The sequence below is a fragment of the Bifidobacterium sp. LH_426 genome (assembly GCF_056356875.1).
In genome coordinates this window covers 344,943-457,283 of sequence record NZ_JBKEVB010000001.1, presented here as the reverse complement: position 1 = coordinate 457,283, position 112,341 = coordinate 344,943, and the positions used below count along the sequence as shown (strand labels likewise).

Sequence of the window (112,341 nt, the reverse complement as noted above, 5' to 3'; positions counted from 1 at the left end):
CGATTCGTTGTTGTCATCGGATTCCTCCTTGGTTGGTTGGTCAAGCTTGTCTGATCGTACGGTGCGCGGTGCGCGCCGCACGGCGGTGGCGCGTTCGAACGTGTCCGAACGCACGGCACGTTCGGAACGGACGGAACGGGGTTTCACGCTTCCGCGTTCATGCTCCTTCGTGGCGTCGTCCACGTCGGCGGGATTCCCGGCGTCCGTGGTGTCGGCGGAATCCTCGCCGTTGTCCGCGGACGCCGGGACATGGTCCGCCGGTTCGGCCGCGACGGCCGCGGCATTCGCGATCCGTGCCGCATGGCGTTCGACAATCCAGTGTATCCCGTAGATGGCGGACAACACCACCGCCACGGCAAGCCACGCCGCTGCGAATCCGAATGTGATCGAACGCGCGACGAGCAGGGTGGACGGCAGGATGTCGACGCCCACGTGGGACAGCCGATGCGCGCCGAGCGCGCCGTCGGACAAGGCGAAGCAGGCGCACCATGCGCCGACCGTCACGGCTCCCGCAACAATCAGGACGGCCAGATGGCCGGCCATGGTGACGACGATCCGCTTCATGGCATCGGAGCCGTCGGCGGGTTTCACCGGACGGACCCGCATCGGCCCCGGCACGAGCATGGCGAGGAGCGCGCTGACGCCTGCGGACGCCGGAATCAGGCATTGCAGGGCAATGCGGATGCGGTCGTCCGCAATCGGCTCGGGCATGAGACCGAACACCGGCAGCGGCGGCAGACCCGCCGACTGGCCCACCCACATGGTGAACGATCCGAGTTCGCCGATATGGAACCCGGCCCCGGCGAACCAGGACAACGCCCACACGACGAGATTGGGCAGCCATGCGAGGGATGCGATGGTGGTGAGGACGCGCGAGCCGTTCTCCATGCCGTCGTATTCGAACAGGGCGGTCATGGCGCTCCACCCGTGCACGATCCATACGACCGTGACGATGAAGGCGGCCACGAGCAGCACGACGGCCAGCATGCCGGTGACGACCCGGCCGAGCGCCGCCATACGGCGCACCTGCGGCGAAAGCCGTTCGTTCAGTCGTCTCCGGACGGTCGATGCGGCGGACGAGACGGGAACGGTGGCGAACGCGTAGCCGATCGTCCACACGCAGGCCGTCTTCATGGCTATCACCGCGGGCGCGTCATGCAGCTCCATGTTCGTGCCACCGGAGAACACCAGGTTGAGCGCGATCCATACGGCCAGACCGCCCAACCATCCCAGCGCCCCCGCGTCGGCCCGTGACGCGCACTGCGCGATCAGCGCGATGAGCATCACGGTGAGCAGCAGGGGCATGACCCCCACGACGATGGGGCCGGACGTGAAGCCGGTTCCCTGGCTGAGCAGCACTATGGTCTCGGTCAGGGGCAATGCCGAGGAGGGCAGGCTCTCGCCGCCCTCCTCCATGGATATGACCAGCAGCATCAGCGCGATGAAGCAGCCGAGCGATATGGCGTACAGGGCCATCGCGCCCAGCGCGGCGAGAACGCCCTTGAGCAGCGCGGAGATGCGGGCCGATGTTACGGGATTGTTCACCGCTCGAGACCCGCAAGCACCTCACGCATGATGTCGGCGGCCTGGCCGGGCGTGCGCCCGACGCGGATGCCGACCGCCTCCAGTGCTTCCTTCTTGTCCTTCGCGGTGCCCTTGCCTCCGGAGACGATGGCGCCGGCGTGGCCCATCTGCTTGCCCTCGGGGGCGGTGAAGCCGGCGATGTAGGCGACGACCGGCTTGGTCATGTGCTCGGAGGCCCACTGGGCGGCGTCCTGTTCGGCGCTGCCGCCGATCTCGCCGATCATCATCACGGCTTTCGTGTTCGGATCCGCTTCGAACGCCTGCAGCGCCTCGAGCAGCGTGGTGCCGACGATCGGGTCGCCACCGGCGCCGAGGCACGCGGTGAAGCCGATGTCGCTCAGCTCGCCCATCAGCTGGTAGGTGAGCGTGCCGGACTTGGAGACGAGACCCAGCGGGCCGCGTCCGACGATGCCGTCGGGGATGATGCCGAGGTTCACGCCGTGCGTCTCCTCGGAGGAGGCGAGCGTCATGAGGCCCGGGCAGTTCGGGCCGACGATGCGCACGCCGTGGCGCAGCGCGAGTTCGACGAAGTAGGCGGAATCCGCGACGGGGATGCCTTCGGTGATCACGACGATGAGCTTGATGCCCGCCTCAATCGCCTCGACGACTGCGGCCTTGGCGAAGCGCGGCGGGACGAACACGACCGACGCCTTGGCACCGGTGGCCTCACACGCCTCGGCGCAGGAGCCGTAGACGTGGATGGTGGCGTCCTCGCCGTCGCGCGCGGCCGGGAAGGTGACGTCGAGACCGGCCTTGCGGGCGTTGACGCCGCCGACGATGTTGGTGCCGGCCTTGAGCATGCGCGCGGTGTGCGTCATGCCCTGGTGGCCGGTCATGCCCTGCACGATGACGGGGGCGTCGTCTTCGATGAAGAGCGTCATATCAGTTGGCCTCCTTGGCTGCGATGGCGTCGGCCGCGATGCGGGCGGCCTGATGCGCCGCCTCCTCCATCGTCTCGGCGACGTGCACGTTCGGGTTGTTGGATTCGGCGAGGATGGCAAGGCCCTCGGCCGCCGCGTTGCCGTCGAAGCGGACGACGATCGGCTTGGTGCCGCCGAGCGTGTCGATCGCCTCGAGGATGCCCTTGGCGACCTGCTCGCAGGAGGTGATGCCGCCGTAGACGTTGATGAACACGGATTCGACCTGCGGGTCGGAGACGACGATCTCGAGGCTGGCGGCCATGACCTCGGCCGAGGCGCCGCCGCCGATGTCGAGGAAGTTGGCGGGCTTGATGCCGGTGCCCTGCTCCTCGCCGGCGCCGGAGACGGCGTCGAGGGAGCTCATGACGAGGCCCGCGCCGTTGCCAATCACACCGACCTGGCCGTTGAGATGCACGTAGTGCAGGCCATGGTCCTTGGCGCGACGCTCGAACTCGTCGTTGGCGAGCGGGTCGGCGAAACGCTTCCAGCCGTCGTGGCGGAAGGCGGCGTTGTCGTCGAGGGAGATCTTCGCGTCGAGCGCGCACAGGCTCTTCGAGGATTCGTCGTCCGGATCGCCGATCTTGGCGAGCGGGTTGATCTCGACGAGCGTCGCGTCGTTCTCCTTGAAGCACTTCCACATCTTGAGCAGGATCTGCGCGGCCTGGTCGACGTCCGCATGGTAGAAGCCGATGCTTTCGGCCATCTTCGTGGCCGCCTCGAGATCGAAGTCGTCGAGGGCCTCGATGTGCAGGCGCTTCACCGCCTCCGGATGCTCCTTGGCGATCTCCTCGACCTCGGTGCCGCCGTTGGCGGTGGCGAGCACGTCGTAGTCGCGGGAGGTGCGGTCCACGGAGATGGACACGTAGTACTCGTGGAGGATGTTCTTGCCCTCGGCCACGAGCACGCCGTTCACCTTGTGCTTGTGGATGGTCATCGGCAGGATGTCCTCGGCGTCGAGAATCGCCTCGTCGCGGGTCTTGGCGAGCTTGACGCCGCCGGCCTGGCCACGATGGCCGATCTTGACCTGCGCCTTGACGACGCAGGGGTAGCCGAGCTGTTCGGCGGCTTCGGCTACTTCATGGGAGTTCTGCGCGTAGATGGCCTTCGGGGTGGGGATGCCCTGCTCCTCGAGCAGCTGTCGCGCCTGGTATTCGTAAAGATCCATGGCTCTTCCGTGTGCTTGTGACTGTTGACTATTGACATGGCCGCCACCATGCCCATGATGGGCTGGTGACGGCCGAAAACCGTTGCGCCGGAATCAGGCCGGCATGGAGATGAGCGTCGACGTGGGGACGTCGCCGAGCTTGTCGAGCCCGTCAAGGCCTTCGAGGCCCATGACGAAGCCGAATCCGGCGATTGTGCCGCCCGCCTTCTCGATGAGGTCGGCGCCGGCCTTCGCCGTGCCGCCGGTCGCGATCAGGTCGTCGACGATGAGCACGCGCTCCCCCGGCTTGACGGCGGTCGTCTCGATCTCGACGCTGGCCGTGCCGTATTCGAGGTCATAGGATTCGCCGATGGTCTCCGGCGGGAGCTTGCCCGCCTTGCGGATGGCGATGAAGCCCTTGCCGAGATGATGGGCGAGAGAGGGACCGAACAGGAATCCGCGGGATTCGAGACCGGCGATCGCATCGAACGAATCGGCCGGGACCGGCAGCGCGGCTTCGAGCGCGCGCAGCAGGATGTCGAGGCCGCGCGGGTCGGCGAGCACCGGCATGAAGTCGCGGAAGATGATGCCTTCCTTCGGGAACCCGGGGACGGAACGAATCAGGGACACGAGGTATGCGGCGTCCTCGGCTCCCACCTTCTCCAGATCGCGAATCGTGATGTCGCTACCGGTCATGGTCACTCGGCCTTCTTCGCGTCGGCGTTGTTCTGCTCGACGGACGTGTCGACGTCCACCTGGGCCTCGCCGTCGGCGGCGTCCTCGTCCTTGGGGAGCGGGTTGCCGTTCTCATCCACCTCGTCGTCGGAGATGAAGGCGGGGCGCTCGTACTCCTTGGCGATGCCGCTGTAGGAGAAGCGCAGCAGAGAGCCCTCGGAGTCGATGACGATCTCCTCGTACTGCTCGTCCACGGAGACGACCTTGCCGATGATCTGGCCGATGGTGATGACCTCGGTGCCGGGCTTGAGGTTGGCGCGGAAGTCCTTGACCTGCTGCTGGCGTTCCTTGTTCTTCTTGGACTGGAACCACATCATGCCGCCCATGACCACGACGAGCACGACGATGAAAAGCATATTGGGATCCATTGAGGGGAATTCCTTCCGATTGGAAACGACTAGTCCAACTTCTGAAGTTTAGAAAAGCTTGTTGACAACGTCCTCTTTCGGCCGTATGCCGAGATGGTCCCACGCCTTGAGCGTGGCTACACGGCCCTTCGGCGTACGCACCAGGAACCCCTCGCGCACGAGATACGGCTCGCATACGGTCTCCACGGTCTCCGACTCCTCGCCCACCATGGCGGCCAGGGTATTGAGTCCCACCGGCCCGCCGTTGAAGTTGCGCACGATGGCGTTGAGCACGGCGATGTCGAGACGGTCCAACCCCTCGGCGTCGATCTGGTAGAGGGCCAACGCCTCCTTGACGTCGTCCGGCCCCGCCGACGGCAGGTCGTGGACGATCACCCAGTCGCGCACGCGGCGCAGCAGACGGTTCGCGATACGCGGCGTGCCGCGGGAACGCAGGGCGAGCTGATGGGCCGCCCCCTCCTCCAACGCGAGACCGAGCACCGACGCCGAGCGTTCGACGAGCTTCTCCAGCTCATCGACGGGATAGAAGTCGAGATGCGCGGTGAAGCCGAAACGCGCGCGCAGCGGCGAGGGCAGCATGCCCTCGCGCGTGGTCGCGCCGATCATCGTGAAGCGGGGCAGGGTAAGCGGAATGGAGGATGCACCGGGACCCTTGCCGACCATCACGTCGACGCGGAAATCCTCCATCGCGATGTACAGCAGTTCCTCGGCGGCGCGTGGCAGACGATGCACCTCGTCGACGAACAGCACCTCCCCCGCGTCGAGGGAGCTCAGGATGGAGGCGAGATCGCCGGCATGCTGGATGGCGGGACCCGACGTGATGCGGATCGGCACGCCGAGCTCGTTGGCGACGATCATCGCCAGAGTGGTCTTGCCGAGGCCTGGAGGGCCGGCGAGCAGGATATGGTCCGGCGGCACCTCGCGCTTGCGCGCGGCGTCGAGAAACAGCTGGAGCTGCGCCTTGAGCCGCGGCTGGCCGATGAAACCGTCGAGGACGTGCGGTCGCAGCTCCTCGTCGCTGACCGGCTCATTGCCGACCGGCTGGGAGGAGACCATGCGCAGCGACTCCTCGTTCGCCCCGATGTTCTCGTTGCCTTCGGCCACCGAGCCGCTGATGTAGGGTTCGTTCATCCGTTCACCTCCGGTCCTTCGTCAGGCGTCTTCATGTCAGATGCCGCGGTCCAGGGAGTTCAGCGCGAGCTTGAGCACGCGCGGCACGTCCTCGACGGCGAGAGGCGTGGCGATGCCGTTGGCCTCGCACGCCTCCCGCACGGCGTGTTCGGCGTCCTGCTGGCGCCATCCGAGCGAGATGAGTCCCTCGACGACCTGCAGCGCGCCCTTGTCCTCGGGCCTGGCAGTGGTGACGGCCACCCCGGATTCGATGTCTTCGAGATTGATCGACCCCTTGAGTTCGAGGATGATCTTCTGCGCGCCCTTCTTGCCGAGCCCCGGAGCCTTGGCGAGGGCGGCGGCGTCGTTGTCGGCCACGGCCTTGGCGAGCTGGCTCGGATTCAACGTGGAGAGCAGCGACAGGGCGACCTTCGGGCCGATGCCGGAGACCTTGAGCAGCTGCAGGAACGTGCGTTTCGCCGCGGGGTCGAGGAACCCGTACAGGGTGATGGCGTCCTGCGAGACGTTGAGATACGTGTAGACGCGCGTCTCCGTGCCGCCATGGACACGCGACAGGTCGGCGGCGGGCATGCGCACCTCGTAGCCGACTCCCCCGACCTCGATGAGCGCGGACGAGGCATCGACCGTCTCCACCACACCTTTCAGCGAACCGATCACGGCGACTCCTTTCGAACAGCTGTTCGACAGTGTACACCATCATGCGTCGTTTCGTGAAGCCGCATGACGGCGTGGTCGCGTCACATGCCGCGGTCGGCGTTGAACCGGCGTTTCGTCGCCTTCTTGGAGGCCTCCGCCCATTGGCGTTGCGCCGGGGTGAGATGCTCCTCGCGTTCGCCGCCCTGCAGCGCGCCGGCCGGGCGCAGGGCGTGGCAGATCGCCAGCGCCAGCGCGTCGGCGGCGTCGGCCGGCGTCGGCATCGTGTTGAGGTTGAGGATGCGCGTCACCATGCGCTCGATCTGAATCTTCTGCGCGTGGCCGTTGCCGGTGATGGCGAGCTTCGCCTCGGTCGGCGTATGCAGGGCCACGGGGATGTTGCGCTGGGCGGCGGCGAGCATGGCGAGCCCCGCCGCCTGTGCGGTGCCGAGCACCGTGTTGCGGTTCGACTGGGCGAACACGCGCTCGATGGACACGGTGTCGGGCGCGTACGTCTCGATCTTCTCGACCAGGCCGTTGTAGATGGCGAGCAGGCGCAGGTCCTGCGACACGTCCGGCGAGGAGCGCACGACGTCCACGTGGATAAACGAAAGCCGGCGGTGGGCGCCGGCTTCGATCACGCCGACCCCGCAGCGCGTGAGCCCGGGGTCGACGCCAAGGATGATCACGTGCGGACTACTCCTCGTCGAGCTGGGCCATGACCTCGTCAGAGGCGGTCCAGTTGGAGTAGATGTTCTGCACGTCGTCGAGGTCATCGAGCTTGTCGATGAGGTTGGAGACCTTGCGGGCGTCCTCGAGGGAGAGCTCGACCTCGTTCTTCGGGGCCATGACCAAGTCGGCGGAATCGTACTCGAAACCAGCATCGACCAGGGCCTGGCGCACGGTGTGCACGTCGGACGGGTCGGTAATGACGGTGAAGACCTCGCCGTCGTCCTGGACGTCCTCGGCACCGGCCTCGGCGGCGGCCTCGAACAGCTTGTCGAAGTCCACACCCTCGGACGGGACCACAATCTGGCCCTTGCGCTCGAAGTTGAAGGACACGGAGCCGGAGGTGGCCAGGGAGCCGTTGCCCTTGGTCAGGGTGGAACGGACCTCGGCGGCCGCGCGGTTGCGGTTGTCGGTCAGGCACTCGATGATGAGGCCAACGCCGGCGGGGGCGTAGCCCTCGTAGACGATGTCCTCGTAGTTGGCGCCGCCGGCCTCTTCACCGGAGCCGCGCTTGACGGCGCGCTTGATGTTGTCGGCGGGCATGGAGGCCTTCTTGGCCTTGTAAATGGCGTCGTACAGGGACGGGTTGCCATCCGGGTCGCCGCCGCCCATGCGGGCCGCGATCTCGATGTTCTTGATGAGCTTGGCGAAGAGCTTGCCGCGCTTGGCGTCGATGGCGGCCTTCTTGTGCTTGGTGGTCGCCCACTTGGAATGACCTGACATAATGCTCCTAGCAGGTTATGAGACGGATATCTGACAAACGAAACGATTGTATGGCGTTAAGCCGACAACATGGGCCGGCCGGGACGTGGCGTCCGCATCCCGGCCGGCCCGCTGAGGATCAGCGGCGGATCACTCGGCGTCGACGGGCTCGCCGGCCACGGCGGCCTTGAAGTCGTCGACGGAGTTGACCTGGACGCGCTTGGCGATCACCTTGAGGATCTGGGCGCGCGCCTCGTCGACCGGGACGCCGTTGAGCTGGCTGCCGTCGCGGAAGCGGAAGCTCACCGCGTTGTTGTTCATGTCCTCCTCGCCGACGATGAGGATGAACGGCACCTTGGACTTGGAGGCGTTGCGGATCTTCTTGCCGAAACGATCGTCGGAGTAGTCGATCTCGCAGCGGACCATCTCGTCCTCGAGGCTCTTGACGAAGCCGGCGAGATGCGGGGCGAACTCGTCGGCGACGGGCACGCCGAGCACCTGCACCGGGGCGAGCCACGCCGGGAACGCGCCCGCGTAGTGCTCGAGCAGCACGGCGAAGAAGCGCTCGATGGAGCCGAACAGCGCGCGGTGGATCATCACCGGACGCTGGTGCGTGCCGTCCTTCGCGATGTACTCGAGCTTGAAGCGCTCGGGCAGGTTGAAGTCGAGCTGGATGGTCGACACCTGCCAGGTGCGGCCGATTGCGTCACGCGCCTGCACGGAAATCTTCGGGCCGTAGAACGCGGCGCCGCCCGGATCGGCCACGAGGTTGAGGTGGGACGCCTCGGCGACTTCGCGCAGCGTGTTGGTCGCCTCCTCCCAGATCTCGTCGGAGCCGACGTACTTGTCCGGATCCTTGGTGGACAGCTCCAGGTAGAAGTCGGACAGGCCGAAGTCCTTGAGCAGGTTGAGCACGAAGGTGAGCAGGCTGGTCAGCTCGTCCTTCATCTGCTCGCGGGTGCAGTAGATGTGGGAGTCGTCCTGGGTGAGGCCGCGCACACGGGTCAGGCCGTGGACCTCGCCGGACTTCTCGTAGCGGTACACGGTGCCGAACTCGAAGAGGCGCAGCGGAAGCTCGCGGTAGGAGCGCTGGCGCGACTTGAAGATCAGGTTGTGCATCGGGCAGTTCATCGGCTTGAGGTAGTAGTCGGCGCCCGGCTTGGTGATGTTGCCGTCCGCGTCGCGCTCCTCGTCGAGGTGCATCGGCGGGTACATGCCGTCCTTGTACCAGTGCAGGTGGCCGGAGGTCTCGTACAGGCCGCCCTTGGTGATGTGCGGGGTCTGCACGAAGCTGTAGTGGTGCTTGCGGTGCATCTCGCGGGAGTAGTCCTCCATCGCGTTGATGACGGCGGCGCCCTTCGGGTGGAACACGGCGAGGCCCGGTCCGATCTCCTCCGGGAAGGAGAACAGGTCCATTTCGGCGCCGAGCTTGCGGTGGTCGCGCTTGGCGGCCTCCTCGAGACGCGTCTGGTAGGCCTTGAGGTCCTCCTTGGTGGCCCACGCGGTACCGTAGATGCGCTGCATGGTCGGGTTCTTCTCGCTGCCGCGCCAGTAGGCGGCGGCGGAACGCTCGATCTTGAACGCCTTGATGAAGCGGGTGTTCGGCAGGTGCGGTCCGCGGCACAGGTCCTTCCACACGACGTTGCCGTCACGGTCGACGTTGTCGTAGAAGCTGAGCTCCTTGCCGGAGATCTCGGTGGCGGTGGACGGGTCGAGGTGCGCTTCCTTGTCCTGGATCAGCTCGATCTTGAACGGCTGGTCGGCCTCCTCGGCGAGGGCCTCCTCCTCGCTCACGACGCGGCGGCGGAAGGACTGGGACGACTTGATGATGCGCTGCATGTGCTTTTCGATCTGCTTGAGATCGTCCGGCGTGAACGGCTGGTCGACCTGGAAGTCGTAGTAGAAGCCGTCCTTGATGATCGGGCCGACGCCGAGCTTGGCGTTCGGGAACAGTTCCTGCACCGCCTGCGCCATGACGTGCGTGGCGGAGTGACGCATGATGCCGAGGCCGTCCTCGGAGTCGAGCGCGACGGACTCGACGGCGTCGCCGTCATTGAGCGGCGTGTACAGGTCGCGCAGTTCGCCGTTGAGACGCACGGCGATGATGTTCTTGTCGTCCGCGAAGAGTTCGACGCCGGTGGTGGTTGCTTCCACCTCCTTCGCTTCGCCGTTGACTGTGATGGAGATGGAGCTTTGCGCCATGATGGTGTCCTTTGCTATCTGGGTCCGCGTTACCAATGTGCAGGCCTGGACGTGTAATCAACAGTTGCACACTGTAGGGCGGTGAGGCGACATGCGCAAGCCGCGTTCACCAAGCGAACGCATAGGTGAACCGAAGCCGTATGGAAGGTGTATGCAGGCCGACGCCGTCAGGCGCGTTGCACGAGCCATTGGGCCGCGGTTTTCTTCGAGGGGAACACGCCTTGGGCGCCGTTGGCACCGTCCGCCAGCCACATGCGTTTCAGGCCGACGGTCTGCTTGCGCACGGTTCCGGCTCCGCTTCCGTTGTGGAGCACGGCGAATACACCCCGTTCGATTCTCAGTATCCTCACATCCATGATGACGGCCTCCTCGCCGTGATCGTTCCCGTTCGTCTTCGATGGTACCGTCATCCCGGCCGCCGCCGTGGCTGACGCGCCGAATCCGTTGCGCCAAGGTCGCGGCTACGTTGTCACCCCGGTTTCGACATGCAGAAAGCCTCAGGCATGAACCTGAGGCTTTCCGTCAAAGCTCCTGCGACTGGGCTTGAACCAGTGACCGTCCGATTAACAGTCGGATGCTCTGCCAACTGAGCTACGCAGGAATATTCAATTATCACGTCCCTTCCAAGCCGAGGCCCTTCCGGGGTGAAGCTCCTGCGGCTGGGCTTGAACCAGCGACCGTCCGATTAACAGTCGGATGCTCTGCCAACTGAGCTACGCAGGAATATTCAATTATCACGTCCCTTCCAAGCCGAGGCCCTTACGGGGTGAAGCTCCTGCGGCTGGGCTTGAACCAGCGACCGTCCGATTAACAGTCGGATGCTCTGCCAACTGAGCTACGCAGGAATATTTATTTATCAATCGCTCCCAGCCGCAACCGGGCGCGTTCGCAACGAGTGATGAATATACGCGCCGGTCTCCGATAACGCAACTCGGCGTGTCGCACTACGCGGCATCGAAGACCGGCGCATCACGATTCCCTACATCACCACCTTGGTCAGCGGCATGGCCGAGTCGATGGCGAAATCGGGCGCGCTGGGCGCGACCCCGGCCTCGACGAGGTTCACGCCCAGCATCGCGACCATCGCGCCGTTGTCGGTGCACAGCTTCAGTTCCGGGATACGCACTTCGACGCCGTTGGAGCGCCCGTATTCGAGCAGTTTCGCCCTGAGCTGCGAGTTGGCGGAGAATCCGCCGCCCACAATCAGCGTGTCGGAATCGTACTGGCGGCAGCCGCGCATCGCTTTCTTCGCGAGCACGGTGGCCACCGAGTCGGCGAGCGAGGCGCACACGTCGTCGACGGGGATTTCGCGCCCGGCGGCCTGCTCCCCCTCCACCCAGCGGGCGACGGCGGTCTTCACGCCGGAGAAGCTGAAGTCGTACGGGTGCTTCGCGCCGGCTTTGCCCTGCGTGAGCCCCTGCGGCACGCGGATCGCATGCGGGTCGCCGTGTTGCGCGTGCCGGTCGATGTGCGGGCCTCCCGGGTAAGGGAAGCCGAGCAGGCGCGCCACCTTGTCGAAGCATTCCCCCGCCGCGTCGTCCAACGTGGTGCCGACCACGTCGATGTGCCGTGCCACGTCCTCGACGTGCAGCAGCGACGTGTGTCCGCCGGAGACGATGAGCGCGAGCGTGTCCTTGGGGAACGGTCCGAACTGGAGCTGGGTGACGGCGATGTGTCCGATCACGTGGTTGATACCATACAACGGCTTGCCGCTCGCCCATGCGAGTGCCTTCGCGCCGGAGACGCCGACGGCGAGGCATCCGGCGAGTCCGGGGCCCGCGGACACGGCGATTGCGTCCACATCGGCGAGTTCGAGGCCGGCATCGGCCAGCGCCTTGGACACGCACGGCACGAACGCTTCGGCGTGCGCGCGCGAGGCGATCTCGGGGATGACGCCGCCGTAGCGCGCGTGCTCCTCCATCGAGGAGGCGACCACGTTGGAGCGCAGCGTGCGCCCCTGGACGATGGCGGCCGCCGTCTCGTCGCAAGTGGATTCGATGCCCAGTACGATCGGTTCGCTCATCGCGTCTTCTCCGTTTCTCCGTTCATGTCCGTTCCGCCCGCCGCCGTATTCGTCGCGTCCGCCCCGCTCACCTCGCGGCTCCTCGCTCCCGCGAACCCGACGACGCGCGGGCTCAGTTCCAGCGCCATCACGTACGCGTCGATGCCTTCCGGCTGGTAGTAGCGTCTGCGCAGTCCGATGCGTTCGAATCCGAACCGCCGGTACAGCGCGATGGCGGGCTCGTTGTTCACGGCGACTTCGAGCAGCATGCGTCGCGCGCCCTGTTCGCGCGCGTGGCCGATCAGCCAGGTGAGCATGCGCGCGGCGAGTCCGCGGCGCTGGTAGCGTCGGCCGACGCCGATGTCCATGATCTCCGCGTCCTCGCCGTCGTACCAGTATCCGGCGAATCCGCGCACGATGCCCGGCACGCAGCCGTCGGGGCCCGGCACATGGCCTTCCCCCCTGTCTTCGCATTCGCCGTCGCCCTGTTCGCGTTCGCAGTCGAACACGTAGACGCGTGCGGGGGCGTCGAGCTCCTGCCGTACCGCGTTCTCGCTCCACGCGTGGTTGCCGAACAGCTCGACCTCCAGCGCGCGTACGGCGGCGACGGCGGTCTCGCGGTCGAGGTCGTCCAGTGCGACGAGCATCAGTCCTTCCTCCCCGCTCCCTCATGGCCGAGCACGTGCTTGAGCGGCGCCGGCACCTCGGCGTCCGGCCGGCGCAGATACAGCGGTTCGACGGGTGCCTGCGGGTCGCGCGCATGCGCGAGCGTCGCGTCGGTCGCGAAGATCTCGACGCCCTGCCGTCCCTGGTCGAACACGGATTCGTCGGTCACGTCGCCGAGACGGTCGATGCCGCGCAGCGCGTCGGCGTATTTCGCCGCGCCATGGCCGACGACGTCGACGACGATCTCGCCGTCCGTCGTCGCCGCGACCTCGCGTACGGCGGCGTTTACGCGGTCGGCGATCGATGCCGGATAGTCGATGTCCATGGCGATGAGCACGCGGACCGCGGTTCCGGTGTTCCCGTTGTCACCGGTCTCGCCGGTTCCATCGCCGTCGAGCTGGCTCGCATACAACGCGAAGTAGAGTTGCTTGCGGCGCGCGTCGTTCACGGCGAGCGTGAGCACGTGGCGCGTCTGCGGATCGCCGAGCGTGCCGGCCTTGCCGCGCCGGATGAGGTTCCACTGCGCCTGCGGTGCGAGTACATCATGGCCGATGAGTTCCGCGCCGGTGGCGAACGCCAGCGCCTTGGCAGCGACGATGCCGGCGCGCAGTCCGGTGAACGGCGCGGGACCGGTGCCGACGATCACCGTCTCGATGTCGCGCGGCGCGTATCCGGCTTCGCCGACCGCGCGCGCGATGTTCACCTGCAGTCGTTCGACGTGGGTGCGCGAGTCGGTCTCGACGATTGGTTCATGCCCTGTGACGCCTACGGTGGAACCGTATGACGTGTCGATCACCAATGTGCAGCCCATGCATCCTCCCGACGTGTGCTCGTGATTCCTCCGACATGATTCTTCGGACCTGTAGTCAGACCTGTAGAGAGTGTACACCGCCGCGTGCGGGCCGCCCGCTCAGAGCGTGAACCCGCTCCAGCGCGCGCCGACCGGCACCAGCGTGACGGTGCGCGTGCCGTCGCTGGTGAGTTCGCCGTCGGCGTCCACGGCACCGGACGCGACGCCGGGACCGGTCTGCGACAGCGGGCGCGCGATGTGGATTTCAAGCCGTTCCGGCGCGAGCGCGGCGGCCATCTGCTCGCCCCACTCCATGAGCACGACCGTATCGTCGCTGGTGTCTTCGAGCTCCTCGTCGAGTCCCAGCGATTCGAGTTCGTCGAGCAGACGGTTCACGGCCGCCTGTCCGGGCGCGTAGTCGGCGCCGCCGAGACGGTACGCATCCACGTGCACGAGATGCGCGGGACTCCCGTCGGCGAACCGTCCGTCGAGTTCACGGGCGATGGTGAACGTCGGCGAGACGATCGGCTCACCGATGCCGAGCCCTTCGCCGAATCCCTGCGCGAGCGTCGTCTTGCCGGCGCCAAGCGGACCGGACAGGAGCAGCACGTCGCCGCCACGTACGCGCGCCGCGATACGGCGTCCCAATGCACGCATGTCGTCGCCCGTAGGTGCCTCGATGACGATCGTCCCGTCGCCCCGCATCCCGTTTCGCTCCCCGCTCATGCCCGTCCTTTCGTCGCGATCGTCTCGATGCTGCGCTCCAGCGCATACATGGGGTCTCCCCCGTTGGTCTTGCACTCCTCGTCGGCCCAGGCGAGCGTGCGGATGCACGCGGCCATGCCGGCGGACGTCCAGCCGCCGAGTTTCACGTATTTGCGTGCCCACGGGGACATGCCGAGTTCGGCGGCGCTGATCCTGCCCGTGTTGAACGCGGACACCTTCGCCACGGCCCTGAGCTTCGACGCCAACGCGCCGATGAGCGCGACCGGTTCGACGCCCTGTTCCACGGCGGAGCGCATCTTGACGATCGCGTCGGCCGTGTTGCCCGCCATGGCGGTGTCGGCCACGTTGAATCCGGTGACCTGCGCGTTGGCGGTCAGATACTGGTTGACCCGGTCCAGTCCGATCGGATCGTCGTCGAAATCGAAGCACAGTTGCCCGCACATGGCGGTGAGTTCGCCGATGCTGCCGCCGAGCACGTCGACGAGCTGCTGGGCGGCGATCGGCTCGACTCGTCTGCCCTGTTTCTCGAAGCATTGCAGCACGTAGTTGAGTTTCGCGTCCGGCTTCTTCAGGTCGGGTACCTCGACCTTGCGCGCGCCGGCGCGGACGAGCCGATCGAGCAGACGCTTGCCCTTGTTGCCGCCCTCGTGCCGGCAGATGACGATGCTGGAGCTGTCCGGGTCGGCGGCCGCCTGCTTGCAGTAGTCGACGATGCTGTCGCCGAGTTTCTCGTCCGCGGATTGCAGGTCGTCGACGCGCACGACGGCCACGTCGGCGAGCAGGGAGGGGCTGACGGCCTCGTCGAAGGCGTAGCGGTCCGCCGTGGCCGCGTCGAGTTCGACGAGTTCCGCGTCCGGTCGGCGTTTCAGCGCCGCGTCGCATTGTTCGCGCACGGTTTCGCCGTTGAGATACGGGTCTCCCCCGTACACCACGATGACCGGTGCCTTGCCTGCCTGTCTTGCCATGCTCCCCATCACCCCACATCCGCTGGACAACTGGCATAATGGAACGGACCCACCCATCATCTGTGGTTTGGAGGAAACATGGGTTCTGCATCGTTCACGATCCGCGATCTCGTCAACGCCGACGGTTCCGCTTCGATCAGCGATTACGGCGCGCACGTGCTGCGTTGGGCGCCTCAAGGACAGTCGGACGTGGTCTGGCGTCCGCGTGCGATCCATCTGCATGAGGGGAAGGCGATCCGCGGCGGCGTGCCGGTCATCTTCCCATGGTTCAATTCCGGATTCGATCCGGCCAACGATGCCGCGAAGACGCCCAAGCACGGGTTCGCGCGGTCGAGCTTCTGGCATCCGGTGGACGGTTCGATCACTGATCGTCACGCCGAGTATGCGCTCGACTCCGACGAAATCGACGACGCGACGCTCGCGCAGTTCGTCGGCAACGACGCCCCATGCTTCCACGCGTCCTACACGGTGGACGCCGGCGAGTCGATCACGATGGCGCTGACGGTGACGAACGACGGCGACGCCGCGTTCTCCTACGAGGCGGCGCTGCACACGTATCTGGCGGTGGACGACGTGACGCGCGCCCGCGTCGTCGGCCTGGACGGCGCGGACTATCTGGACACGACGCTGCCCGGCTTCCCGGTGCGCACGCAGTCGGGCGACGTGGCGTTCGACGGCACGATGGTCGACCGCATCTATCTGACGGATGCGCCGCTCGAACTGCACGACGACGCGGCCGGCCGCACGATCCTGATCTCCTCGCGAGGAGCGACGGCGACGGTCGTGTGGAATCCGGGCGAGGAGGCCGGCAACGCGATCGGCGACCTGGAGGCCGGCGAATGGCGCGGATTCGCCTGCGTGGAGGCCGCCGCGAACCGCGACCGCATGATCACGCTCCACCCCGGCGAATCCCACACCCTCTCCCAGACCCTCGCCGTAAAGTAGCTCCGCCCTCGGCTCCCCTTGCTAGGGGAGCTGTCGGCAATGCCGACTGAGGGGTAGTCCCGCTGAAACACGACAATTCACACAACGAAGGGGAAAGACAATATGCCAACCGAAACCGAACCGTTGCCATCCCGTCTCGAGACCGGTCAACCGGCTCCGGACTTCACACTTCCCGCGGTGAATCCGGACGGCGACGAGACCACCGTCACCCTGTCCGGACTCACCTCACAAGGGGACAAGGTGCTGCTCTACTTCTATCCGGCGGCGATGACGCCCGGATGCACCACCGAGGCCTGCGACTTCCGCGACAACATGGCGCGACTCGGTTCGCTCGGCTACACGGTACTCGGCGTCTCGAAGGATCCGCTCGCCAAACTGCAGCGGTTCCGCGAACGCGATCACCTGTCGTTCCCGCTGCTGAGCGACCCGGACCTGACGGTGCACAAACTGTACGCCGCCTACGGGGAGAAGAAGCTGTACGGCAAGACGCACGTGGGTGTGATCCGCTCCACGTTCGCCATCGACGCGGACGGCACGATCACGCTCGCCCGCTACAACGTGCGTGCCAAAGGCCACGTGGACTCGCTGCTGAAGCGGCTCGGCTGATTCCTGGGGCCGTGGAACCGACTCCGCGTCCGACCTGCTATCGACGCGGCGCGTCCTGCGCGCGCATCATTCTAATCGTGAGAAAATAGACACGGTGTCAACGCGGATGGGTGGTGCCGTCCGCATCGGACAGGAGGTGCCTGATGGTTGCGAACAAGGCGAACGAACTGCCGGACTGGGTACGTTACGGAGTGTTCTGGCAGGTGTATCCGCTTGGATTCTGCGGCGCGGACATCCGCCCGCAGGGTCCGCGCGAATTCCACGGCCGGGGGCTCGACGCGCTGATTCCCTGGCTGCCGTACATGCGCGACCTGGGCGCGTCAGGTCTGCTGCTCGGCCCCATCTTCGAATCCGCCACGCACGGCTACGACACGCTCGACCACATGCACGTCGACGTGCGGCTCGGCGGCGACGCGGCGTTCGACCGGCTCGCCGAAGCCTGCCACGGCATGGGCATGTCCATCATTCTCGACGGCGTCTTCAACCACGTGTCGCGCCGCCACCCGGCCGTCCAGGCAGCGCTCGACGAGGCCTCCGGCACGCTCTCCCCCGCCGGGAACCCCTGGCATGGACTCGTCAAGACCGCGACCGGCGCAAACGGGGAGCCGGTGCTCGACGTGTTCGAAGGCCACGGCGACCTCGTCGACCTCGACCACGGCAGCGACGAGACGGTCACCTACGTGACGCGTGTGATGAACCATTGGCTCGACCGCGGCGCATCCGGCTGGCGGCTCGACGCCGCCTACGCGGTGCCGAGCGGATTCTGGGCGAAGGTGCTGCCGCAGATGAAGGCCGCGCACCCGTATACGTGGATCTTCGGCGAGGTGATCCACGGCGACTACCCGCGCATCGCGGTGGAATCCACGATGGATTCGATCACGCAGTACGAGCTGTGGAAGTCGATCCGTCACGCGCTCGAAACCGACAACTTCTTCGAACTCGACTGGAACCTCACCCGGCACAACGCGTTCCTGGACACGTTCATTCCACAGACGTTCATCGGCAACCACGACGTGACCCGCATCGCCTCCGAGATCGGGCCGAAGAAGGCCGCGCTCGCATTGGCGGTGCTGATGACGGTCGGAGGCGTGCCCAGCATCTACTACGGTGACGAGCAAGGCTACGTGGGCGTCAAGGAGCAGCGGTTCGGCGGCGACGACGACGTGCGGCCCAAATTCCCGGACTCGCCGGAGCAGCTGTCGAAGCTCGGCGAGCCCGTGTACCGCCTGCACCAGGCGCTGATCGCGCTGCGCCGCCGCAACCCGTGGCTGCAGGACGCGCGCGTCGAGAAGGACGTGCTCGAGAACAAGCGCTACGTGTACCGGGCGGTCGCCGCAGACGGGCACACGCACATCCGCGTGGAGTTGAGCGTCGAGGACGAGCCGACGTTCACGATTTCCGATGCGGATGGGCGTGTGGCGTACCGGTATTAGCGCCGGGTGCACCCCCTCAGACGGCTTCGCCGCCAGCTCCCCCTTCAGGGGGAGCAAGAGAAAAAGCCAATGCCTCTGGAAGGAACCAGAGGAGCATAAGGAGGGGATCAGCGGGTGCGGAAGGGGATGGTCTTGCGCTTGGAGTGGCGGCGGCGCGGGCCGTCCGTGGAACCGTATTTGGCGATCATGCGGCGGTCGTGGCGCTTCGCGGCCTCACCGCGCTCGTCCTGCACGACGCGGTTCTCGTCCCTGCGGTGGATGCGCTTGCCTCCGTTGCCGCCCTTCGAGCTGCGGTCCGAACGTGTGTCGTCGCGGTAGCCGCCCCGCTTGGAGCGATGCGAATCTCCGGTCTCGAAACGGCGGTCGCGGCGTTCCGCCTCGGCGTCGCGCATACCGGCGCGGCGCTCGGCACGGTTCTTCCGCCCGGCCGGCTGCTCGCGTCGGTCGCGGCCGCGCTCGTCACGGGAGGAACGTCGCGTCGAACGGTCCGCGCGGCGGTCGTCGCGACCACCATGGCCGCCACGACGGTTCCGGCGCGAATCGTCGCCGTCGTCCGCGAACGGATCGTCGAATCCGGTCTCGTCGACCGCATCGAAGTCGTCGACGAACGTGATGTTCGCGGGCGTGCGCGACCTGCCGGCTCCGCCGTCGCCTCGCCTGCCGTTCCCGCGCTTGCCTCCCTGGGCGTTGTCGTCCTTGCGCGCCTTGCGGTCCTTGCGCTTGCGCGGATTGCCGGCGGGCTGCGTGTCGTCGAGGTTCCAATCCTTGACGATCGGGGCGCGCTCCCCCACGAGCTCCTGCACTTCCGGCGAATCATGGCGCACGGCGATCGGCTTCACGTCGATGCCGGCGGCCTTGAGCATGCGCTTCGCCTCGCGGCGCTGGAACGGGAGCACGAGCGTCACCACGTCGCCCGTATGGCCGGCGCGCGCGGTGCGGCCAGAACGGTGCACGAACGATTTCGGATCGTCCGGCGGGTCGATCTGCACGACGAGCTCCACGTCGCTCACGTCGATGCCGCGGGCCGCCACGTCGGTGGCGACCAGCACGTTCACGTCGCCGTCCTCGAACGCGGCGAGGTTGCGGTCGCGCTGGTTCTGGTTGAGGTTGCCGTGCAGCTGCGCGGCGGGCACGCCGCTGTTCGTCAGGCTCTTCGCGAGCTTCTTCGCCTGGAACTTGGTGCGCGTGAACAGGATGCGCTTGCCGGTTCCGGCGGCTAGCTGACGCACCACCTCGAACTTGTCGTCCTTCGCCACCTCGAACACATGCTGGGTCATCGTATCGACCACGGCGGCCGGCTCGTCCACGCTGTGCGTCTTCGGCTCACGCAGGAACTCGCGCACCAGACCGTCGACGCCGTGGTCGAGCGTCGCGGAGAACAGCATGTGCTGCGCGTCGGGACGAATCTGGCCGAGGATGCGGCGCACCGGCGGCAGGAAGCCCATGTCCGCCATCTCGTCCGCCTCGTCCATGACGATGACGCGCACGTCGGACAGGGTGAGCAGCTTCTGGCGCAGCAGGTCCTCGAGACGACCCGGGCAAGCGACGACGATGTCCGCGCCGGACTTGAGGTCGCGCACCTGACGGTTCTGTTTGACGCCGCCGTACACGGTGGTCGTGGTCATGCCCATCATGCGGGCGAGCGGTTCGAGCACGTCGTTGATCTGGTTGGCGAGCTCGCGCGTCGGCGCGAGCACGAGCCCGTGCGGATGTGGCAGGAAGCCGCGCTCCTCGCGTTCGGCGAGATGCTCGCGGCGGATGAACTTGACGTTGCGGCGGAATTCGGACATCGCCATGCCCGGCTCCCACGCGGCCTCGCACAGGCGCGCGGCGAGCGGGATGCAGAAGGCGAGCGTCTTGCCCGAGCCGGTGCGGCCACGGCCGAGGATGTCGCGTCCGGCGAGGGAATCGGGAAGGGTGTCCTCCTGGATGGGGAACGCCTCGGTCTTGCCGTCCGCGTCGAGCACGCGGCACAACGGCTCGGGGACGCCGAGTTCGAAGAAGGTCTTGGCGCGCGTCTCGACGACGGGCGTAGGGAAGGTTGTATCTGGCACAACGGCCTTTCATGTCATATGGGATCATGCGCGGTTTGCGCAAACCATACGACAGTAGCGTAAGGCCGATACTTTGCGTGCGGCGTCGCACGCAAGGCATCGGCCTTACGGTCCGATCAATCACTCCATGTGGGTCACACGTAGTTGCGTTCGATGAGGATGTCGGAGACGGTGAGGTTCGCGTCGTTGACGAGGTTGAACAGGATCACGCCGGCGAGCTGGGCCGGGTCCATGAACGTGTGCTGCTTCTCCTCGGACACGTAGTCGTGGCTGTCGCGGTAGAACGCGGTGTCGATGCCGCCCGGGTAGACGCCCACGATCTTCACGCTCGTGCCCTTGTAGGCGGCCTTGAGGCTCTGCGTGTAGCCCTTCTCGCCCCACTTGGTCGCGCAGTAGACGGATTCGTTGGCGTTGCCGCGCGTGGCGGCGGTGCTCATCACGTTCGCGATCTTGAGATCGGCCTCGCCGTCCGCCTTGAGCGTGGCGACCGACCACAGGATCATGCCTTTGAGACCCTTGAGGCACTTGTCCACGTCGGCGGCCTCGTAGGCGGTGGGCGTCTTGAACGAGGGCTGCCCGGCGTTGTTGATGAGCAGGTCGACGTGGCCGAGTTCGGCGATCTCGGCGATGGAGGCGTTCACGAACGCCTCGTCGGACACGTCGCCGACGAACGCCTTGTAGGATTCGGCGCCGAACTCCCCTTCGAGTTCGGCCTGGCGCTCGGCGTTGAAGTCGACGCCCGCCACGAACCAGCCTTCGGCGATGAGCTGCCTGGCCAGCTCGTAGCCGAGACCGAGCGCGCTGCCGGTGACGATCGCGATGTTCTTCCCGTTCGATTGCATTGCCATATCCGGTTCTCCCTCACGAGGATGGGTTCTTGGGTCATGGTTCAGGCTATCGAACCGTTCCGACGCGGTTTCGCGTTTCGCCCGGCGGCGCGCCCTCTCGGTCGCGTTCCGGCGTGCCATAGGTGGCCCTGGGACCGATGAATCATGCCATCTGCGCGACGTTCTTCGGGTACCAGATGGCCAGCCAGTCGTCCTCGTACGGGACGGCGAGGCGTTCCGCCATCCATTCGCGGCAGGCGGCGAAGAAGCGCGTGAGCATGGAGACGGCCTTGACGTTCATTTCGGTGTCGATGATGGTACGCATGGGAATCACTCCTTTGGTTCCGACAGGCCGGGATATGGCGTAATCGTCCATATCCCGGCGAGTCGCATTCCTTTTTCCGTTCTTCCACTGCAGTGCGAAGATGCCTCAATCATACGGCTCAGGAACGCTTCGCCACGGGACCATCATCGCGTCAACGGCGATGATAATATCAAAATCGTATACGCAGTGAAATCGACAACGGTGGAGCCGGGAAACGGGGCAGAGCATGGCGACGGTGACGAGACGGATCAAGGTGTTCTCCGACATGTCGGAACGCATCGACTACAACATCCCGGAGCTGCCGATCTACGCGCATTGCGACCCGATTTCCGCGTTCGCCGACCACCGCTGCCCCTGTCACTGGCATCGGGACCTCGAATTCGTCCGCGTGGTCAGCGGTACGCTCCACTATTTCGTCAACGGGCGCACGGTGATCATGCGCCCCGGTGACGGATTGGTGGTCAATTCCAGCCGGCTCCACTACTCCTTCTCCCCCGAACGCAAGGAGGCGTGGTTCTCATGCGCGGTCATCGGCACGGAACTATTCGAGAACCTGACCACGGCGACGCGAGAACGCTGCGAGCGGGCGTTCGCCCAGCGCATGGACGATTGCCTCGCATTGTCTCCCGACGTGCCATGGCAACGCGACGTGCTGATGGGCATCGAGGAGGTCGTACGCCTCACGCCGGGCGGCGGCATGCGTGGCGCCGCCGGCACCGACGCGACGGCGGCGACGGCCACGGCCGGATCGTCGGGAATATCGGGGATGCCGGCGGTGCCGGGAGTATCCGGATTGACGGGCGCATCGACTCCATCGGATTCACCGTTCTCGCCGGTCTCGTCGGCACGAGGCGACCGCCATGCCGGCGACGACCCGCTGCCCGCCGTCGCGGCCGCGATACGCCTGTGCGACGCCGTGATCGACCGTTTCTCCCCCGCGGGGGATTCCGACGGCAGGACGGCCGACGACGTGGCCGACCAACGCGACCGCATGTCGGTGCTCAACATGATCGGCCTCATCCAACGACGGTTCGACGAGCCGCTGAACCTCAACGACATCGCCGCGGCGGGCGGGGTGAGCCGTAGCCAGTGCTGCATCCTGTTCCGCAGGCATGTCGGCCGTACGCCGGGAGAATGTCTCACCGACCGCCGTCTGGAGGCGGCGAAACGCATGCTGACCGGCACGGACGCCTCGGTGGCAGAGACGGCGCGTGCCTGCGGGTTCTCCTCGTCGAGTTATTTCATCAGCGTCTTCCGCAGAAGCTTCGGCATGACCCCCAACGCCTATCGCAACGCCCGCGCCTAGGACGACGAATCCCCATGGTGCGGTAAGGGGGATTCCATGTTTCGGCGGAATTCCGCCGAAACGCCCTACCGCACCATGGGGATTTCACCGCACCATGGGAGATGATGGAGGAGATGCCGGGATTACAGGATGTCGGGGTCGTCCTTCTCGATGGTGCCAGTCATCTTGCCGACGGCCTTGAGCCCGTGGTAGGCGACGAGGATCACGATCGTGCCGATCGCGATGCCGTTGAACGAGATGCCGTTCACGGTGAACGCGAACTGGCCGATCGCGATGATCATCGTGATGGCGGCGACCATGATGTTGAGCGGCTTGTCGAAGTTGACCTTGTTCTCCACCCAGATGCGGATGCCGATCATGCCGATCATGCCGTAGAGCAGCGTGGTGACGCCGCCGAGCACGCCGGCGGGAATAGTGTTGATGACGGCGCCGAACTTCGGGCACAGCGACAGAATCAGCGCGAAGGCGGCGGCGCACCAGTAGGCGGCGGTCGAATACACCTTGGTGGCGGCCATCACGCCGATGTTCTCGCCGTACGTGGTGGTGCCGGAGCCGCCGCCGAAGCCGGCGAGCGTGGTGCCGAGACCGTCGGCGAGCAGGGCGGTGCCCATCTGGTCGTCGTAGTCGCGGCCGGTCATCTGCGCCACGGACTTGACATGGCCGACGTTCTCGGCGACGAGCACGAGCACGACCGGCAGGAACATCGGCAGGATCGTGAGGTCGGCCTGCGGCATGTGGAACTTCGGCAGGCCCACCCATGCAGCGTCGGCGATGGCGGAGAAGTCCACCTGGCCGCGGAAGCACGCGTACGCGTAGCCGACAATCACGCCGAGCAGGATGTTGAGACGGCCGAGCAGGCCCTTGAACAGCACGGCGATGAGCAGCACGGCGAGCAGCGTCACGATGGCCGTGTCGGGCGCCTTCTGGAAGTTGGCCCACACGCTGGGCGCGAGGTTGAAGCCGATGATCGCGACGATGGCGCCGTTGACGACCGGCGGCATGATGATGTCGATCCACTTGGCGCCCGCGTAGTGCACGGCGATGCCGATCAGGGCGAGCAGGATACCGGTCGTCATGATGCCGAAGCTGGCGACGGCGATGCCCTTGTGCGCGGTGGTGACGGCGGTGATCGGCGCGATGAAGCCGAAGCTGGAACCCAGGTAGCTGGGCAGCACGTTCCTGTTGATGAGCAGGAACAACGCGGTCGACATGGCGGTGAAGAACAGCGTGGTGGACGGGTCGAATCCGGTGAGGATCGGCACGAGGAACGTGGCGCCGAACATGGCGATCACGTGCTGCGCGCCGATGCCCGCGGTGCGCGTCCAGGTCAGGCGCTCATCGGGTTCGACGACCTCGCCGGGCGCGAGCGTCTTGCCGTCGCCGTGCAGTTTCCACTGGAAGATGTTGCCTTTGGGCTCGCTCATAAGTGGCTCTCCTTAGCTTCTCTCTTGCGGGGCATACCTCGTCCCCGCGATTCGAAGCCATTGTAGCCGCCCTATGCGTCGGCGCGTCGGCACCTCGGTACGCCACCGGCGTCACTTGCCGTAGTAGTCGAGCAGATGCGGGTCGACGGCGTGCACCACGTCCACCAGGTCGCCGTTCGAGAGGTACGGGCGCTTGAACTCGCGCCACGGGTCCACCTTCACCTCCCATTTGCCGGTCTCCTCGTTGAGGACAGGCCGGGCAGTCTGCTCCCAGTGCATGCGCTTGGAGGTGCGTCCGGTCTCCGGATCGCGGCGCGTGTAGTGTAGGCACGTGCAGTTGGTGATCGCCCAGTCAGGCGAGGCGGCGCGGTGCAGGAACTCCTCGTCCGAAAGGTCCTCCAGCGTGAGCATGAGCGCGAGCATGAAGTCGCCGTGCGTGACCATGACCACGCTGCCCAGATCGGATTTGCGCGACAGGGAGCTGAGCACGTTGTGCACGCGGTCCTCGGCCACGTCGGCCACGGATTCGCCTGCCGGCGGACGCCAGTACAGCGGGTCCGTGTTCTTGAACATCCAGTTGCGCGCGTAGTTGGTCTTGAACTCGTCCTTGGTGATCGTGTTGATCTCACCCCAGGAGCGTTCGCGGATGACGCGGTTCTCCTCCCATTTCGCCTTGGGCAGGGCCATCGTGGCGGCGGTTTCGCGCGTGCGCACGTACGGGGAGACGAGATAACGGTCGAACAGCTGCTGCTGGCCGACGAGCCAGCGGCCGATGCAGTCGGCCTGTTTGCGCCCCGTGCCGGTCAGTCGCCAGGAGCGGTCGGGCACGGTCACGTTGTCCTGCGTGTACAGCGAATTGTCGCCCCGGTCCCCCGCCTGGACGATGATGTTCGCCTCGGATTCGCCGTGTCGGATCACATAGAGGTCAAGCGGCATGCTCATGGGCGTCTCCTTTCGTCGTGTCGTCGTCGGATGCGTTCCGGAACCACCGGAACATGCGGATTTCCAGCATAATCGAAAACGCCGCCATGCGTATGACCGTCATACGCGCGGCGGCGGAAGTTCACCGAGAATTCAGGCGATGGTGACGGGCGTACCGTCGGGCAGCTGCTCGTACAGCCATTTCGCGTCGGCGATGCTGAGCCGCACGCAGCCATGGGAGGCCGGTCGGCCGAGCTTCGCCCCCTCGTCCGGCAGATAATCGCCGAAATTCTCGCCGGTGGGTACCGTGTGGAACAGGTAGGGGCCGTAGAACCGCACCCAGTAGTCGGCGCCCATGCCTTCGGACGCGTTGAAGAAGTGCGGGCCGCGCGCGTCCACCGTGTAGGTGCCGTGCGGCGTGGAATCGTCCATGCCGGTGCTGGTGACCATCGTGTAGATGGTCTGCCCGTTGGACTTGACGTAGGCTCTCTGCGCGGCGAGGTCCACGTCCACGCTGATGCCGGTGTACTGGGCGAGATCGGGCTGGACGCCGCCGGTAGGATTCGTCCAGCGGGCGCGCTGCTCCTCGGCTTCGCGCTGTTTGGCGAGCGTCTCGTTGACCTTCGGTACCGTCCTGCGTCGCAGGGACTTCTCGGCGATGTCCTCGACCTGCACGGACGCACCCGCACCGGACGAAGCGGCGATCACGGCGTCGCGCTCGGCGGCGCGGGCCTGCCATAGGGCGATGGTGCCGCACAATGCGATGGCCAGCATGGCGCACAGCAGCATCTCCCCGAGGAGCAGCCAGTCGGTACGCCTGCGATGCAGACCGACGTATGGCGAACGACGTCCGGTCATATGCACCCCCCTAATCCAAGATGAACGAAGCCTTGGCCTCCCCTTGATGATATCCGACAGTTCCGACGCGGTAACGGGTTTCAGAACACGAGGAACGAGACCGCGGTGAGCGTGAACAGGCTGGCGACGGTGGTGACGAGCACCATGCCGATCGCGTATTCGGGTTGGTTGTGTTCTCGTTCGGCGAACATGACCATGGTGCTCATGGTCGGCAGGCCCGAGACGAGGGTCATCATATGCACCATGTCCGGGTTGACGGCGCCGAGGCCGAGCATCGGCGGCACGGTGGTGAGCAGCGCATAGAAGCCGACGGGGACGAGCAGCATCTTGACGACGATGCCCACGTACAGTTCGTATTTCCCGAGGATGCCCGTCCAGTCGCGGATGGCGAACAGACCGCCCAGATACACCATGGACAGGGGCGAGGCGGTGGAGCCGAGCGTCTTCAACGGGGTGAGCACGACGTCGGGGATGGTCACGCCGGCGAGGATCAGCGCGACGGCGAGCACCACGGCGATGAGCGCGGGGCTGACGAGCGGCGTGAGACGGTCGAGCCAGCCGTGTGCGGGGCGTTCGTCGGCGATGGACTGCCGGTCGTCGACCTTCTTGCACGTCCATACGCCGTACGTCCACAGGAGGAACTGGTCGACGATGGACATGAGCGCGAAGTAGAGCGCTCCCCTGCCGGGGAACAGGGCGAGGATGAGCGGCAGGCCGATGAACCCGGCGTTGCCGAACGCGAAGCAGCCGCGGAACATGCGTCCGCGTTCGCGCTTCAATCGCAGCACGTAGGAGAGCAGGGTGAACAGGCCGATGAGCAGCGCGTACATGACGAGCGTCATCGCGATGATCGCGTCGGAGCCGATGAGGTCGGCACGCGTCGTGCCGGACACGGCGTTCGAGAAGACGAGCAGCGGGATGCCCGCCTTGAGGATGAACGCGCAGATGCCGTCCAGCGCGGTCTCGCCGAGCACCTTGGATTTGACGCAGATATAGCCGACGACCATCATCACGGCCATGCCGATCATCTGGCCGAGCACGATGCCGAACTGCTGCACGGCTTATCCCCTTCCCTACGGAAATCCTCAGAACACGAGCTGGACGAGCAGCATGTAGACGATGGTGCCGCCGGCGATGGAGAGCAGCATGCTGCGCCGCCACAGATGCAATGCGACGATCACGAGGCATGCGATGAGTTCGGGCACGCCGTGGCTGCCGGTCAGGATGGGCGTGTTGCGCAGCGAGTAGACGACGAGCAGGCCGGTCATCGCATAGGGCAGTACCTTGCCGAAGTATTCGATGAGGCGCGGCGGCTGCTTCGACTCGGGGAACACGAGGAACGGCAGGAACCGGGTGAGCATCGTGCCCGCCGCCACCACGACGACGGTGATCACCCCCTGGAGCACGGTCATCGTCATCGCGTCGTCTCCTTTTCTTCGTCGTTGCCTTCGTCGTTTGCCGCCACGGCGGCACCCTCGGCATCGTCATCATGCAGGTCGTCAAGCCGCGGGCGCAGCAGGACGAACAGCACGATCATCGCGATCAGCGAGGGGATCATGAAGTCGTCCGGACCGAACGCGACGAGGCAGGCGAGGGATGCGAGCACGCCGACGACCGCGCTGACGCGCCCGCGGCGGCCCGTGCCGGTGCCGAGCCACTGGTCGAGGAAGATGACGAGGAACAGCGCGGTGAGCACGAATTCGAGGCCGTCCGTGTCGAACGGCAGGTTGGAGCCGATCACGCCGCCGAGCGTCGCGCCCGTCACCCAGTACGCCTGGTTGAGCACGGTGACCCACAGGTAGAACCAGCCGCGGTCCACGCCTTCGGGAACTTGCGTCGAGGAGTTGATGGCGAACGTCTCGTCGCACATGCCGAAGATCAGGTACGGGCGCTTCCAGCCAAGCCCGCGGAACCGTCCGAGCATGGACAGGCCGTAGAACAGGTGGCGCGCGTTGACCATGAGCGCGAGCAGGAACGCGGCCACGGGGTTGAACGCGGAGAGCAGCAGGTTCACGGTGACGAACTCCATCGAGCCGGCGAAGATGAACGCGCTCATGCACATCGGCCAGACGAACGAGAACCCCTTCGTGCCCATGAGCATGCCGTACGAGCATCCGAGGAACAGGAATCCGAGCGCGATCGGCACGGTGAGTGGGAACGCCGCCTTCAACGCCTTGAGGCGCATGCCGCGCCGCTCCTCCCGTGTCATGCCGCGTCTCTCCTCGTCTCTCTTTTCCGGATTGATTGCGGCGGACATGCTATCACGCATCGGACGCGGCGTGACGGCGGGCGTTCATTTTGGGACGGCGCGGCGGATCGCCTCGCGGACGGCGGCCGCGTCCAGCGTCTCGTCGCCGAGCGCCCGGTGCAGGGTCAGCCCCTCGATGAGCGAATCGAGGATCGCGGCGGTCGGTTTGTCGAAGAACCGTTCCAGCTGTGCGCGACTGGCGGCCATCCAGCGTTCGGTGATGTCACGGTAGGCGGGGTCGCGGGCGGCGATCGTGTACAGCTCCATATTGATGACGAGGTCGCGCTGCGTGCTCACCAGATCGGTTTCGATATGACGGGCGACGGCCTCGCACGCCCCGGCCTCGTCCGTCGCCTCGTCCATGCGCGCGGCGAACGAGGCGATGCAACGGTCCGCGTACCGGTCGAACGCCTGGTGCAGCAGGTCGGCCATGCCGTCGAAATGGTAGGTCATCGATCCGAGCGGCACGTTCGCGGCGGCGGCGATGACACGGTGCGACGCGCCGGCCACGCCTTTGGCGGCGATGACGTCGAGGCACGCCTCGATGATGCGGTCCTTGCGTTCCGGGTCGAAGCGGCGGGCCGACTCCCCCATGACGCACCTCCTTGCTGCCGTGATGTCCGATCGTGATATCGATGTCGTCATCCAGCATACACGCCGTAATGTACGTTCGTACATACTGTTGCGTACACTCGTACACAACGCCGACGGCTTCCGTATTCCCGCCGACGGCGCACCTTGTCTCAACACGCGTGTGGGCCCCGCATCCTTGCCGCAGGATGCGGGGCCCACACACATTGCGCGCGCGAATACGCGAATCGGATCGTCGCCCGCGTCACTCGGGGCTCTTCAACGCGCCGACCATGTCGATGCGGTCGAGCGCATGGTTCGTGGCGCGGCTCACCAGCAGCGTGAACAGGAACGCCAACACGGCCGCCGCCGCATAGCAGTACCACAGCACGTTGGGCACGATGTTCATGCCGGGCAGATCGAGCCGGCTCACGAGGAAGCCGAGCAGCCCGCGGCCGCACGGCAGACCGATCGCGATGCCGATGGCGGCGAGCAGCAGCATCTCCTTGTTCACGTAGCCATGCACCTCGCCGCGGCGGAAGCCCAGCACCTTGATGGTGGCGAGCTCGCGTTCGCGTTCCGAGATGTTCGTGGAGGCGAGCGTGTACAGCACGACGACGGCGAGAATCGCGGCCATGGCGACGATGAAGCCGATCATCGCGAAGAAGATGGCGAAGCTCTTCGCGAAGTCGCGCTCCTGCTTCGCCGAACTCGTCACGGACAGGTAGTCGCTCTGCGAGGCGAGCCGGTCGGCGAACGCGATCTGCGCGTTATCGTCGCCCTTCACGTTGACGAGGTCGGCGTTGGGCGCATAATCGGCGTCGAACGCCTTCTCATAGGCGGATTGCGTCATGAACACGACGTTGCCGGTGTAGTACTGCGCGATCACGAACACGGGCAGTCCGGCGGTGTTCGCCATAGCGTCGGTCACGTCGACCTCGGAACCTTCGACAAGCGAGAGCTTCTTCGCGGCGTTCGCGGTGACGATGATGCCGCCGCCGGTCAGGTCGTCGCCATCCGCGCCGTACAGTTCGATCGGCGTGCCGGACGGCGTCTGGATGTTGATATGCCCGTCGGTCGATTCGCCGTCCTGGATGACCATGAGCTGCGCGGTGAGCTTCGCATCATGGTCACCCGCGTCCGCGTCCGGTGAGGCCAGGGTGACGGAGCCGAGCTGCAACGGCAGCGCGGATTCCACATCCTCGTCCTTGTCGAGCGCCTGCTGTGCCTTGTCGTGATCGGCGGCGGAAGTCACGGCCATCACGTCGTAGACGGAGATCTCGCCATGCTGGCGCGGCATGAGCGTCAGCGCGGAGGAGCCCATGCCGAAGCCTGCGGTCATGAGCGCGGTGCATCCGAGCACGCCGATGATGACCATGAGCGCGCGCGACTTGTAGCGGAACAGGTTGCGGGCGGTCACCTTGTCCAGGAATCCCAGATGGTTCCAGATGAATCCGATGCGCTGCAGCATGATCGTCCTGCCGGCTTTCGGCGCCTTGGGGCGCATGAGCTCAGCGGGCTCCAGCCGCAACGACCCCGTGCAGGCGGCCATCGCCGCGCCGGTGATGACGACGACGAACAGGAGCACACCGCCGACGGCGAGCCGCCAATCGACGAGCAGCGGATAATGCGGCAGCAGATACAGGTTCGCCAGCATCTTCCGCGTGAACACGAACGGCAGTCCGATGAGTCCCAGCAGGTCGCCGAGCACGCCGCCCAGCAGGCAGGCCGCGGCCGAGTAGACGAGGAATTTGAGCATGATCTCGCGACGGCCGTAGCCGAGCGCCTTGTACGTGCCGATGAGCTGACGGTCCTCCTCCACCATGCGCGTGATGGCCGTCAGACTCACCAGCAGCGCGATGACGAGGAACAGCACGGGGAACAACGTGCCGAGGCGGGAGATCATCTCGCTTTGCGTCTTCACGTCCTCATAGCTGGTGACGGCGCTGCGGTCGTTGACGATCCATTTCACACCCGAAGGCGCAGCATGCCCGATGGCGGTCTTCGCGGCGTCGACCTTGTCCAGATAGTCGTCGTCATACGTGTTCAGCGCTTTCGCGCCGGTGACGGTGACGACGGCGGACGTGTACGGCATGGCGTCACTCACGACCGCGTCCCCGCTGACGAACATCGGGTGGACGGTCTTCGAGGCGGTCACGAGGGCGAGCGGTCCGGAGGGGTTCACGATGTCGTTCGGGTCGATGACGACGCCGACGATCCGGTACGCGCCGTCGTCGAACACGGCGGGCGTGCGGGTCGCGGCGGCCGTCGCCGTCGCTGAACCGTCGGCGGAGAACGTCACCGTGTCGCCGACCTGCTTGCCGGAGTCATCGAGGTACTGCCGGGTGACGGCGATCTCGTGGCCGGCCTTCGGCAGGCGCCCCTCGCTCAGGTACGGGTCGTCGATGCCGCGGTCGTCGAGAGTCGAGACGGTGGCCGCGGCGCGCTTGCCGTCGATCTTCGTCGTGACGCTTTGCGAGCGGATGCCCGCCGCGTCGGCGACGCCGTCCGCCTTGCGCAGCGCGGCGATGTCGGCGTCGTCGAATCCGCGCGTGGAGACGACGGATATGTCGTGCATGCCGGTCGCGTCGAAGAAGTCGTCGAGGCCGGCGCGGATGTCCTTGCCGACGGTGTTGAGACCGCCGAGCATCATCACGCCGACCGCCACGATAATCGCGATGGCGGCGAACCGTCGTCCGTTGCCGGCGATCGTGCGCCACGCGTCCTTCCAGAGTGCGGTTCTACGCAACGGCCCACCTACCATTCGATGTCGGCGATGGGCGTCGGATGCTCGTTCACGGCGATCTCGGTGACCTTGCCGGAACGGAAGCGGATCAGACGGTCGCCCATCGGCGCGAGCGCGGAGTTGTGGGTGACGAGTGCGACGGTGATGCCGCGCTGGCGGCAGGAGTCCTGCAACAGCTGGAGCACCTCCTTGCCGGTGTTGTAGTCGAGCGCGCCTGTCGGCTCGTCGCACAGCAGCAGCTTCGGGTTCTTGGCGAGGGCACGCGCGATGGACACGCGCTGCTGCTCGCCGCCGGAAAGCTGCGCGGGGAAGTTGTTGAGACGCTCCCCCAACCCCACCTTCTCCAGGGTTTCGCGGGCGTCGAGCGCGTCGGGGCAGATCTGCGAGGCGAGCTCCACGTTCTCGAGGGCCGTGAGGTTGGGCACGAGGTTGTAGAACTGGAACACGAAGCCTACGTCGAAGCGGCGGTAGTCGGTCAGTTCGGCATCGGACGCCTTCGTGACGTCGCGATCCCCCAGCCTGACGCTGCCGGACGTGGCGCGGTCCATGCCGCCGAGGATGTTCAACGCCGTGGATTTGCCGGCGCCGGACGCGCCGAGAATCACGGCCAGTTCGCCCTGCTCGATGTCGAAGGTCGCATGATCGAGGGCCAACACGGCGGATTCGCCGCTGCCGTACTGACGGACCACGTCATGGAATTCAAGGAAGCTCATCGTTTTTCACCTCTCTGGTCGGCACCGGTGCTGTCTTCCATTGTTCACCGGGCACCTGAGAGCGTAACCCATCACGGCGTAGGGTTAAATCCCCATATCCCGATACAGTGTGGGGTTAACGGAGACAGGAGCCGTGCCAGGCAAGCGCGGAATCGTCTCGGATCGGGTTGTCCGGCATGAATCCGTGCCGGACAACCGCGTAACAGCACAGAATCAGCCTGTCCGGCAAATAATGGCGACAAGGAGGGGATATATGGCACGACCGAAGGCCACCGAACGATCGGCGCCGGAAAAGATGCAGGAGGCGTTCTGGACGCTGTTGGAGAAGAAGCCGTACGTGCAGATCACCATCAGCGACATCACGCGCGAAAGCGGGCTGAACCGCAGCGCGTTCTACTACCACTACGCCAACATCCCCGAGCTGGCCGACGACGCGATCGCCGCGATCTACGAGGAGCCGGGCGTGACCGGATTCATCGCGCACATCATCCGGCAGGACGGCGATATCAGTATGCTGCGCGACTACGCGCTGGAGTTCGTCGGCTCGCCCGAACATCTCGCAAGCATCCGCCATCTGTCGCTCATCGCCGGACCGCACGGCTCCACGGGACTGGCCGCGCAGCTCAAGACATACGTCGGCGGCGTATGGCTGTCCGTGCTCGGGCTGGACGAGTCGCGGCTCAATCCCGGGCAGCGGGTCGTGCTGGAGTTCGCGACGAGCGGCATCCTCGGCGTGCTCGGCAAGGCGCGGACGCTGTTCACGCCGGAAAGCGTCGCATGGCTCGCGGACTCCGCCCTGCCGGACACCATCGCCCAGCTCATCAACTCGCTGAAGGACGATCATCGGAACTGACGGGATCGGCGACGCCAATGGGATGCGACGCATCCGGCGCATGTCCCGCGCGACGGTACACTGAGGCTGTCACGCCGGCAGGGGCTACGGCGTCGCGCATCCACGTTTCCCGCGCGCGACGACGACCGAAATCAGCCGGATCCGTTTTCCGACAGATTCGAGGTTCCCATGGATTCCGTCATGCCCGGACGCACGCCGTCGAAGCGTTCCGTCATCCCGATCATCGTGATGATGGTCGGCAGCTTCACCGCCATCCTCAACCAGACGCTGATGACCTCCGCCCTGCCGCATCTCATGCGCGAGTTCGGGGTGACGAGCAATACGGCGCAATGGCTGAGCACCGGGTTCATGCTCACCAACGGCATCATGATCCCGGTCACCGCGTTCCTCATCCAGAAGTTCACGACGCGCCAGCTGTTCTTCTACGCGATCGGCATGTTCCTGTTCGGCACGCTCGTGTGCACGTTCGCTCCCGGGTTCTGGATGCTGCTCGCCGGCCGCGTGTTGCAGGCGACCGGCGCGGGCATCCTCATGCCGCTTCTGCAGACCGTGCTGTTCATCACGTTCCCGCCGGAGAAGCGCGGCGCGGCGATGGGCTGGTTCGGCCTGGTAATCGCGTTCGCGCCGGCACTGGGCCCCACCCTGTCCGGCCTCATCATCGACTTCCTGCCATGGCGTTTCCTGTTCGTGCCGCTAATCGTCATCGCCGTCGTCGTGCTCGCCGCCGCCGTCCCGACCGTGAGGAACGTGACCACGCGCACCGACCCGACCATCGACGTGTTCTCGATCGCCTTGTCGACGCTCGGTTTCGGCGGATTGCTGCTCGGCTTCAGCCTCGCCGGCCAGGAGGGTTGGACGTCGCCGCAGACGCTCGGCCCGCTCGCCGTGGGCGCGGTTGCCCTGTGCGCGTTCATCCACCGTCAGCTGCATCTGGCGCGGCCGATGCTTGACTTCCGCGTGTTCGCCAAGCCGATGTTCGCCCTGTCGATGCTCGTCATCGTGCTCGTGTTCGTCACGTTCATCTCGACGATGAACATCCTGCCCATGTTCATCCAGGATTCGCTGGGGATGACCGCGTTGCAGTCCGGCCTGCTGCTCATGGGCGGTGGCGTGGCCGAAGGCGTGTTCAACCCGGTGGCGGGCCGCCTGTTCGACCGCGTGGGCATCCACCGCATCGCGCCGCCCGCGATCGCCGTGGTCGCCGTCGCCGCGTTCGCGCTCTCCCGCATGGATGCGGACACGCCCGCATGGTGGCCGGCCGTGTTCTTCACGCTGATGATGGCGGGCGTCGCGTTCTGCCTGATGCCGTTGACCACCACCGCACTCAACCAGCTGACCGGCCCGATGCTGCCGCACGGCACGGCGATGAACAACACGCTGCGTCAGACATGCGCGGCGATCGGCATCGCCGTCAACTTCACCATCATGACCACGAACACGCGTCCCGCATCCGTCGCCGGCTCCGCGGCGGCCGGCCTCGCGCACGGTGTGGATGCGGTGTTCGTCACGGCGACCGTCGTGGCGTGCATGGCGTTCGTGCTGTCGCTGTTCGTGCGCGACCGGCGCTGAACCGCAGCCGCCCGTGGCACCTCTACAATTGGTGGCATCACGGACGAATCCCGGAACGAATCCCCATGCCGGAGGGTGGAACCATGGAACTGCGCGTGCTGAAATACTTCCTCGCGGTGGCCGAGGAGGACAACATCACGTGGGCGGCGCAATTGCTGCGCATCTCCCAGCCGACGTTATCGCGCCAGTTGAAGCAGCTGGAGGAGGAGTTGGGCGTCACGCTGTTCGAACGCGGGCCGCATGCGATCACGCTCACCGAGGAGGGACGCCTGCTGCGCGACCGCGCGCAGACCATCGTCTCGTTGGCGGACAAGACCGAGGTCGATCTGAAGTGTTCCGCAGGTGAGCTGGCTGGTGACATCACGGCCGGCTGCGGCGAGGTGGGAGGCATGTCGTATCTGGCACGGCGCATGGCCGAATTCCGTCAGCTGCACCCCGCCGTGCGGTTCCATGTGGTCAGCACGACGGCCGACGTGATCCAAGACCAGCTCGAACAAGGACTCATGGATTTCGGCCTCCTCGCCGACCCGGTGGACACCGAACGCTACGAATACCTGCATACGGGCATCAGCGACCATTGGGCGGCGATGGTACCCGACGGGCATCCATTGCAGACCCGCGAATCATTGACACCGTCCGATCTCGTCGGCGAACCGCTGCTGCTGCCGTCGCGCGAACCAGTGCGACGCGTGGTGATGCACTGGTTCGGCTCCCTTGCTTCGAAAACGGTCATCGCCGGCACGTGCAATCTGCCGGCGAACGGCGCGGCCATGGCGGCGAACGGGTTGGGCCTGTACCTGTGCATCGACTACGGCGCCTCGTATCCGGGCGTGCGCGCAGTGCCGCTCACGCCCGTGTTCGAAAGCAGTTCCGTGCTCGTGTGGAAGAAGCAAGGAGTCTCCTCCCCCGCGGCCGGCGCGTTCGCCCGATTCCTGCGCACATGACGGCGCATGACGGAGAGGTGCTGGCTCAGGCGAGGTTGCGGTACGTCTCCTCGTCGACCGGTTCAAGCCATTCGTTGCTCGCGCCCTCCTTCTTCGGCATGATGGCGACATGCGCGAACGCCTCGTTCGGGGAGGCGCCGTGCCAGTGCTTGGTCTCCGGCGGGATATAGGCCACGTCGCCGGGCTTGAGCTCGACCGGCTCCTGGCCTTCGATCTGGTAGTAGCCGCGGCCGCCCACGGCGAGCAGGACCTGGCACACGCCGTGGTGGATGTGCCAGTGGTTCGTGCAGCCCGCCTCGAACGTCACGTTCGCGACGTTCACCTGACCGTCGCCGGCGAGCGGCGCGAGGTAGCTCTGGCCTTCGAAGTACTGCGCGTATGCGTCGTTCGGCTCCCCCATCGGGAAGGCGCTCGGGTTCTCCATGATGTTTCGTCCTTTCGTGTCTTTCTTTCTTGCCGTTATCGATGTCCATTACACGCCCGCCATCGCATTCCCGCCAATAGCGTCACCTCATACACGGCCATGCCTCGGGCGTATGGTGGAGGCATGCGCATCATCGAACGATTCTGCCGGGGCAAGCACGCCGACCAGTCGTTGAACGAGGACAGTCTCGTCGTCACGGAGGATTTCGCCGCCGTGGTGGACGGGGTGACGGGCAAGAGTCTGCGGCATCTGTGGAAGCCGAGCGGCGGCGTGGTCGCGAAGGACCTGCTGGCGAGCGCTATCGCGGGTTTGCCCGGTGGTGCTTCGATGCGTGAGGCGCAGCGGATTCTTGATGGTTGTCTGCGTGATGAGTATGCGGGGTTCGCGGCCGTGCATGGTGATGTGTCCTCGTCCTCAGGCGACGTGTCTTCGCGCGTGTTCGAGGTGGAGCCGTGGGAGCGTCTTCAGGCGAATGCCGTGGTCTATAGCGTGTTTCGGCGTGAGGTGTGGTTGTTCGGTGATTGTCAGGTCATGGTGGATGGGGTGCGGACGCCGACGTTGAAGCGTGTGGATGAGTTGCTTGGGGAGTTGCGTTCGTTCGCCGCGCGGGCGTTGGCGTTGCGGGCGGATGCTGCCGGACGTGAGGATGCGCCGGTTTCGGCCGATCCGGCGCGTGACATGATCATGCCGTTTCTGCGGTTGCAGTCGGAGTTCGCTAATCGGCGTGGGGAGTATGGGTATTTCGTGTTCGATGGGTTTACGGATCCGGAGTATCCGATTCGTGTCGTGCCGGTGGAGCCGGGTGCCGAGGTGGTGCTTGCGTCGGATGGGTATCCGTTGCTGCGCTCCACGTTGGCGGGGTCGGAGGCGGAGTTGGGGCGTCTGCGTCGTGAGGATCCGGGGCTTGTGCGTGAGTTTCGGAGTACGAAGGGGTTCACGGCGGGGCTGGAATCGTTCGATGACCGCACGTATCTGCGGTTCATCGCGTGACGTGCATCCCGTATAGCCGGCGGGCATGGGGGTGTATCGAACGACACTATTGGCTGGTTCTTTCCGGCAGCGGTTCAATGGGACCGACTTGTGGAAAGGACCGTAATCATGAGTGTCGTCATGGCCGACCCCACAATCGACATCCTCGCCCGAGACAGAGGCGGCGAGCCCGTCGACCCCGCCGAACCGGGGTATGCCGTCATCGGTGCGATCATCACGGAGACGAAGCGTCTGTGCGTGGAACTCAATACGGGCGGCTATCACGAGCCGGGCGAGGTCCATGCGATGTTCGAGCGTATCGTGGGGCATCCGGTTGACCCGTCGTTCCGTCTTAATCCGCCGTTCTACACGGATTTCGGCCGGAACATCGAGGTCGGCAGGGACGTGTTCGTCAACTGGGGGTGCACGCTGATGGATCGCGGCAGCATTTCGATCGGGGACGGTTCGTTCCTGGGACCGAACGTGCAGCTCATCACCATCAACCACATGCGTGACCCGATGCGGCGGGCGACGACCGTCTCGAAGCCGATCCGTATCGGCGCGCACGTGTGGATCGGCGCGGGCGCGATCGTGCTGCAGGATGTGACGATCGGCGACGGCGCGATCGTCGGGGCCGGGGCGGTCGTCACGCATGACGTGCCGGCGGGTGCGATCGTCGCCGGGGTGCCTGCCAGGGTCATCGGACACGTGTGACGTTCCGGTGCCGTGACGTTGCGACGTTGCGGCGGAACATGCGATTAGGGATCATTCAGGAAAGGAAACAATCATGTCCACCAATACAGTCAGGTCCGCTAACGACGACTACGGCGACATCACGCCGGTCGATCTGCCGAAGCGCACGCTCGGCACGGGTTCCGCGGCGTTGGAGGTTTCGGCGATAGGCCTCGGCTGCATGGGGTTCACGATGAGCTGGCCGCCGTTCCTGCCGCACGACGAGTCGATCCGTGTGATTCGCACCGCCTATGAGATGGGCGAACGGCTCTTCGACACGGCCGAGGTGTATGGCCCGTTCACGAACGAGGAGCTGGTGGGCGAGGCGTTGGAGCCGTTCCGTGATGACGTGGTCATCGCCACCAAGTTCGGGTTCGCCCTGCACGGCGGATTCGGCGAAGGCGAGAGCGAGGCGCAATTGGATTCCTCGGGCCGCGTGCAGCAGACCGATTCGCGTCCCGAGACAATCCGCAAGGCCGTCGAAGGGTCGCTGAAGCGTCTGCGCACCGACCACATCGATCTCTACTACCAGCATCGCGTCGATACGAAGGTGCCGATCGAGGATGTGGCCGGCGTGATGGGCGAGCTCATGGCCGAAGGCAAGATCCTGCACTGGGGTCTGTCGGAGGCGGCGCCCGCGACCGTGCGTCGGGCGCATGCGGTGACGCCGGTGACAGCCGTGCAGAACGAGTATTCGATGTGGTGGAGGAAACCCGAGGAGGAACTGATCCCCACGTTGGAGGAGCTGGGCATCGGACTGGTGCCGTTCAGTCCGCTCGGCAAGGCGATGCTGGCCGGACGGTTCACCGCGTCCACGCGCTTCGCCGCCGACGACTATCGCAGCCGCATCCCCCGCTTCTCCCCCGACCATATGGCGCACAACATCGCGATGAGCGACTACGTCGAATCCCTGGCGCGGGCCAAAGGCGTGGCGCCCGCGCAGATCGCGCTCGGCTGGCTGCTCGCGCGGAAGCCGTGGATCGCGCCGATCCCCGGCACCAAGCACGTGGACCGTCTACGTCAGAACCTGGGCGGCGCGGCCGTCACGTTCACGTCCGACGAACTCGCCGCCATCGACCGCACGCTCGACTCCATCACCATCGAGGGCGCCCGTTACCAGCCCACGCAGGAGGCCCTCACCAACCACTGACGGACAGAAAGCGGCCTGCGACCCGGTTGACCGGCACAGACACATATGCAAGTACTACTCATATAGTAGTAAATATGGTATATTTTAACGAATATTGCTAATATGTGAGTATGTTTGATTTGCTGGATGAGCCCATGCCGGGCGACGTGATGGCCGGCGTCGCCGATCGCATGGTCAAACGGCGCAAGGAGCACGGCATGACGCAGGCCGCATTGGCGGAGAAGTCCGGCGTAAGCTTGGGGTCGATCAGGCGGTTCGAGCAATCGCATGAGATCTCCTTCGGCTCGCTGGTGAACATCGCCTTCGCACTGCGTTGCGAACGGGATTTCGACGCGTTGTTCGCACAGCCGTACTATGCGACCATCGACGATGTCACCGCAGCCGCACGACGGAACGGAGGCCGCGCATGACCAACCCATTGCCGGATCTTGACCGGATTCGAGTCACATATGCCGGGGAATCGGTCGGTACGCTCACCATGTCCCCGAACCGTACCCTAGCATTCGCCTACGATCGGACGTGGCTGACGCACGGATTCTCCATCAGCCCGTTGAGCCTGCCACTGCGGGAAGGTGTGTTCGTCGCCAGACGGGACCCGTTGGACGGCATGTTCGGAGTCTTCGACGACAGCATGCCCGACGGCTGGGGCCGTCTGCTCACCGACCGGATGCTGCGCCAACACGGCATCGACCCGTATACGGTCGGCCTGCTGCCACGCCTGTCGATCGTGGGCGCGAGCGGTATGGGCGCGTTGGAATACGAGCCCGTGACGACGATTGACGACGAGCGCGCCAATCCACTCGATCTTGACGCGCTCGCACAGGAGTGCCTGCATCTGCTGAACACCGATTTCTCGGACGACCTCGACCGGCTGTTCGCCCTCGGAGGGTCTTCCGGCGGCGCCCGCCCGAAGATCCTCACCACGATCGACGACGAGGATTGGATCATCAAGTTCCCCTCATCCGTGGATCCACCCGACATCGGGGAGACCGAATACCGCATTTCGAATCTCGCTCGCGAATGTGGCATCACCATGCCGGAGACCCGATTGTTCCCGTCGAAACGCTGCTCCGGATATTTCGGAACCAAGCGGTTCGACCGTGTCCGGCCGGCCGACGGCAACACCCGCAAGGTGCACATGGTATCGGCCGGCGGACTGTTGGAGACCTCGCATCGCATCGCCAATCTGGATTACGGACTGCTCATGCGGCTGACCATGCGCATGACCGACAGCGCCGAGGAATGCGAACGCATGTACCGGCTCATGTGCTTCAACGTGTTCATCGGCAACCGTGACGACCACGCGAAGAACTTCTCCTACCTGTACGACCGGGAGCACGCCGTCTGGCGGCTCTCCCCCGCCTACGATCTGACCGAGAACCCCGGCATCAACGGCGAGCACACCACGGCGGTCAACGGCAAGGGGCGGGGCATCACGCTCGCCGACCTGGCCGGCATCGGCGTCAAGGCCGGCATCCCGCGCACCCGCTGCCTGTCCATCGCCAAGGACATGCGGAAGCGCATCGCCGGTGCCGGATTCACCGTGCGCGACTGATCAGATTCACAGGCTCAGACCGTCGACCCACTTGGTGAGCTTGGCCTCGCTTTCGGAGGCGGCGACGCGGCGTCCCGGCACCCAGCGGGCGGCGGGCGCGGAATCATGCAGTTGCACGCCGTCGGCGCCGCGCGTGCTGGAACCGGAGGTGGCGAACGTCACGATGGTCTTGCCGGCCCAATCCTCGCTTTCAAGGAACGTGCGCACCACGCGCGGCGCGGTCTCCCACCACAGCGGGTAGCCGACGAACACCACGTCGTAGGGCTTCACGTCGACCGGTCCGGCGAGCGCCGGTCGCATGTCGCGGTGCGCGTGCTCCACGCTGGAACGGCTGGATGAGTCGCGCCAGTTGACGTCGGCGGCCGTGTACGGCTGTGCCGGTCGAATCTCCTTCAGATCCGCCCCGATGGCGTGCGCGAGTCGTTCGGCCACTCCCCGCGTGGTGCCGGTGGCGGAGAAATAGGCGACGAGCATGCGTTTGTTCATGATGGTTCCCTTCCCTCTGAGGACTATGTCCACGCTCCATGAGCCTCGAATATGAAAGGTCCGTGGCTCTACTCCTTATTACACCGCGGCCACACCGCGATGGCCAATAGTGTCGTTCGATATCCCGTCATGCGTCGCGGGCATGGGTTCGCGTTCCCGGCCGGCCTTTACGATGGCGTGCATGCGGTTGACGGTGAAACGGTTCGAGGAACTGAGTACGGCGGAGTTGTATGAGATCTACCGGGTGCGCGTGGCGGTGTTCGTGGTGGAGCAGCGGTGCGCCTACCAGGAGGTGGATGAGGCGGACCGGCGCTGCTGGCATGTGTTCCTGCATGATGACGATGGCATCGCCGCGTATTGCCGTGTGATCGACCCGGGCGTCACGTTCCCCGAGGCGTCGATCGGGCGCGTGCTGGCGACGCGGCGCAGGCAGGGGTTGGGTACGCGGATCGTGCGCGAAGGTCTCAGGGTGGCGCGGGAGCGCATGCACGCGGACGCGGTGCATATCGAGGCGCAGACGTATGCGCGCGGATTGTACGAGGCCCTCGGGTTCACGCAGGTGTCGGACGAGTTCCTCGAGGACGGCATCCCCCACATCGGCATGATGTGGCGGGCGTGACGGCCGGCCATGGCGACCATGGATCGGCCGCGCCTTTTCTCGGGTATCATGCGAGGTGTCGATGCACACCCCTACCGCATACTGCAAGGAGGCTCCGATGAGGACGTTGGTTCTGGTGTTCCATCCCGATCTCGAGGGCGCGTCGCGCGCGAACAAGGCGTTGGCCGGGGCGGCGCGCGAACTGCCCGGCGACGCCGTGACCGTGCGCGACGTGTATGCGCTGTATCCGGACGGCGTGATCGACGTGGCCGCCGAGCAGCGGCTCGTCGAGGCGCATGACCGCATCGTGCTGGAGTTCCCGATGTACTGGTATTCGGCGCCCGCCCTGCTCAAGGAGTGGGAGGACAAGGTGCTCGCGTTCGGATGGGCGTACGGCCCGGGCGGCGAGGCGTTGCAGGGTAAGGAGATCGCGGTCGCCACCACGGCGGGCGGCCCGGAATCCGAATACGTGGAGGAGGACGACGGCGCCACGATGCGCGAGGTGCTCTCCCCCTACCGGATGATGGCCCGCTACACGCACGCCGTGTGGCGAGACCCGTTCGTCGTCTTCGACTCCATGGAGCTGTCCGACGAGGCGTTGGCCGAGGCGGGCCGAAGGTACCAGGCGTTCCTCGCCGACTGACCACCCTGATATCCCCTCGCCCCGGCCACGATCCGCCGCCGTCCCCGTTCCCGCTGGTACGATGATGGGGGAACGGCACCGATAGAGGGAGGAGACGGGATGGCTGCGATCGCCGTGGTCGACGACGACGCCGAGGCGCGCGGACGGCTCGGCGCCTGCATCTCGCGGTTCGCCGGAGAACATGGCCTGGACGTCGCCGTCGCCGGCTTCGCGGACGTCTCCGGGCTGCTGCGCCACGACCATCCGACGTGGGATGCGGTCTTCCTCGGCATCGGCGGGGCCGAAGCGGACGGGGGCGATGCCGCGCACGCCATCCAGGAGGACGATCCGTCGACGGTCATCGTGCTCGTCTCGGATTCGACGCAGCTGACGGTTACGGGACATGCGGCCGACGTGTTGGATTTCGTGGCCGAACCGGTGGATTACCCCGACTTCGCGCTGGTGATGCGCAGGGTGATGCGGCGCATCGGCGGGCGGCGCGCCAAGACCGTGTGCCTGATGTCGGAGGGTGTGCTGAGGCTCGTGCCGATCGGACGCATCTCACTGGTGGAGGCGCGGGAGGACCGTCTTCTCACGTATCACACCGCCGACGGCGACGTCACGGTCAGGGGCACGCTCGCCCAGGCGGAGGAGCTGCTGGCGGAAGGCGGTTTCATCCGTTGCGGCCGCCGGCATCTGATCAACGTGGACGACGTCACCGGCGTCGACGGGAACGAGATCCATGTGGACGGGCATCGCATCGAGGTGAGCATGCCGAAGAGACGGGAGATTCTGAGGGCCGTGGCCGAGTCGATGGGTGGTGCGCTGTGAACGGATGGATGGAGTTCCCCGGACTCGTCACGGTCGAATTGTTGGCCGCGCAGGCGTTGTTCGCGTGGCGCCTGCCGCGCCGCGAGCATGCGCCGCGCCGCGCGTTGTGCGCCGTGGCGGCGATGCTGGCGTTCGGCCTGGCGGTGGCGGGATGTTCGGCGGCCGTGCCGGCCGTGTTCGCGCATCTGATCGTCGGCGATTATCTGATGTTCGCGGCGTCCTGTGCGGCGCTCGGCGCCGTGGTGCGCTGCGGATGGCGTACGGTTGCGGGGACGGCCCTGTGCGGGTACGTGCTGCGGCAGGGCGTCGCGGCGTTGGCGGGCATGCTGCATCCGGTTCGGATGCTGCTCGCCGGACGGTGGTCCGCCCCGTGGCTCGCCTCATGGGGTGCCGGGGAGGCCATGCGCGTGCTGGTGTTCGTCGCGGCGTACGCCGCGGCCTGGCGATGGTTCGTCCGCCCGCTGGACATGTCGAGGATCGGCCTGTCGTCCGCCGCGTCGACGGCGTTCCTGGCCGTGGCCGTGCCGTTGGCCGCCGTCGGACTGGGCTCCTGCGCGTATGCCGCCGGCCCGGGTTCGGCCGCATGGTTCATGGGTTCCGCCGTCTCCGCGCTCGCCGGCATGATCGTCCTGGCTTTGTTCGGCGAGGTCGTGCGCGATCGGACGCCCGATGACGAGCCGGCGTTCGTACGGCGGATGGACGACATGCGCGCCGACCATTACGCGCGGCTCAGGGATGTGCTCGAGACGGCGGACGTCCGCCGCGACGATCTCACACGACAATTGGCCCGTCTGCGCGTCCCGGGCGCGACGGCATACGATGCGGTCATCGACGAGATCGCCGACGCCGTCGAAGACCGCGACCGCATCACGGGCACCGGAATCCCGGCGCTGGACGTCGTGCTCGCACAGACGGGCCGCGAGGCGGCGCGCCAAGGCATCCGGTTCACGTATATGGCCGGCGCGGACGGCGTGGCGTGGATGGACGACCGGGACGTCTACTCGCTGTTCGGCAATGCGCTCGACAACGCGGTCGAGGCGGCAGGACGGCTGGACGACCCCGAACGCAAGGTGATCCGGCTGACCGTCGTGCGCCGCGCCGACCTGGTCAACATCCACGTCTCCAACTACTGCCGGGACATCCGTTTCGACGAGGACGGCACGCCCGTGGCCTCCGGGAACGGCTCCGACGACTCCGACGGCGCTTCGGCGCACGGCTACGGGATCGCCAGCATGCGCATGACCGTCGAACGGCTGGGAGGCGACATGGTCATCGACGCCGACGACGGCGTCTTCGACCTGAACATCCTGCTTCCCGCGCCGCCGGCGGAACGGTCACGCGACGCGCGGCCGGACGACGCGGACTGACGACAGCCCGAGCACGTACCAGGCGACGGGCAGGGTGAGCAGTCCGCCGGCGACGAACACCCATACGATCGGGATCAGGTCGGCGAGCGGCGCGAACACGAGCATGCCGAGCGGCATGCCGAGCGTGGAGAGCATCGTGTCGAGGCCGAAGACACGGCCGGTCATCGACTCGTCGGATTCGGATTGCATGATCGTGCGCATCGGGCCGACGCAGACCGCGGAGGCGACGCCGTTCAGCACGTCGACGACCAGATAGGCGAGCAGGTTCGGCGCGAGGCCGAGACCGACGACGGTGACGCCGACCATGGCGATGCCGAATGCGATCGCACGCATCCGGGCGAGCGCGCCGCCCAGCAGTCTGGGCCCGATCGCGGACATGAGCGCGCCGCCGAGCAGCAGGCCGACGCTCAGGCCCAGTTCGTTGGCGGCGAGCTTGTCGGAGGCGGTCGTGAGGTTCACGAACCCGAGGTTCAGATCCCGCCCATCGTATTCGCGGGTCATGAGCAGCAGCGTCAGGTTCATCGGCGCGACCGACATGAAGCAGGTGAGCGCATCGCCCAACACCGCGCCCTTCAGGTACGGGTGGCGCATCGTATAGGCGAGACCGGCCTTGAGGTCGGCGAACGTGCGGCGCAGCACGATGAGCGGCAGCGGGTCCGCCGTCTCCCCCGACCTCGCCACGGCGGTCGCGTCGCCGCCGGACTCCGCCGGACGGCGCTTCGCCGGCATGCGGATCAGGGCGACGAAGCCGACGCCGATGACCGCGGTCGTCACGTCGACCAGCAGGATCGACCACAGCGGCGCCACGTTGACGAGCACGGCGGCGATCGCCGGCGCCGCGATGCGGTTCGCCGAGTCGATGACGCCGAATATCGAGTTGACGCGCAGCAGCCCCTTCTCCGGGACGATGTCCGGGATGAACGACTGCACGGCGGGCTCCTGGATGCCGCCCCCGGCGGAACGGACGAGCAGCACCACGAAGATCAGCGACAGGCTCGCCCAGCCGGTCGCGAACGCGATGGACAGCACCACGGTGACGGCGGCGATGACGAGGTCGGGCAGGATGATCAGCGCCTTGCGATTGTAGCGGTCGGCCATCGGCCCGCCGAATATGGAGACGAGCGCCTGCGGCAGGACGCCGAACAGCGTGGCCAACAGCATGGCCGAACCGGTGCGCGCCTGCAGGACGATCCACCACCAGATGGCGAACTGGACGACGCTGGAGCCGAGCAACGAGAACGCCTGGCCGGTGAGCAGCAGCGCGGCGCGGCGTATCCACCCGCGTTCGGACCGGTCGGCTGTGTCTTCGGTTGTCGTTGCGATTGTTTCTTCTTCGATTGTTTCTTCTTCGATTGTTTCTTCCGAAAGATATTGAGACATACGCGGCATATCATGCCCACCGGGTGCGGACATGCCGCAGCTGCGATTGATCAGCCCCTGGCTTCGTCGACCTTATCGGCGGCATAGGCCCGTTCGCCCGCATAGGCCCGTTCGCCTGGAACGTATTCGACCCCCGTCACGGCGTGTCGCGGGCGAACATGGTAGAAAAGACATAGACCTCTCGTTTCGAGATATCGCGAAGCGAGCCATGCCAACAAGGAGACAACATATGAAGAAGACCTTGGTCCTCGTGTTCCACCCGTCCCTGAACGGACAGTCCCACGTCAACAAGGCGCTCGCCGAGGCCGCCGGCGGACTGGACAATGTGACCGTGCGCGACGAATACGCGCTCTACCCGGACGGCGGGATCGACGTGAAGGCCGAGCAGGCAGCGGTCGAGGCCGCCGACCGCGTCGTGTTCCAGTTCCCGCTGTTCTGGTTCTCCTCCCCCGCCCTGCTCAAGGAGTGGGAGGACGAGGTGCTCGAGCACGGCTGGGCGTACGGCTCCGAAGGCCACGCATTCGAAGGCAAGGAGTTCGCCGTCGCCGTCTCCACCGGCTCCCCGGAGTCGAAGTACCAGCCGGAGGGCGACAACAAGTTCACCATCGAACAGGTGCTCGTCCCGTTCGAGGGCACGGCCAACCACATCAACGCCACGTGGGTCAAGCCGTTCGTCACCTTCGCCTCCTTCGGCATCACCGACGAGGCGCTGGCCAAGGCCGTCGCGGACTACAAGGCGTTCCTGGCCAAATAACGTCAATCGAATGATTCCATAGCAAAGAACGGCTCTCATGGTCCGCCCATGAGAGCCGTTTCGCGTCGAGAGGCCGTCGTCCCCAATCCCCAGTCCACGACGGACCGTGTCGCCGCATGGCCGCGACGCATCTACCGGTCGCGCGACGCGAGCTCCTCGCGCAGGGCGGCGACGGCCACGGCGAGCTCGCGCACCTGTTCGCGCAGCGCGCGCAGCTCTTCGGCGGAGTCCGTCGCCGTCACCGTCACATCCGCATTCCCGACTTTCCGGCTTTCCGTTTCGCGCCGGTGCGCCTCGAAGTTGACCTGGTCGACGATCCATGAGGCGAGCGTGGCGGTGACGATGCCGATCAGCGCGATGCCGGCGAACATCAGCGCGACCGCGATGAGCTTGCCTTGGAACGTGACCGGCGACACGTCGCCGTAGCCGACGGTGGTGACGGTGACGAACGCCCACCACAGGGCCGTGCCGAACCTGTCGATCGTCGCGCCGGGAGCCCCGCGCTCCACCGAGTAGACGGCGAGCGCGCCCACGTACATGAGCATGCCGACGGCGCCGAACGCGTAGACGGCGATGCGGCCGCGCACCGCCATGCCGGAGGTGCGGTTGAGCACGTGCAGCACGGTGAGCAGGCGCAGCAGCCGCAACGGGCGCAGCATGGGTAGCGCGATGGTCGCGAGGGCGAACAGGTTGCGCGTGAACCATCGCCACCGGTCTTCGGCGAGCCACAGCGAGACGGCGTAGTCGACGACGAACATGATCCAAATCGCGTTGATGACGGTCTCGCACAGGAGGATGTGCGTGCCGGCGAGAATCTCCCACGAGTAGGCGACGAGGAACATGACGGACAGTACCATCAGCGGCCAGTCCGTCCAATGCTTCCATGCCTTGAGATCCATGCGACGATTCTACCGGTCGGAGCGCCGGTCACATGCCGGAGCCGGCCGGGTGCGCATCGACGCCATATAATGTACGAACGTACATAAAACCGAGCGAAGGAGCTTCAGGGATATGACCAGGGACGCACAGGGCAACGACTACGACGTCACCGCGGATCTTACGCCGGAGGGTCGCGTCGAATGGGACCGCATGGTCTCCGGCGAGGTCTACGAGGACTCCCATCCGGAGATCGAACGCAAGCGCGCGGAGGCGAAGCGGCTGTTCGTCGCCTACAACCGCACCGACTACGAGGATGTGGAACGCCGCCGCGAACTCATGGAGCGATTGTTCGCCTCGGTCGGCGAGGACGTGTTCATCGAACCGAACTTCCGCTGCGAGATGGGCCGCAACATCACGATCGGCTCGCACGCCTACGTCAACTTCGACTGCGTGATGCTCGACAACGCGCCGATCGTGATCGGCGACTACGTGTGGATCGCGCCGATGGTGGGCCTGTTCGCCACCAACCATGCGCTCGATTTCGAGGAGCGCAAGGCGGGGGCCTGCCGGGCGAAGCCGATTCGCATCGAGGACGGAGTATGGCTGGGCGGCCACGTGACCGTGCTCGGCGGCGTGACCATCGGACGTGGTTCGGTGATCGGCGCCGGCTCGGTCGTCACGAAGGACATCCCGGCCGGCGTGGTCGCCGTCGGCAATCCGGCGCGCGTCATCCGCCCGATCACCGAGGCCGACAGGACCGGGTTCTGCGAGCGCATCGCCGCACGCGACGCCGCACGGAACGAGTGACCGACGCGGGCGACGGGTATGGAGGCGACGGCTTCCCGCCACTCGTGTCCCTCATACCTCGCCTTCGTAGAGATAGTACGTGCCGGAAGCGCCGTCCGTATGTTCCCGGCATTCCTCGCGGATGCGGGTCAGTCCGCGATGGTCGTAGAAGCCCACATCGCACGTGGTGTCGGTGAACAGGAAATACCGGCGTGCGCCGTCGGCGTGGAATCGTCCGACCGCATGGTCGAACAACAGGCGTCCCACTCCCCTGCCGCGCGTCCGCTCGTCGACGAGGAACAGCACCACCTCCGCGTCGTAGCGCGTCCTGAGCCCGCGCATCAGCCGTCGGTCGACGGCGATCAGGTCGAGTGCGTCGCGGATGCCGCGTCGGCCGTCCGCCGTGAACGGTAACGGCAGCGATTCACGGATCACGCGTCGGGCGTGACGGTCGAACGGCGTGGACCGCGGACGCGGCATCTTCGCGTCGACGCGCGCCAGGATCACGCCCACGACCCTGTCGCCTCGCACGGCGACGGTCGCGATGGTCGAGCATGACAGGCAGTGGTGCAGGTCGATGGTCGCGAGGCGTCGCGCACAGCGCCCGTCCATCGCGGGGTCGGCGTACCACATGCGGCGCATCATCGCGACGAGCGCCGGACAGTCGTCGTGTCGCAGCGGCCGCAATATCACGCCGGCCGCCGAGGCTGCGGATGCCGCGGAATCTCCGGAATCGTCCATATGCATACGTTCCATTCTCCCATTCACCGGACGCGCGTCTGTCGGAGCACGTACCAGGCGACGGGCAGGGCGAGCAGGCCGCTGGCAATGAACACCCACGCGATTGGGATCAGGTCAGCGAGCGGAGCGAAAACCAGCATGCCGAGCGGCATGCCGAGCGTGGCGAGCGTCGTGTCGAGGCCGAAGACACGGCCGACCATCGATGGATCGGATTCGGATTGCATGACGGTGCGCATCGGCGCGGCGCACATGCCCCAGGCGATGCCGCACAGGATGTTGATGACGAGGTAGGCGAGCAGTCCGGGGGCGAGCCCGAGGCCGACGATTGTGATGCCGACCGCGGCGATCGCGTGCGCGGCCACGCGCATGTTGTCGCGGATGACCTTCACGCCGATGGTGGACATGATGAGGCCGCCGAGCAGCATGCCGGCGCTCCAGCTCAGCTCGTTGGCGGCGAGCTTGTCGGAGGCGGTCGTGAGGTTCACGAACCCGAGGTCCAAGTCCAGCCCATCGTATTCGCGGGTCATGAGCAGGAGCGTCAGGTTCATCGGCGCGACCGCCACGAAACAGGTGAGTGCATCGCCGAGCACCACGCCTTTGAGACGGGGCTGCCGCATCGTGTAGGCGAGGCCGGCCTTGAGGTCGGCGAACGCACGGCGAAGGCCGGAGACGAGCGCGTTGTCCGCCGCGACGCCCGCGACCGGCACCGGTGCCGCGACGGCTCCTCCTCGGCGTTCCGGCACGCGGATGAGCGCGACGAAGCCGACGCCGATGACCGCGGTCGTCACGTCGATGAGCAGGATCGACCATAGGGGCATCACGTTGATGAGCACGGCGGCGATGGCGGGCGCGACGAGCATGTTGGCCGAGTTGATCATGCCGTAGATCGAGTTGACGCGCAGCAGTCCGCCGGCCGGCGTGATGTCGGGGATGAACGATTGGATGGCGGGTGCCTGCACGCCGCCGCCGGCCGAACGGATGAACAGGACGACGAACAGGATGGCCAGGTTCGCCCAACCGTGCGCGAAGGCGAACGACAGCATGACGGTGACGCCGGCGATGATGAGGTCGGGCAGCATGATGAGCGGCTTGCGCCGGTAGCGATCGGCCATCGACCCGCCGAAGATCGACACGAGGGATTGCGGCATGACGCCGAACAGGGTGGCGAGCAGCATGGACCAGCCGCTTTTCTCCTGCAGTACGATCCACCACCAGAGGGCGTACTGCACGATGTTGGAGCCGAGCAGGGAGAACGCCTGTCCGGTGAGCAGCAGGGCGACGCGACGCGTCCAGCCGAGCTCGCGCGGATCGGTCTCCGGCTCGAAGGGCATGGTCGGTTCAAGGGTATCGGGCATACGGGTGTTCCTTCACTTCATCGTTCCGCACGGTCCGTTCGTTCCGTGCCGTGCATGGCATGCGTACGGTCGAACCGGCATGCCGTGCCGACCGTCCGTCGCGGACGGTGCGGCGGCGGCGTGCCGGCCCGCATGTCAGATGAAGCCGGGCGCGTACACCGGGGCGTTGTTGTCCGGCGACGAGGCGCAACACAGGGAACACATGGTTCCAGACGTTAGCCGGATTCGCCGACAACGCCGGTCTACGCTACAGTCGCCCGCATCCGCCTACAGCCGGTCGGCGATGAGACGGCAGTGGTCGCGCACCACGGCGGCGGACCTATGGAACCTCGCGAGCTCCTCGTCGCTCAGGTGCAGGTCGACGAAGTCGCCCACGCCGTCGCCGTCGAGCGCGACGGGCAGGGAGAGGAACACGTCATGCTCGCCGTACTCGTATTCGCCGTCGATGAGCGTGGACACGGATACGACGCCGCGCTCGTTCCACAGAATCATGCGCACGAGCCCCGCGACCGTGGCGGCGATGCCGTAGCTGGTGCCGCCGCGCAGACCCTTGATGTCCAGTCCGCGGCGGCGCGTCTCCTCCTCGATGCCGGCGAGCGTGACGTCCGGATAGCGCGAACGGTTGTCCTCCAGGTACTGCGCGAACGATTTGCCGATGAACGAGACCGTGGACCACGGCACGAACTGGCTGTCGCCGTGTTCGCCGATCACGTAGCCGGAGACGAGACGCGGGTCGAGGCGCGTGGTCTCGCCGATGATCGTCTTCATGCGCGACGTGTCGAGCGCCGCCCCGGAGCCGAGCACCTGCGCGCGCGGCAGTCCGGTGCGTCTCCACGCGAACCAGCTGAGCACGTCGACCGGGTTCGACACCATGATGAGGATGCCGTCGAACCCGGAATCCCTGATATGGCGCAGAATCGGGTCGACGATATCGATGGCGGCGCCGAGCTCCTGCATGCGCGTCTCCCCCGGTTTCGGCTTCGGCCCGGCGGTGACAACGACCACGTCGGCGCGACGGCAGTCCTCCCAGCCGCCCGCGCGGATCGTCACGAACCTGCCGAGGAACTCGGATCCGTCGGCCAGGTCCATGGCCAGTCCCTCGGCCTTCTCCGGATGATGGTTGACGAGCACAAGCTCGTTGCACAACCCTTGTTGGACGATGGCGCTCGCCACCGCCGCACCGACGCTGCCCGCGCCGACGACGACCACGCGGCTCCTGTTCGATGTGACCATGATGCCGGGTTCTCCTTTTCCTCCTGGAATGTCGTGACGATGCCGTTCCCGACTCACCTGACGGCGGTGAAGAAGAACCGGGGGAACGGGAAGATGATGCTGCCGTCGGATCGGGGCGGATATGCCTCGCGCACGCGGGCGAGCACCTCGTGTTCGAAGGCGGCCCGTCCGTGCTCGTCGCGGAGCGCCTGCAGATAGGGGCGCAGTCCGGTGCCGCGGTACCAGTCCATGATGGCCTCGTGCGAGGGCAGGGTGTGCATGTAGGTGGTCGTCCACATGCGGAAACGCGCGGCGTGCGCGTGCAGAAGCTCCCAGTATTCGGGCGGCGTGAGGTTGAAGAACTCGCGGGCCTGCGGGAGCCGGTCCGCGTACGCCGGCGAGTGCACGAGTTCGCCGATGATGCGGTGGATGGGCTCCTCGTAGTTCATCGGCGTCTGCACGGCGAGCGTGCCGCCCTCCTTCAGCAGGCCGAGCATGGCGGGGATGAGGCGCGGGTGGTCGGGCACCCATTGGATGCACGCGTTGGAGAAGACCACGTCGAAGTCGTGGGGCAGGGCGGCGACCTCGTCCGTCTTGGACATGTCGCACAGGGCGAAGTCGATGTCGGGGTGTGCTTCGCGGGCGGCGGCGATCATCTCGGGCGAACTGTCCACGCCGAGGATCGCGGCGTGCGGGTAGCGTTCGCGCAACACGGCGGTGCTGTTGCCCGGTCCGCAGCCGATGTCGATGAGGCGTGTGACCGTCCCGTCGTCCGGCGGCAGCTGCATCGCCAGATCATGTGACGGCTGCGTGCGTTCCGTCCTGAATCGCAGATACTGTTCCGAATCCCATACGACCATGCGATTCACGCTAGCGATGCGGACGCATACGGTCCGCAGATGCGTCCGCATCGCGAACATGACGCGGCCGCATCGGAGATCCCTCCGCCCATCGGCGGATCCTCCTTACGTCGCCGTACGGTTCATGACCGCCGTTGCCGGCCGTTGTAGGATGCCGAAAGAGACTATGCGGAAAAGAGCAGGCATATGAATGGATACGAGCGGATTCGCGGATTCGTGAAGGAACATGCCGATGAGGCGGAGCTCATCAGGCATGAAACGGCGATTGTCGATCTGAAGTCCGGGGCAGAGGTCTTCGACATCAATCGCGCGGCGGCGACGTACATCGTGGAATCGAAGGAAGGCGTGTTCGCCGTGGTCGCGTCGGCCGTCGGCCATCTCAGATGGCGTCCGCTGGGCCGTGCGCTGGGACTGCGGCAGATCCATCTTGCATCGCGGGAATCGGTCCGAAAGCACACAGGATACGACGCGGGCGTCGTAGGGCCGCTGTTCCTCGGCGACGTGCGCATGTTCTTCGATCGGCGACTGCTCGCCCACGATCGTGTGTACTGCGGTGCCGGTGACGCGCATCACACGCTGTCCATCGCCCCTCGGCTCATCATCGCGTGCAACGACATCGCCGGATATTTCGACGGCGCCGAGTTCCTTCCGCATATGCCGGATCCGAAAGAGCTCCGGAACGATATGTACGAACAGATGCTCGACGATTATCTCGCCATGGAGAGGGCGGAGTGACGACCGGGCGCCCCTGCCGTACGTCAGCGGTCGCGCCAGCGCAGGAGTTCGAAGGCGAGGATGAGGGCGAGCAGGAGGGCGGAGGCGAGGAACACGGCGCGCAGGGCCATGGTGAGCGAGGGCAGGAACGTGGCGATGACGCCGAACACGGCCACGCCGACCGCGCCGCCGACCTGACGGAACGTGTTGAACATGGCGGAGGCGATGCCGGCCTGCGCGGGATCGACGCTCTTGAGCACCACGCCCGCAGCCGCCGGCGTGGTGATGGCCGCGCCGAACCCGACGACGCTCAGCCCCGTGGCAATCGCCCATACGGGAATCGGCGACGGGTAGAGAAATTCGAACAGGAATCCGGCGATCATGATCGCGAGCCCCAGCGTGATCGAGAACTTCGATCCGCGTGCGGTGATGATGCGGCCGCCGGCGAGGTTGCCGGCGATGGTGACGAACGCGGACGGCACGAACACGAGTCCCGCGGCGAAGGCGCCCAAGCCGAGCCCGTTCTGCAGGAACAGCGTGCAGATGAACACCATGCCGTACCAGTTGAAGATCATGACGAATCCGATGAGCAGCGCGACCTGCATGCCGCGCACGCGGAACAGATCCAACGGCATCATGGGCGTGCGGACCTTCGCCTGGGAGCGGACGAACGCGACGAGCAGGACCGCGCCGACGGCGACGAGCGTCCATGCGAGTGGCGAGGCGACGCCGAGGGCGCCGATCTCGATGACGCCGGCGATGAGGATGACGAGGCCGGACAATGCGAGCGACTGCCCCACCCAGTCGAACCGCTTGGCGCGCCGAGGCGAGGGCGCGACGCGCGCGCACAGGCCGAGGACCAGCAGGCAGAACGGCACGTTGATTGCGAACACAAGACTCCAGTGGATTGGCGTGAGCAGACCCCCGAGCAGCGGCCCCACGGCCGACGCGCTCGCGCCGCCCGCACCCCACAGGGCGAGCGCCCAGGCGCGCCGCTTCGGATCGGGGCTCGTCTCGTTGATGAGCGACATGGATGCGGGCAGGATCAGCGCGGAGGCGACTCCGAGCAGGCATCGGCCGAAGACGAGCGCGCCCATCGACCATGCGAACGAGCTGAACAGGGACGCGGCGGTGAACAGGGCGGCGCCGCAGACGAACACGCGCTTGGCGCCCCACCGGTCGGCGAGGTTGCCGCATAGGAGAAGGAGCGCGGCAAACAGGAGGCTGTAGCCGTCGACCACCCACTGCTGGACGGCCATGTCGCCGCCGAGGTCTCGGCTGATGGTGGGCAACGCCACGTTGACGATGAGCACGTCCATGCCGACGAGGAACGAGGCGATGGACGCGGCGGCCGTGGCGAACGGTGCAGAACGGGCGATGGCCCGCGTGCGGTCGTCCGCAAGCGCGGGCGACGAAGTCGATGGGGCTGGCGATGAAACGGTCGATGAGGTGGTCGTCGTTCTCTCCTTACGCTATGGATCGGAATGTCATATCGGTTATCGCGTAGGATATGGTACGGCGCGTGGGATGTTGGGAACGTTGGAATGTGAGTGATTATGGTTCATATCGCATGAACAATGGGTTCACACCCTCTCGGCCGGGGCGGAGGAAGGAGACCGGATGTACGACAGGCGGTTGGATGCGAACGCGCTGGCGGCATCGAACTGGCCGACATCGACCATTACGATCTGGACGTGTTCAACGAGTGCGCCCAGACCGGCGACCTGCTCATCTCCAAACCGATGTGGGCCGACGTGCACCCGCAGCTCGCCAACGTGGCCGTGGACTGGCCCGAACCGGTCGGCATGCAGTACGGTCTGCTCTACCCGCTCGGCCCCACGCCCGCCGTCGCCGCGTTCGTGGACCGCATCGCCGAGCTGGCCGGCGTGGAGCGAAACACATCCGCACGGGAGGCGACGGAAGCGGGTGACGACCGCTGATACGATGGGGGTATCGCGGGAGGTAACGCGAGCAGCATCGACGGATCGAGGGAGATCGCCATGTCCACGCGAGACCACGGCACGACACCATCCACGCCCGTCACGGCGTCCGCACCGACCGTGCCGGGCGAAGGCTCGTCACGCGCCTCACACACATCCCGGTCCCCGCGCCTCGCGAAACGCGTCCGCATCATCCTCGCCGCACTGCTGGCGGCGATCATCGCAATCGGCGGAGGCGGGACCGTCTGGTGGACGCTGGGAGACGGCGCCCGAACCGTCGCGCTCATGCGCAGGAAACCGGCCTCGCCGGCGACGCAGGCCGCGATCGACGCGGTCACCGGATTCGCCTACCGTTCCGCACCCGGATTCCTCGACGCGGCGAACGGCGACGGCGACGGCAACGTCAACTACTCCCCCACGTCGATGTGGATGGCGCTCGCGCTCGCCGCGCAGGGGGCCGGCGGCGCGACGCGCATACAGCTGGACGAGGCGCTCGGCGCCGGGAGCCTCCGTGACGGGGACTACACGTCGCTGCGTTCGTCGGTCAACGGCCGGTACGACGATGCGCGGTCCGTGATGGACGTGCACGACTCCGTGTGGGTGGACGGCCGCTACACGCTCAAGGACCGGTTCCGGCAAGCCGCGCGCGACCGGTTCGACGCCGACGTGGAGTCCCTCGCGTTCGACGCGCGCGCCGAGAAGCGCATGTCCCGGTGGATCGAGGACAATACGCGCGGCATGCTCAGACCGGACATCCGGTTGAACGCCGACACGGTGATGACGATCATCGACACCGTGTACGCGGACGGTCGTTGGGAGATGCCGTTCGAGGAGGACCACACCGAGGACCGGACGTTCCACGGCGCATCCCGCGAGCACATGGTGCCGATGATGGCGCATACGTTCGATTCGATGGCCTATGCGCAGGCGGCGGACGGCTCATGGCGGCGCGTCTCCATCCCGTTCGACAACGGCGGCGCGCTGACGGTGCTGCTGCCCGCCGAGGGACGGTTCGACGAGTTCTCCTCCGACGCGGCGCGGCTGGAGTGGGTGATGTCGACGTGCTCCGCGCGCGAGACCGGCGGCGATGCGCCCACCTGCAGCGAGAAGGCCGGAACCGATGCCGCGGGAAACGCCGTCCCGGAGGTGGAGGCCGCGTCGACAAGCGTGGACCTGAAACTTCCGCGGTTCTCCATCGAAAACGCGTTCTCTCCAGAGAGCGCCGAGAAGACGCTCCGGGCGTTGGGCGTGACGGACGCGTTCTCGCAGGGCACGGCGGATTTCTCCGGCATGCTGGAGCCTGACGGGCTGCCGGGGAATCCGTTCATCGGCGAGATCATCCAGGGCACGCGCATCGAGGTGAACGAGAAGGGTGCGAAGGCGGCCGCGTTCACGCAGATCCAGACGGAGGCGGCCGGGGCGCCGATCGACGATAAGGTCACGTTCGACGTGGACCGGCCGTTCCTCTACGAACTGGCCACGCCGGACGGCGTGCCGTTGTTCATCGGCGCGGTGCGCGATCTGTGACACCGGGAAGGCCGTCGGGCGTCATTCCTCCCCGTCCATGAGCGGCAGGGTGAGGCGCATCGTGGTGCCGGCCGGCGACGTGGATTCCACGTCGAGCGCGCCGCCGTAGCGGGTCGCCACGTCGCGGGCGAGCGCGAGTCCCAGACCGTAGCCCTGGTGCGCGGTGCCGTCGTCGTCGCGGGCGAACCGGCGGAACAGGCGTTCCGGATCGTCGCCGATGCCGCCGCCGTGGTCGGTGACGCGCACGACGGCCTGTCCGCCATGCAGGTATCCGGTCGAGATGGTGACCTTCGCGCCTTGGGGCGAGTGGGCGATGGCGTTGTCGAGCACGGCGACGAGGCATCGGGACAGTCCGATCGCGTTGCCGCGCACGACGAGCCGGCCTCGCTCCCCGTCGACGCGCACGTCGAGGTTCACGCCGCGCGTCTCGGCGAGCGGACGCACCTCCTCGACGGACTGGTCGGCCACGTCGGCGAGCATGACGGGTTCGGCGTTGACGGCGCCGCGCGCGGCGACGAGCAGGTCGGTGATGATGGCGGTCATGCGGTCGACGTCGCCGCGCAACGCGGCGAGCGGCTCGTCGATGTCGCCGCCGTGGGCGCGGCGGAAGTCGATGAGGTCGATGCGCGTGGCGATCACGGCGAGCGGCGTCTTGAGCTCGTGGCTGGCGTCGGCGACGAAGTCCTTCTGGAGTTCGAACGCGCGTTCGAGCGGTTCGACCTCCTTGCGCGCGTAGTAGCGGCCGACGACGGCGACCGCGGCGATCACGCCGACGACGAACAGGAGGGTGAACGCGACGGCTTTCCTCGTGTCGATGACCATCATGCCGGAGCCGAACTGCTGGGTGACGCTCATGGCGTCGGGGTCGAGCCCGCGTTCGGTGAATTCGTGGCGCGAGCCGAGCAGCACGCCGAGCGTGAAGAGGATGCCGCCGATCGCGGTGATGGCGGCCATGGCGATGGTCATGCGCAGGCTGATGAGCCGGGCGCGTCCCTTGTCCGATGATGTGATGCCCATCGCTCATCCTTCCGGTGTTCCGATGCGGTAGCCGCGCCCGCGCACGGTGTCGATGATGCGGCGCGTGGTCTTGCCGCGCACGTAGGAGACGTACACGTCGACGACGCCCAAGTCGCTGCCGGGCGAGAACGCGCCGGCGAGCAGCTCCTCGCGGGTGAACACGTGGTCGGGCGAGGTGGCGAGCGCGGCGAGGAGCTTCGTCTCGACGTCGGTGAGCGGCACGGCACGCCCGTCCGGATCCTCGATGACGTTGGCGTCGGGTTTGAGCAGCCAGTCGCCGACCATCACGCCGTTGGCCTGCGCGTGGAAGCCGCGCAGGAGGGCGCGCAGGCGCGCTTCGAGTTCGACGAAATGGAACGGTTTGGTCAGGTAGTCGTTGGCGCCGGCATCGAGGCCCTCGACGATGTCGTCGACCTCGGCGAGCGCGGTGAGGATGAGCGCGGGCGTGGTGACGCCGGCGCCGCGCAGCATGCGGATGAGGTCGAGTCCGTCGCCGTCGGGCAGCCGTCGGTCGACGATGAGCGCGTCGTAGCGTGCGCCCGCCATGAGCCGGTCCGCTTCGGCGACCGACTGCACCCAGTCGGTCCGGTAGTCGGCGGCGAGCATCTCGGCGGTCATGGCGCCGAGGTTCGGGTCGTCCTCGATGAGGAGGACGGCCGGCAGGAGCAATCGTTCCGGGGATGCGGCCGCCATCGGTCTTGACGCCTCCGGCGTCTCAGGTTCTGGCGTCTCCGGTGTCGCCGTCGCGTGCGTCGTCATGTCCATGCGCGTCTCACCTCATGGGGGATCGGGGATTCTCTTACGGTTATATCAGACCGCCGGCCGGCTTAGGAACCGCTAAGAAACGCGGCGGCGGTTGGTCCGGCGGCGTCCGCGGCGTTATCGTGCGCGGTATGCGATGTGATTCCCCTCTCTTCACCGCGGACCGGGTGTCGTGCACGGTGCCGTCGCCGGACGGCGACCGGACGGTCTTCGCCGGCCTGTCGTTCGCGATCGGCCGCGGCGAGATCGTCGATCTGGTGGGCCCGTCGGGTTCGGGCAAAAGCAGTCTGCTGACGGCGTTCGCGCGGCTCAATCCGCATGCGTCGGGCTCGTTCGCGCTGGACGGGCGCGACGCCGGGTCGTTCACGCCGCAACGGTGGCGGCGCGAGGTCGCCTACCTGCCGCAGAAGCCGATCCTGCCGGGCGACACGGTGGCGGACGCGATCCGCCTGCCGTTCACGCTCGCCGTGCGCGCCGACGCGCGGGACGACGGCCGGCGGGGCGGTCTCGTCGGCCGGTTCGCCCGCCTGTTCCGCGACGACGCGGCGGCCGCACGGGATATGCTGCCGGACGCGCGCATCCGGGAGACGCTCGACGCGATGGGATGCGGGGACATCGATCTGACGCGGCGGCCGCACGACCTGTCCGGCGGTCAGGCGGCGCGCGTCTCGCTCGCCCGCACCCTGCTGACCGAACCGCAGGTGCTGCTCGCCGACGAGGTGGACGCCGGACTGGACGACGAGAACGCCGACAAGGTCGCGTCGATCATGGCGTATGCGGCCGGGCGCGGCATGGCGATCGTGCGCATCCGGCACCGGCCTCCGGACGGGCGCGCCTCGCGCGTCGCCACGCTGGCCGACGGCGCGCTCGCATGGGCGGACGCGGCGGAACGCGCGACGGGAGCGACGGACGGGAGGGAGACGGCATGAGCGGCAACGCGTACGACATCGACATCTGGGGTCTCGCCGTGGCGATGGCGATGGTGGCCGTCGCGGCCGGCGTGAGCGGGCTCATGCGCATGGGCATCGGCCGCTCCCTCCTGTGGTCCGCCTGCCGGGCGCTCCTGCAGCTGTGCGCGATGGGGTTCGTCGTCGGCTACGTGATCCGCGCGGACAACGTGTTCCTCGTGTTCGTGACGATCGGCGTGATGCTCGTCGCCGCCGTGCAGATCACCCTGTCGCGCGCCAAAGGCGTGCCCAAGGGGCTCGCCGGCCCGGTGCTGCTGAGCCTGACCATCACGATGCTGCTCATGATCGCGCTCGTCACCGAACTCGTCGTGCGCCCCCACCCGTGGTACGCGCCGCAGCTCGTCGTGCCGTTGACCGGCATGCTGCTCGGCAACACGGTCTCCGCGCTCGCCGTCGGCCTGAGCCGGTTCTACGAGAGCATGGACGAGCGGCGCGACGAGATCGACACGATGCTCGCGCTCGGTGCGACCGCATGGGAGGCGGCGCGGCCGTCCATCGTCTCGTCGATCAGGCTCGGACTGCTGCCGACGATGGCGACGCTCGCCTCCTGCGGCATCGTCACGATCCCGGGCATGATGGCCGGCCAGGTCATCGCCGGCGGCGACCCGTTGGAGGCCGCGAAATACCAGTTCGTCGTGTTCGCGGCGATCGCCGCGCTGACGCTCGTCGCCGACGGGCTCATCATGGCGATGACGTACCGCACCTGCTTCACCGAAGCCGACCAGTTCCGCCCGCAGGACATGCGCGGCGTGCGCTGAACGCGGGGATTCTCCACGGGCACGACGGCGGACGACGGAGGCCGGAACCGTCCACGCCACCCGCCGTTTCCCCATTGTTTCCGGCGATTCCCGCATGGGAGCCGCCGTGAGCGCTACCATGGAGATGACGGGACATGGTTCCCGCAGGTATGAATGAGTATGAGTAGCGAAGAAAACAGCAAAGAAACAATGGAAAACAGTGGGCATACGATCGACCGCTCGTGGCTGACCGAGGCGAAGGAAAGCATCAGCCAGTGGTCGTACATCATGTTGAAGGACGCGGACGACAACGACATCGATTGGGATTGGGTGCGTTCGCTCGACCTGGAGCACGGCATCGGCGTGGCCTCCCCCGAGGACTTCGAGGCGGGCGCCGCGTCCAGCGTGCACGATCTGCTCAAGGAGGATCTCGCGATCCGTGACCGGCTCGAAGCCGTCATCGCGAAGATGAGCATGACGTTCATGCGCGACTTCGACCGGAGGATCAAGACGTACGATCTGCCGCGCGCGCTCGCCTACGCGGACCGTCGTCTCAACGACCAGATCGCGCTGCTGCGCGACCGCGGCATCGCCGAAGGCCTGTGGACCGTCGAGGACGAGGACCGCCAGCGCGTCACCGTGCCGGTGCTCACGCCCGCGAGGGAGGGCGTGGTCGTCGACGACATCCAGGACCGTACGGCCGAGATCGTCAACACGCGCGCCGAACGCCGCAAGGCGGACCGCGCCAAGCGCGAGGCGGCGCGGGCGCACCGCGAGCACGCGCTGTTCGAGGCCGACGAGGTGCGGAACGGCTCCGTCGAGGCGGGCCCGGACGAGTCCGCGCCGATCGAATCAAGCTCCGACCAGGGCAGCAACGACTATCTCATCGAGGGCCAGCCGGTCATCAACGACGACAATCCCGCCGTGCCGACGGTCGAACAGGTCAACCGCGACGAGACCGCCGTGCCCGAGGCGCGCTTCGAGAAGTCGCGCCACCGGGCCGCCGAGCATGTGGCGGCGCGCGAGGCGGCGCGGCCGAAGGACTATTGGCGCGAGGTGTTCCTGCCGGGCCGCGACGTGGACAAGGTGATGGGCATCGATCTGGAGACGAACGGCACCGAACCGTACCGCGCGTACATCATCGACGTGGGCTTCGAATACATGAACATGAAGTCCCCGCGCCCGGCGGACGCCCCCACCGGCTACGAGTACGACAAGGACTACTACGAGGGCGGCGACGCCTACGACCAGCATCGGTTCTCGTTCGGCGTGACCGACGAGGCGGCGCGCCACGGCAACCCGTTCATCATCCAGCTGACCGGCATCGACATCAAGCAGCGCGTCGGCGCCGACTATCCGATGTTCGACGAGGACGCCGAGGCCCAGGCCGACCTGCTCAAGCGTCTGACCGCGCAGCCGTTCGTCGCGCATATGGCCACGTTCGAACACAGCTTCTTCATGCTCAACGTGAAGGGCTATGCGGAGGCGTACCGCAACGGCCACGTGACCATCATCGACACGCTGCCGATGAGCCGCCTGTGGGACGAGGGCTCCATCCCCAGCGAGGAGCATCCCGACGGCGACAACCGCCTCGACGCGTACGCGAAGCGTCAGGGCGCGCTGCGCGAGGACGACGCCGAACGCCATCTGGGCCTCGAGGACACGCACATCATGCTCCTCGCCATGAAGCACCATCTCAGGCAGCTCCAGGCCGAGGCGCGCGGGCCGTGGGGACCGAACGGCAAGGCGGGCGTCGGCGGCAAGCGCATCATCAGCCACCGTCGCCATTGGAGGCGTTGACCGGGACCACGGCTGACGCCAACCGTTGAACGGACATCGTGTCGTCTGTTTTGCATGGTCAAAACGGACGACACGGTGTCCGTTTATGGTATTCCCCCGTGCATGCCGCCATATTGTCGCGTCGTGGAGTAGTCTTGCACGCAGGCGATGGAACCCGCCGGGAAACCCGTTTTCCGAACCGCATTACCGCTGATAGTTCCTACACGATTCTCCCTTAGGGGCCGTCGTGTCTTCAGCGGACCGCGGCGGCATCCGGAAAGGCAACGACATGGGTCATCGCATACCCCAGATCCACCCCGACATCCTCGCCGTCGTCTTCGTCGGCGGCACGGTCGGCACCGCATTGCGCTACGCGTTCACACTGATTCCCGCGGCCGGCGACTTCCATACCGGCACCCTGGCCGCGAACCTGCTCGCCTGCCTCCTGTACGCGGGACTGACCGCGTTCCTCGCCGGCTCCGCATCGTTCGCCGCGCGGTTCGGCTCCCGCGGCAGGGAGTACGCGAGCCGCGGGCTCGGCATGGGACTGTGCGGCGGGCTGTCCACGATGTCCACGCTCGCGTTGGAGTGCTTCACCGCGATCCGTTCGGGCGACGCGGGCGTCGGCGTCCTGTATCTCGTCGTGACGTTCGTGCTCGGCATCCTATGCGCCGCGATCGGGGCATGGGCGGGCGGGCGGCTCGCCGCGACCGGAACCGCCGCCGACTCCGCATCCGTCTCCGACGCGCAGAAGGAGGCGTGACGATGGCCATGCTCCTTCCCGTGCTCGTCTGCCTGTGCGGCGGTCTGGGCGCCTCCTGCCGCTATCTGCTCGACACGACCGTCAAGACGTATTGGACGCACGCGTTCCCGATGTCCACGTTCGTCATCAACCTGCTGGCCGGCCTTCTCGCCGGGCTCGTCGCCGCGGCGGCGCTTCGCGGCGGAGTGGACGAGTCGTGGCGGCTGCTGCTCGCCACCGGTTTCCTCGGCGGTTTCTCGACGTTCTCCACCGCGGTCAACGAGACGGTGACGCTGTTCGGCAAGCGCCGCTACCCCACCGCCGCCGGCTATCTGCTGGCGAGCGTCGTCGTCCCGCCGCTCGCCGTGGCCGCCGGGTTCATGCTCGTCGCGTGACGGCCGCCGCGGGCCCGTCGGTCATTCGCGGACGCCGAGCTCGCGTTCCAGCCACGCGCGTTCGGCGTCGATCTCGGCGTCGTGGACGGCGATGATGGCGCGACGGTACCTGTCTTCGACCTCGTCGTTGTCGATGGGGCCTTCGCCGTCGCTGTAGAGGCGGCGCACGTCAGCCTCGGCGAGCGAGTCGAGCCGGCGGCGCAGCACCGCGTTCCTGTCCGCCTCGTCGGGGATGACGGACAGGAACGACATGACGACCGCCCATTTGGTGATGTTGGTGAGCATGTATCCGCTCGTGCCCTTGAGCTCCTCGATGAGCGCCTCACGGCCGGCCGGTTCGAGATGGAATTCGCGCAGACGCCGCCCGTTGACGACCGTATGGGTCTCGCCGATGTACCCGGCCTTGACGAAGCGCCCGGTGACCGCATGCAGCGTGCCGTCGGAGACCGCCTGCATGTAGCCTTGGAGCTGCTCCATCTTCTTACGCAGCCGGTAGCCGCACGCGGGCCCCTCCGAGAGGAATCCCAACGTCATGAGTTCTATCGTGTTCATCATGCCCACCATGATACCTCGCTTCGATATATCTCGAAACGACACGCCGACAGCGAACGGCGATCACCCCACACATCGACCGCGGAATTCCACCGTTCTGCAACTGGCCATACATTGATTCGATATATCTCGGCTTGAAATATGCCAATACCTCGAATAGAGTGATGACCAACGCGAGGGCGACGGGAACGGCAACCGCACCGCCGCCGGCAGCGACAACGGAACGACAACGGGAACAACACACCGGAAGGAAACCACCATGAGCAACATCACCATCTTCGGCGCAGGCAACATCGGATCCGCCGTGGCGGGCATCGCCGTCAAGGCCGGCGCGGCCGTGCAGGTCATCGACCGCAACCCGGACAAGGCCGCGGCCGCCGCCGACGGCGTCACCGGCGCGAAGTTCGGCGAGGCCGTCACCGGCGACATCGTCGTGCTCGCCCTGCCGTTCCCCGCCTACGAGGAGACGCTCGCCGCCTACGCCGGCCAGTTCGCCGGCAAGACCATCGTCGACGTGTCCAACCCGATCGACTTCACCACCTTCGACCTGGCGCTGCCGGAGGGCGCGAAGTCCGCCGCCGAATGGCTGGCCGGCAAACTGCCCCAGTCCAAGGTCGTCAAGGGCTTCAACACGACCTTCGCCGCGACCCTGGCCACCGGCGTCAACGACGGCGCGCCGACCGTCGTCCAGCTCGCCTCCGACGACGACGCGGCCAAGAAGTCCGTCGCCGCGTTCATCGAGGCCGCGGGACTCAAGACCGTGGACGCGGGCCCGCTCAAGCGCGCCCAGTACCTCGAGGGCTACGGCGCCCTGCAGATCGTCCTCGGCGTGACCGAGCAGACCCCGTGGACCGGCGGCTTCAAGGTCGTCAAGTAAGCGGTCACCCGCCGGCAAATGGCTGGGCCCCGACGCGAACCGTATCGCGTCGGGGCCCAGTCATTTGCCGTAAGACCGTACAAGCAGGTGAGGGAATCCTCACTCCTCGATGCCGAGCATCGAACGCAGCCATCCGAGCTCAGCCGCGACCTGCGCGTCATGCACGGTGATGAGACCGCGACGGTACGGGTCGTCGATGTGGTCAATCGACAGCGGGTTGCCCGCATCGCAGTAGAAGAAGTGCACGTCGCCGCCGGACAGCAGGTCGTAGCGGCGGCGCAGCACCGCGTCGCGGTCGGCCTTGTCCGGAACGACGGACAGGAAGGTGAGCACGACCCGCCACCGGTTGAAGTCGGTGAGGATGAAGCCGTCCGCGGTCTTCAACGCCTCGACGAGCGCCTCGCGGCCGGCCGGCTCCAACGTGAACAGGTGACGCTGGCGACCGTCGCGCACATCCGTCTGCTCGGAGATGAGACCGGCCTTCGCGAGACGGCCGGTCGCCGGGTAGATGGCGCCGTCGCTGAACCGGCGCATGTCGCCCTGCAGCTGCTCCATCTTCTTGCGCAGTTCGTAGCCGCACATCGTCTTCTCGGACAGGAATCCGAGAATCATCATCTCAATCAGGCTCATACCCTACTTCTCACCTCGTTTCGACATCCCAGCCATGATACCGGCCGGCACGGATGCGCGCCGCCGCGTTCCGCCCGCGGCTGACCCGCTCCACACGTCCGCCATCGGCCGCGGCCGGCGCATGACGGTGGGAACGGGAGTACAGTAGCGTTCCGTGGCTCAGAATCGTGCAGGAATCAAACAGGCATCGGCCGACGCGAAATACCGGCAGATGACGCAAAGCCCCGTCAAACCGCTGATCCTGCGGTTGTGCATCCCGGCGGTCGTATCGAATCTGGTGACCACCGCGTACAACCTCACCGACACGTTCTTCATCGGCCAGTTGGGCACCTCCCAATCGGGCGCGATCGGCATCGCGTTCTCCATCATGACGATCCTGCAGGCGCTCGGATTCTTCTTCGGCAACGGCGCGGGCAACTCGATGAGCCGGGAGCTCGGCAAACGCAACGACGAGCGCGCCTCCAAGCTGCTCGCCATCGGATTCGCGGGCGCCGTGCTCTCCGGACTCGTCGTGACCATCGTCTGCCTCGCCACCTTGCGCCCGCTGGTCGTCGCGCTGGGCTCGACCGCGACCATCGCACCGTACGCGGTCACCTATCTGACGCCCATCCTCGTGGCCGCTCCGTGCGTATGCGGCTCGTTCGCGCTGAACGGCCTGCTGCGCTACCAGGGCCAGTCCGCATTCGGCATGATCGGACTCGTCACCGGCGCGCTGCTCAACTTCCTGCTCGCCCCGTTGTTCATCTTCGTGGCCCATATGGGCATCTTCGGCGCGGGTCTCGCCACCGGCATCTGCCAGACGGTGAGCTTCGTCATCCTCACCGTGATGAGCGCCCGGTTCGGCGTATTGAAGCTGTCGCTGCGCAACTGCCGTCCCGACCCGCTGCTCCTGCGCGAGATCGCGGGCGGCGGTCTCCCCTCGCTGATCCGGCAGGGCGCCGGCTCGATCGCCACCACGTGCGTGAACATCGCTGCCAACCCGTTCGGAGACGCGGCCATCGCCGGCATGGCCATCGTCATGCGCATCATGCTCGGCGCGAACTCGGTCATCATCGGCCTCGGGCAGGGCTTCCAGCCGGTGTGCGGCTACAACTACGGCGCCGGCAAGTTCGCGCGCGTGCGCGAGGCCTACTGGTTCTGCGTGAAGCTCGCCACCGGCGTGCTGCTCGTGCTCGCCGTGGCCATCTGGACGATCGCGCCGCAGCTGGTGGAGATCTTCCGCTCCGATCCGGCCGTGGTCGCGGTGGGCGTCGCGGCCCTGCACTTCCAATGCGTGACGGTCGTGCTCAACGGCGTCAACATGATGGGCAACATGATCTCCCAGACGCTGGGCAAGACCGGCATCGCCTCGTTCCTCGCCGTATGCCGCACGGGCCTCTATCTCGCGCCGATCGTGCTCATCCTCCCCCACTTCCTCGGCGTGACCGGCGTGGAGGCCGCCCAGTCCCTGGCGGATATCCTCACGTTCGCGACGACCATCCCGTTCATGCGCCACATCCTCGGCAAGGTGCTGCGCTGAGAGACGGCGATCAGGTCCGCCGCGACGGCGCCAAGCGTCCTACCGGCCGGTCTGCGCCTGCGTCTGGAGGCGCCTGACCTGCGCGATGACGTCGCGATGCTCGTCGAGCAGCGCCTGCGCATCATCGTCCCGGCCTTCCGCGACGGCCCGCCAGTAGAGGGTCTTCAACGAGACGTACGCCTGCTGCATGCGGATGGCTTCGGCGCGCGCGGCGAGCCGCAGCGCCTGCGCGTCGAGCAGTTCGATCTGGCGTTCCGCTCCCGCCGCGCCGTCCTGCGCGTTGCGCAGGTATTCGCGCATCGATTCGAGCGGCATGCCCGTGGCGGACAGGCATGCGATCGTCGTGAGCCGGGTCAGGTCGTCGTCCGAATAGGCGCGATGCCCGGACGGGTCGCGGGCGATCGGCGGGATGATGCCGATCTGCTCGTAGTAGCGCAACGTGGATTCCGGCAGTCCGGAGGCGAGCGACGCCTCGCGGATCGTATGCCAGGTGGTGGTGTTCAGACTCATACCACCCATCGAAACACCATGGTCCTGCGGTGTCCAATACCCGTATCTGATCGCCGACCATGCCCGACATGCATGTTACGGAACATTGCCTCCGATTCCGCTGACGACCGACGGCACCCGCACCTACCGCAGGTACCGGCCCGTCACGCTGTCCGGGTTCGTGGCGACGGCTTCCGGCGTGCCGGTGGCGACGATGCGGCCGCCGGCCTCGCCGCCGCCGGGGCCCATGTCGATGATCCAGTCGGCGTTGGCGATCATGTCGAGATCGTGTTCGATGACGACGACGGTCGCCCCGCCCTGCACGAGCCGGTCGAACACGTCGAGCAGCACGCGCACATCCAACGGGTGCAGGCCGATGGTCGGCTCGTCGAACACGAACACGGCGTCCGACTGGGCGCGCCCCATCTCGCCGGCGAGCTTCAACCGCTGCGCCTCGCCCCCGGACAGGGCGGGCGTCGGCTCCCCCAACGTGAGATAGCCGAGTCCCAAATCATGCAGCGTCTCCAACCGCGCATGCACCTTGCGCATGTCTCCGGTCGCGTCCAGCGCCTCATCGACGCTCATCGCCATCAATTGCGGCAGGGTGAGCGCGCGCCCGTCCTTCGACACGCGATGGATCGCGCCGGCGGCGGGCGCGTAGCGCGAGCCGCGGCAGTCGGGGCAGTCGATGCTCACGTCGGGCAGGAACTGCACGTCGAGCGAGATCGACCCGGTGCCGTCGCAGGTGGGGCAGCGCAGCCGTCCCGTGTTGTAGGAGAAGTCGCCGGCCTTCCAGCCGCCTTGTTTCGCCTCGTCGGTGCGGGCGAACGCGCGGCGCAGGTCGTCGTGGATGCCCGCGTACGTGGCGACGGTGGAGCGCACGTTCGCGCCGATCGGCGTCGCGTCGATGAGGTTCGCACGCCGGATGCCGTCCGCCGCGATCGCACGCACGTGCGCGGGCATCGCGGTGTCTTCCGCGTTCGCCCGCAGCGCGGGGATCAACGATTCGAGCACCATTGTCGTCTTGCCGGAACCGGATACGCCCGTCACCACGGTGAGACGCCCGCGCGGCACGTCCACGACCAGAGGTTTCACCGTGTGCAGCGGCCCGGTCTCCATGTGGATCGCGCCCGCCTCGAACATCCGGCCCGCGTCGACCTGCGCACGCACCCGTTCCGGCCCGGTCTCGGCGAGGAACGGCGCGATGCGGCTGCCCCGCTCCCCCATGGCCGCCACGTCGGCGACCGTGCCCTGCGCGATCACGTGGCCGCCGGCCGCGCCCGCGACCGGGCCCATCTCGATGAGATGGTCGCACGCCTTGAGCACGCGCACGTCATGGTCGACGACGACCACGGTGTTGCCGTCCGCCACGAGGTCGCGCATCACGCCGATCAACCCGTCCACGTTCGCCGGGTGCAGGCCGATCGAAGGCTCATCGAGCACGTACAGCACGCCGGTGGTCCGGTTGCGTACGGCGCGCGCCAGTTGGACGCGCTGCCGTTCGCCGGTGGACAAGGTGGAACCTGCACGGTCGAGCGCGAGATAGCCGAGGCCGAGCTCCAGCAGGCGTCTGGCCACGTCGAGGAACGATTCGGCGATGTTCGTCGCCATCGGACGCATCGCCTCGGGCAGCGTGGCGGGCACGCCGCGCACCCAGGCGACCGCCTCATCCAAGGTCATGGCGCTCGCCTGGGCGAGATCCAGCCCGCGCACGCGCGGCGCACGGGCGGCCTCACTCAATCGCGTGCCGCCGCAGTCCCGGCACGGCTTCTCCTCGAGGAACCGCGCGACGCGTTTCAGTCCCTTCTCGTCCTTGGCCTTGGCGAGCGCGTTCTCGACCGTGTACACGGCGTTGTAGTAGGTGAAGTCGAGTTCGGCGAAGTCGTCGCTTTTCTTCGACCGGTAGAGGATGTGCTTCTTGACGGCGGGCCCGTGGTACACGATGTCGCGCTCCTTGGGGCTCAGGTCGCGGAACGGCACGTCGGTGCGCACGCCCATCGCGCGGCACACGTCCTTCATCAGGTCCCACATGAGCGACCCCCATGGGGCGACGGCGCCTTCGTCGATGGTCTTCGACTCGTCGGGCACGAGCGAGGCGAGGTTCACTTCGCGCATGACGCCAGTTCCGGAGCAGGTGGGGCATGCGCCCGCCGAGTTGAAGGCGAGGGATTCGGCGCCGGGCCCGAAGAACGTCTCGTCGCAGTTCGCGCATCGGATGGGCAGTTCAGCGGCCACGTCGAGCGTGGGTTCGTGGCGGGCGCCGCAATGCGGGCACACGTGCGCGCCGCAGCGGGAGAACAGGAGGCGCAGGCTGTTGAGCAGTTCGCTCATCGTGCCGAACGTGGAGCGGACGCCGGGCACGGCGGGCCGTTGGTGGAGGGCGAGCGCGGCGGGCACGTGGCGCACGTCGTCGACCTGCGCGCGCGTCGCCTGGGTGAGCCGGCGGCGCGTGTATGTGGACAGGGCCTCCAGGTAGCGGCGTGAGCCTTCCGCATAAAGCACGCCCAATGCGAGCGAGCTTTTGCCCGATCCGGAGACGCCGGCCACGCCGGTGAGCGCGTCCAACGGCACGTCCACGTCGATGTGCTTGAGGTTGTGCACGTGCGCGCCGCGCACTTCGATCGCGGTCGGCGTGCGGCGCTTCCCCGCGTCTTCCGGCCTTTTGCCCCGTTCTTCCGTACGCTCCAGATCATGCTCATCCGTCATGCGGCCCATTGTAGATGCCGTACGTCTGTTGTCGTCGTGCTCCAGTTCGTATCGCATGCGTCACGCGGTGTGCGCGTGGATCTCGTATGACGCGTATGCGGGCAGGTCGTAGGTCTCGATGGAGAACGCGCGGCTCTTCCCCGTCGCCGGTTTGGCGACGTACTCGTTGCGTCCGAAGATGATCGTTCCGGTCTTGTCGCGCAGGACGAGCGTCACGATGATGTCGTCCGTGTACACGCCTTTGCCGTTGTCGTCGTCGCGGTCGGTCGTCACTTCGCCGCCGAACGTGACGCCGTCGAGGTCGGTCTTGCGTTCCTGCACGTCGTGCACGCTGTACGATTCGGTTCCTCCCGTGTCGAGCAGGTCGTCGGAGGATGGCGTCTCGACGGTGAACTCGACGGTCGCGGGTTTCTCCCCGTCGCCGCTCTGCCCGCTGAAGTACGCGGTCTCGCCGGCGAAGACGAGCGGGAAGACGGGCGTGTCGGAGAACATGACGGAGCCGTCGGCGGCGCGACCGGTGACGGTGACTCTCGGGAATTGGACGGCGTGCGTCGTATCCGTGTTGCGCAGGGCGAGCGCGTATTCCACGTATCCGCTTTCGGCCGACCAGCCGGATTCGACCAGTTCGAGCGGATTATGGTCCACGGCGTCCGTGCCGCCGGCCGTGTCACCGGTCGCATCGTGGGAACCGTTCGCGCCATCCGCGCCGTTGCCGGAGGATGTCCCGTCACCGCCCGTCAAAGGCCGCGACGTCGTCGATGACGCGGATGACGCGGCGTTCCCGGTGTCGGCGAGGCGCAGCGCCGCGTATCCGACGCCGGCGGCGAGCAGGAGCGTGACGAGACCGGCCGCCGTCCACGCGACGATGCGGCGGGAGGTGGATGCGCGGCGCATGGCACCGGTCGGCGCGGACGCGCCAACGGTGCCGTCGCCGGCGAGCGCCGACGTAGAGACCGCGGGCGACGCCGCTGCGGAAGGCGCCTTGCCTTCCGTGCCGTGTTCCGCTGATTCCAAAGCGTCACGCAACTCCTGCACGGACTGCATGCGCGCGCTTGGCTCGAACGCGCACGCCTTGGCGACGACGGCGCGCGACGCGGGCGACGCCGCCGTGGCGTCGGCGAGCGCGCGCCCGTACGCCGTCACGTCGGACGGGCTCACGCCGGTGAGCATGAAGCCGAGCACGCGTCCGATCGCATACACGTCAGTGCGGGCGTCGGTGGGCGCGAACCCGTATTGTTCGGGAGCGGCGTACCCCCATGTGCCGAGCGTGGTCGTGTCGCGTGCGCGCGGCGTCGCGTCGCCTGTGACGGTACCGGCGTGTTCGCGGGCGATGCCGAAGTCGATGAGGTGCACGCCGTCCGTGGCGATGATGATGTTCGCGGGCGTCACGTCGCGGTGGATGATGCCGTGCGCATGGAGTTCGCCGACCGCTTCGCACAGTTGGACGGCGATGCGCGTCGCCTCGGACGCGTCCAGCCGGCCTTTCCCGGTGACGTACCGTTCGAGCGTGACGCCGGGCACGTAGTCGTAGACGACCACGAACCGGTCGGGCAGCTCGTAGGACGCCTCGACGCGGGGCAGGCGCGGCGACGTGCAGTCGGCGAGCGTGGACCAGAGGCGTCTGCGGGCGAGACGCAGCGGGATCTTCTTGCGTACGAACGGTCCGGCGCCGTCCAACGTCACGAGTTCGGTGACGCCGGACGGCCCGTCGGCGAGCGTGCGTTCGACGCGGTAGGCGTCGTCCAGTCCCATGGCGTGCAGGGTCTGCGTGTCGTCCATATGATCGCTCCAGTCGCTCCCGTTCCCGCTCAGTCCCGCGGCGTGAGCGTCGGCTCGTCGAACCGGTAGAGCTCGTCGTCGGTGGCGGCGAGGCCGAGGCCGTTCGTGATGCACCAGATGACGATCGCGTCGCGGCGTTGCCGGCACCACAGTTCCGATACGCCGGCGAGACGCAACAGACGTTGCGTCTCGCGCAGGTCGCAGCCGAGGCCGAACGCGAGCCGGATCGCATGGTCGCGGCCGGGGCGGCTTTTGCCGGAGAACACGTCGTAGACGACGGTGGGGTTGATGCCGGAGGCGCGCGCCACGTCGGCGCGTTTGAGGCCGTGACGGTCCAAGAGGAACCTCAGGTAGTCGACGAGCCGGTAGTCGCGTGGGCGTTCCTCGTCGAGGTACGCGTCGATGCTGCCGCTGGCGAGCAGACGGTCCAGCAGTTCCTCAGTGAGCCGCCGCTCCCCTCCCGTTGCGTTCATTGCCGTGTCTCCTTGTATCGTTCCGCATCGCTCTTCCCTGACATCACATCAGGAAGAAGTCGTCGATCTCCGATTCGTCGTGCAGGATCTCCTCCTCGGATACGCCCGTGGCCCTCGCCAGCTCGATTGATCCCTCGAACCGCAGCCGCACGTTCACGTCAAGGTCGAACGCGTAGCGCTGCAGGTCGCCGAGCTTTCGGTATTCGGCCATCAGTCGTCGCAGAGCGCGGGCGTGACGCTCGTCGAGGTCGGCGATGAACGAGTCCATCCGCGCCTGATAGTCGTCCAGCAGCGCGCGCTCGCGTCTGTTCAGCACGTCCTTGCCGAGCCGAAGCGCGGTCGAGACCGCGATCGATCCGATCAGGGCGCCTACGACCGGAACGGGGATGACCGCCTGCCCGACCGCCGCGCCGACGGCGGCACCGGTCGCGTCGATGGCGTTCATCGTCACGAGGTTGAGGAATCCGTCGTCGTCGATCTCCCCGGATCTGAATCTGATGACCGCGTCAATCAGTCCGAAGGTCCCCGCCGCGATGGCGCCGGCGCTGGGGGCGGACAGCCGGCACACGTTGGTCAGGCCGTACACCGCGTAGCCGGAGACGCCTCCCTTGAGCGCGCCTTCGGCGGTCGTGAGCCCGCACGCCTTCCAGTCGTCGGCGGTGAACTGCCAGATCTCCCTGCCTTCCCTGTGACGTTCGTAGATGAACATGCCGAGGTTCACGCCGCCCTGCATGGCGGCTGCCACGCCGGCGGCCTTATGGGCCTCGCCGAGGTTCGGGCGGGCCTTGTCTTGGGCGGTCGCGCGTCGTTCGTCGGCGTCCTCCCGGATCCGCTCCTTGCGTTCCGCGGCCCTTCGGTCGAGGTTCTCGGCCTCCTGCGCGAACGTCCGGTCGATCGCGCCTTTCTGCACCTGGCCGTAGTCGAGTTTCGACGGACGCATCCACTCGTCCCACGGCACGCCGCGACGTTCGCTCTCGTCTTCGATCAGTCTGCGGATGCTCTCGACCGTGCGGTCGCTCAGCCGCTGGCCGTCGAGGAGCACCTCCTTGTCTCCGTTCATGATGGACCGATACGCCGCCACATGGTCCTTGGAGAACATCATGTCCATCTGCGGGTAGCGTGCGGCGGCCTCGATCTCATGACGCAGGTTCGCATAGAACTTCATCTGCACGGCGCGACCGTCGACCAGCAGATCGGCCGGGCCGTTGTCGTTCAGCAGGACCGTCGACTCGGTCAATCCGTCGAGTGCCCGTCGGGCGTTGGCGATGCCGGTCTCGGCGAATTCGGCGATGAACCCGTGCAACCCTCTGTCGCCGCCGCGGTTCGCGTCGATGACCTGTTCCGCCACGTCCGCCTTGGCGGCATCGATATGGCGCAGCGCCTCGGCGAGCCGGCCGTCCATGACCTTGAGTGAATCGTTCTCCTGCGCCAGGATCTCCCCCAACGACGCCGCCAGCTCGGACAGGCGCATCCGGTTCAGCCAGTCGACGTATGCCGCGATGCCCTGTCCGACGTTGAGGTCGACGATCCTGCGGTCAGTCATCGAGCTTCAGCTCCTTGTTGATGAGCTGCGCGAGGGTCAGCGTCGCGTTGACGAGCAATCCGGCCCGCATCTTCTCGTCCTTGGTGAACCGGCTGTAGTCGGTGCCGGTCACCGCCTTGTTGGCCTGTTCCACCCCGTCGATCTGGGTCCGTGTCGTATCGGCCAGGGCCTTGACCTCGGCGTTCATCCCGTCGAACCGGCGGATCATCTTCTCCACGCCTTGACGCTCGCCGACCAGCTTGTCCGCCGCTTCCTTGTTCTTCTGGCTCGCGAAGATGCCCGAACCCACCGCCGCGGCGCCGGCCACGCCGGCGATGGTCCAGCCCACGGGACCTGCAAGAGCCAGGAGGGCCGTGCCGGCGGACATGCCGCCGCCTCCCGCGGCCAACGCGCCACCGCCGAGCCAGGCCAATGCGGCGCTGTTCGCCGCCGCGCCGGACAGCGCGGAGATCGCGGTCCCGGTCGAGGCGACGCCGAACGTGGTGGCCACGCCCATCGCGGCGGTCGGGCCCATCGTCGCCACCGCCAGTCCCAGGGCGCCGAGTGTGGCGCCGGCTCCCGCACCGCCCTCGGCGGCCTTGGCCTGGTGCTCGGCCTGTCTGATCTCCTGTTCCTTGTTTTCGAAGGTCTCCACTTCGACGGCGATCTTCTTCAGGTCGACGGCGAACTCCTTCGGCGTGTTCGCCAGCTGGTTGATGTGCTGCTCGACGTATTTGACGTGCACGATCGCGAGTCTGCGCAGGTCGTACAGGGCCTTGGTGTTGTCGGACAACTTCTCCGCGGTCTTCTCGTAGCGTTCCACTGTATGGTTGTAGTCGTCCACGGCCTGCTGCCTCAGACGCGAGTTGAACAAATCGACGCTGTCGATGCCGCCTTTGACGCCTTGGGCGAGTTTCTGCGTGTCCTGGGAGGCCTTTCCGGCGGTCTCGCCGATGGCCTTCCCCGCCGCGCCGGCTGCCTTGCCGACGCCATCGCCGAGATTCGCCGCGACCTTCATCGCATCGCCGGCCGCCTTGCCGACCCCGTCGCCGACGGACTTCGCCGCCTGACCTACCTGATTCCCCGCGTCCTGTGCGATCTTCCCCGCTTTGCCGGCAAGATCGCCGATTCCTTTGCCGAGATTGCCGAATAGATTGGCCATCGTCTGGTTTCCTTTCCTCGTCGTCGTTGCCGTGTCTTCCATCCTATCGGCCGGGTCGGCCGTCCGTAGGACCGCCACGACATGTCCCGGATCTTCTCGCCGCCGATTCAGTCGACGACTGAGGGATGCCGCCCATCCGGTCGTAATGATGGATGAGCGGCGTGATCTCGTCTTCCCGGCGGAATCCACACCTCCCATAAAAAGCCATTTTAATGACATAACGCTAATTTGATTACATTTCCACATTGGATTACATTGAAAAGGGCGCACAATGGCATGTCATGCGCACGGGAAGGAAAGGCAACCATGAGCGAACGTTGGAGAACCGCCATTACGGTCGGTTTGACAGTGACGGTCGCCGGGCTCACCGCATCCGTCATCACCATGCTGTTGCTGGAGCGGAATCACCGGGCCTGACGGCACGGCACGACCCGTCGGACCGGCTCATCGCCCATCTCCAAGCGATGACGCACCGGCAGGACGGCCAGTAATCGCGAACGTACCTCGGCTTATTGAGGAAATACGAGGAGACGGCGTTTCAGCGTTTGCCGAGACCGCCGTCGGGGAACATGAGGAACGTGAGCGCGCCCGCCGCGGCGCCGCTGGCGAGCGCGCCGGTCACGACGGTGAGGATGCGCATGGCGGCACCGGGCGTCACGTGCACGTTCTTCGCCGCGGCACGTGACGTCGTCGCGTCGCCGGATGCGATGCGCGAGCGCGCCGCGTCCGGCGACGGCGCGCGTCCGGCGTTGTCCGGAATGTCGTCGCCGTCCGTCGTTTTGTCATTGACCGTCGTCTCGCCGTTCGTCGCGTCATCGCCGTCCGCCTCGCCGCGCAGCGGCTCGTCGACGAGCGTGGTGATGACGCGGGCGAGGTCGCGGTTGTCGTGTTCGGCGATCTCCGCGTTGAACACGGTGCGCAGGGCGAGGTATTGGAGTTTGCTCATCGGCGTTTTGCCGGTCTCGAGGTTGGAGACGGTCTGTCTGGCCACGCCGAGTTCGTCGGCGAGCTCCTGCGTGGTCCATCCGGCGACCTTGCGTATGATCGACAGGTTCTCCTGGAACTTGCCGATCCATCGGCGTTCGATTTCGGGTACCGCCATGACGTGTTCTCCTTCCGCGCTGCCACCCATCATACGCAATGGCCGCGTGCCGCCCCGGTTCGGTGGGGCGGCACGCGGCCATTCGCGTTTCGGTCGGCTCCGGCCGTGGCGTTCGGGTCGGCCGGGACTTTGGCGCGTCAGAAGCGGATGAGCGACTTGATGACCTTGCGCTGGTCCATCGCCTCGTACGCCTCCTGGATGTGGTCGAGGTCGTAGACGCCGGTGAACACGCGGCCGGGGTCGATCCCGTGGTTCACGACCGCGTCGAGCAGACCGGACTCGAGGTCGTAGTGGCGCACGGGCGCAGGGCCGCCCTTGATGCCGATGTTGCCGTAGAACGTGCCTTCGGCGCTGATCTCGACGTCGTGCGGGAGGCCGACGCGGCCGATGACGGCGCCGCGGCGGGCGAGGCCGATGGCCGTGTCGAACGACTGCTTGGAGCCGACGCATTCGAGCACCGCGTCCGCGCCGTAGCCGCCGGTCATCGAGAGCACCTTGTCGACGGCGGCCTGGTCGCGTTCGGCGACGACGTCGGTCGCGCCGAATTCGCGGGCGAGGGCGGCGCGGTCCTCGTGGCGGCTCATCGCGATGATGCGCGTCGCGCCGAGCATCCTCGCGGAGAGGACGCCGCACAGGCCGACGGCGCCGTCGCCCATGACGACGGCCGTGTCGCCGGGCTTGACCTCGGCGGAGACGGCGGCATGATAGCCGGTGGACATCACGTCGGCGATGGTCAGGAGCGAGGCGAGCGTCTCGTCGTCATAGTCCTCCGGGGAGCCGGGGACCTTGACGCACGTGCCGTCCGCTTCGGGCACGCGCACGTATTCGGCCTGGCTGGCGCCGAAGTAGCCGCCGTGCGGGCACACGGACTCGAAGCCGGCCTCGCACACCGGGCATTTGCCGCAGCTGTACGGGAACGGCAGCACGACGAAGTCGCCGGGCGCGACGGTCGTGACGGACGCGCCCACCTGTTCGACCACGCCGATCGCCTCATGGCCGATCTGGCTGTTTTCGGGATGCGGGGAGAGCCCGCGGAAATACCACAGGTCGGAGCCGCACACGCAGGCGCGCACCACGCGCACCAGGGCGTCCGTGTCCTGTTCGACGCGCGCCTTCGGCACCTCGCGCACGGCCATCTCGCCGGGCTTCACGAAGATCGCGGCCTTCATCGTCTCGCTCATGATCGTCTCCTTCATCATCATCGTCGTTCGATTCGCGACTTCACATCGTGTCGACGGCTCCCACCGTACGCACCTGAAGCGCTTGAAGGGCAAGCCGCGACACGCCGTCGCGGGCTCCTCGCCGGATCGGCCGGATCGGCCGATCATTTCACCCGCGTGATGGCGTCCCCCTTGACCATGAACCCCTTGCGCGCCATGTCGATCATCGGCTGGTCGAACGCGCTGTCCGTGTAGAACTCGTCGATGACGGCGTCCGCGCCCAGCACCTCGCGCAGACGCTTCGGCTTGTTCGTGTTGAAGTTGAGGTACGTGACCTCGAAGGTCGCGGGGTCGATGGTGGAGGCGATGAGACGCCTGACGCCGAGTCTGCGGCACGCCTCCCCCACGGTCACGTCGAACGAGGCGGTGAGGATCACGTCATCGGGCCGCGGCTCGTACCACGGCTTGATCTTGCGCATGTTGCGGTCCCAGAACGCGCTGACCAGCGACCTCAGTCCGCCGGTCAGGTCGTCGGCGCCGACCACCGAGGCGTCGGCGGCGAGGATGTCGTTGCCGAGCCCGGCCTTCGCCGCGTCGTTCAGGGCGCTCACGCGCAACGCGTCGACGCCCTTCGACGTGGACAGGTCGTGGAGGTATTTGCGCGCCACATCGCCCACGCCACGCTCCATCTGCTCGAGCGTGGCACGCCCCAGCTTGTATTTGGCGGCGTAGCGCAGCACGGGGGCGAGATGGCGGAACACCTTCACGTCGTAGCGTGCGCTGAACAGGTAGAGGTCGAACAGGCTCTCCCCGTCGTAGATGGTCCCATCGAAATCGAAGACCCGCATGCGCTTCCCCTCACCTCACCGGCCGAGACCGGTCGTCACCTGCTGCTCGACGCGGTCGTACGCCTGGGAGAGCAGCATGTTGCCGGGCACGGTGGTCAGCAGGAACGCGAGCACGGCGGCGATGACCGACGCGATGATGCCTTTGATGAGCCTGACGACGATCCTGAAGACCACGTAGGCGATGGCCGCGCCGATGGCGACGGTCAGGCACGTGCGCACCTCGGCGGGCAGGCTCCCGTACCACACGGCGATGCGGTCGAAGACGGACAGGTCGAGACCGTTGAGGTCGACGTCGGTCAGGTCGATGGCTGGGAACATGGGTTTCCTTTCGAATGTCTGATGGATGGCGTGGACGGACCGGGCGGTCCGGACGCGGCCGGTCACGCCTTGTGCGGCATGTCCGTCTCGGTGTCGATGACGATGGTGACCGGCCCGTCGTTGACGAGGCCGACGCGCATGTGCGCGCCGAAACGGCCCTCGCGCACCGGAACGCCGCCGGAACGCAGCGCCTCGTTGAAGCGGATCCACATGAGGTCCGCGTGTTCGGGCCTGCCGGCCTTGATGAAGCTGGGACGGTTTCCCTTGTGCACGTCCGCGTAGAGGGTGAACTGGGAGATGGACAGGATCGCGCCGCCGACGTCCTGGATGGAGCGGTTCATCTTGCCATGTTCGTCCTCGAAGACGCGCAGATTCAATACCTTATGGGCGAGCCAGGCGATCTCGGCGTCGCCGTCCGCGTCGGACACGCCGACGAGGATCATGTAGCCGTGGCCGATCTGCTGCGGCTCGAACGTGGGGTCGACGGTCCCGAGCTCGTTGACCACGTCGACGCTCGCCTGGGAGACTTTCTGGATGACGATTCGCATGCCCCCGATTATGCCACGTGTTTGTTCGCCGGAACCTTGCGACGGGCTGGGAGCCGGTCGGCGTGGACGGCCTTGCGGATATGCGAAAGGCGGAAGGCCCGGTCTCGGACCGGAGCCTTCCGCCTTGTTCATGCGATCTTCGACGCCGATGCGTCACTCAATCGCGTCACTTGATGATGACGTCCTCGGGCTTGATGTCGGAGGTGAAGCTCGGGGCGAGCTCGCTCTCGTACGCCTTCTCGAAGAAGCCGTCGTCGGTGAGGGTCTTGATCTCCTTGTTGGTCCAGTCGAGCAGGCTCTTGTTGCCCTTCTTCACGGCCGGCGCGATCGTGGACTCGTCGCCCAGGGTCTTGATGCCGACGGTGTAGCCCGGGTTGTCCTTGGCCCACGCGTACAGGTACGTGTTGTCGTCGGCGAGGGCGGCGACGCGGCCGTCCTTGAACGCCTGGAACTGCTGGGTCTTGGAGTCGAACTTCTGCAGGTTCACGTCCGGGTAGTTCTGGGTGAAGTAGGTCTCGGCGGTCGTGCCCTTGGTCACGGCCAGGTCCTTGCCCTTGAGGTCGTCGGCGCTGGTGATCTTCGCGCTCGTCGGGGAGACGACGCCGATGGAGACCTTCATGTACGGGCTGGCGAAGTCGACGACCTGCTTGCGCTCGTCGGTGACGGTAAAGTTGGCGAGCACGAGGTCGACCTTGTCGGACTTCAGGGAGTCGACGCGGCCGTCCGCGTTGACCTGCACCCACTCGACCTTCACGCCCAGGTCCTTGGCGACCTGGTTGCCGAGCGCCACGTCGTAGCCGGCGCGGGTGCCGTCGTTCTTCACGTAGCCGTACGGCGGCAGGTCGCCGAACGTGGCGATGCGGATCTTGCCGGCCTTCTTGATCTGCTCGACGGTCTGGCCCTGCTGGCCGGACGCGGACGAACCGCCGGCCGCCGGGTCGGGGCCGTTGCCGCACGCGGCGACGGAGATCAGCGTGGCCGCGGCGAGCACGCCGGCGGCGATCTTCTTCAGGTTGAACATGATGGTTCTCCTCTCTCTTGGATTGATGACAGGTTGGAAGTATCGGGGGTGTCGGCGCTCGTCACTCGTCGCCGACGGGCGACATGCTGTCGAGGAAGTTCCTCGCGCGGTCGGTCTCCGGGTTGGTGAAGAAGTCGGCACCGGACTGGCGTTCGAGAATCACGCCGTTCTCGAGGAACATGACGGTGTCCGCCACGCGGCGGGCGAACTCCATCTCATGCGTGACGACGATCATCGTCATATGGCGCTTGGCGAGGCGCAGCATGAGCTCGAGGACCTCGCGCACCATCTCCGGGTCAAGCGAAGCGGTGACCTCGTCGAACAGCATGAGCTCGGGGTTCATGGCGAGCGCGCGCACGATGGCGATGCGCTGCTTCTGGCCTCCGGACAGTTCGCGCGGGTACGCGTTCTTGTATTCGGACAGCTGCACGTCCGCGAGGAGCTTGTCCATCTGCTCGTCGACCTCGGCCTTGGGGCGCTTCTGCACCTTGGTGGGGCCGAGCTCGATGTTCTTCGCGACCGTGAGGTTCGGGAACAGGTCGTAGCTCTGGAACACCATGCCGATCTCGTTGCGCAGGCGACGCCACGCCTTCTCGTTGTTGTTCGGCACGACCTCGCCCTTGAAGCGGATCTCGCCGCCCTGGATGGTCTCCAGACCGTTGAGGCAGCGGATCAGCGTGGACTTGCCGGAACCGGACGGGCCGAGCAGGACGAGCACCTGGCCGCGCTTCACGTCGAAGCTCACGTCCTTGAGCACCTCATAGTCGCCGTAGGATTTGCGCAGATGGCGCACGGACAGCAGCGGCTCCTCGCCCGTGGCGGTGGTTTCGTTGTCGGCTTCAGCCATTGTTACGCTCCTTGGCTCGCTTCTCCAGGACCTTGGCGATCATCGCCAGCGGCCAGCAGATGATGAAATACAGGAAGAAGATGAATCCGTACACCCAGAAGGCGGCGTCCGGATGGGTCATGCGGTTCGCCTCCATGATCTGCTGGCCGACGGTGATCACGTCGATGACGCTGATGAGCAGCAGCAGCGACGTGGTCATGATGACGCGGGCGGCCAGGTTGATGGTGGCGGGCACCATAAGGTTGATGGACTGCGGGATGCGCACGTACCACAGGATCTGCAGCCCGTTCATGCCGAGCGCCTTGCCCGCGTCGACCTGGTGGTCGGACACGGAGATGAGGGCGCCGCGCACGATGTCGCTGATCTCCGCCGCCACCCACAGGCCGAAGGCGACCACGGCGACGGTCACGCCGTCCACCTGCACGCCGAGTTCGCGCGGCAGGATGTAGTAGGACAGGAACAGGATGACCAGCGTGGGCACGATGCGGAAGAACTCGAGGTAGAGGCGCAGGACGGCGCGCAGGACCGGGTTGTGCAGGATGCGCAGCGCGCCGAGCACGATGCCCAGCGGGATGCCGACGAGGAGCGCGAGGCCCGCCACCGTCACCGAGGTGCCGAGGCCGGACAGCAGTCGCGTGAGGTTGTCCCCCGTGAAGATGACGCTCGCACCGGAGGCCGCGGTGACGTACGCGGCGCCCGCGGCGTCAGTTATCGCCAAAGGTTCCACGACGGACCCTCCTTTCGATGAGCGTGAGGATGACGGACAGCGGGATCAGGATGATCGCGTAGGCGACGACCAGCATGAGCAGGTACTCGTCGCTGCGGTAGTACATGCCGATCAGGTCGCGCGCCGTGTTGGTGAGCTCCGGCACGGCGATCACCGTGAACACGGACGTCTCCTTGACCATGAAGATCACGTTCGCGGCGACGGCGGGCACGCTGCGCGTCAGTCCCTGCGGGAGGGTGACGTGGCGGATCATCTGCAGCGGCGACAGGCCGAGGGCGCGCGCCGATTCGTTCTGCACGCGCGGAATGCCGGTGAAGCCGCCTTCGAACGCGCCGCACATGTAGGCGGATCCCAGGATGGACATGCCGACGACCGCGCAGGTCTCGGCGCTCCACTTGACGCCGATGGACGGCAGTCCGTAGTACAGGAAGAACAGCTGGATGAGCAGCGGGGTGTTGCGGAACAGCTCCTGGAACACGGTGCTGATCTGGGCGAGGACGGGCACGCGGTATTCGCGCAGCAGGGCGAGCACGAGCCCGAGCAGCGTGGCGAGCACGACGCTGACGGCGGAGAGCCTGAGCGTCAGGACGAACGCCTTCTCGAACAATGGAAGCGCCTGTTGGATGACTTCCCAGCTCACTGCCGCCCTCCTTCCCTGGTCTTGGTTTGCATGGATGTCATGGTCATGTGTGGTTCGCTGGTGTGCGATTCTCTCTTGCGGTTCGTTTCTTCTCTTGTCTCGGTTCCGCAGGGCCGATTCATTCGTTACCCATAAGAATAATGGGGAACGAACGCGCCGATTCTACCAAATATGAAACATTTTCAATCATTATCTCACAATCAAAACTATCCCACATACTGTCGGAACAATCACGACAAGCTAGCACGACCTCAGGAAAAGCAATGTTTCCAACGAAAACCGGACGACGAACCGAACATCGCGGCCGACGACGGACATGACGCACTCGACCGTCGTTATGAAGTCTGCTTATACCCCGCTATCGGATAGTCCGAAGTGAATCATGGACACGGCGGCACGGGCGGCGTCTCAGACCTCCCGGCGTTGTCGCTTTCGCCCTTAGACTGGAGGGCATGTCTCTAACTATCGGAATCGTCGGACTGCCGAACGTCGGCAAGTCCACCATGTTCAACGCACTGACCCGCAACAACGTGCTCGCCGAGAACTACCCGTTCGCCACCATCGAGCCGAACACGGGCGTCGTGCCGCTGCCGGACGACCGCCTGCCGGTGCTCGCCAAGCTGGTGCACACGGAGAAGATCGTGCCCGCCACCGTGACGTTCGTCGACATCGCCGGCATCGTCAAGGGCGCCTCCGAAGGCGAGGGCCTCGGCAACAAGTTCCTCGCGAACATCCGCGAGGCCGACGCGATCTGCGAGGTCGTGCGCGCCTTCGAGGACGACGACATCGTCCACGTCAACGGCAAGGTAGATCCGGCCGACGACATCGACACCATCAACACCGAGCTGATCCTCGCCGACCTGCAGACCATCGAGAACGCGCTGCCCAAGCTGGAGAAGGACCTCAGGGGCAAGAAGATCGAGCCCGAATACATGGAGGCCGTCAAGCAGGCCAAGACCATCCTCGAAGGCGGCGAGACGCTCGACAAGGCGGCGCGCGAAGGCCGCTTCGACAAGGACTCCGTCTACGACCTGCACCTGATGACCGCCAAACCGTTCATCTACGTGTTCAACGTGGACGACAACGAGCTCGCCAACGACGAGCTCAAGGCGAAGCTCGCCGCGTCCGTCGCCCCCGCGCCCGCCGTGTTCCTCAACGCCCAGTTCGAGGCCGATCTGACCGAGCTCGACGAGGCGGACGCCCGCGAGATGCTCGAGGACGCTGGTCTCAAGGAGTCCGGCCTCGACCAGCTGGCCCGCGTCGGCTTCGACGTGCTCGGCCTGCAGACGTTCCTGACCGCGGGCGAAAAGGAGGTGCGCGCCTGGCAGATCCACAAGGGCTTCACCGCCCCGCAGGCCGCCGGCGTGATCCACACCGACTTCGAAAAGGGCTTCATCAAGGCCGACATCGTCTCCTACGACGACTTCGTCGCCGCCGACGGCTCGATGGCCGTCATCAAGGAGGAGGGCAAGCTCCGCCAGGAAGGTCGCGACTACGTCATGCAGGACGGCGACATCGTCGAGTTCAAGTTCAATGTGAGCAAGTAATCGCGACAGCGATTGCCGCGTAGCGTCGAGGGCCTTGGAATCCAAGCGGTTCCAAGGCCCTCGTCAAATGGGGAGCGCTGGCCGTTGCGGCGTGGTCTGTGTTGGGAACGGTGCATCGCCGGGGTCTGCGCCCGGTGTGACGGACGATTGGATCGGAGAGAAAGCCACAGGTGCCAATCGTGGACATAATCGCGTTTTGTGTAGCGCGAAACGAAGCCTCTCCATCACACGGCGTTCTGTAATGGAGCCATGACCAACAACAGTGCCAACAACTCAGCAATCTCCATTCAGGTTATGGTGGCCGGCCGTGTTCGTGTCTCACCGGATCTGCCTTTCGGCAACGGGTGCGGACTGGTCCGCGGTTCGGGTTTTTTCGTGCCCGCGTCCAAGCGCATATGGCTGCCCGTGTGCGCGTTCCTCGTCACCACGCCGCACGGCCGTATCCTGTTCGACACCGGCTGGGGCCGGGACATGAGCCCGGACGGCGTCTACGACCGTGGGGCGCAGATCCGCTCTCTCGGCTCATGGTCCCTGTACCGGGTCAACCAGGGTGTAGTGGGTACGGGGATGACCGTGCCTGAGCAACTGGCCGCGCAGGGCCTGTCCCCGGCTGATCTCGACGTGGTGGCGATCTCCCATCTCGATTGCGACCACGCGAATGGACTGCGCGGCGTGAGGAACGCCCGGCGCATCATGATATCCAGGGACGAGATGCGGTGCGCCACGCGGTTCCCGAACAGCCTCGTGCGCTTCAATGCCTCGTGGTGGAGGGGAATCGACCTCGACCTGTACGACTGGAACGACCATGAGGGCCCCGCCGGACGATCCTACGACCTGTTCGGCGACCGCAGCGTGCAGCTCATCAACATCCCCGGCCACACCGACGGTCAGGTGGCCATGAAGATCACGGCGCCGTCGGGCCGGTACGTACTGCTGTTCGCCGACGGCGGCTACGCCACGCGATCATGGAGGGACATGGTTACGTCAGGCATCGTCTACGACCGTCACGCGCAGCGCTCCTCGCTCGAATGGATACGCGAGCAGAGCCTGTCGCCGCTATGCGTGCGGTCGATCGCCTGCCACGACACGGCGAATCGTCCCGAGACGATCCTGCTGAGCTGAAACGGCGCACGTCACGGCACGATCAGTGCGTCCAGCGCGCCGAACACCGTGTTGACGATTCCGTCCACTCCCTGCTCGTGTACCTTGGATGGGTCGTGCAGCCAGAACGTGGTGGCCGACACCATCGATGAGGCGACGATCTCCAGAATCAACTCGCGGTTGACGGTGGGACGGCGCGGACCTTCCGCCCGTGACGCCTCACCGCCGTCGGTCATCCGCAGTCTGCATTGCCGCTTGATGGCGTCCTTCCATCGTTCAATGAACCGAACGTCGGGCGCCGAGACGAGCAGCGCGTGGAACGCATCCTCGTTGGCCCGGATGTAGTCCAGCGTGGGCATGAGCGTGACGCGCGCTGCTCCGTGCGCATCCCCGCCATCGGCATCCCTGACGGTCAGCGGCTCGTTCAGCTCCTCGAGGTCCCTCACCAGTCGACGTTCCAACGTCTCGAGCACCTCGCCAACGTGGTGGTAGTGCGCATAGAACGTGCTGCGCGCCACGAACGCTTTCGCGCATAGCGTCTTGACCGATGGCAGCTCGACGCGTCCCGCCGGGCCGGATGGATCGGCGCCTTCGTTGAGCAGATCGATGAGCGCGCGCTCGATGGCAGACTCGACGTCGTCCCGCGGCTTAGACGCAACGGGCGGCGGATCGGCATGTGAGGTCTCCATGTCTCAACTCATATCCGCCATTCCGGACAGGCGACCCCATCGCCGAGGGCGCCAACACCAAGGGTGATAAGGCGTTGTTCATCCGGCGTGCATCCCGACTCGTGGGGTTTCGCGTGGTCTTACTCAGGAATACCGGTACATTGCCATCAGACTCGCTGTCGCGGCGGATGACTGAGATCAATGCGTGGAAACGAGCGACTGTTGCAGAAGGGCAAGCCGGTCGAGTTCAAGTTCTCCCCAACGTCTAAGAAGTGATTGCTTCATAGCGCAAAGGGCCTTGGAATTCCAGTGATTCCAAGGCCCTTGGTTTTCCGTCATGCGGAGCTTTTCAGAGTTTGATCCGATGTCACGGTTTCACGATCGGCATGAGCAGGACGCTGTCGTAGACGCCGCCCGTATGCACGGTGTGCCTGCCCTGATTGACGGTGGGCAGCTGTGCGTCCGGCGCCTCGTCGCTGGCGCGGGCCTCGGCCACCGGACCGCAAGCGTGTCCGCCGATTTCCAGCACCAAGGTCTCTCCTTCATGCAGGAGCATATCGGTCGGCCACAATCCCAGATCGACCTGCACCGGTACGAACGGGGTGACCGGCTGCGGGTTCGTGTAGGTCATGTACGGCTCGGTCGGCGTCGATCGCTTCGTGTCGAGTTCGCGGTGCGATGCGCGCAGTCGGCCGTTGGGGCCAACGTAGATCGGTCCGCCGGGCAGCTGCTTGCCCTTCGGCGTGAGGGCTATCATCATGCGCAGTTTCTTCTCCAAGCCGGGGAAGACCACGTGGTACAGCACTTTGCCCTTCGCATCCTTCTTGTACAGCTGGGCGAACAGATCCATGTCGTCGCCGGCGTCGGTGCTCATCCATAGGCGGGCATTGAGCGGCCCGTGGATTTCCATGTCCCGGGGAATCCGGTATTCGAAACGCGCGACGGCGTTCATGTCACGGCTGACGGCATCGTATTCGGCGCTGGATTCCAGTGCGGCCTGCTGCTCGTTCATGGTGCCGTCCGAGGCGTCCAGGTGCAGTTCCATCGTTTCGGTCCGTACGCAGGGGTAGTCGTCGGCCGTGGAGAACAGGTTGTGTTTGGCCCCCACGTCAAGCCGTGAATAGCGTACGCGCGGCGTCTGCTCCCAGCCGTTGTCGATGCCCTTGAGATAGTGATCGAAGAAGCGACGCAGGTCGTCGCAGTTCTCCCGGGTGTCGAGGTCGCCCCATTCGTGGGTGTCGTGGATGCGCAGCCATTTGTCCTTCGATCCGAGTCGTTTGAATCCGGAGAGTGTGCTGCGGGTGTGGATCGGATGCGTCCAGCTGGCCACCACATAGGCGGGGACGGTGACGTGTTCGAGATCGGGGATCTTGTCGGTCCAGTAGTCGTCCACGAGCGGGTGCTGTTCGAGCATGCCGGTCACATCCTCGAATCGGCTCTGCCCGTACAGGAATCCGACGATGTCGATGTCGTGGAACGTGCCGTTGGGGATGCCGCCACGGCACACCACGTCGCGGTATTCGTCGGTGAGGCCCTCCCACGGGGCGATCGCGGCCAGATGGGCCGGTTTGGCGGCTGCGGCGGCCCATTGGATCATGGCGAGCTGTGAATTGCCCATCATGCATACCTTGCCGGTGCACCAGTCCTGGCTCGCGATGTATTCGATGGTGTCATGCACGTCCCGTCCGGCCTGGGTGCCCATGAAGTACATGTCGCCGCCGGAGTGACCGATGCCCCGCTCGTCCACCACGCAGATCGCATATCCATACCTGCACCAGTATGCCGGATCTGGCGATTCGAAGCGTTGCAGACCGGATACCTGATCCTTGGGGAACCCGGTGCTGGTCACATCGTAGTTGGCGTTGAACGGGCCTCCGCGCTTGCTGTAGGGCGAATAGACGAGAATGACCGGGGTGCGGGTGTCGCCCTGCCTGCGCCATAGGTCACCGTAGATGACCGTGCCGTCGCGCAGCTCGATCGGGATGTCCTCCAGACATTCGATGTCAATCGGCAGCTTCATGGCTCCCTTGGCGTTGACGCTCCCCTCCCGGTAGAGGACGGTTCGCGTCTCCAATGGAGGAATCGGAGGTTTGGCCTGATTCAGTGGGTTCGCCGGTTTGAACAGGATGTCGCTTCCGTTGATGTCAAGCAACGGTGCGTTGCTGTTGGTGGTATCGGTCATGGTGTTCCTTTCTGTGATGGGATTTGTAATGGAGGACAGCTGATGTGATTCGGTTGGCGTGTGTCCTTTTGGACGACTGTCCGAATATTTCCTATTCGACGATGGTGTCGGTTTCGCGGTCACGGATGAAGATCGCGATGAATGCCGCCAGCGCCAGCAGAATCGCCGCGGCGGCGATGAACGCGATTTTGTCGCCGTAGTATGCCGCTTCGAGTTCCGTGGCCGTGGGCGCGATCACGGAGGATAGCGCGGAGAACGATATGATCAGCGCGACCATGAAGGAATTGCTGATCTGGTTTGAGGTCTGGGCGGCGGCATTCGCATGACGCACGAGAGCATTGCTCAACGAATTGATGCCCCATGTGTTGCAGGGCGTGATGATCAACTGCACGCCTACCGAGCACAGGGCGTAGGCGATGGCGACGACCGGCATGCTGGTGTCCATCGGCATCGTGGCAAGCAGTGCGATGCCGGCGAGGGTGCACATACTGCCTGCCCGAGCCGGGACATGCACGCCGAACCGGTCGTACAGTTTGCCGGATACCAGTGCCATCGCCGCGCTGAGCAGAGCGCCGGGCAACACGACGAGTCCGCTCATCACGGCGGATTCGCCTCTGACGATCTGAACGAACAGGGGCAGCACGGTGCCGATGCCGAGATACACGCCCTGCGTGAGTGCGATGACGGCGACGGAACTGGAAAACCTGCGGGAACGGAATACGCGCATGTCAAGCATGGGCTGCTCAAGCCTGAACTGGCGAACGACGAACAACGCGATGAGAACGGCGCCGATCACGATGAGGAAGATGATGACGGCGGTATTGTCGGCCGATGCGAACGTCGACAAGCCGTACAGTATGCACAGCAGTCCGATTGACGACAATGCCACGGACAAGGCGTCGAACGGCGTCCGAGTGGCCGTCTCCTTGGTCTCAAGCACCACCATTGCGACGCAGAGAATGATGATGCCGAGTACGCCGACGATAAGGAACAGCGCATGCCAGCCGACGGAATCGATCAACAGACCGGACACCGTCGGACCGATCGCCGGCGCGAATCCCACCAATAAGCCGATCAGACCCATGGCCGTCCCGCGTCGTTCGCGAGGGAAGATGAGTACGATCTCGGTCATCACCATGGGCAGCAGAATTCCGGTACATGCCGCCTGGCAGACGCGGCCGACGAGCAGGACTGCGAAATTCGGCCCCCACGCGGCCAGCAGGCTTCCTGCGGAGAATATGCCCATCGCGGCGACGAACAGGCGCTTGGTCGAAAAACGTCCGAGCAGGTATGCCGACAGTGGGATGATCAACGCTTCGACCAGCGAATACGCGCTCGACAGCCACTGAGCCGTGGTCGCGTCGATGCTGAAGTCCTCCATGATGGACGGCAACGCCGGAGACAGAAACGACAGGTCGAGAATGGCGAGCACCGTGCCCGTCAACAGTACGATGACCGTAATGCGTTGTTTTCGGGTCAATCCCATAGGAACAGGTTCCTTTCCGTCGAAGGTCCGGCGCTGATTTCGGCCGTACCGCTGCAATTTGACCGTGGTTGGTTATTGGTCTAATGTCTATTTAGCGACCAAAGTTGTATATCTTCAACCGACGGAAATCGTCGCAGGGAGCATATGCGACCGATGGACGAAAATGTCGCTTATCGACACCGCCCACATGGATACGAAAACGAAGGGACCGCGCATGGCGGAGGATCTACGTATTGTCAAAACCCGAAAGGCGATCCGTGAGGCCTTCCTGGCATTGCGACGCACCCAACCGCTGGAGCGGGTCAGGGTGCGCGACATCTGCGCGGAGGCCCTGATCAACAAGTCGACGTTCTATCATCACTACACCGACGTGTTCGACCTGTCGGACCAACTTGAGGACATGGTCCTTGATGAATGCTTCGAGGCGTTTCCGTACAAGGACAAGCTGCTCACCGACCCTTTGATCTTCCTCGGAAACGTGCCGGCGGCCATGAACACGAGAAAAGACGCCATAGACATACTGTTTCGCGGCAGACAGGACGTGCTGTACGACAAGATAGAACGACATCTGCGGCAGTTCTATCTGACGGAAGACACCACCGAGGAAGAGGACATCCTCCTCACCTTCGTCATCGGAGGGGCGATGTACGCCATGCGCGCGCTCGCGGCCGAAGGGCCGTACAGCAGGGAATCCGTCACCGAGGTCTCGGCCCGCATCATCGGCAGGCTCGTGCAACGGGAGTGAGGCCCGCCTGTCGGCGGCCGACGCAAGTCTCTCCGTCCCGAACTGCTACCGAACATGATTGGTTTTCTGCCACAGTGAGGCGAAAAGGTCGAGTTCAAGTTCAATGTGAGCAAGTAATCGCGACAGCGATTGCCGCGTAGCGTCGAGGGCCTTGGAATTCCCGTGATTCCAAGGCCCTTATTTGTGTATTTGTATGTTGAGGTTGGCTTTGCTGCCGTTCGCTGCGAATGGCGGAGCAGTTGCCGGCCACTGCTCTGCGTCCTCATGTTGCCAGCTCTCGATCTCGCCACTGGCGTGGGGTGGCGTCCATGTGCCGTCGGAACACATAACTGAAATAGGCGGGTGACGAGAAGCCGCATGCCTGTGAAATCTCCTTGATGGACATGGTTCCCTCGGACAGCAACTCGCGGGCCTTGCCAAGGCGATAGTCGGTCAGGTAGTCGATCGGCGTCTGTCCGGCATATGTGCGGAACAGTTCGCAGCAAACGCGACGGCCGACCATACCGGCTCGCGCGATGTCGTCAAGGGTGATCTTTTGTGATGCGTTGGCGCGGATGAAGGCCATCATAAGCAGGAAAGATCTGAACTCAGGCCCCGGATTGTTTGCCGCGGCATGTGCCGATGAAGGAGTTGGATATTCCGAGGTCCTTTGGTCCACCGTCTTGGGTTCGGCGGCAATGGTTCCTTCGTTGATTCTTTCCAACGCCAGAAAGCACAAGTGCGCAGACTGGGCGACTGCCGGCAGTACCGTCAGCGCATCGCCTGTCTCCTGTTGCCTTTCGCACCGGGACAACAGTCGCTCGAGCTCGTCGATGCCGAACAGCAATGTGCGGTCCCGTTCGCAGGTTGAGTCGAGTACGACGTAATCAGGATTGTCGTCGCCCATGCGCTTCAGCATGGCGGCCGCCATCGGCGCGTACATCGCGCCTAGCAGTGATGCGTCGATCACCGCCGAGACGAATCCGGCATCGTCGCCGTCGTCGCATACCAGATAGTGCATGCGACGCGAGTTGATGAAGATGCCTTCGCCTGCATGCAACGGAATGAGCGCGCCGTTGACGAATACGCGTGGATGGCCGTTGAGAACATGGATGAATTCCAGGTCGCGATGCCAATGGCACGCCATGCGGAAGCCATAGCGACGCATGTCGTCACGTCTCGCGTACATCGGCAATCCCGGCAGATTGTAGTGCGGAGTTTCCGAAAGATCGGAGAAAATGGTCAGAGGATTGGAACTCTTCGGAAAGGTCTGATCAATCGTTCGCTTGGCAGTCATTGTTGTCACGATTTCCATAGTAATGGAAACTATAGTGATGGTTCGTCTCGTATCTCATCAAGTTTGTATCGCTATCATAACAGTAGTTTCTAGGTGAGTGATGTGAACATATCGATAGTCATGTTCACCTTATTTCGATAGTTAATCATGCCATTCAGGAAAGGATGCTCATAGTGGATGCCACGAGGACGCGAAGTGGATCCCGGTTCTTCACGGTGCCGGTCGTCACGCTTATCGCATTGGCGTTTTTGCTGGGACTGAGCGAGTTCATCGTGGTTGGCGTCATGCAGCCGATTGCTTCGGACATTCGCGTTTCGTTGGCGGCCATCGGTTCATTGGTCTCCGCCTTCGCGCTCGTATACGCGCCGATGACTCCAATCGGAGCGGCCGTATCCGCGAAATTCAATCGTTTCCATGCCTTGATGGCGATGACGGGCATCTTCTTGGCCGGCAATGTCCTGTGCGCCTTTGCCCTGAATTATCCAATGCTGCTGGTGGGGCGCATCGTCATCGCCGCGGTGAGCGGACCGCTCGTGGCCGTGCCCATGACGTTCGCACCGGATCTGGTCGGCGCATCTGATCGGCCCCGGTTCATGTCCTGGATCTTCTCCGGCATCTCCATCGCCGCGGTCTTCGGCGTGCCGATCGGTACATTCATCGCACAACGGTTCGGCTGGCGATGGTCATTCCATCTGATCAATCTGCTGACCGTGATGGTCATCATATCGATGCTGCGCTGCCTGCCACGCGCCTCATATACAACCGGAGCCACGCGTTTCCTACCACAATTCCGTCTCTTTACCGACGTGCGGGTCTGGTACGGCATGCTTGCGGTCGTTTTTGGGGCGGCGGCGACGTATTCCTTTTACACATATCTTTCCCCCATCCTCACCGAGGAAATCGGCGTCCCCGAGCGGTACCTGAGTCTTGCGTTGACCGCGATCGGTCTTGCGGCGTTGTGGTCCAATTTGTACAGCGGCAAGTTGGCGGCTCGTGGCACCGGCTCGCAGCCGATCATCGGTCTGATCCCGCTGTACCTGTTGCAGGCTGTCTGCCTGGCCGTGCTGCCGTTCGCAAGTATGGTTCCGGCGCTCGGGGCCGTGGATCTGCTCGCACTGGCCTGTCTCATGTACCTGCAGAATTCGCCGTCGCAGGTACTGCATACCGCCATCGCTGTCGAGCGGTTCCCCTCGTCCATGACATTGGCCTCTTCGATGAACGCTATGGCATTCAACATCGGCATAACCTTGGGGTCCACCATCAGCGGACTGGCCATGACGCATCTGGGACTGCGTTGGCTCGGCCTCTTCGGCGCGGTGCTGGCACTGGGTTCGGTCGGCGTGCTGATGCTGCTCAAGCGCGCGGAATCACGCGGCGTCGCATGCTAACTTCGACTGCTGTTTCAACAACACTCAACCCAACAATGAAGTAAGGAGTAACCATGAGAACAGTGCTGTGCTCGCCCGGCAGCTACATCCAACAGGAGGGTGCTCTGGGCTCGCTCGCCTCGGAATACGTGGAACTCGGTTCAGCAGGCGCGTATCTGATCGTCGACCCGTTCATCGACCGGATGTACCACGATCGAATCACTTCGAGTTTCGATGCCTCGAACACTCCATATCATTACGAGGCGTTCGACGGTGAATGCTCGATGACCGAGGTCCACCGTCATCAGAAACTGCTGGACAAATGCGATGTGGTGCTCGGTATCGGCGGCGGCAAGTCGCTCGACACGGCCAAGGCCGTGGCGCATTTCGCCGAGCTGCCGGTCATCATCGTGCCGACGGCCGCGTCTTCGGACGCGCCATGCTCGCGGCTTTCGGTGTTGTACACCGACGAGGGACAATTCGACCGGTACCTGCCATTGCCCAAGAATCCGGACAAGGTGATCATGGACACGGACGTCATCGCCAAGGCGCCTGCCAGACTCCTGACGGCCGGTTTCGGTGACGCCTACGCCACCTATTTCGAAGCTCTTGCCTGCATCAAATCGAACGCGGTCACCATGGCCGGTGGCCATGCCACCAACGCCGCCGAAGCGATGGCGCGCCTGTGCCACGATCTGCTCATCGCCGACGGCGTGAAGGCCTTGGCGTCAGCGCGTAAGGGTCTGCGCACGCGCGCCTTGGAACAGGTGGTCGAGGCGAACACGCTGCTCAGCGGCATTGGTTTCGAGTCGAGCGGACTGGCGGCGGCGCACGCCGTGCATAACGGCCTGACCGCGCTGGAAGGCACGCATACATATCTGCACGGAGAAAAAGTAGCATACGGCACTCTCGCGCAGTTCGTACTGGAGGATCGGCCGATGACAGACTTCGAGGAGGCGTTCGGCTTCTTCCGAGCGGTCGGTTTACCAACCACCTTGGCCGACATCGGCATCGCAGATGCTACGGACGCCGACCTTCTGCGCGTGGGCAAACTGGCCTGCTCACCGGACGACACGATGGGCAACATGCCGTTCGAGGTCACTCCGTCCGACGTGGCCACCGCCCTGCGTGCAGTGGACTCGCTCGACGCCGTAGTCGGATAGTGGGACTTGTCCGTATGAACGGCCTGTTGCTGGAGAAACAGCCTGATGTCGTATAGCGACATCGTCGAGTTCAAGTTCTCCCCAGCGGCTAAGAAGTGAGTGTTCCATAGTGTCGATGGCCTTGGAATCCCAGTGATTCCAAGGCCCTCGACTGTACTGCAGATAGCTATTGTCGTATGGGGGGGATCGCGTCGTGATGGACTCGGTGCATTGCATACCTGATTGGGGGCGGATATGACAGGTTACGTATTATGTCTGTATAGGGCTCCACTGCTCTAAGGCTTTCGCAGACTTCATCGGCGCCTCCGAAAATGGAAGAGCCTTCCGGATTGCGCGCTGTAAGGAGGCGTGGAAGGCTGCTGTTAACAATGAGTCAACCATCTGGTCCTGACCGGGGATGATGACAATGGCCTTATTGTGGGAATATACTCGAGCCAGACCCTTTCTTCATGTGAGATGTTGGATTGGAGGTGCGGTATGCCGGAGTTGAGTCGGTTCTTCGGGATCATCGTTCGCATGATGTATCAGGATGAGAGCGAGCATCACAAGCCGCACGTCCATGTGTACTACGGCGACTTTAAGGCGTCCATCGCCATCGATGGCGAACTGTTGGCTGGTTCTCTTCCCGCCAAGCAATACAAACTAGTGGTGGCATGGCTCGTGTTACATGAGGATGAGCTGTACAAGGCTTGGAACGAGGCTGTGTCCGGACGTCCGTTCGACCGTATCAAGCCGCTTTCGTGAGGAGAGGAGCCCGTCATGTTTGAAGTGAACGGCATTCTGTATGCGGATGAACCCGCTCGGGAACTGGAGGTCCGGTCGGCACGCGTCACGGATGACCATGTCATGTTGGTGACGTTCTCCACGGGTGAGACGCGTCTATGCGATTTTACTGAGATGTATGAAGATGTTCCCGTTTTCGCCCCGCTGCGGGATGAAAAGACGTTCGAGGACTTCCGAATCGATCGTGGCATCCTGACGTGGTGTGATGGAGACATCGACATCTCTCCCACATATTTGTACGAGCACTCATATGAATACGCCATTCACGGCGAACTGGTTTCGGCCTGATGCCGTATAGCGACTTCGTCGAGTTCAAGTTCTCCCCAACGTCTAAGAAGTGATTGCCGGGTAGCGCTGAGGGCCTTGGAATTCCAGCGATTCCAAGGCCCTCGTCTATACTGTATTCAGTCGTCGCCGCACCAGATCGTGTTGAGATGGGTTTGGTGTGTATCTGATCGGGAGGAGCGAATATGACCAGTTACATGTTGCGTCTGTATGACGTTCCGCTGCTCCAGTTCGATGCTTCGTATGGTGCGGGCCTGTTGGCGGGCAAGGTCGAGGCCCGTATCCGTTGGTTCGACGAGTCGAAGCGGACGCTGCTCCCGTTCCCGTTGGCTCCGGAACCGGATGACGCGAAGCTCACTACTTGGCTGGAGCGACGGACCATTCCGAAGAACCGTGAGTTCGCGGCCCAGATTCTCGCGCAGGCCGGGTTGAACATCGCGGATACGCTGGGCATCATCGACCTGTGCAAGGGACTGTCGGTCAACGATTCGTTCTGGGTCGAGCGGGATGATGAGGATCTGAAGTTCGCAGATATCAATCTGTATGACAATCCGTTGGATGAGACGCTCGCCATCGTGGCGTATACGGGGTACACGTCGAGTGAGAAGCATGCGATCGGTCTGTCGAGCGAGTGGACGACGGACGGGCAGTTCCCGAAGGCGTGGCGGCATACGGGAAGCGGTCTGGAATTATGGAAGGCCGGTTCCGAGGGTTATGCGAACGCCGGGTTGGAACCGTATTCCGAGTATCTTGCCTCGCAGCTGGCACGCAAGATCGGCGTGAACGCGGTAGATTACCGTATCGCCCGTTGGAAAGGCAAACTAGCATCGGTGTGCCCTTCCATGAACTCGAAGGATGTGTCGTTCGTGCCGTTCTACGCGGCCACACAGCTCGCCTCGTTCCCTGAGGTTCTCGCCGCCGCCCGTGCCGTGTCTGTGGAGTCGTTCGAGGCGATGCGCACGATGCTGGTGTTTGACGCGCTCATCGTCAACCAGGACCGGCACGCCAACAACCATGGCTTCCTGCGCGATAACTCCACCGGTCGTATCCTCGGCCCGGCACCTTTGTTCGACCACAACATGTCACTGTTCAAGAACGATATGCGCTCCGATTGGGAACGTGGCGCGTGGACGCCGAAAGTGTTGGAGGAACGTCAGCCGTCGAACTCGCGCATGACGTTCCGCAATCAGTGCGAGTCCATCATGGGAGTGGCACAGCATGAGATGCTGCGCAAAGCATTGAACGTCACTTTGGAGAACGATTCGGCATACCCGCTTGAGGACGGCCGCATCGAAGCATTGAACGAGTACCTGCACGCCGCGGCCCGAACGCTGCTTGACATCCCCGTGGTGGACGAGTCGAAGCTCGCCACCCAGCTCGACGCGTTGCAGCCCGCCATCGAACATGCGCCCGTGATTCGCAATAACAGTCTGCTTGAGGAAGAATAATCGGTCGAGTTCAAGTTCCCCCCAACGTCTAAGAAGTGATTGCTTCATAGCGTCGAGGGCCTTGGGATTCCGGCGATTCCAAGCCCTCGTCTCATATATTGCGACCAACCGCCATCGTGTGGGGTCGCGTCGCAGGAAATTCGACGTGAGCTGGCAGACGATGGCGTGCTATGCCGCCGTCACGGCACGTAGCTCATCCAGGAACGCGGTGGCCGCCGGGGTGAGGGGCTGCTTGTTTCTCCATGCACCGGCCGGTCTCGTATGCACCGGCGGGTCGAGTAGGCGGAATGTCAGCCCCGATTCCCATGACGTGTCGACCGGTTTGGCGTGGCCGATTACGCAGGCATAGCTTTCCTGCATGACCGTGATGAAATGACGCAACGTTTTGAGTTCCATGCGAGTCCCATGCGAGCTTCCCGGTTTTGAAAACGAAAATATATGCATTAATTCTATCTATTGAGATAGAAAAATCATATTTGTAATGCATTGCGCATGGGCATATCGTGGCGTCAGCGTCCGACGGAGACGATGAACTTGTTCGTCAACTCATTGCATCGGTTCCGATCCAAAGGAGAACATCATGACAAACAGCATGAAGGCCGCGGTATTCGCCGAACCCGGACGGATGGATGTGCGGGAAGTCACCAGGCCGACGATCGAAAAGCCGGACGACGCGATTATCCGCGTGGTCAAGGCCTGCGTATGCGGCTCTGACCTGTGGTGGTTCCGTGGCATTTCGCAGCGCCGGCACGGTTCCCTCACTGGGCATAAGGCCATCGGCATCGTCGACGAGATCGGCGGCGACGTACACACGCTCAGGCCCGGCGCCCTCGTGGTCGTGCCGTTCACGCATGGCTGCGGGCATTGCGCCGCCTGCCGCGCCGGGTTCGAGGCGAACTGCATGAACGCCGAACCGGGTGGCAATGCCGGCTATCAGGCCGAATACCTGCGTGCCGCCAAGGCCGACACCGCACTGGTGAAGGTTCCCGGCAACCCGAAATCGTACGATGATGCGACGCTCAATTCGCTGCTCACTCTGGCCGACGTGATGGCCACCGGCTATCATGCGGCGGTCTCGGCCGAGGTCAGGCCCGGAGATACGGCCGTGGTGTTCGGAGACGGCGCCGTGGGCCTGTCCGGCGTACTGTTCGCCCGCATGCGCGGGGCCTCGCGCATCATCGCGATGAGACGGCACGAGGACCGCGCGGCCATTGCCCGCCGGTTCGGAGCGACCGACATCGTGCCTGAACGGGGCGATGCCGCCGTGGCGCGCGTGATGGAGCTGACCGACGGCGACGGTGCGGACGCGGTGCTCGAATGCGTCGGCTCGGCCCAGTCCGTCGAAACCGCCGTGCGCGTGGGGCGCCCCGGCTCCACGGTCGGACGCGTGGGTGTGCCGCATGACGCGCACATCGACATGGACGCCCTGTTCTGGCGCAACATCGGGCTGAGGGGCGGCCCCGCGTCGGTCGCCACGTATGATCGCGAGGTGCTGCTGCCCGCCGTGCTGTCCGGCATGATCAATCCCGGTCGCATGTTCACCGGCGCGTTCGACCTTGATCACGTCCAAGACGCCTACGAGGCATCACGAACAACTCGCCACCACCACTATTCCCCTGTTATGAGAGTGTGGCGGCTCCTACGACACGGAGGGGCCGTCGGTCACTGCTTCTGCATTCTGATGGTGGCGGTCACGCCCTGCATCGTCATCGGGAAACTCAGTTCCTTCGACGAATCCGTGTAGGTGAACGTCTTCGTCTCGTCGCCCGATGCAAGCAACGCGGTCTGCGTCTGGTCGTGGTCATTCGCGGAATCCCACTTCCAGTCCCCCGACTCGGTGGGCGCGGCATAGCTTCCGGCCCAGAACAGGGCGGTCGTGTCCGGCATGATGTATTCGACCTTGATCGCATCGGATGTGACCGTGGCCTGCATGTACGTGTCGTCGCTGTTCGAGTTCGTCTGTTTCCAGGTGCCGGTCAGATCGGCCGGCTTCGGTTTCGGCGCTTCCCGGGTCTTCGTCTTCGATGACGAATCCGCCTTTGCCGGCGCGTTCGCGGCCGCATCCGAGTCGCCGCATGCGGCAAGTCCGGTGAGCAGCGCGATGGCGGCGACGGCCGCGATGATCCTCTTCATGGTTCTCTCCTTTGAACATCCTCGTATCCTCGTCGACGAGGAGGCATCCCGTCATCATACGGCAACGGCGATCGGGAACATGCCGAAACATCGCCGGATCAATCGTCTTCCGATTCCCGAAGGGCGGCAGGCATCCGGCGCGTCACGCGACTACAGTGGCACGGTATGGCGGATACGGTACGTGTGATCTTCGAATTTCCCGACGAGGAGGCGGCGCACGCGTGGCTCGACGCGCTCGCGCTGCTCGGATCGGGGACGCCGACTCCCCTGATCGACGGCGCCACCGTGACGGGCACGAAACGCAACGGCCCGCAGCTGGCCAAGTGGCTGACCGCGAATCCGGGGTGGCATCGCGTCGCCACGCCGGCGAACCGCGCGGCGGCGTTGAAGGCCGCGTACAAGATCAACCGGGGCGACCGCCGCGGTTTCGAATCGGGCGAGTTCGAGGCGCGCGCCCGGCTGGTCGACGGGGCGTGGATCGTCGAGGCGCGCCTCATCCCGAAACGGCGCAGGGCGGCAACGCCCGAAGGCATGTCGCCGCTGTTCGGGGAATAGCCGATCGACGAACGATTCGGCCGCTCCCCTACGCCATGATCGCGTCGACGCCGTCGATGACGGCGCCGCGGAACCCGTCCTTCTCCAGCTTTGCGACGCCACGGATCGTGGTGCCGCCGGGCGAGCAGACCGCGTCCTTCATCACGCCTGGATGATCGCCGGTGGCCATGTAGAGCGCTCCCACGCCTTCGACCATCTTCGCGGCGAGCCGGTAGGCGGTGGCGCGTTGCAGACCGTAGGCGACGCCGGCGTCGCCGAGCGCCTCGATGTACATGTCGGTGAACGCGGGGGCGCAGCCGGCGACGACCATCGCGATGGTCATGTGCGCGGTGTCGACGCGTTCGATGAGGCTGATCGGCGAGAACAGCGCCTCGAACGTCGCCGTCTCGTCCTCGGTCAGCGTGTTCGCGGTTTCGGTGACGAGCACGCCCTTGCCGACGGCCATCGGCGTGTTCGGGATCGTGCACTGGACGTGCACGTCCACGCCGGCCTCGCCATCGGTACCGCCGGCGAACAGGTTCCGGTACTTCTCCAGATCCCAGCCGGCGGCGATGGACACGACGATCCTGCCGGGCTTGGCGAGCTCCTTGGCGAGCGGCCCCACGACCTCCTCGATCTGGTACGGCTTGACGGCGACGACGACCACGTCGGCCGCGACGGCGACCTCGAGCGCGTTGTGCAGCGGGCGTGCGCCCAGTTCGGCCGTGGTCCGCTCCAGCTTGTCCCAGTGGGCGGCGCAGGCGACGATCTGGCCGCCGCGCACCACGCCCGCGTCGACGAGCCCCCGCGCGATGGCCTGCGCCATGTTGCCGTAGCCGATGAATCCGATGGTGATGCCGTTCAGATCGGTCATGTCTGTTCGTAGCCTTTCCCTAGGTGTCGTGCTATCCGCACGCCATCATAACGCCGCCGATGTTTCGGGGAAATCAGAACAGCTCCGCGAGGTCTCCCCTGTTCAGCGCCTCGTCCCACAGGCGGCGGAACACGACCGGACCATGCAGACCGTCATGTTCGAACTCGTTCGTCGTCCAGTAGTGGCTGTTGCCGACGCGCGACAGCGTGTCGAGCTGGAGACCGGAATCGACGTACATGTCATCGAAGTAGACGGCGGCCTGGAGCGGCACTTCATTGCGGGCGAGCTGCGCCTCGTCGTAGATACGGCCGAAGCGCGTGTCCTCCATGAGCACGTCCATCGCCGCCTTGAACGGGCGCAGCGACGCCTCCTGCTCGAACATCCACGGGAACATCGCCTCGCCGGTGAACGTGAGCGGCCGCTCCCCCGCGTCGAACTCGGGATGCGCATCACGTACGCGCTGCGCCGCCCAGTGGATCGGCCGCTCCAATTCGCCGTTCGCGTAGATGAACTCCTGCAACGGCCAGTAGAGCGGGCGCGACGAGGTGGCGTTCATCACCTTGGTGAGGAACTCGTCGGACAACGTCGCGCCGCCGTCGGCCGGCGTGGAGCCGTCGCCATCGGCGAACGCGTCGTCGAGGATCCAGTGGACGCGTTCGAAGCTCGGCTTCATGCCGAAGTCGGAGCCGAGGCATTGCAGCCGTTCGACGGTGAGCGGGTCGCCATTGGGCAGCAGCGGGAATCCATGCGCGGCCATGCCGGCGATCACGCCGAGTCGGCGCCCGAGCCCGTCGGCCGCCAGCGTCTCCGGCACGGTGTCGGCGAGATGCGCGGTGAAGTCCCGCACGTCGTCGACGGTGGGCAGCATGTCGGCGAGCGCGGCGACGCGTTCGCGGTCCTGCGGGTAGCGTTCGTAGAATTGCCGGGTCTTACGCGCCATGCGCGGGAACGTGTGTTCGTAGACTTCGGTGGCGTCGGCGGGCACGTGCGGGATGCCGCCGGTGGTGAAGCTCACGGTCACGCCCTGCGGGTACAGGGACAGGTACGTGAGGGTGAGGAATCCGCCGTAGCTCTGCCCCAACGTCACCCATGCGCGTCCGCCGAATTCGGTGCGGCGCAGGTGTTCGAAGTCGCGCACGATGGAGTCGGCGAGGAACTTCTTGAGGTAGTCGGCCTGTTCGCGTGCGGCGGCGGCCGCGGATCCGGCGCCGTCGCCGTCATGCGCGGCGGCGATGCGTGCCATCGTGTGCGTGTCGACGCGGTTGGAGCGGCCGGTGCCGCGCTGGTCGGGCAGGATGACGCGGAAATGCTTCGTGGCCTCTTCGATCCAGCCGTCGCTGGTCGGGTTCAGCAGGCGCGGGCCGGCGCCGCCGGGGCCGCCTTGCAGGAAGACGAGCAACGGCAGGTCGTCGTGGATGTGCTCGGGCGTGGTGACGACGCGGTAGAAGAGTCTGATGCTCTCCCCGTCGAAGCCTTTGCCGGGTTCGTGGCCGGTCCAGTCGAGCGGCACGTCGATGGCATGGTCTTCGATGTGCAGTCCGGGCACGTAGTATTCGTTGAGCAGCGTCATGCGCGAGCGTCCTTTCCGATGTCCACCATGGTCGGAACGGCCCGGCGGAATTCCTCCACCCATTCCACGTGTGTGGGCGGACAATATTCTGACGTCATTCAGACGGCATTCCGGCGGCGCGCTTCCCGCTTGCGGCATCATGCGACGTCTGGCGTCCTCTGCACTGCCGGTATCGTTCGTGCATGGTTCGACACCGTTCCTGCATGGTTTCCGATCGCTTGTGCATGGTTCGGAGCATAGCCTGCATGGTTTGCCGCCATTACTGTAGAGCCGGAGCCCCTACCTGTGCGCCGCCCTCGGGTAGACGGCCGGATTCTCCGATGCCGCTCGATGCCATATCGGCCATTTTCCGCGGCTCCGCATGGTCGTCGCCCCCGTTGCAACCTATCTTTTCGGCACCACACCATGCAGGTTCGGCCGAAAAACCTACAGGTTCGTCCTCGAACCGTACACAACCATTGCCACACCATACAGGTAGTCTCCCGGACCGTGCAGGTTCGCCCCTGAACCATGCAGATCACGCCTCGACGACCATGCATCCTATGTATCCCATCGTGCGCCTCCCGCCCCGGCTCATCCTCAGGCATGATGGCAGGGGAACCATCCCCGCGATAGCCTTGGGTGTATGGGTGTTGTGATGGGACGGATCGTGGCATGGGGCCGCTCGCATGTGCTGGTCGTGGATGCGTTGCTCATGTTGGCGATGGCGGCATTCTGCCTGCTGCTGGCGAGCGACACCGATCCGGGCACCGTCCCGGCGCTGTTGTTCCCCACGACCATGCGCGCCATGCGTCTATGGTCGATCATCATCCTCATACCGGCGGCGATGCGACGGTGGCGGCCCGAGATGGCCTCTTGGCTGTTCGTCGCGCTGTGCGTGGCCCATCTCGTGTTCGGCCCCGCGGTCACGTACGCCGATCTCGTTTCCCTGCTGATGCTGTATTCGGCGCTGCTGTACGGCGATCCGCGCCATACGCTGCGTTTCGTCGTCGCCGCGTTCTCGATGGGCGCGCTCGTCTCCGGCGTCTGGGCGTTTGCGTTCAATCTGGGGCCGATGTTCGATGGGGCCGATGGGCCGCCGACGAGGATGGCCATACCGGCCATGCCGACGTGCCGTTCGTCGACCAGCGGCGTGTTCGGCGCACAATCGGCGAGCTGCGCCGGAAGGATCGCGATTGACGCGGGGCTCCTGTTCCTGCTCGTTTCGATATGTCTGGTCAGCGTGATCATCATGGCGTTCTGGCAACGCGCGCGGGCGGCCACGCTCAGGGCCATTCGCGAGCGCAACGAGTCGATCGCCGCGCGCGAGGTCGAGGAGACGCGCATCGCGCGGTTGGCGGAACGTGCGCGCATCGCCCGCGACATGCACGACGTGGTGGCGCATACCCTGTCGACAATCATCGTCCAGTCGGATGGGGGACGGTACGCCGGCGCGCACGATCTCGCCGTGGCGAAACGTACGATGACGACGATTCGCCGCGAGGCGGCGCACGCCCAGCGCGACATGCACCGGCTGTTCGACGTGTTCGGCGGATCGGCCGGCACCGGCTACGCGGACATCCCCGACCTGTTCGACGGCCATCCGCCGGTCGCGCGTCATGTGGACGGCGACGCGCGCCCCGATCGTCTCTCTCCCGATGCGGATACCGCCGTGTTCCGTCTCGTACAGGAATCGCTGTCCAACGTGCGCAAGCATGCGGGTGACGGCGCCCGTGTGACGATGGACGAGACCTGGGGTTCGGACGCGTTGGAAATCGTCATCCATGATGACGGTATGGGAGCGTCCTCCGCCGTCGACGGGCATGCGCCCGGATATGGTCTGGTCGGCATGCGCGAGCGCATCGTCGCGACGGGAGGCGACGTCGAAGCAGGACCGTCGCCCGTAGGCGGGTTCACGGTCGCCGCGACGGTTCCGCTGCAGCCTGACCGTCGGCCCACCCGCGTGAATTCCGACGACTCCGCGAGGCCCGACGACGCCGTGCCGGCGGCCCTGTCGAAGCTGCATGCCGATCTGGCGTCGTTGCGCTCCCGTCTGTCCGGCATCGACGTGGACGCCGATGGCGTCGTATCCGGCGGCGCGGCGGGCATGACGCGCATCGGACGGGTGGCTTGGTGGACCGAACGGCACTACCTGTTCATGGACACGCTGACCGCGGCGCTGCTGACGCTCATGTTCCATACCGCGACGTTCAACGATTCGGGGCTGTCCTCCGCCACGTTCGCCTCGCTGCCGGCGAGGCGTGCGATCGCCGTGGCGGTGACGGCGTTCCTGCTCGCGCCGTACGCGTTCCGTCGCCGGTTCCCGGAGTCGGCCGCTCTGGCGATGGCCGTCATGTCCGCCGTGGAATTGCTGTTCGCCCCCTCGACGCTCGCCGTGAACGTGTTCGCGTTGGCGTCGGTGTATTCGGCGGTGTTGTATGGGCGCGACAAGGCCTGGCGCTGGGTGTTGTGTTGCGCGGCGTTCGATTCGTGGCTGTTCGGGGCGCGGGTCGTGGCGGGACGGGACGGCTATGATTCGCTTGTTCATACGCTGCTGCGGGGCGACGGCGGCGAACCGGCGTGGGAGGTGGCGTTCGGCGGGCTGCTGGCCGGCGGTGTGATGCTGCTGCTGTGCCTGGCATGCATGGCGATGGCCGAGTGGCGTCGTTCGAGCGGATCCGACGTGTTGGTGCTGCGTCAGCGCGAGGAGGCGTTGCGCGCCGAGGAGGATCGGCGGAAGGTGCTTGCGGCGAATATGGAACGCGAGCGCATCGGCGCCGCCATGCGTTCCGAGGTCGCGGCGACGCTCGGCACGGTCATCGGCCGCGCCGACGAAGGATTGGCGATGCTCGATGGGACGTCCGCGCCTTCGCCGGAACGCATCGCCGCATCGTTCTCCGGCATCGGCGCGCAGGGGCGTGAGGCGTTGGCGCACATGCGCGGGCTGCTCGCCGTGCTGCGCGAGACCGGGTTCAGCGATGCGACGCACGAGCATGCCGAAACGGGTATGCTGCTCACCCCGATGGCGCCGTTGGACGACCAATTGGGCAAGCGGGCTGACGATCGCGTCCGGAATCGGCCCGATTGATTCCACTGATTCAGGGAAGAATCAGGGACCGAAACCGCCCGCCGGATTCCGGACACCGGGTAGGGTGGTTCGGTATGAGTGGGAACGACAGGATTCGAGTGGTCATCGCCGACGATCAGGAGCTGGTGAGGGCCGGGTTCGCCATGGTCATCGGCTCACAGCCGGACATGGACGTGGTCGGGCAGGCCGGCGACGGTGGCCGGGCCGTGGCATTGGCCGAACGGCTGCACCCCGATGTGGTGCTGATGGACGTGCGCATGCCCGGCATGGACGGTATCGAGGCCACACGCCGCATCATCGCCGCCGACGCCGCCGCGGACGCCGGCACGTCCGGCGCCGACGACGCGGCCCCACGGGAACATGCGACACATGTGGTCATCCTCACGACGTTCGACCTGGACGAATACGTGATGGCGGCGATCGACGCCGGCGCCTCCGGCTTCCTGCTGAAGGACGCGGAGCCGGAGATGCTGCTCAATTCGATCCGCACCGTGTACCGCGGCGATGCGGTCATCGCGCCGTCCGCGACGAAGCGGCTCATCGAGAGGATGTTCGCGGACGGGCACGCGTCCCGGCCGGCGGACGGCTCCGCGGCGACCGGCTCCCCGACGCCCGACACCTCCGACGGCCGCGACGCCGATGCGCGCCCCGTCTACACCGATCCGGAGCTGGAACTGCTCACCGACCGTGAACGCGAGGTCCTCGTCGAGGTCGCGCACGGTCTGAGCAATCAGGAAATCGCCGACAAGCTGTTCATCAGCCTGCCGACCGTGAAGACGCACGTGGCGCACATCCTCGCCAAGATCAACGCGCGCGACCGCGTGCAGGCGGTGGTGTTCGCCTATGACAACCGGCTGGTGTGAGCGGATCGGCGACGGAACAGAAAGAACGACGGACCGCCGGACGGCATGGTCCATGGCCATGGACCATGCCGTCCGGCGGTTCCGGTTTTCCGTCAGGCTTCGGCGAGCGCCTCGACGGGCGGGGTGCTCGCGGCGCGGCGCGCGGGCAGGAGACTGGCCAGGAGGGCGGCGAGCGCGGAGACGGCGAGGACTGCGCCGTTGGTCTTCCATTCGAAGGGCATGGCGACGGTGCCGTAGAGACTGAACACCATGGTTGAGCCGAGCCAGCCGAACAGGGTGCCGAGCGCCACGCCGGCCACGCCGGAGACGAGCGACAGCAGGAGCGCTTCGACGGCGAGGGACCGGCGCAGTTGGCCGCGGGTCATGCCGATGGCGCGCAAAGTGGCGGATTCGCGGGTGCGTTCGATGACGGACAGGCTGAGCGTGTTGGCCACGCCGATGAGGGCGATGAGCACGGCGACGGCGATGAGTCCGACGAGCAGGGCCATCATGGCGTCGATGCTGGTGTCCCACATATCGCGTTCGGCGATGGGGCCGGCGACGTTGGCGTCGGGGATGGCGTCCAGGGCTTCGCGCACGCCGTCGATGACGCCAGCGACGCCGTTGTGGTTGGCGTCGGGATTGACGGTCATGAGGAGGATGCGTCCCTGTTCGGGCAGGTCGCCGTCGGCGAAGTGGCTGGCGGCGACGAAGGCGACGGCGTCGTGGTCGGAGGAGACGCGCCGATAATCGGCCTGGACGACGGTGAGATCGAGTCCGGACGCGCCCGCGGCGCCGGCGGAACCGGCACCGGCGGCGAAATCGGCCGTGTGGGTTCGGCCGAAGTCGATATCGGCGCCGCTCAAGGCGTGACGGGGCATGAGGACGTCATGGTCGTTCAGGGTGACGCCGGTCAGGTCGGTGTGCATGACCTTCGCGAGATCGTCGAGGTCGGGGATACCGACGAGCAGGACGTCGATGCCGTGTCCCCGGTCGTCGGTGACATGGCGCAGGGCGGTCGGCGCGTCGAGAACGCGTCCGACGCCCTCGACGCGGCGCACCTGCCGGCTCTGCTCCTCGGTCATGCCGGTGCCCGTGGCGATCATGTCGACGCTGTAGCGGGTGGCGAGCGCGTCGGCCATGGTGGTCTTGGCGCTGGCGGCGCCGGTGGCGATGGCGGAGACGAGGGTGACGCCGATGAGGAGGGCGGCGCCGGTGGAGGCGACCCTGCGCGGGTTCTTCTGGATGTTGGCGTGGGCGATGGCGGCGCTGGGACCGGTCGTGGCGGCGAGGGCGCCGGCGCCGCGCATGAGGGCGGGCATCCAGCGGACGGCGGAGACGACGAGCGCGATGAACGTGAGCGCGCATCCTCCCATGGCGGCGAGCAGGACGGCGGGATAATGGTCGGTGGCGAGGGATTCGTGTCCGATGACGGACAGGTGCGTCTGCCAGACGCCGAACGCGCATGATGCTATGCCGACGGCGAGCATGAGGATGGAGAGGACGGTGCGCGCGTGCCCGCGATGTGCGGTTTCGGTCAGTTCGATGGGACGCAGCGCCTCGAGCGGCGTGACGGCGGTGGCGGCGCGTGCGGGGCCGAGGGACGCGATGACGGTCATGACCATGCCGAAGGCGATGGGGACCGCGATGACGGGCCAGGTGACGATGAGGCGCATGGGCGCGCCGGTGGTCTTCATGACGCCGGTGGCGCACAGCAGTGCCATGAGTCCGATGCCGAGCGCGACGCCGAGCAGCGAGGCGATGAGGCCGAGGATTCCGGCTTCGCAGAGGACGGAAGCGTACAGTTGGCGGCGGTCGGCGCCGATGGTGCGCAGCAGGGCGAGGATGCGCCGGCGCTGGGCGACGAGCACCTGGAACGTGTTGGCGATGACGAGCGCGGCGACGAGCAGGGCGAGTACGCCGAAGCTCATGAGGAACGTGGTGACGACGCTGGTGCCGTTGGCGCTGAGGGATTCCACGGCGAGCCGGTCGGCTTCGTCGCGGTCCACGAGCCGGCTGTATCGGGGCAGGAGACGCCTGATGGCGGCCGTGTCCGCTTGGGAGTCGAGGTCGAGGTAGACGGATGTGGCGGCGACCTGATCGAAGTCGGTGACGCCGTTGGCATAGGCCATGAGGTCGTCGGAGAGGATGGAGGCGCCGCCGTCGTACGCGTAGGCGCCGTTGGGGTCGTCGGTCAGCCCCGTCACGCGCGCTTCGACGCCATTGGCGAGGTCCCGGCTTTCGTCGGTGTTTCCGACGTTGTTTCCGGCGGCGTTCGCACGGGGGACGACCCGCACCGTGTCGCCCACGTGCAGATCGAGTTGTCCGGCGACGCGTTCCGGCAGGGCGATCCCGTGGCCGCCGACGGGCCGCTCGCCGCGTGTGACGGTCACGGGCAGCAGGCTCGTCTCGCCCGTGTTGATGGCATGGCTGGTGGCATGGCGGGCGCCGCTGGACAGCCCGATGTCGGCGGCGGTGACGGCGCGCGCGCCTTCGACGCCTGCGACGGCGCGCATGCGGTCGAGATGGTAGTCGGCCACGGTGCGCGAATACGCCTCGTCGGTCTGCTTGTCGGTGGGATGTTCGGGCAGGTCGGTCAGGACCATCGCGTCCGCTCCGGCGTAGATGGCGGTCTGCTGGCGGATGAGGGAGTCGTTCATGGCGTTGCCGAACAGGAACGTGGAGGCGATGAACGCGGTGCCGATGAGCACGGCGACGCCTGCGGGGATGAGCATGCGGGCGGTTTTGCGCATGAGGTTCACGGTGATGCGGAACATGGGTCGTCCTTGCTTGCGTGGATTGGTTCGGTCAGTGGGCGTGACGGTAGGAGCCGGCACGGTGCGCGCCGGCGTGGGCGGCGGCATGGGTGTCCCGGGCCGCGTGGGACCGCCGCGGCGGTGCCGGCGGTTCGGTGGACGCCGACCGTTCTTCGGCGGCGAGCGCGGCCCGTCGTTCCGTCATGAGCAGCTGGTTCATGCGGTCGGCGGTGGGATGGGTTTCGTCGGCGACGATGCGACCGTCGGCGAACACGATGGCGCGGTCGGCGTATGAGGCGGCGACGGCGTCGTGCGTAACCATGACGATGGTCTGTCCGAGCTCGTCGACGGATCGCCTGAGGAATGCGAGCGTTTCGGCGCTCGACACGGAGTCGAGGTTGCCGGTGGGTTCGTCGGCGAACACGAGGGATGGTCTGGTGATGAGCGCGCGGGCGATGGCGACGCGCTGCCGCTGGCCTCCGGACAGTTCATTCGGCCGATGGTCCAGGCGTCGTCCGAGCCCCAGCGTCCCGACGAGCAGATCGAACCATGCGCGGTCCGGTTTGGCGCCGGCGAGCGTCAACGGCATGAGGATGTTCTGTTCGGCGGTGAACATCGGCAGCAGGTTGAAGCTTTGGAAGATGAATCCGATGCGGTCGCGGCGCAGCAGGGTGAGCTGCCGGTCGTTCATGCGAGTCAGATCGCGGCCTTCGAAGATGACGTGGCCGGAGGTCGCCGAGTCGAGTCCGGCGAGCGTGTGCATGAGCGTGGATTTGCCGGAGCCGGACGGCCCCATGATTGCGGTGAACCGCCCCTTCCCGAAGCTCACGTCCACGCCGCGCAGCGCGTGCACGACGTTGTCGCCTTCGCCGTAGTCCTTGGTCAGTCGAATCGCCTGGATGGCGGGGGTCGCCGTCTCGTCCATGTCGTTGCTCCCATAGTCGGGCCGGACCCGTCGTCCGGCGTATGGTCCCCACGATATGGGCGTTCCCCCGCGCGCCCCATCGTGCGCGGGAGTGATTCGCGATGGCCGGCATCATCCTCGAGGATGATGCCGAAAACGAACGGGGGCGGCGGACGACGTGGAACCGTCGTCCGCCGCCCCTTGTCGGGCCGATCGCCCGGGAGCCTTCCCCTATTCCGGGATCCCGCCGTCACGCCGCCGCGTCATGACCCACGGCGACGCCCCTTCGACGTGGGGATCCCACCGGGTTCACTTGGCGAGACCGGAGGCGCGCAACGCCTCGAAGCCGCCCTTGAGGTCGTCGAGGATGTCCTCGATGTTCTCCAGGCCGACGGACAGGCGGATGGTGCCCTGGTGGATGCCCTGGTCCTCGAGCTCCTCCACGGTCTCCTGGGAGTGCGTGGTGGAGGCCGGGTGGATGACGAGGGACTTGGAGTCGCCGACGTTGGCCAGCAGGCTGAACAGGTGCAGGTTGTCGATGAAGACGCGCGCCGCGTCCTTGCCGCCCTTGATGTCGAAGGTGAAGATGGAGCCGGCACCGTTCGGGAAGTACTTCTTGTACAGCTCGTGGTCGCGGCGGCCCTCGATGGACGGATGCGAGACGGACTCGACCTCGGGCACGGTCTGCAGGTACTCGACGACCTTGAGCGCGTTCTCGACGTGGCGTTCGACGCGCAGCGACAGGGATTCGGTGCCCTGCAGCAGCAGGAACGCGGCGAACGGGGACAGCAGCGCGCCGGTGTCGCGCAGCAGGATGGCGCGGATGCGGGTGGTGAACGCGGCCGGTCCGAGGGCCTCGAAGAAGTTCAGGCCGTGGTAGGACGGGTCCGGCTCGGTGAGGGTCGGGAACTTGCCCGGGACCTCGGCCCAGTCGAACTTGCCGCCCTCGACGACGGTGCCGCCCAGTGCGGTGCCGTGGCCGTTGATGAACTTGGTCGCGGACTCGATGACCACGTCGGCGCCGTGATCGAGCGGTCGGAACAGGAACGGGGTGGCGAAGGTGTTGTCGACGAACACCGGCAGATGGTGTTTGTGGGCGATCTCCGAGATGGCCTCGAAGTTCGGCAGGTCGGCGTTCGGGTTGCCGAAGGTCTCGAAGTAGACGAGCTTCGTGTTCTCCTGGATGGCGTCCTCGAAGTTCTGCGGGTCCTCCGGGTCGACGAAGGTGGTGGTGATGCCGTCGCGCGGCAGCGTGTGCTTGAGCAGGTTGAAGGTGCCGCCGTAGATGTTCTTGGAGGAGACGATGTGGTCGCCGGTCTGCGTGATGTTGCGCACCGCGTATTCGACGGCCGCGGCGCCGGAGGCGACGGCGATGCCGGAGGTGCCGCCCTCGAGGGCGGTGATGCGCTCGGTGAACACGGCCTCGGTGGTGTTGGTCAGTCGGGCGTAGATGTTGCCCGGGTCGGCGAGGCCGAAGCGCGCCTCGGCGTGGTCGAAGTTGTGGAAGACGTAGGAGGCGGTCGCGTAGATCGGCACGGCGCGGGCGTCGGTGGCCGGATCGGCGTTCTCCTGACCCGCGTGCAGCTGCAGCGTCTCGAAGTGGTAGTTCTTGTTCTCGGCCATGATGTGTGCTCCTTGTCGGTTGGTCTCGAGGTGTTGGTTATGACGGTACGACCCCTGCCCCGCGCGCCGCAAGCCCGACGTTATCGGGGTTGCCTATAGGGGCTTATCATCCGTTGGCATCATTGGCGTCGCCGGGGATGGGCCGGGGCGGATCCGCCGTCGGAAACCCCCGCGACACGCCGGATGGCCGCCGCGCGCCGCGTCCTCGCGCCGGAGCCGCGCACCCCGGCACGTCTCGCTATGCGGCCGTGCGCGGCGCGGGGACGTGAACCGGTTCGTGAATCGGACTACGCTCGGCGGTGATGATTGTCGCGGCGCCGCGCGCATGCGTCGACGCCGCACGTTCCGATGATTGGAGTGAAAGACCCATGACCGACGTCACCCTCTACGACCGCGACCCCCTGTACATCCCGCGCGTGGCCGCCGTGCACGACATGTGCGGTTACGGCAAGTGCTCGCTGACCGCCGCCATCCCGATCCTGTCCGCCGCCGGATGCGACGTGTGCCCGGTGCCGACCGCGTTGTTCTCCGCGCACACGCGCTACGAGGTGTTCACCTTCCATGACACGACGGAGATCCTGCCCGGCTACCTTGACGCGTGGCGCAAGGAGAACGTGGACCTGGACGGCGTGTACTCCGGTTTCCTCGGCTCCGCCGAGCAGGTGGCGCTGATCCAGCGCCTGTACCGCGAGTACCCGAAGGCGCTGCGCCTGGTCGATCCGGTGATGGGCGACGCGGGCCAGATGTACCCGACGTACACGCCGGAGCTGTGCGAGGCGATGGGCGCGCTGGCGGACGGCGCCGACGTGCTCATGCCGAACCTGACGGAGGCGTCGATCCTCACGAAGCGCGACTACCCCGGCCAGGATCTGGATGACGCGGCCGTCACCGACCTGCTGGACGCGCTGCTGAAGCTCGGCGCGAAGAACGTGGTGCTGAAGGGCATCGACCATGGCGACGGCAGGATCGTCAACTACGTGGCGAGCGCGGAGACCGGCGCGGAGAACAAGATCGAGCTCGCGCACGAGAAGCTGCCGTACATGATCCACGGCACGGGCGACGCGTTCGCCTCCGCACTGTGCGGCGCGGTGCTGGCCGGCCGCGGTCTCGCCGAGTCGGCGAGGATCGCCGGCGAGTTCGTGCGCCATGCGATGGAGAGCACCCGCCACCAGCCGAACTTCGAGGAACGCGGCGTGAGCTTCGAGCTGAACCTCGGCGAGCTCACCGGTCTGGTGAAGTGACGTTCCGTCCGTGACGGCGGGAGGGGCGTGGGGCGTCGCGGCTCCACGCCCCTCCTCCGTTTCATGCGCGTCCCGCGCATATCGCATCGTCACTGGTGCAATGGGTCGGTCTCGCACAGGTAGAACTGGTGCCCTTTCTGCGTGTTCTGACCGTATTTGAAATCCGGGTTCGGCTTGTCGTCGATCTGTTCGAAGTATTCGCCGAAGAACTCCTGGTACCGTCGGTTGGCCTCCATGGTCTGCTCGTCGCTGGGTTGCGCGACGGCGCTCACGGTCATCGTATCGATGTACTCGTCCTCGTCCAACGGCCCCGGCAGCAGATCGTGCTTGACGTAGCACCGGTAGCTGGCCCGGGCCAGGGCCTCGGCGTCGAGGTTGTCGGGATTGTCGCGCATCTGCTGGTAGATGGACTGCACGTTCCAGAAATCGGTCTTCTTCGCGCAGTCCTCCTGCACGTCGAGAATCTCCTGGTCGGAGAGACTGCCCCGCACCTGCCGCACCTCGGTTTCGTTGCCGACCAGACCGTAGGGCGCGAGACATTGCTGCTGCGCGGCGAGGATCTCGTTCCATTCGGCGTCGGTCACCTGGCAGTCCTCCAGAATGCGTTTGGCGAGTTCCGTCTTCGCGTTCCCGTATTCCCGTTTGAACTCGTCGGCGTATGGACCGGAGAAATCCGGAGCCTTGCAGGCGACGGCGGTGGATTGTGCGGCGTCGCCGTTCGACGCGGTGCCCGACTGCGAACCGCAAGCCGCGCAGGACGCAAGCAGGGATACGGATACCAGCAGTGCAAGCGCATGACGGACATCGTGTTGCATATGCCCTTTGTCTATTCCCCGACCGACCATGATGACCTCCTCGTTCGTTTCCAGCATAGGCATGGGCGCCCGGAAACCATCGCATTGCCG

The 112,341-nt window shown here is 65.7% G+C and carries 108 protein-coding genes, 3 tRNA genes, 2 pseudogenes and 1 riboswitch (2 of these 114 running past the window's edge); of the genes and pseudogenes, 41 read left to right on the top strand and 72 right to left on the bottom strand.

What is annotated here, in order from left to right:
• On the bottom strand, positions 1-17 hold the 5' end (the start) of the coding sequence (gene purH, locus AC1AYD_RS02005) for a bifunctional phosphoribosylaminoimidazolecarboxamide formyltransferase/IMP cyclohydrolase (RefSeq protein WP_034528290.1). Its footprint begins 1,615 nt before the window's first position; the window shows 17 of its 1,632 coding nt (coding positions 1-17); its start codon is at positions 15-17; its stop codon lies off the left edge, out of view.
• On the bottom strand, positions 1-1,545 hold the 5' portion of the coding sequence (locus AC1AYD_RS02000; RefSeq protein WP_476544594.1) for a cell division protein PerM. 9 nt of this gene lie to the left of the window's left edge; only the first 1,545 of its 1,554 coding nucleotides appear in the window; its start codon is at positions 1,543-1,545; its stop codon lies off the left edge, out of view. Before AC1AYD_RS02000 ends, purH begins: the two co-directional genes overlap by 26 nt.
• On the bottom strand, positions 1,542-2,465 hold the full coding sequence (gene sucD, locus AC1AYD_RS01995) for a succinate--CoA ligase subunit alpha (protein WP_476544593.1): 924 nt from the start codon (positions 2,463-2,465) through the stop codon (positions 1,542-1,544). The genes AC1AYD_RS02000 and sucD overlap by 4 nt, the downstream gene beginning before the upstream one ends.
• 1 nt (position 2,466) lies before the next feature.
• On the bottom strand, positions 2,467-3,669 hold the full coding sequence (sucC, locus tag AC1AYD_RS01990) for an ADP-forming succinate--CoA ligase subunit beta (RefSeq protein ID WP_476544592.1): 1,203 nt from the start codon (positions 3,667-3,669) through the stop codon (positions 2,467-2,469).
• Between the two features lie 93 nt (positions 3,670-3,762).
• The gene (locus AC1AYD_RS01985) at positions 3,763-4,344 is read right to left on the bottom strand and encodes an adenine phosphoribosyltransferase (RefSeq protein WP_476501722.1); all 582 of its coding nucleotides are present in this window, start codon (positions 4,342-4,344) and stop codon (positions 3,763-3,765) included.
• A gap of 2 nt (positions 4,345-4,346) precedes the next feature.
• A complete protein-coding gene (gene yajC / locus AC1AYD_RS01980) occupies positions 4,347-4,751 on the bottom strand; it encodes a preprotein translocase subunit YajC (protein ID WP_476544591.1) in 405 nt (134 codons plus the stop codon).
• 48 nt (positions 4,752-4,799) lie between these two features.
• On the bottom strand, positions 4,800-5,882 hold the full coding sequence (ruvB, locus tag AC1AYD_RS01975) for a Holliday junction branch migration DNA helicase RuvB (protein WP_476532116.1): 1,083 nt from the start codon (positions 5,880-5,882) through the stop codon (positions 4,800-4,802).
• A 36-nt stretch (positions 5,883-5,918) separates the two neighbouring features.
• Positions 5,919-6,539, bottom strand: a complete 621-nt coding sequence (gene ruvA, locus AC1AYD_RS01970) for a Holliday junction branch migration protein RuvA (protein WP_476544590.1) — start codon at positions 6,537-6,539, stop codon at positions 5,919-5,921.
• A gap of 80 nt (positions 6,540-6,619) precedes the next feature.
• Complete coding sequence (gene ruvC, locus AC1AYD_RS01965; RefSeq protein WP_034528302.1) at positions 6,620-7,204, bottom strand: crossover junction endodeoxyribonuclease RuvC; 585 nt, start codon at positions 7,202-7,204, stop codon at positions 6,620-6,622.
• A 7-nt stretch (positions 7,205-7,211) separates the two neighbouring features.
• Positions 7,212-7,967 (bottom strand): YebC/PmpR family DNA-binding transcriptional regulator, encoded by a 756-nt coding sequence (locus AC1AYD_RS01960; RefSeq protein WP_476501726.1) that lies wholly within the window; start codon positions 7,965-7,967, stop codon positions 7,212-7,214.
• Positions 7,968-8,096: 129 nt separating this feature from the next.
• Complete coding sequence (gene thrS, locus AC1AYD_RS01955) at positions 8,097-10,148, bottom strand: threonine--tRNA ligase (protein WP_476544589.1); 2,052 nt, start codon at positions 10,146-10,148, stop codon at positions 8,097-8,099.
• 167 nt (positions 10,149-10,315) lie between these two features.
• Positions 10,316-10,558, bottom strand: a complete 243-nt coding sequence (locus AC1AYD_RS01950; RefSeq protein WP_476501728.1) for a hypothetical protein — start codon at positions 10,556-10,558, stop codon at positions 10,316-10,318.
• A gap of 118 nt (positions 10,559-10,676) precedes the next feature.
• A tRNA-Asn gene (locus AC1AYD_RS01945) sits at positions 10,677-10,749 on the bottom strand.
• 49 nt (positions 10,750-10,798) lie between these two features.
• A tRNA-Asn gene (locus AC1AYD_RS01940) sits at positions 10,799-10,871 on the bottom strand.
• Positions 10,872-10,920: 49 nt separating this feature from the next.
• Positions 10,921-10,993 (bottom strand) — tRNA-Asn (locus AC1AYD_RS01935).
• Positions 10,994-11,127: 134 nt separating this feature from the next.
• Complete coding sequence (gene tsaD / locus AC1AYD_RS01930; protein ID WP_476501729.1) at positions 11,128-12,171, bottom strand: tRNA (adenosine(37)-N6)-threonylcarbamoyltransferase complex transferase subunit TsaD; 1,044 nt, start codon at positions 12,169-12,171, stop codon at positions 11,128-11,130.
• Entirely contained in the window at positions 12,168-12,797 is a 630-nt protein-coding gene (locus AC1AYD_RS01925) for a GNAT family N-acetyltransferase (RefSeq protein WP_476544588.1), read from the bottom strand. The genes tsaD and AC1AYD_RS01925 overlap by 4 nt, the downstream gene beginning before the upstream one ends.
• Positions 12,797-13,627: a tRNA (adenosine(37)-N6)-threonylcarbamoyltransferase complex dimerization subunit type 1 TsaB gene (gene tsaB / locus AC1AYD_RS01920; RefSeq protein WP_476544587.1), complete on the bottom strand. Its 831-nt coding sequence runs from the start codon at positions 13,625-13,627 to the stop codon at positions 12,797-12,799. The genes AC1AYD_RS01925 and tsaB overlap by 1 nt, the downstream gene beginning before the upstream one ends.
• Before the next feature lie 99 nt (positions 13,628-13,726).
• Positions 13,727-14,311, bottom strand: coding sequence for a tRNA (adenosine(37)-N6)-threonylcarbamoyltransferase complex ATPase subunit type 1 TsaE (gene tsaE, locus AC1AYD_RS01915; RefSeq protein ID WP_476544634.1), 585 nt, complete (start codon positions 14,309-14,311; stop codon positions 13,727-13,729).
• A 17-nt stretch (positions 14,312-14,328) separates the two neighbouring features.
• Positions 14,329-15,297, bottom strand: coding sequence for a DNA polymerase III subunit delta (gene holA / locus AC1AYD_RS01910; protein ID WP_476544586.1), 969 nt, complete (start codon positions 15,295-15,297; stop codon positions 14,329-14,331).
• A 78-nt stretch (positions 15,298-15,375) separates the two neighbouring features.
• Between holA and AC1AYD_RS01905 the strand changes: the two genes are divergently transcribed.
• From AC1AYD_RS01905 to AC1AYD_RS01895, 3 genes are all read left to right on the top strand, one after another.
• Positions 15,376-16,242 (top strand): D-hexose-6-phosphate mutarotase, encoded by an 867-nt coding sequence (locus AC1AYD_RS01905; protein ID WP_476544585.1) that lies wholly within the window; start codon positions 15,376-15,378, stop codon positions 16,240-16,242.
• A gap of 102 nt (positions 16,243-16,344) precedes the next feature.
• Positions 16,345-16,848, top strand: a complete 504-nt coding sequence (locus AC1AYD_RS01900; protein ID WP_476501734.1) for a peroxiredoxin — start codon at positions 16,345-16,347, stop codon at positions 16,846-16,848.
• Between the two features lie 143 nt (positions 16,849-16,991).
• The gene (locus AC1AYD_RS01895) at positions 16,992-18,281 is read left to right on the top strand and encodes an alpha-amylase family protein (protein WP_476501735.1); all 1,290 of its coding nucleotides are present in this window, start codon (positions 16,992-16,994) and stop codon (positions 18,279-18,281) included.
• 107 nt (positions 18,282-18,388) lie between these two features.
• Here AC1AYD_RS01895 and AC1AYD_RS01890 read toward each other — a convergent pair whose 3' ends face one another.
• The 3 genes from AC1AYD_RS01890 to AC1AYD_RS01880 form a co-directional block, all read right to left on the bottom strand.
• Positions 18,389-20,335, bottom strand: coding sequence for a DEAD/DEAH box helicase (locus AC1AYD_RS01890; RefSeq protein ID WP_476544584.1), 1,947 nt, complete (start codon positions 20,333-20,335; stop codon positions 18,389-18,391).
• A gap of 134 nt (positions 20,336-20,469) precedes the next feature.
• A complete protein-coding gene (locus tag AC1AYD_RS01885) occupies positions 20,470-21,177 on the bottom strand; it encodes an SDR family oxidoreductase (RefSeq protein WP_476544633.1) in 708 nt (235 codons plus the stop codon).
• A 148-nt stretch (positions 21,178-21,325) separates the two neighbouring features.
• The gene (locus tag AC1AYD_RS01880; RefSeq protein ID WP_476532095.1) at positions 21,326-21,487 is read right to left on the bottom strand and encodes a hypothetical protein; all 162 of its coding nucleotides are present in this window, start codon (positions 21,485-21,487) and stop codon (positions 21,326-21,328) included.
• 235 nt (positions 21,488-21,722) lie between these two features.
• On the opposite strand from AC1AYD_RS01880, the gene AC1AYD_RS01875 reads away from it, so the two are divergent.
• On the top strand, positions 21,723-22,793 hold the full coding sequence (locus AC1AYD_RS01875; protein WP_476544583.1) for an AraC family transcriptional regulator: 1,071 nt from the start codon (positions 21,723-21,725) through the stop codon (positions 22,791-22,793).
• Positions 22,794-22,915: 122 nt separating this feature from the next.
• On the opposite strand, the gene AC1AYD_RS01870 is transcribed toward AC1AYD_RS01875, so the two are convergent.
• From AC1AYD_RS01870 to AC1AYD_RS01830, 9 genes are all read right to left on the bottom strand, one after another.
• On the bottom strand, positions 22,916-24,217 hold the full coding sequence (locus AC1AYD_RS01870; RefSeq protein ID WP_476544582.1) for a uracil-xanthine permease family protein: 1,302 nt from the start codon (positions 24,215-24,217) through the stop codon (positions 22,916-22,918).
• Positions 24,218-24,328: 111 nt separating this feature from the next.
• Entirely contained in the window at positions 24,329-25,159 is an 831-nt protein-coding gene (locus AC1AYD_RS01865; protein ID WP_034528342.1) for a histidine phosphatase family protein, read from the bottom strand.
• Between the two features lie 132 nt (positions 25,160-25,291).
• Complete coding sequence (locus tag AC1AYD_RS01860) at positions 25,292-25,996, bottom strand: L,D-transpeptidase (protein ID WP_476532089.1); 705 nt, start codon at positions 25,994-25,996, stop codon at positions 25,292-25,294.
• A gap of 80 nt (positions 25,997-26,076) precedes the next feature.
• Positions 26,077-27,054, bottom strand: coding sequence for an AEC family transporter (locus AC1AYD_RS01855; RefSeq protein WP_476501741.1), 978 nt, complete (start codon positions 27,052-27,054; stop codon positions 26,077-26,079).
• 27 nt (positions 27,055-27,081) lie between these two features.
• Positions 27,082-27,414, bottom strand: coding sequence for a branched-chain amino acid transporter permease (locus tag AC1AYD_RS01850; RefSeq protein ID WP_476544581.1), 333 nt, complete (start codon positions 27,412-27,414; stop codon positions 27,082-27,084).
• Positions 27,411-28,205 (bottom strand): AzlC family ABC transporter permease, encoded by a 795-nt coding sequence (locus tag AC1AYD_RS01845; RefSeq protein WP_476544580.1) that lies wholly within the window; start codon positions 28,203-28,205, stop codon positions 27,411-27,413. Before AC1AYD_RS01845 ends, AC1AYD_RS01850 begins: the two co-directional genes overlap by 4 nt.
• An 84-nt stretch (positions 28,206-28,289) precedes the next feature.
• Positions 28,290-28,838, bottom strand: coding sequence for a TetR/AcrR family transcriptional regulator (locus AC1AYD_RS01840; protein ID WP_476544579.1), 549 nt, complete (start codon positions 28,836-28,838; stop codon positions 28,290-28,292).
• Positions 28,839-29,079: 241 nt separating this feature from the next.
• Entirely contained in the window at positions 29,080-31,563 is a 2,484-nt protein-coding gene (locus tag AC1AYD_RS01835) for an ABC transporter permease (protein WP_476544578.1), read from the bottom strand.
• 8 nt (positions 31,564-31,571) lie between these two features.
• Positions 31,572-32,273 (bottom strand): ABC transporter ATP-binding protein, encoded by a 702-nt coding sequence (locus AC1AYD_RS01830; RefSeq protein WP_476501746.1) that lies wholly within the window; start codon positions 32,271-32,273, stop codon positions 31,572-31,574.
• Between the two features lie 253 nt (positions 32,274-32,526).
• Here AC1AYD_RS01830 and AC1AYD_RS01825 point away from each other — a divergent pair, with 253 nt between their 5' ends.
• From AC1AYD_RS01825 to AC1AYD_RS01815, 3 genes are all read left to right on the top strand, one after another.
• The gene (locus AC1AYD_RS01825; RefSeq protein WP_476544577.1) at positions 32,527-33,126 is read left to right on the top strand and encodes a TetR/AcrR family transcriptional regulator; all 600 of its coding nucleotides are present in this window, start codon (positions 32,527-32,529) and stop codon (positions 33,124-33,126) included.
• Between the two features lie 180 nt (positions 33,127-33,306).
• Positions 33,307-34,695 (top strand): MDR family MFS transporter, encoded by a 1,389-nt coding sequence (locus tag AC1AYD_RS01820; protein WP_476544576.1) that lies wholly within the window; start codon positions 33,307-33,309, stop codon positions 34,693-34,695.
• Positions 34,696-34,778: 83 nt separating this feature from the next.
• On the top strand, positions 34,779-35,639 hold the full coding sequence (locus AC1AYD_RS01815) for a LysR family transcriptional regulator (RefSeq protein ID WP_476544575.1): 861 nt from the start codon (positions 34,779-34,781) through the stop codon (positions 35,637-35,639).
• A gap of 25 nt (positions 35,640-35,664) precedes the next feature.
• Here the strand turns inward: AC1AYD_RS01815 and AC1AYD_RS01810 are convergent, their stop codons facing one another.
• Positions 35,665-36,063, bottom strand: coding sequence for a cupin domain-containing protein (locus AC1AYD_RS01810; protein WP_476532073.1), 399 nt, complete (start codon positions 36,061-36,063; stop codon positions 35,665-35,667).
• 123 nt (positions 36,064-36,186) lie between these two features.
• Here AC1AYD_RS01810 and AC1AYD_RS01805 point away from each other — a divergent pair, with 123 nt between their 5' ends.
• The 5 genes from AC1AYD_RS01805 (at position 36,187) to AC1AYD_RS01785 (ending at position 40,469) form a co-directional block, all read left to right on the top strand.
• Positions 36,187-37,053: a hypothetical protein gene (locus AC1AYD_RS01805; protein ID WP_476501750.1), complete on the top strand. Its 867-nt coding sequence runs from the start codon at positions 36,187-36,189 to the stop codon at positions 37,051-37,053.
• Positions 37,054-37,161: 108 nt separating this feature from the next.
• Positions 37,162-37,746, top strand: a complete 585-nt coding sequence (locus tag AC1AYD_RS01800) for a sugar O-acetyltransferase (protein ID WP_476501751.1) — start codon at positions 37,162-37,164, stop codon at positions 37,744-37,746.
• A 73-nt stretch (positions 37,747-37,819) separates the two neighbouring features.
• Positions 37,820-38,914: an aldo/keto reductase gene (locus AC1AYD_RS01795; RefSeq protein ID WP_476501752.1), complete on the top strand. Its 1,095-nt coding sequence runs from the start codon at positions 37,820-37,822 to the stop codon at positions 38,912-38,914.
• Positions 38,915-39,024: 110 nt separating this feature from the next.
• On the top strand, positions 39,025-39,324 hold the full coding sequence (locus AC1AYD_RS01790) for a helix-turn-helix domain-containing protein (RefSeq protein ID WP_476501753.1): 300 nt from the start codon (positions 39,025-39,027) through the stop codon (positions 39,322-39,324).
• Positions 39,321-40,469, top strand: coding sequence for a type II toxin-antitoxin system HipA family toxin (locus AC1AYD_RS01785; RefSeq protein WP_476544574.1), 1,149 nt, complete (start codon positions 39,321-39,323; stop codon positions 40,467-40,469). Before AC1AYD_RS01790 ends, AC1AYD_RS01785 begins: the two co-directional genes overlap by 4 nt.
• A gap of 6 nt (positions 40,470-40,475) precedes the next feature.
• On the opposite strand, the gene AC1AYD_RS01780 is transcribed toward AC1AYD_RS01785, so the two are convergent.
• Positions 40,476-40,955: a flavodoxin gene (locus AC1AYD_RS01780; protein ID WP_476544573.1), complete on the bottom strand. Its 480-nt coding sequence runs from the start codon at positions 40,953-40,955 to the stop codon at positions 40,476-40,478.
• A 181-nt stretch (positions 40,956-41,136) separates the two neighbouring features.
• Here AC1AYD_RS01780 and AC1AYD_RS01775 point away from each other — a divergent pair, with 181 nt between their 5' ends.
• The 4 genes from AC1AYD_RS01775 to AC1AYD_RS01760 all read left to right on the top strand — a co-directional run bounded on the left by AC1AYD_RS01775 (position 41,137) and on the right by AC1AYD_RS01760 (position 44,373).
• Entirely contained in the window at positions 41,137-41,574 is a 438-nt protein-coding gene (locus AC1AYD_RS01775; protein ID WP_476532059.1) for a GNAT family N-acetyltransferase, read from the top strand.
• Between the two features lie 97 nt (positions 41,575-41,671).
• Complete coding sequence (locus tag AC1AYD_RS01770) at positions 41,672-42,196, top strand: NAD(P)H-dependent oxidoreductase (RefSeq protein WP_476544572.1); 525 nt, start codon at positions 41,672-41,674, stop codon at positions 42,194-42,196.
• Positions 42,197-42,295: 99 nt separating this feature from the next.
• Complete coding sequence (locus AC1AYD_RS01765; protein WP_476544571.1) at positions 42,296-43,006, top strand: LytR/AlgR family response regulator transcription factor; 711 nt, start codon at positions 42,296-42,298, stop codon at positions 43,004-43,006.
• Entirely contained in the window at positions 43,003-44,373 is a 1,371-nt protein-coding gene (locus tag AC1AYD_RS01760; protein ID WP_476544570.1) for a GHKL domain-containing protein, read from the top strand. The genes AC1AYD_RS01765 and AC1AYD_RS01760 overlap by 4 nt, the downstream gene beginning before the upstream one ends.
• On the opposite strand, the gene AC1AYD_RS01755 is transcribed toward AC1AYD_RS01760, so the two are convergent.
• Positions 44,341-45,753 (bottom strand): MFS transporter, encoded by a 1,413-nt coding sequence (locus tag AC1AYD_RS01755; RefSeq protein WP_476544569.1) that lies wholly within the window; start codon positions 45,751-45,753, stop codon positions 44,341-44,343. The genes AC1AYD_RS01760 and AC1AYD_RS01755 overlap by 33 nt on opposite strands.
• 229 nt (positions 45,754-45,982) lie before the next feature.
• Here AC1AYD_RS01755 and AC1AYD_RS01750 point away from each other — a divergent pair, with 229 nt between their 5' ends.
• Positions 45,983-46,507, top strand: a complete 525-nt coding sequence (locus AC1AYD_RS01750; RefSeq protein WP_476501761.1) for an NAD(P)H-dependent oxidoreductase — start codon at positions 45,983-45,985, stop codon at positions 46,505-46,507.
• Between the two features lie 131 nt (positions 46,508-46,638).
• On the opposite strand, the gene AC1AYD_RS01745 is transcribed toward AC1AYD_RS01750, so the two are convergent.
• The gene (locus tag AC1AYD_RS01745; RefSeq protein WP_476501762.1) at positions 46,639-47,406 is read right to left on the bottom strand and encodes a potassium channel family protein; all 768 of its coding nucleotides are present in this window, start codon (positions 47,404-47,406) and stop codon (positions 46,639-46,641) included.
• A 112-nt stretch (positions 47,407-47,518) separates the two neighbouring features.
• On the opposite strand from AC1AYD_RS01745, the gene AC1AYD_RS01740 reads away from it, so the two are divergent.
• Positions 47,519-48,193: a sugar O-acetyltransferase gene (locus tag AC1AYD_RS01740; protein WP_476501763.1), complete on the top strand. Its 675-nt coding sequence runs from the start codon at positions 47,519-47,521 to the stop codon at positions 48,191-48,193.
• Between the two features lie 51 nt (positions 48,194-48,244).
• Here AC1AYD_RS01740 and AC1AYD_RS01735 read toward each other — a convergent pair whose 3' ends face one another.
• From AC1AYD_RS01735 to AC1AYD_RS01720, 4 genes are all read right to left on the bottom strand, one after another.
• Positions 48,245-48,913, bottom strand: a complete 669-nt coding sequence (locus AC1AYD_RS01735; protein WP_476501764.1) for a GNAT family N-acetyltransferase — start codon at positions 48,911-48,913, stop codon at positions 48,245-48,247.
• Positions 48,914-48,936: 23 nt separating this feature from the next.
• Entirely contained in the window at positions 48,937-50,268 is a 1,332-nt protein-coding gene (locus AC1AYD_RS01730; protein ID WP_476501765.1) for an MFS transporter, read from the bottom strand.
• A gap of 267 nt (positions 50,269-50,535) precedes the next feature.
• Positions 50,536-51,501, bottom strand: a complete 966-nt coding sequence (locus AC1AYD_RS01725) for an L-lactate dehydrogenase (RefSeq protein WP_476501766.1) — start codon at positions 51,499-51,501, stop codon at positions 50,536-50,538.
• A 53-nt stretch (positions 51,502-51,554) separates the two neighbouring features.
• On the bottom strand, positions 51,555-52,340 hold the full coding sequence (locus tag AC1AYD_RS01720) for a methyltransferase domain-containing protein (RefSeq protein ID WP_476501767.1): 786 nt from the start codon (positions 52,338-52,340) through the stop codon (positions 51,555-51,557).
• A gap of 186 nt (positions 52,341-52,526) precedes the next feature.
• Between AC1AYD_RS01720 and AC1AYD_RS01715 the strand changes: the two genes are divergently transcribed.
• Positions 52,527-53,075: an aminoacyl-tRNA deacylase gene (locus AC1AYD_RS01715; RefSeq protein WP_476501768.1), complete on the top strand. Its 549-nt coding sequence runs from the start codon at positions 52,527-52,529 to the stop codon at positions 53,073-53,075.
• 23 nt (positions 53,076-53,098) lie between these two features.
• Here the strand turns inward: AC1AYD_RS01715 and AC1AYD_RS01710 are convergent, their stop codons facing one another.
• The gene (locus AC1AYD_RS01710) at positions 53,099-54,373 is read right to left on the bottom strand and encodes an MFS transporter (protein WP_476501769.1); all 1,275 of its coding nucleotides are present in this window, start codon (positions 54,371-54,373) and stop codon (positions 53,099-53,101) included.
• Between the two features lie 258 nt (positions 54,374-54,631).
• On the opposite strand from AC1AYD_RS01710, the gene AC1AYD_RS01705 reads away from it, so the two are divergent.
• On the top strand, positions 54,632-54,994 hold the full coding sequence (locus AC1AYD_RS01705) for a hypothetical protein (protein WP_476544568.1): 363 nt from the start codon (positions 54,632-54,634) through the stop codon (positions 54,992-54,994).
• 60 nt (positions 54,995-55,054) lie between these two features.
• Positions 55,055-56,521 (top strand): serpin family protein, encoded by a 1,467-nt coding sequence (locus tag AC1AYD_RS01700; RefSeq protein ID WP_476544567.1) that lies wholly within the window; start codon positions 55,055-55,057, stop codon positions 56,519-56,521.
• 21 nt (positions 56,522-56,542) lie between these two features.
• Here AC1AYD_RS01700 and AC1AYD_RS01695 read toward each other — a convergent pair whose 3' ends face one another.
• Both AC1AYD_RS01695 and AC1AYD_RS01690 read right to left on the bottom strand, forming a co-directional pair.
• Complete coding sequence (locus tag AC1AYD_RS01695; RefSeq protein ID WP_476544566.1) at positions 56,543-57,538, bottom strand: sensor histidine kinase; 996 nt, start codon at positions 57,536-57,538, stop codon at positions 56,543-56,545.
• 3 nt (positions 57,539-57,541) lie between these two features.
• On the bottom strand, positions 57,542-58,231 hold the full coding sequence (locus tag AC1AYD_RS01690; protein WP_476544565.1) for a response regulator transcription factor: 690 nt from the start codon (positions 58,229-58,231) through the stop codon (positions 57,542-57,544).
• A gap of 200 nt (positions 58,232-58,431) precedes the next feature.
• On the opposite strand from AC1AYD_RS01690, the gene AC1AYD_RS01685 reads away from it, so the two are divergent.
• From AC1AYD_RS01685 to AC1AYD_RS01665, 5 genes are all read left to right on the top strand, one after another.
• Positions 58,432-59,229, top strand: coding sequence for an ABC transporter ATP-binding protein (locus tag AC1AYD_RS01685; protein ID WP_476544564.1), 798 nt, complete (start codon positions 58,432-58,434; stop codon positions 59,227-59,229).
• Positions 59,226-60,026, top strand: coding sequence for an ABC transporter permease (locus AC1AYD_RS01680; protein WP_476544563.1), 801 nt, complete (start codon positions 59,226-59,228; stop codon positions 60,024-60,026). The genes AC1AYD_RS01685 and AC1AYD_RS01680 overlap by 4 nt, the downstream gene beginning before the upstream one ends.
• Positions 60,027-60,215: 189 nt before the next feature.
• Positions 60,216-61,805: a PolC-type DNA polymerase III domain-containing protein gene (locus AC1AYD_RS01675; RefSeq protein ID WP_476544562.1), complete on the top strand. Its 1,590-nt coding sequence runs from the start codon at positions 60,216-60,218 to the stop codon at positions 61,803-61,805.
• Positions 61,806-61,939: 134 nt separating this feature from the next.
• A riboswitch (Fluoride riboswitch) is annotated at positions 61,940-62,014 on the top strand.
• A 59-nt stretch (positions 62,015-62,073) separates the two neighbouring features.
• A complete protein-coding gene (locus AC1AYD_RS01670; protein ID WP_476544561.1) occupies positions 62,074-62,547 on the top strand; it encodes a CrcB family protein in 474 nt (157 codons plus the stop codon).
• Between the two features lie 2 nt (positions 62,548-62,549).
• Complete coding sequence (locus AC1AYD_RS01665; protein WP_476544560.1) at positions 62,550-62,921, top strand: fluoride efflux transporter FluC; 372 nt, start codon at positions 62,550-62,552, stop codon at positions 62,919-62,921.
• A gap of 21 nt (positions 62,922-62,942) precedes the next feature.
• On the opposite strand, the gene AC1AYD_RS01660 is transcribed toward AC1AYD_RS01665, so the two are convergent.
• Entirely contained in the window at positions 62,943-63,476 is a 534-nt protein-coding gene (locus AC1AYD_RS01660; RefSeq protein ID WP_476544559.1) for a PadR family transcriptional regulator, read from the bottom strand.
• Between the two features lie 241 nt (positions 63,477-63,717).
• Here AC1AYD_RS01660 and AC1AYD_RS01655 point away from each other — a divergent pair.
• Positions 63,718-64,350, top strand: a pseudogene (locus AC1AYD_RS01655) (NADPH-dependent F420 reductase); the annotation flags it as partial.
• Positions 64,351-64,449: 99 nt separating this feature from the next.
• Here AC1AYD_RS01655 and AC1AYD_RS01650 read toward each other — a convergent pair.
• Positions 64,450-64,980, bottom strand: coding sequence for a PadR family transcriptional regulator (locus AC1AYD_RS01650; protein ID WP_476501780.1), 531 nt, complete (start codon positions 64,978-64,980; stop codon positions 64,450-64,452).
• 211 nt (positions 64,981-65,191) lie between these two features.
• Between AC1AYD_RS01650 and AC1AYD_RS01645 the strand changes: the two genes are divergently transcribed.
• Positions 65,192-66,499 (top strand): MATE family efflux transporter, encoded by a 1,308-nt coding sequence (locus tag AC1AYD_RS01645; protein WP_476544632.1) that lies wholly within the window; start codon positions 65,192-65,194, stop codon positions 66,497-66,499.
• A gap of 39 nt (positions 66,500-66,538) precedes the next feature.
• Here AC1AYD_RS01645 and AC1AYD_RS01640 read toward each other — a convergent pair whose 3' ends face one another.
• The 15 genes from AC1AYD_RS01640 to AC1AYD_RS01570 form a co-directional block, all read right to left on the bottom strand.
• Entirely contained in the window at positions 66,539-67,009 is a 471-nt protein-coding gene (locus AC1AYD_RS01640; RefSeq protein ID WP_476501781.1) for a MerR family transcriptional regulator, read from the bottom strand.
• A 123-nt stretch (positions 67,010-67,132) separates the two neighbouring features.
• A complete protein-coding gene (locus AC1AYD_RS01635) occupies positions 67,133-69,694 on the bottom strand; it encodes an excinuclease ABC subunit UvrA (protein ID WP_476544558.1) in 2,562 nt (853 codons plus the stop codon).
• A 60-nt stretch (positions 69,695-69,754) separates the two neighbouring features.
• The gene (locus tag AC1AYD_RS01630; RefSeq protein ID WP_476544557.1) at positions 69,755-71,473 is read right to left on the bottom strand and encodes a serine/threonine protein kinase; all 1,719 of its coding nucleotides are present in this window, start codon (positions 71,471-71,473) and stop codon (positions 69,755-69,757) included.
• Positions 71,474-71,502: 29 nt separating this feature from the next.
• A complete protein-coding gene (locus AC1AYD_RS01625) occupies positions 71,503-71,946 on the bottom strand; it encodes a helix-turn-helix domain-containing protein (RefSeq protein WP_476544556.1) in 444 nt (147 codons plus the stop codon).
• Positions 71,947-71,989: 43 nt separating this feature from the next.
• The gene (locus AC1AYD_RS01620) at positions 71,990-73,489 is read right to left on the bottom strand and encodes a hypothetical protein (RefSeq protein ID WP_476544555.1); all 1,500 of its coding nucleotides are present in this window, start codon (positions 73,487-73,489) and stop codon (positions 71,990-71,992) included.
• Positions 73,482-74,630 (bottom strand): hypothetical protein, encoded by a 1,149-nt coding sequence (locus AC1AYD_RS01615; RefSeq protein ID WP_476501786.1) that lies wholly within the window; start codon positions 74,628-74,630, stop codon positions 73,482-73,484. The genes AC1AYD_RS01620 and AC1AYD_RS01615 overlap by 8 nt, the downstream gene beginning before the upstream one ends.
• 538 nt (positions 74,631-75,168) lie before the next feature.
• The gene (locus AC1AYD_RS01610) at positions 75,169-75,732 is read right to left on the bottom strand and encodes a helix-turn-helix transcriptional regulator (RefSeq protein ID WP_476501787.1); all 564 of its coding nucleotides are present in this window, start codon (positions 75,730-75,732) and stop codon (positions 75,169-75,171) included.
• Between the two features lie 137 nt (positions 75,733-75,869).
• On the bottom strand, positions 75,870-76,913 hold the full coding sequence (locus AC1AYD_RS01605; protein ID WP_476501788.1) for a zinc-dependent alcohol dehydrogenase family protein: 1,044 nt from the start codon (positions 76,911-76,913) through the stop codon (positions 75,870-75,872).
• A gap of 143 nt (positions 76,914-77,056) precedes the next feature.
• Entirely contained in the window at positions 77,057-77,740 is a 684-nt protein-coding gene (locus tag AC1AYD_RS01600; RefSeq protein ID WP_476501789.1) for an HAD family hydrolase, read from the bottom strand.
• Positions 77,741-77,755: 15 nt separating this feature from the next.
• Positions 77,756-78,058: a hypothetical protein gene (locus tag AC1AYD_RS01595; RefSeq protein ID WP_476501790.1), complete on the bottom strand. Its 303-nt coding sequence runs from the start codon at positions 78,056-78,058 to the stop codon at positions 77,756-77,758.
• Between the two features lie 62 nt (positions 78,059-78,120).
• On the bottom strand, positions 78,121-78,606 hold the full coding sequence (gene dtd / locus AC1AYD_RS01590; RefSeq protein WP_476501791.1) for a D-aminoacyl-tRNA deacylase: 486 nt from the start codon (positions 78,604-78,606) through the stop codon (positions 78,121-78,123).
• A 166-nt stretch (positions 78,607-78,772) separates the two neighbouring features.
• Positions 78,773-79,627 carry a transporter substrate-binding domain-containing protein gene (locus tag AC1AYD_RS01585; protein ID WP_476501792.1) on the bottom strand — a complete coding sequence of 285 codons (855 nt, stop codon included), beginning with the start codon at positions 79,625-79,627 and terminating at the stop codon, positions 78,773-78,775.
• A 61-nt stretch (positions 79,628-79,688) separates the two neighbouring features.
• Positions 79,689-80,474 (bottom strand): amino acid ABC transporter ATP-binding protein, encoded by a 786-nt coding sequence (locus AC1AYD_RS01580; protein ID WP_476501793.1) that lies wholly within the window; start codon positions 80,472-80,474, stop codon positions 79,689-79,691.
• Positions 80,467-81,201, bottom strand: a complete 735-nt coding sequence (locus AC1AYD_RS01575; protein WP_476501794.1) for an amino acid ABC transporter permease — start codon at positions 81,199-81,201, stop codon at positions 80,467-80,469. Before AC1AYD_RS01575 ends, AC1AYD_RS01580 begins: the two co-directional genes overlap by 8 nt.
• A complete protein-coding gene (locus tag AC1AYD_RS01570; RefSeq protein ID WP_476501795.1) occupies positions 81,179-81,841 on the bottom strand; it encodes an amino acid ABC transporter permease in 663 nt (220 codons plus the stop codon). Before AC1AYD_RS01570 ends, AC1AYD_RS01575 begins: the two co-directional genes overlap by 23 nt.
• Positions 81,842-82,293: 452 nt before the next feature.
• On the opposite strand from AC1AYD_RS01570, the gene ychF reads away from it, so the two are divergent.
• Both ychF and AC1AYD_RS01560 read left to right on the top strand, forming a co-directional pair.
• A complete protein-coding gene (gene ychF, locus AC1AYD_RS01565) occupies positions 82,294-83,388 on the top strand; it encodes a redox-regulated ATPase YchF (protein WP_476501796.1) in 1,095 nt (364 codons plus the stop codon).
• A gap of 375 nt (positions 83,389-83,763) precedes the next feature.
• Positions 83,764-84,510, top strand: a complete 747-nt coding sequence (locus AC1AYD_RS01560; protein ID WP_476501797.1) for an N-acyl homoserine lactonase family protein — start codon at positions 83,764-83,766, stop codon at positions 84,508-84,510.
• 11 nt (positions 84,511-84,521) lie between these two features.
• On the opposite strand, the gene AC1AYD_RS01555 is transcribed toward AC1AYD_RS01560, so the two are convergent.
• From AC1AYD_RS01555 to AC1AYD_RS01545, 3 genes are all read right to left on the bottom strand, one after another.
• Entirely contained in the window at positions 84,522-85,178 is a 657-nt protein-coding gene (locus AC1AYD_RS01555; RefSeq protein ID WP_163196203.1) for a hypothetical protein, read from the bottom strand.
• Between the two features lie 346 nt (positions 85,179-85,524).
• The gene (locus AC1AYD_RS01550) at positions 85,525-87,339 is read right to left on the bottom strand and encodes a CocE/NonD family hydrolase (protein WP_476501798.1); all 1,815 of its coding nucleotides are present in this window, start codon (positions 87,337-87,339) and stop codon (positions 85,525-85,527) included.
• A gap of 91 nt (positions 87,340-87,430) precedes the next feature.
• Positions 87,431-88,825 (bottom strand): DHA2 family efflux MFS transporter permease subunit, encoded by a 1,395-nt coding sequence (locus AC1AYD_RS01545; RefSeq protein ID WP_476501799.1) that lies wholly within the window; start codon positions 88,823-88,825, stop codon positions 87,431-87,433.
• Positions 88,826-89,039: 214 nt separating this feature from the next.
• Between AC1AYD_RS01545 and AC1AYD_RS01540 the strand changes: the two genes are divergently transcribed.
• Complete coding sequence (locus AC1AYD_RS01540) at positions 89,040-89,570, top strand: TetR/AcrR family transcriptional regulator (protein ID WP_476501800.1); 531 nt, start codon at positions 89,040-89,042, stop codon at positions 89,568-89,570.
• A 262-nt stretch (positions 89,571-89,832) separates the two neighbouring features.
• On the opposite strand, the gene AC1AYD_RS01535 is transcribed toward AC1AYD_RS01540, so the two are convergent.
• Positions 89,833-90,864 (bottom strand): AraC family transcriptional regulator, encoded by a 1,032-nt coding sequence (locus tag AC1AYD_RS01535; protein ID WP_476544554.1) that lies wholly within the window; start codon positions 90,862-90,864, stop codon positions 89,833-89,835.
• Between the two features lie 146 nt (positions 90,865-91,010).
• On the opposite strand from AC1AYD_RS01535, the gene AC1AYD_RS01530 reads away from it, so the two are divergent.
• The 5 genes from AC1AYD_RS01530 (at position 91,011) to AC1AYD_RS01510 (ending at position 95,892) form a co-directional block, all read left to right on the top strand.
• Positions 91,011-92,234 (top strand): MFS transporter, encoded by a 1,224-nt coding sequence (locus AC1AYD_RS01530; protein ID WP_476501802.1) that lies wholly within the window; start codon positions 91,011-91,013, stop codon positions 92,232-92,234.
• 53 nt (positions 92,235-92,287) lie between these two features.
• Complete coding sequence (locus AC1AYD_RS01525; protein ID WP_476501803.1) at positions 92,288-93,376, top strand: glycerol dehydrogenase; 1,089 nt, start codon at positions 92,288-92,290, stop codon at positions 93,374-93,376.
• Between the two features lie 477 nt (positions 93,377-93,853).
• Positions 93,854-94,120, top strand: coding sequence for a DUF4160 domain-containing protein (locus AC1AYD_RS01520; protein WP_476501804.1), 267 nt, complete (start codon positions 93,854-93,856; stop codon positions 94,118-94,120).
• A 15-nt stretch (positions 94,121-94,135) separates the two neighbouring features.
• Positions 94,136-94,447, top strand: coding sequence for a DUF2442 domain-containing protein (locus tag AC1AYD_RS01515; RefSeq protein WP_476501805.1), 312 nt, complete (start codon positions 94,136-94,138; stop codon positions 94,445-94,447).
• A gap of 182 nt (positions 94,448-94,629) precedes the next feature.
• On the top strand, positions 94,630-95,892 hold the full coding sequence (locus AC1AYD_RS01510; RefSeq protein ID WP_476501806.1) for a HipA family kinase: 1,263 nt from the start codon (positions 94,630-94,632) through the stop codon (positions 95,890-95,892).
• Positions 95,893-96,060: 168 nt separating this feature from the next.
• On the opposite strand, the gene AC1AYD_RS01505 is transcribed toward AC1AYD_RS01510, so the two are convergent.
• Positions 96,061-96,288 (bottom strand): hypothetical protein, encoded by a 228-nt coding sequence (locus AC1AYD_RS01505; protein ID WP_476501807.1) that lies wholly within the window; start codon positions 96,286-96,288, stop codon positions 96,061-96,063.
• A 184-nt stretch (positions 96,289-96,472) separates the two neighbouring features.
• On the opposite strand from AC1AYD_RS01505, the pseudogene AC1AYD_RS01500 reads away from it, so the two are divergent.
• Positions 96,473-97,477: pseudogene (locus AC1AYD_RS01500) on the top strand (zinc-binding dehydrogenase); the annotation flags it as partial.
• A gap of 77 nt (positions 97,478-97,554) precedes the next feature.
• Here AC1AYD_RS01500 and AC1AYD_RS01495 read toward each other — a convergent pair.
• Positions 97,555-98,025: a hypothetical protein gene (locus tag AC1AYD_RS01495; protein ID WP_476501808.1), complete on the bottom strand. Its 471-nt coding sequence runs from the start codon at positions 98,023-98,025 to the stop codon at positions 97,555-97,557.
• A gap of 165 nt (positions 98,026-98,190) precedes the next feature.
• Between AC1AYD_RS01495 and AC1AYD_RS01490 the strand changes: the two genes are divergently transcribed.
• Positions 98,191-98,580: a hypothetical protein gene (locus AC1AYD_RS01490; RefSeq protein WP_034529964.1), complete on the top strand. Its 390-nt coding sequence runs from the start codon at positions 98,191-98,193 to the stop codon at positions 98,578-98,580.
• 28 nt (positions 98,581-98,608) lie between these two features.
• Here AC1AYD_RS01490 and proC read toward each other — a convergent pair whose 3' ends face one another.
• The gene (gene proC, locus AC1AYD_RS01485; protein WP_476501809.1) at positions 98,609-99,433 is read right to left on the bottom strand and encodes a pyrroline-5-carboxylate reductase; all 825 of its coding nucleotides are present in this window, start codon (positions 99,431-99,433) and stop codon (positions 98,609-98,611) included.
• A gap of 73 nt (positions 99,434-99,506) precedes the next feature.
• On the bottom strand, positions 99,507-101,003 hold the full coding sequence (locus tag AC1AYD_RS01480) for an alpha/beta fold hydrolase (protein WP_476501810.1): 1,497 nt from the start codon (positions 101,001-101,003) through the stop codon (positions 99,507-99,509).
• A gap of 637 nt (positions 101,004-101,640) precedes the next feature.
• Here AC1AYD_RS01480 and AC1AYD_RS01475 point away from each other — a divergent pair.
• Positions 101,641-104,070, top strand: coding sequence for a sensor histidine kinase (locus AC1AYD_RS01475; protein WP_476544553.1), 2,430 nt, complete (start codon positions 101,641-101,643; stop codon positions 104,068-104,070).
• 74 nt (positions 104,071-104,144) lie between these two features.
• Positions 104,145-104,933 (top strand): response regulator, encoded by a 789-nt coding sequence (locus AC1AYD_RS01470; protein WP_476544552.1) that lies wholly within the window; start codon positions 104,145-104,147, stop codon positions 104,931-104,933.
• Positions 104,934-105,025: 92 nt separating this feature from the next.
• On the opposite strand, the gene AC1AYD_RS01465 is transcribed toward AC1AYD_RS01470, so the two are convergent.
• From AC1AYD_RS01465 to AC1AYD_RS01455, 3 genes are all read right to left on the bottom strand, one after another.
• On the bottom strand, positions 105,026-107,689 hold the full coding sequence (locus tag AC1AYD_RS01465) for an ABC transporter permease (RefSeq protein WP_476544551.1): 2,664 nt from the start codon (positions 107,687-107,689) through the stop codon (positions 105,026-105,028).
• A 31-nt stretch (positions 107,690-107,720) separates the two neighbouring features.
• Positions 107,721-108,593, bottom strand: coding sequence for an ABC transporter ATP-binding protein (locus tag AC1AYD_RS01460; protein ID WP_476501814.1), 873 nt, complete (start codon positions 108,591-108,593; stop codon positions 107,721-107,723).
• 288 nt (positions 108,594-108,881) lie between these two features.
• The gene (locus AC1AYD_RS01455; protein ID WP_476501815.1) at positions 108,882-110,195 is read right to left on the bottom strand and encodes an O-acetylhomoserine aminocarboxypropyltransferase/cysteine synthase family protein; all 1,314 of its coding nucleotides are present in this window, start codon (positions 110,193-110,195) and stop codon (positions 108,882-108,884) included.
• 368 nt (positions 110,196-110,563) lie between these two features.
• On the opposite strand from AC1AYD_RS01455, the gene AC1AYD_RS01450 reads away from it, so the two are divergent.
• The gene (locus AC1AYD_RS01450; protein WP_476501816.1) at positions 110,564-111,436 is read left to right on the top strand and encodes a pyridoxamine kinase; all 873 of its coding nucleotides are present in this window, start codon (positions 110,564-110,566) and stop codon (positions 111,434-111,436) included.
• An 89-nt stretch (positions 111,437-111,525) separates the two neighbouring features.
• Here AC1AYD_RS01450 and AC1AYD_RS01445 read toward each other — a convergent pair whose 3' ends face one another.
• Positions 111,526-112,251 carry a hypothetical protein gene (locus AC1AYD_RS01445; RefSeq protein ID WP_476501817.1) on the bottom strand — a complete coding sequence of 242 codons (726 nt, stop codon included), beginning with the start codon at positions 112,249-112,251 and terminating at the stop codon, positions 111,526-111,528.
• Between the last annotated feature and the right edge of the window lie 90 nt (positions 112,252-112,341).

Bases quoted from the DNA above. Each gene is read 5' to 3' on its own strand.
- sucD (WP_476544593.1), bottom strand. From the start codon at position 2,465: ATGACGCTCTTCATCGAAGACGACGCCCCCGTCATCGTGCAGGGCATG.
- sucC (WP_476544592.1), bottom strand. From the start codon at position 3,669: ATGGATCTTTACGAATACCAGGCGCGACAGCTGCTCGAGGAGCAGGGC.
- AC1AYD_RS01985 (WP_476501722.1), bottom strand. From the start codon at position 4,344: ATGACCGGTAGCGACATCACGATTCGCGATCTGGAGAAGGTGGGAGCC.
- yajC (WP_476544591.1), bottom strand. From the start codon at position 4,751: ATGGATCCCAATATGCTTTTCATCGTCGTGCTCGTCGTGGTCATGGGC.
- ruvB (WP_476532116.1), bottom strand. From the start codon at position 5,882: ATGAACGAACCCTACATCAGCGGCTCGGTGGCCGAAGGCAACGAGAAC.
- AC1AYD_RS01960 (WP_476501726.1), bottom strand. From the start codon at position 7,967: ATGTCAGGTCATTCCAAGTGGGCGACCACCAAGCACAAGAAGGCCGCC.
- thrS (WP_476544589.1), bottom strand. From the start codon at position 10,148: ATGGCGCAAAGCTCCATCTCCATCACAGTCAACGGCGAAGCGAAGGAG.
- AC1AYD_RS01950 (WP_476501728.1), bottom strand. From the start codon at position 10,558: ATGACGGTACCATCGAAGACGAACGGGAACGATCACGGCGAGGAGGCC.
- tsaD (WP_476501729.1), bottom strand. From the start codon at position 12,171: ATGAGCGAACCGATCGTACTGGGCATCGAATCCACTTGCGACGAGACG.
- AC1AYD_RS01925 (WP_476544588.1), bottom strand. From the start codon at position 12,797: ATGCTCGTCGCACTGGACGACCTCGACCGCGAGACCGCCGTCGCCGCC.
- tsaB (WP_476544587.1), bottom strand. From the start codon at position 13,627: ATGGGCTGCACATTGGTGATCGACACGTCATACGGTTCCACCGTAGGC.
- tsaE (WP_476544634.1), bottom strand. From the start codon at position 14,311: ATGCGGGGCGACGGGACGATCGTCATCGAGGCACCTACGGGCGACGAC.
- holA (WP_476544586.1), bottom strand. From the start codon at position 15,297: ATGGCAAGACAGGCAGGCAAGGCACCGGTCATCGTGGTGTACGGGGGA.
- AC1AYD_RS01905 (WP_476544585.1), top strand. From the start codon at position 15,376: ATGGGTTCTGCATCGTTCACGATCCGCGATCTCGTCAACGCCGACGGT.
- AC1AYD_RS01900 (WP_476501734.1), top strand. From the start codon at position 16,345: ATGCCAACCGAAACCGAACCGTTGCCATCCCGTCTCGAGACCGGTCAA.
- AC1AYD_RS01895 (WP_476501735.1), top strand. From the start codon at position 16,992: ATGGTTGCGAACAAGGCGAACGAACTGCCGGACTGGGTACGTTACGGA.
- AC1AYD_RS01885 (WP_476544633.1), bottom strand. From the start codon at position 21,177: ATGCAATCGAACGGGAAGAACATCGCGATCGTCACCGGCAGCGCGCTC.
- AC1AYD_RS01880 (WP_476532095.1), bottom strand. From the start codon at position 21,487: ATGCGTACCATCATCGACACCGAAATGAACGTCAAGGCCGTCTCCATG.
- AC1AYD_RS01870 (WP_476544582.1), bottom strand. From the start codon at position 24,217: ATGAGCGAGCCCAAAGGCAACATCTTCCAGTGGAAACTGCACGGCGAC.
- AC1AYD_RS01865 (WP_034528342.1), bottom strand. From the start codon at position 25,159: ATGAGCATGCCGCTTGACCTCTATGTGATCCGACACGGCGAATCCGAG.
- AC1AYD_RS01860 (WP_476532089.1), bottom strand. From the start codon at position 25,996: ATGACCGGACGTCGTTCGCCATACGTCGGTCTGCATCGCAGGCGTACC.
- AC1AYD_RS01850 (WP_476544581.1), bottom strand. From the start codon at position 27,414: ATGACGATGACCGTGCTCCAGGGGGTGATCACCGTCGTCGTGGTGGCG.
- AC1AYD_RS01845 (WP_476544580.1), bottom strand. From the start codon at position 28,205: ATGACACGGGAGGAGCGGCGCGGCATGCGCCTCAAGGCGTTGAAGGCG.
- AC1AYD_RS01840 (WP_476544579.1), bottom strand. From the start codon at position 28,838: ATGGGGGAGTCGGCCCGCCGCTTCGACCCGGAACGCAAGGACCGCATC.
- AC1AYD_RS01830 (WP_476501746.1), bottom strand. From the start codon at position 32,273: ATGAGCTTCCTTGAATTCCATGACGTGGTCCGTCAGTACGGCAGCGGC.
- AC1AYD_RS01825 (WP_476544577.1), top strand. From the start codon at position 32,527: ATGGCACGACCGAAGGCCACCGAACGATCGGCGCCGGAAAAGATGCAG.
- AC1AYD_RS01820 (WP_476544576.1), top strand. From the start codon at position 33,307: ATGCCCGGACGCACGCCGTCGAAGCGTTCCGTCATCCCGATCATCGTG.
- AC1AYD_RS01815 (WP_476544575.1), top strand. From the start codon at position 34,779: ATGGAACTGCGCGTGCTGAAATACTTCCTCGCGGTGGCCGAGGAGGAC.
- AC1AYD_RS01810 (WP_476532073.1), bottom strand. From the start codon at position 36,063: ATGGAGAACCCGAGCGCCTTCCCGATGGGGGAGCCGAACGACGCATAC.
- AC1AYD_RS01805 (WP_476501750.1), top strand. From the start codon at position 36,187: ATGCGCATCATCGAACGATTCTGCCGGGGCAAGCACGCCGACCAGTCG.
- AC1AYD_RS01800 (WP_476501751.1), top strand. From the start codon at position 37,162: ATGAGTGTCGTCATGGCCGACCCCACAATCGACATCCTCGCCCGAGAC.
- AC1AYD_RS01795 (WP_476501752.1), top strand. From the start codon at position 37,820: ATGTCCACCAATACAGTCAGGTCCGCTAACGACGACTACGGCGACATC.
- AC1AYD_RS01790 (WP_476501753.1), top strand. From the start codon at position 39,025: ATGTTTGATTTGCTGGATGAGCCCATGCCGGGCGACGTGATGGCCGGC.
- AC1AYD_RS01785 (WP_476544574.1), top strand. From the start codon at position 39,321: ATGACCAACCCATTGCCGGATCTTGACCGGATTCGAGTCACATATGCC.
- AC1AYD_RS01780 (WP_476544573.1), bottom strand. From the start codon at position 40,955: ATGAACAAACGCATGCTCGTCGCCTATTTCTCCGCCACCGGCACCACG.
- AC1AYD_RS01775 (WP_476532059.1), top strand. From the start codon at position 41,137: ATGCGGTTGACGGTGAAACGGTTCGAGGAACTGAGTACGGCGGAGTTG.
- AC1AYD_RS01770 (WP_476544572.1), top strand. From the start codon at position 41,672: ATGAGGACGTTGGTTCTGGTGTTCCATCCCGATCTCGAGGGCGCGTCG.
- AC1AYD_RS01765 (WP_476544571.1), top strand. From the start codon at position 42,296: ATGGCTGCGATCGCCGTGGTCGACGACGACGCCGAGGCGCGCGGACGG.
- AC1AYD_RS01755 (WP_476544569.1), bottom strand. From the start codon at position 45,753: ATGTCTCAATATCTTTCGGAAGAAACAATCGAAGAAGAAACAATCGAA.
- AC1AYD_RS01750 (WP_476501761.1), top strand. From the start codon at position 45,983: ATGAAGAAGACCTTGGTCCTCGTGTTCCACCCGTCCCTGAACGGACAG.
- AC1AYD_RS01745 (WP_476501762.1), bottom strand. From the start codon at position 47,406: ATGGATCTCAAGGCATGGAAGCATTGGACGGACTGGCCGCTGATGGTA.
- AC1AYD_RS01740 (WP_476501763.1), top strand. From the start codon at position 47,519: ATGACCAGGGACGCACAGGGCAACGACTACGACGTCACCGCGGATCTT.
- AC1AYD_RS01735 (WP_476501764.1), bottom strand. From the start codon at position 48,913: ATGGACGATTCCGGAGATTCCGCGGCATCCGCAGCCTCGGCGGCCGGC.
- AC1AYD_RS01730 (WP_476501765.1), bottom strand. From the start codon at position 50,268: ATGCCCGATACCCTTGAACCGACCATGCCCTTCGAGCCGGAGACCGAT.
- AC1AYD_RS01725 (WP_476501766.1), bottom strand. From the start codon at position 51,501: ATGGTCACATCGAACAGGAGCCGCGTGGTCGTCGTCGGCGCGGGCAGC.
- AC1AYD_RS01720 (WP_476501767.1), bottom strand. From the start codon at position 52,340: ATGGTCGTATGGGATTCGGAACAGTATCTGCGATTCAGGACGGAACGC.
- AC1AYD_RS01715 (WP_476501768.1), top strand. From the start codon at position 52,527: ATGAATGGATACGAGCGGATTCGCGGATTCGTGAAGGAACATGCCGAT.
- AC1AYD_RS01710 (WP_476501769.1), bottom strand. From the start codon at position 54,373: ATGGACGTGCTCATCGTCAACGTGGCGTTGCCCACCATCAGCCGAGAC.
- AC1AYD_RS01705 (WP_476544568.1), top strand. From the start codon at position 54,632: ATGGGTTCACACCCTCTCGGCCGGGGCGGAGGAAGGAGACCGGATGTA.
- AC1AYD_RS01700 (WP_476544567.1), top strand. From the start codon at position 55,055: ATGTCCACGCGAGACCACGGCACGACACCATCCACGCCCGTCACGGCG.
- AC1AYD_RS01695 (WP_476544566.1), bottom strand. From the start codon at position 57,538: ATGGGCATCACATCATCGGACAAGGGACGCGCCCGGCTCATCAGCCTG.
- AC1AYD_RS01690 (WP_476544565.1), bottom strand. From the start codon at position 58,231: ATGGCGGCCGCATCCCCGGAACGATTGCTCCTGCCGGCCGTCCTCCTC.
- AC1AYD_RS01685 (WP_476544564.1), top strand. From the start codon at position 58,432: ATGCGATGTGATTCCCCTCTCTTCACCGCGGACCGGGTGTCGTGCACG.
- AC1AYD_RS01680 (WP_476544563.1), top strand. From the start codon at position 59,226: ATGAGCGGCAACGCGTACGACATCGACATCTGGGGTCTCGCCGTGGCG.
- AC1AYD_RS01675 (WP_476544562.1), top strand. From the start codon at position 60,216: ATGGAAAACAGTGGGCATACGATCGACCGCTCGTGGCTGACCGAGGCG.
- AC1AYD_RS01670 (WP_476544561.1), top strand. From the start codon at position 62,074: ATGGGTCATCGCATACCCCAGATCCACCCCGACATCCTCGCCGTCGTC.
- AC1AYD_RS01665 (WP_476544560.1), top strand. From the start codon at position 62,550: ATGGCCATGCTCCTTCCCGTGCTCGTCTGCCTGTGCGGCGGTCTGGGC.
- AC1AYD_RS01660 (WP_476544559.1), bottom strand. From the start codon at position 63,476: ATGATGAACACGATAGAACTCATGACGTTGGGATTCCTCTCGGAGGGG.
- AC1AYD_RS01650 (WP_476501780.1), bottom strand. From the start codon at position 64,980: ATGAGCCTGATTGAGATGATGATTCTCGGATTCCTGTCCGAGAAGACG.
- AC1AYD_RS01645 (WP_476544632.1), top strand. From the start codon at position 65,192: ATGACGCAAAGCCCCGTCAAACCGCTGATCCTGCGGTTGTGCATCCCG.
- AC1AYD_RS01640 (WP_476501781.1), bottom strand. From the start codon at position 67,009: ATGAGTCTGAACACCACCACCTGGCATACGATCCGCGAGGCGTCGCTC.
- AC1AYD_RS01635 (WP_476544558.1), bottom strand. From the start codon at position 69,694: ATGACGGATGAGCATGATCTGGAGCGTACGGAAGAACGGGGCAAAAGG.
- AC1AYD_RS01630 (WP_476544557.1), bottom strand. From the start codon at position 71,473: ATGGACGACACGCAGACCCTGCACGCCATGGGACTGGACGACGCCTAC.
- AC1AYD_RS01625 (WP_476544556.1), bottom strand. From the start codon at position 71,946: ATGAACGCAACGGGAGGGGAGCGGCGGCTCACTGAGGAACTGCTGGAC.
- AC1AYD_RS01620 (WP_476544555.1), bottom strand. From the start codon at position 73,489: ATGACTGACCGCAGGATCGTCGACCTCAACGTCGGACAGGGCATCGCG.
- AC1AYD_RS01615 (WP_476501786.1), bottom strand. From the start codon at position 74,630: ATGGCCAATCTATTCGGCAATCTCGGCAAAGGAATCGGCGATCTTGCC.
- AC1AYD_RS01610 (WP_476501787.1), bottom strand. From the start codon at position 75,732: ATGGCGGTACCCGAAATCGAACGCCGATGGATCGGCAAGTTCCAGGAG.
- AC1AYD_RS01605 (WP_476501788.1), bottom strand. From the start codon at position 76,913: ATGAGCGAGACGATGAAGGCCGCGATCTTCGTGAAGCCCGGCGAGATG.
- AC1AYD_RS01600 (WP_476501789.1), bottom strand. From the start codon at position 77,740: ATGCGGGTCTTCGATTTCGATGGGACCATCTACGACGGGGAGAGCCTG.
- AC1AYD_RS01595 (WP_476501790.1), bottom strand. From the start codon at position 78,058: ATGTTCCCAGCCATCGACCTGACCGACGTCGACCTCAACGGTCTCGAC.
- dtd (WP_476501791.1), bottom strand. From the start codon at position 78,606: ATGCGAATCGTCATCCAGAAAGTCTCCCAGGCGAGCGTCGACGTGGTC.
- AC1AYD_RS01585 (WP_476501792.1), bottom strand. From the start codon at position 79,627: ATGTTCAACCTGAAGAAGATCGCCGCCGGCGTGCTCGCCGCGGCCACG.
- AC1AYD_RS01580 (WP_476501793.1), bottom strand. From the start codon at position 80,474: ATGGCTGAAGCCGACAACGAAACCACCGCCACGGGCGAGGAGCCGCTG.
- ychF (WP_476501796.1), top strand. From the start codon at position 82,294: ATGTCTCTAACTATCGGAATCGTCGGACTGCCGAACGTCGGCAAGTCC.
- AC1AYD_RS01555 (WP_163196203.1), bottom strand. From the start codon at position 85,178: ATGGAGACCTCACATGCCGATCCGCCGCCCGTTGCGTCTAAGCCGCGG.
- AC1AYD_RS01550 (WP_476501798.1), bottom strand. From the start codon at position 87,339: ATGACCGATACCACCAACAGCAACGCACCGTTGCTTGACATCAACGGA.
- AC1AYD_RS01545 (WP_476501799.1), bottom strand. From the start codon at position 88,825: ATGGGATTGACCCGAAAACAACGCATTACGGTCATCGTACTGTTGACG.
- AC1AYD_RS01540 (WP_476501800.1), top strand. From the start codon at position 89,040: ATGGCGGAGGATCTACGTATTGTCAAAACCCGAAAGGCGATCCGTGAG.
- AC1AYD_RS01535 (WP_476544554.1), bottom strand. From the start codon at position 90,864: ATGGAAATCGTGACAACAATGACTGCCAAGCGAACGATTGATCAGACC.
- AC1AYD_RS01530 (WP_476501802.1), top strand. From the start codon at position 91,011: ATGCTCATAGTGGATGCCACGAGGACGCGAAGTGGATCCCGGTTCTTC.
- AC1AYD_RS01525 (WP_476501803.1), top strand. From the start codon at position 92,288: ATGAGAACAGTGCTGTGCTCGCCCGGCAGCTACATCCAACAGGAGGGT.
- AC1AYD_RS01520 (WP_476501804.1), top strand. From the start codon at position 93,854: ATGCCGGAGTTGAGTCGGTTCTTCGGGATCATCGTTCGCATGATGTAT.
- AC1AYD_RS01515 (WP_476501805.1), top strand. From the start codon at position 94,136: ATGTTTGAAGTGAACGGCATTCTGTATGCGGATGAACCCGCTCGGGAA.
- AC1AYD_RS01510 (WP_476501806.1), top strand. From the start codon at position 94,630: ATGACCAGTTACATGTTGCGTCTGTATGACGTTCCGCTGCTCCAGTTC.
- AC1AYD_RS01505 (WP_476501807.1), bottom strand. From the start codon at position 96,288: ATGGAACTCAAAACGTTGCGTCATTTCATCACGGTCATGCAGGAAAGC.
- AC1AYD_RS01495 (WP_476501808.1), bottom strand. From the start codon at position 98,025: ATGAAGAGGATCATCGCGGCCGTCGCCGCCATCGCGCTGCTCACCGGA.
- AC1AYD_RS01490 (WP_034529964.1), top strand. From the start codon at position 98,191: ATGGCGGATACGGTACGTGTGATCTTCGAATTTCCCGACGAGGAGGCG.
- proC (WP_476501809.1), bottom strand. From the start codon at position 99,433: ATGACCGATCTGAACGGCATCACCATCGGATTCATCGGCTACGGCAAC.
- AC1AYD_RS01480 (WP_476501810.1), bottom strand. From the start codon at position 101,003: ATGACGCTGCTCAACGAATACTACGTGCCCGGACTGCACATCGAAGAC.
- AC1AYD_RS01475 (WP_476544553.1), top strand. From the start codon at position 101,641: ATGGGACGGATCGTGGCATGGGGCCGCTCGCATGTGCTGGTCGTGGAT.
- AC1AYD_RS01470 (WP_476544552.1), top strand. From the start codon at position 104,145: ATGAGTGGGAACGACAGGATTCGAGTGGTCATCGCCGACGATCAGGAG.
- AC1AYD_RS01465 (WP_476544551.1), bottom strand. From the start codon at position 107,689: ATGTTCCGCATCACCGTGAACCTCATGCGCAAAACCGCCCGCATGCTC.
- AC1AYD_RS01460 (WP_476501814.1), bottom strand. From the start codon at position 108,593: ATGGACGAGACGGCGACCCCCGCCATCCAGGCGATTCGACTGACCAAG.
- AC1AYD_RS01455 (WP_476501815.1), bottom strand. From the start codon at position 110,195: ATGGCCGAGAACAAGAACTACCACTTCGAGACGCTGCAGCTGCACGCG.
- AC1AYD_RS01450 (WP_476501816.1), top strand. From the start codon at position 110,564: ATGACCGACGTCACCCTCTACGACCGCGACCCCCTGTACATCCCGCGC.
- AC1AYD_RS01445 (WP_476501817.1), bottom strand. From the start codon at position 112,251: ATGCAACACGATGTCCGTCATGCGCTTGCACTGCTGGTATCCGTATCC.